This is a genomic window from Kitasatospora sp. NPDC033851 (genome assembly GCF_055576085.1).
In genome coordinates, this window is the sequence record NZ_JBVIRL010000001.1 from 1 (window position 1) to 112955 (window position 112955).

General features: G+C 73.7%; 99 protein-coding genes, 1 tRNA gene and 2 pseudogenes (1 of these 102 running past the window's edge). 42 read left to right on the forward strand and 60 right to left on the reverse strand.

Annotated elements, in window-relative coordinates:
• Window positions 1–153 precede the first annotated feature (153 nt).
• Window positions 154–708: a cupin domain-containing protein gene (locus ACZ51D_RS00005; protein ID WP_465660572.1), complete on the reverse strand. Its 555-nt coding sequence runs from the start codon at window positions 706–708 to the stop codon at window positions 154–156.
• A 142-nt stretch (window positions 709–850) separates the two neighbouring features.
• Between ACZ51D_RS00005 and ACZ51D_RS00010 the strand changes: the two genes are divergently transcribed.
• Both ACZ51D_RS00010 and ACZ51D_RS00015 read left to right on the forward strand, forming a co-directional pair.
• The gene (locus ACZ51D_RS00010; RefSeq protein ID WP_465614971.1) at window positions 851–1480 is read left to right on the forward strand and encodes a TetR/AcrR family transcriptional regulator; all 630 of its coding nucleotides are present in this window, start codon (window positions 851–853) and stop codon (window positions 1478–1480) included.
• A 147-nt stretch (window positions 1481–1627) separates the two neighbouring features.
• Window positions 1628–2461, forward strand: a complete 834-nt coding sequence (locus ACZ51D_RS00015; protein WP_465614970.1) for a ribosome-inactivating family protein — start codon at window positions 1628–1630, stop codon at window positions 2459–2461.
• 67 nt (window positions 2462–2528) lie between these two features.
• Here the strand turns inward: ACZ51D_RS00015 and ACZ51D_RS00020 are convergent, their stop codons facing one another.
• Genes ACZ51D_RS00020 through ACZ51D_RS00030 form a run of 3 tightly spaced genes read right to left on the reverse strand, consistent with a single transcriptional unit; the run spans window position 2529 to window position 4697 of the window.
• On the reverse strand, window positions 2529–3392 hold the full coding sequence (locus ACZ51D_RS00020; RefSeq protein WP_360509381.1) for an ABC transporter permease: 864 nt from the start codon (window positions 3390–3392) through the stop codon (window positions 2529–2531).
• Window positions 3352–4218 carry an ATP-binding cassette domain-containing protein gene (locus tag ACZ51D_RS00025; RefSeq protein ID WP_465614969.1) on the reverse strand — a complete coding sequence of 289 codons (867 nt, stop codon included), beginning with the start codon at window positions 4216–4218 and terminating at the stop codon, window positions 3352–3354. Before ACZ51D_RS00025 ends, ACZ51D_RS00020 begins: the two co-directional genes overlap by 41 nt.
• Window positions 4215–4697 carry a MarR family winged helix-turn-helix transcriptional regulator gene (locus tag ACZ51D_RS00030; RefSeq protein ID WP_465614968.1) on the reverse strand — a complete coding sequence of 161 codons (483 nt, stop codon included), beginning with the start codon at window positions 4695–4697 and terminating at the stop codon, window positions 4215–4217. Before ACZ51D_RS00030 ends, ACZ51D_RS00025 begins: the two co-directional genes overlap by 4 nt.
• Window positions 4698–5079: 382 nt before the next feature.
• Here ACZ51D_RS00030 and ACZ51D_RS00035 point away from each other — a divergent pair, with 382 nt between their 5' ends.
• Window positions 5080–5799, forward strand: a complete 720-nt coding sequence (locus tag ACZ51D_RS00035) for a hypothetical protein (RefSeq protein WP_465614967.1) — start codon at window positions 5080–5082, stop codon at window positions 5797–5799.
• Window positions 5800–6107: 308 nt separating this feature from the next.
• Here the strand turns inward: ACZ51D_RS00035 and ACZ51D_RS00040 are convergent, their stop codons facing one another.
• The 13 genes from ACZ51D_RS00040 to ACZ51D_RS00100 form a co-directional block, all read right to left on the reverse strand.
• The gene (locus ACZ51D_RS00040) at window positions 6108–6518 is read right to left on the reverse strand and encodes a hypothetical protein (protein WP_465614966.1); all 411 of its coding nucleotides are present in this window, start codon (window positions 6516–6518) and stop codon (window positions 6108–6110) included.
• 254 nt (window positions 6519–6772) lie between these two features.
• Window positions 6773–7672, reverse strand: a complete 900-nt coding sequence (locus tag ACZ51D_RS00045; protein WP_465660574.1) for an alpha/beta hydrolase — start codon at window positions 7670–7672, stop codon at window positions 6773–6775.
• Entirely contained in the window at window positions 7669–8376 is a 708-nt protein-coding gene (locus tag ACZ51D_RS00050) for a beta/alpha barrel domain-containing protein (RefSeq protein ID WP_465660576.1), read from the reverse strand. Before ACZ51D_RS00050 ends, ACZ51D_RS00045 begins: the two co-directional genes overlap by 4 nt.
• Window positions 8373–9161 carry a phosphoribosylanthranilate isomerase gene (locus ACZ51D_RS00055; RefSeq protein WP_465614963.1) on the reverse strand — a complete coding sequence of 263 codons (789 nt, stop codon included), beginning with the start codon at window positions 9159–9161 and terminating at the stop codon, window positions 8373–8375. Before ACZ51D_RS00055 ends, ACZ51D_RS00050 begins: the two co-directional genes overlap by 4 nt.
• Complete coding sequence (locus ACZ51D_RS00060; protein ID WP_360508458.1) at window positions 9158–10303, reverse strand: acyl-CoA dehydrogenase family protein; 1146 nt, start codon at window positions 10301–10303, stop codon at window positions 9158–9160. Before ACZ51D_RS00060 ends, ACZ51D_RS00055 begins: the two co-directional genes overlap by 4 nt.
• 127 nt (window positions 10304–10430) lie before the next feature.
• Window positions 10431–10805, reverse strand: a complete 375-nt coding sequence (locus ACZ51D_RS00065) for an ectoine synthase (protein WP_360508461.1) — start codon at window positions 10803–10805, stop codon at window positions 10431–10433.
• Window positions 10799–11716, reverse strand: coding sequence for a tryptophan synthase subunit alpha (gene trpA / locus ACZ51D_RS00070; protein WP_465660578.1), 918 nt, complete (start codon window positions 11714–11716; stop codon window positions 10799–10801). The genes ACZ51D_RS00065 and trpA overlap by 7 nt, the downstream gene beginning before the upstream one ends.
• Window positions 11717–11786: 70 nt before the next feature.
• A complete protein-coding gene (locus tag ACZ51D_RS00075) occupies window positions 11787–12866 on the reverse strand; it encodes a hypothetical protein (RefSeq protein WP_465614961.1) in 1080 nt (359 codons plus the stop codon).
• 3 nt (window positions 12867–12869) lie between these two features.
• Window positions 12870–13139: an acyl carrier protein gene (locus ACZ51D_RS00080; protein ID WP_360508470.1), complete on the reverse strand. Its 270-nt coding sequence runs from the start codon at window positions 13137–13139 to the stop codon at window positions 12870–12872.
• Between the two features lie 47 nt (window positions 13140–13186).
• A complete protein-coding gene (locus ACZ51D_RS00085; RefSeq protein ID WP_465660580.1) occupies window positions 13187–14908 on the reverse strand; it encodes an AMP-binding protein in 1722 nt (573 codons plus the stop codon).
• A gap of 5 nt (window positions 14909–14913) precedes the next feature.
• On the reverse strand, window positions 14914–15744 hold the full coding sequence (locus ACZ51D_RS00090; RefSeq protein ID WP_465614959.1) for a MaoC/PaaZ C-terminal domain-containing protein: 831 nt from the start codon (window positions 15742–15744) through the stop codon (window positions 14914–14916).
• The gene (locus tag ACZ51D_RS00095; protein ID WP_360508479.1) at window positions 15741–16976 is read right to left on the reverse strand and encodes a beta-ketoacyl-[acyl-carrier-protein] synthase family protein; all 1236 of its coding nucleotides are present in this window, start codon (window positions 16974–16976) and stop codon (window positions 15741–15743) included. The genes ACZ51D_RS00090 and ACZ51D_RS00095 overlap by 4 nt, the downstream gene beginning before the upstream one ends.
• 38 nt (window positions 16977–17014) lie before the next feature.
• Complete coding sequence (locus ACZ51D_RS00100; protein ID WP_465614958.1) at window positions 17015–18226, reverse strand: aminotransferase class I/II-fold pyridoxal phosphate-dependent enzyme; 1212 nt, start codon at window positions 18224–18226, stop codon at window positions 17015–17017.
• A gap of 639 nt (window positions 18227–18865) precedes the next feature.
• Here ACZ51D_RS00100 and ACZ51D_RS00105 point away from each other — a divergent pair.
• From ACZ51D_RS00105 to ACZ51D_RS00125, 5 genes and pseudogenes are all read left to right on the forward strand, one after another.
• Window positions 18866–19738 carry an AfsR/SARP family transcriptional regulator gene (locus ACZ51D_RS00105; protein ID WP_360508485.1) on the forward strand — a complete coding sequence of 291 codons (873 nt, stop codon included), beginning with the start codon at window positions 18866–18868 and terminating at the stop codon, window positions 19736–19738.
• Window positions 19739–20310: 572 nt separating this feature from the next.
• The gene (locus tag ACZ51D_RS00110) at window positions 20311–20664 is read left to right on the forward strand and encodes an ArsR/SmtB family transcription factor (RefSeq protein WP_360508488.1); all 354 of its coding nucleotides are present in this window, start codon (window positions 20311–20313) and stop codon (window positions 20662–20664) included.
• Between the two features lie 197 nt (window positions 20665–20861).
• Window positions 20862–21839, forward strand: coding sequence for a phosphotransferase family protein (locus tag ACZ51D_RS00115; protein ID WP_465660582.1), 978 nt, complete (start codon window positions 20862–20864; stop codon window positions 21837–21839).
• Between the two features lie 627 nt (window positions 21840–22466).
• Window positions 22467–22595 (forward strand): hypothetical protein, encoded by a 129-nt coding sequence (locus ACZ51D_RS00120; RefSeq protein ID WP_465661035.1) that lies wholly within the window; start codon window positions 22467–22469, stop codon window positions 22593–22595.
• Between the two features lie 23 nt (window positions 22596–22618).
• A pseudogene (locus ACZ51D_RS00125) lies at window positions 22619–22896 on the forward strand (transposase); the annotation flags it as partial.
• Between the two features lie 18 nt (window positions 22897–22914).
• Here ACZ51D_RS00125 and ACZ51D_RS00130 read toward each other — a convergent pair.
• Together ACZ51D_RS00130 and ACZ51D_RS00135 are read right to left on the reverse strand one after the other, a co-directional pair.
• On the reverse strand, window positions 22915–23148 hold the full coding sequence (locus ACZ51D_RS00130) for a hypothetical protein (protein ID WP_465614956.1): 234 nt from the start codon (window positions 23146–23148) through the stop codon (window positions 22915–22917).
• A 286-nt stretch (window positions 23149–23434) separates the two neighbouring features.
• Window positions 23435–24178 carry an MBL fold metallo-hydrolase gene (locus ACZ51D_RS00135; protein WP_465660584.1) on the reverse strand — a complete coding sequence of 248 codons (744 nt, stop codon included), beginning with the start codon at window positions 24176–24178 and terminating at the stop codon, window positions 23435–23437.
• Window positions 24179–25337: 1159 nt separating this feature from the next.
• On the opposite strand from ACZ51D_RS00135, the gene tpx reads away from it, so the two are divergent.
• Together tpx and ACZ51D_RS00145 are read left to right on the forward strand one after the other, a co-directional pair.
• Entirely contained in the window at window positions 25338–25838 is a 501-nt protein-coding gene (gene tpx, locus ACZ51D_RS00140) for a thiol peroxidase (protein WP_465660586.1), read from the forward strand.
• Window positions 25839–26775: 937 nt separating this feature from the next.
• Window positions 26776–27519: pseudogene (locus ACZ51D_RS00145) on the forward strand (IS5 family transposase); the annotation flags it as partial.
• 163 nt (window positions 27520–27682) lie between these two features.
• Here ACZ51D_RS00145 and ACZ51D_RS00150 read toward each other — a convergent pair.
• From ACZ51D_RS00150 to ACZ51D_RS00165, 4 genes are all read right to left on the reverse strand, one after another.
• Window positions 27683–27880, reverse strand: coding sequence for a hypothetical protein (locus tag ACZ51D_RS00150; protein WP_465614952.1), 198 nt, complete (start codon window positions 27878–27880; stop codon window positions 27683–27685).
• 770 nt (window positions 27881–28650) lie between these two features.
• A complete protein-coding gene (locus ACZ51D_RS00155) occupies window positions 28651–29406 on the reverse strand; it encodes an SDR family NAD(P)-dependent oxidoreductase (protein WP_360508502.1) in 756 nt (251 codons plus the stop codon).
• On the reverse strand, window positions 29403–30386 hold the full coding sequence (locus tag ACZ51D_RS00160) for a 3-oxoacyl-ACP synthase III family protein (protein WP_360508505.1): 984 nt from the start codon (window positions 30384–30386) through the stop codon (window positions 29403–29405). The genes ACZ51D_RS00155 and ACZ51D_RS00160 overlap by 4 nt, the downstream gene beginning before the upstream one ends.
• A gap of 34 nt (window positions 30387–30420) precedes the next feature.
• The gene (locus ACZ51D_RS00165) at window positions 30421–30681 is read right to left on the reverse strand and encodes a hypothetical protein (RefSeq protein WP_360508507.1); all 261 of its coding nucleotides are present in this window, start codon (window positions 30679–30681) and stop codon (window positions 30421–30423) included.
• Window positions 30682–31986: 1305 nt separating this feature from the next.
• Between ACZ51D_RS00165 and ACZ51D_RS00170 the strand changes: the two genes are divergently transcribed.
• The 3 genes from ACZ51D_RS00170 (at window position 31987) to ACZ51D_RS00180 (ending at window position 36228) form a co-directional block, all read left to right on the forward strand.
• Window positions 31987–32880 (forward strand): class I SAM-dependent methyltransferase, encoded by an 894-nt coding sequence (locus ACZ51D_RS00170; protein WP_465614951.1) that lies wholly within the window; start codon window positions 31987–31989, stop codon window positions 32878–32880.
• A gap of 57 nt (window positions 32881–32937) precedes the next feature.
• Window positions 32938–34719 carry a flavin-containing monooxygenase gene (locus ACZ51D_RS00175; protein ID WP_465660587.1) on the forward strand — a complete coding sequence of 594 codons (1782 nt, stop codon included), beginning with the start codon at window positions 32938–32940 and terminating at the stop codon, window positions 34717–34719.
• 174 nt (window positions 34720–34893) lie between these two features.
• The gene (locus ACZ51D_RS00180) at window positions 34894–36228 is read left to right on the forward strand and encodes a M64 family metallopeptidase (RefSeq protein WP_465660589.1); all 1335 of its coding nucleotides are present in this window, start codon (window positions 34894–34896) and stop codon (window positions 36226–36228) included.
• Between the two features lie 403 nt (window positions 36229–36631).
• Here ACZ51D_RS00180 and zapE read toward each other — a convergent pair whose 3' ends face one another.
• The gene (gene zapE, locus ACZ51D_RS00185; RefSeq protein WP_465660591.1) at window positions 36632–37780 is read right to left on the reverse strand and encodes a cell division protein ZapE; all 1149 of its coding nucleotides are present in this window, start codon (window positions 37778–37780) and stop codon (window positions 36632–36634) included.
• A 320-nt stretch (window positions 37781–38100) separates the two neighbouring features.
• On the opposite strand from zapE, the gene ACZ51D_RS00190 reads away from it, so the two are divergent.
• Window positions 38101–39279, forward strand: coding sequence for a chitinase (locus ACZ51D_RS00190; protein ID WP_465660593.1), 1179 nt, complete (start codon window positions 38101–38103; stop codon window positions 39277–39279).
• A 93-nt stretch (window positions 39280–39372) separates the two neighbouring features.
• Here the strand turns inward: ACZ51D_RS00190 and ACZ51D_RS00195 are convergent, their stop codons facing one another.
• The 5 genes from ACZ51D_RS00195 to ACZ51D_RS00215 form a co-directional block, all read right to left on the reverse strand.
• Complete coding sequence (locus ACZ51D_RS00195) at window positions 39373–39738, reverse strand: hypothetical protein (protein WP_465614946.1); 366 nt, start codon at window positions 39736–39738, stop codon at window positions 39373–39375.
• A 320-nt stretch (window positions 39739–40058) separates the two neighbouring features.
• Complete coding sequence (locus ACZ51D_RS00200; protein ID WP_465660595.1) at window positions 40059–40595, reverse strand: anthrone oxygenase family protein; 537 nt, start codon at window positions 40593–40595, stop codon at window positions 40059–40061.
• A 270-nt stretch (window positions 40596–40865) separates the two neighbouring features.
• A complete protein-coding gene (locus ACZ51D_RS00205) occupies window positions 40866–41513 on the reverse strand; it encodes a hemerythrin domain-containing protein (protein ID WP_465614944.1) in 648 nt (215 codons plus the stop codon).
• 83 nt (window positions 41514–41596) lie between these two features.
• Window positions 41597–42433 carry a Rossmann-fold NAD(P)-binding domain-containing protein gene (locus ACZ51D_RS00210; RefSeq protein WP_465660597.1) on the reverse strand — a complete coding sequence of 279 codons (837 nt, stop codon included), beginning with the start codon at window positions 42431–42433 and terminating at the stop codon, window positions 41597–41599.
• A 483-nt stretch (window positions 42434–42916) separates the two neighbouring features.
• Window positions 42917–42990: transfer RNA gene (locus ACZ51D_RS00215), tRNA-Met, on the reverse strand.
• Between the two features lie 231 nt (window positions 42991–43221).
• Between ACZ51D_RS00215 and ACZ51D_RS00220 the strand changes: the two genes are divergently transcribed.
• A complete protein-coding gene (locus ACZ51D_RS00220) occupies window positions 43222–44703 on the forward strand; it encodes an AAA family ATPase (RefSeq protein WP_465660598.1) in 1482 nt (493 codons plus the stop codon).
• Window positions 44704–44936: 233 nt separating this feature from the next.
• Complete coding sequence (locus tag ACZ51D_RS00225) at window positions 44937–45179, forward strand: hypothetical protein (protein ID WP_360509823.1); 243 nt, start codon at window positions 44937–44939, stop codon at window positions 45177–45179.
• Window positions 45180–45409: 230 nt separating this feature from the next.
• Here the strand turns inward: ACZ51D_RS00225 and ACZ51D_RS00230 are convergent, their stop codons facing one another.
• Together ACZ51D_RS00230 and ACZ51D_RS00235 are read right to left on the reverse strand one after the other, a co-directional pair.
• The gene (locus tag ACZ51D_RS00230; RefSeq protein ID WP_465660600.1) at window positions 45410–47326 is read right to left on the reverse strand and encodes a glycoside hydrolase family 5 protein; all 1917 of its coding nucleotides are present in this window, start codon (window positions 47324–47326) and stop codon (window positions 45410–45412) included.
• A gap of 151 nt (window positions 47327–47477) precedes the next feature.
• On the reverse strand, window positions 47478–49112 hold the full coding sequence (locus tag ACZ51D_RS00235; RefSeq protein ID WP_465614940.1) for an alpha/beta hydrolase: 1635 nt from the start codon (window positions 49110–49112) through the stop codon (window positions 47478–47480).
• Between the two features lie 219 nt (window positions 49113–49331).
• Between ACZ51D_RS00235 and ACZ51D_RS00240 the strand changes: the two genes are divergently transcribed.
• The 6 genes from ACZ51D_RS00240 (at window position 49332) to ACZ51D_RS00265 (ending at window position 57402) form a co-directional block, all read left to right on the forward strand.
• The gene (locus ACZ51D_RS00240; RefSeq protein WP_465614939.1) at window positions 49332–50462 is read left to right on the forward strand and encodes a Rieske 2Fe-2S domain-containing protein; all 1131 of its coding nucleotides are present in this window, start codon (window positions 49332–49334) and stop codon (window positions 50460–50462) included.
• 113 nt (window positions 50463–50575) lie between these two features.
• Entirely contained in the window at window positions 50576–51982 is a 1407-nt protein-coding gene (locus ACZ51D_RS00245) for a serine/threonine-protein kinase (RefSeq protein ID WP_465660602.1), read from the forward strand.
• 612 nt (window positions 51983–52594) lie between these two features.
• The gene (locus tag ACZ51D_RS00250) at window positions 52595–53413 is read left to right on the forward strand and encodes an AfsR/SARP family transcriptional regulator (RefSeq protein ID WP_465614937.1); all 819 of its coding nucleotides are present in this window, start codon (window positions 52595–52597) and stop codon (window positions 53411–53413) included.
• A 59-nt stretch (window positions 53414–53472) separates the two neighbouring features.
• Window positions 53473–54261, forward strand: coding sequence for an SDR family NAD(P)-dependent oxidoreductase (locus ACZ51D_RS00255; protein WP_465614936.1), 789 nt, complete (start codon window positions 53473–53475; stop codon window positions 54259–54261).
• Window positions 54262–54321: 60 nt separating this feature from the next.
• Complete coding sequence (locus ACZ51D_RS00260) at window positions 54322–56754, forward strand: condensation domain-containing protein (protein WP_465660604.1); 2433 nt, start codon at window positions 54322–54324, stop codon at window positions 56752–56754.
• A 213-nt stretch (window positions 56755–56967) separates the two neighbouring features.
• On the forward strand, window positions 56968–57402 hold the full coding sequence (locus tag ACZ51D_RS00265; protein ID WP_465660606.1) for an SRPBCC family protein: 435 nt from the start codon (window positions 56968–56970) through the stop codon (window positions 57400–57402).
• Window positions 57403–57498: 96 nt separating this feature from the next.
• On the opposite strand, the gene ACZ51D_RS00270 is transcribed toward ACZ51D_RS00265, so the two are convergent.
• Window positions 57499–58698 (reverse strand): PP2C family protein-serine/threonine phosphatase, encoded by a 1200-nt coding sequence (locus ACZ51D_RS00270; RefSeq protein WP_465614933.1) that lies wholly within the window; start codon window positions 58696–58698, stop codon window positions 57499–57501.
• Window positions 58699–58837: 139 nt separating this feature from the next.
• Between ACZ51D_RS00270 and ACZ51D_RS00275 the strand changes: the two genes are divergently transcribed.
• The gene (locus ACZ51D_RS00275; RefSeq protein ID WP_465614932.1) at window positions 58838–59005 is read left to right on the forward strand and encodes a hydrophobic protein; all 168 of its coding nucleotides are present in this window, start codon (window positions 58838–58840) and stop codon (window positions 59003–59005) included.
• A gap of 88 nt (window positions 59006–59093) precedes the next feature.
• Here the strand turns inward: ACZ51D_RS00275 and ACZ51D_RS00280 are convergent, their stop codons facing one another.
• Together ACZ51D_RS00280 and ACZ51D_RS00285 are read right to left on the reverse strand one after the other, a co-directional pair.
• Entirely contained in the window at window positions 59094–59258 is a 165-nt protein-coding gene (locus tag ACZ51D_RS00280) for a hypothetical protein (RefSeq protein WP_465614931.1), read from the reverse strand.
• 86 nt (window positions 59259–59344) lie between these two features.
• On the reverse strand, window positions 59345–59716 hold the full coding sequence (locus ACZ51D_RS00285) for a low affinity iron permease family protein (RefSeq protein ID WP_360510055.1): 372 nt from the start codon (window positions 59714–59716) through the stop codon (window positions 59345–59347).
• A 241-nt stretch (window positions 59717–59957) separates the two neighbouring features.
• Between ACZ51D_RS00285 and ACZ51D_RS00290 the strand changes: the two genes are divergently transcribed.
• Window positions 59958–61010, forward strand: a complete 1053-nt coding sequence (locus ACZ51D_RS00290; protein WP_465614929.1) for a YihY/virulence factor BrkB family protein — start codon at window positions 59958–59960, stop codon at window positions 61008–61010.
• Between the two features lie 90 nt (window positions 61011–61100).
• Here ACZ51D_RS00290 and ACZ51D_RS00295 read toward each other — a convergent pair whose 3' ends face one another.
• From ACZ51D_RS00295 to ACZ51D_RS00305, 3 genes are all read right to left on the reverse strand, one after another.
• On the reverse strand, window positions 61101–61613 hold the full coding sequence (locus ACZ51D_RS00295; RefSeq protein ID WP_465614928.1) for a hemerythrin domain-containing protein: 513 nt from the start codon (window positions 61611–61613) through the stop codon (window positions 61101–61103).
• A gap of 121 nt (window positions 61614–61734) precedes the next feature.
• Window positions 61735–62154 carry a hypothetical protein gene (locus ACZ51D_RS00300; RefSeq protein WP_465614927.1) on the reverse strand — a complete coding sequence of 140 codons (420 nt, stop codon included), beginning with the start codon at window positions 62152–62154 and terminating at the stop codon, window positions 61735–61737.
• Between the two features lie 158 nt (window positions 62155–62312).
• Entirely contained in the window at window positions 62313–62771 is a 459-nt protein-coding gene (locus tag ACZ51D_RS00305) for an SRPBCC family protein (protein WP_360510051.1), read from the reverse strand.
• A gap of 294 nt (window positions 62772–63065) precedes the next feature.
• On the opposite strand from ACZ51D_RS00305, the gene ACZ51D_RS00310 reads away from it, so the two are divergent.
• The 3 genes from ACZ51D_RS00310 (at window position 63066) to ACZ51D_RS00320 (ending at window position 65107) form a co-directional block, all read left to right on the forward strand.
• Window positions 63066–63953, forward strand: a complete 888-nt coding sequence (locus ACZ51D_RS00310; RefSeq protein ID WP_465614926.1) for a Rieske (2Fe-2S) protein — start codon at window positions 63066–63068, stop codon at window positions 63951–63953.
• Between the two features lie 241 nt (window positions 63954–64194).
• Window positions 64195–64851, forward strand: coding sequence for a HemK2/MTQ2 family protein methyltransferase (locus ACZ51D_RS00315; protein ID WP_465614925.1), 657 nt, complete (start codon window positions 64195–64197; stop codon window positions 64849–64851).
• Window positions 64835–65107, forward strand: coding sequence for a CDGSH iron-sulfur domain-containing protein (locus ACZ51D_RS00320; RefSeq protein WP_360510048.1), 273 nt, complete (start codon window positions 64835–64837; stop codon window positions 65105–65107). Before ACZ51D_RS00315 ends, ACZ51D_RS00320 begins: the two co-directional genes overlap by 17 nt.
• On the opposite strand, the gene ACZ51D_RS00325 is transcribed toward ACZ51D_RS00320, so the two are convergent.
• The 3 genes from ACZ51D_RS00325 to ACZ51D_RS00335 all read right to left on the reverse strand — a co-directional run bounded on the left by ACZ51D_RS00325 (window position 65045) and on the right by ACZ51D_RS00335 (window position 68214).
• The gene (locus tag ACZ51D_RS00325; protein ID WP_465615282.1) at window positions 65045–66124 is read right to left on the reverse strand and encodes an iron-containing redox enzyme family protein; all 1080 of its coding nucleotides are present in this window, start codon (window positions 66122–66124) and stop codon (window positions 65045–65047) included. The two genes, ACZ51D_RS00320 and ACZ51D_RS00325, sit on opposite strands and share 63 nt — an antisense overlap.
• Before the next feature lie 303 nt (window positions 66125–66427).
• Window positions 66428–67105, reverse strand: coding sequence for an HAD family hydrolase (locus ACZ51D_RS00330; protein ID WP_465614924.1), 678 nt, complete (start codon window positions 67103–67105; stop codon window positions 66428–66430).
• Window positions 67106–67185: 80 nt separating this feature from the next.
• Window positions 67186–68214 (reverse strand): SigB/SigF/SigG family RNA polymerase sigma factor, encoded by a 1029-nt coding sequence (locus ACZ51D_RS00335; RefSeq protein WP_465614923.1) that lies wholly within the window; start codon window positions 68212–68214, stop codon window positions 67186–67188.
• Window positions 68215–68480: 266 nt separating this feature from the next.
• Here ACZ51D_RS00335 and ACZ51D_RS00340 point away from each other — a divergent pair, with 266 nt between their 5' ends.
• Window positions 68481–68804, forward strand: a complete 324-nt coding sequence (locus tag ACZ51D_RS00340; RefSeq protein ID WP_360510044.1) for a plasmid stabilization protein — start codon at window positions 68481–68483, stop codon at window positions 68802–68804.
• A gap of 100 nt (window positions 68805–68904) precedes the next feature.
• Here the strand turns inward: ACZ51D_RS00340 and ACZ51D_RS00345 are convergent, their stop codons facing one another.
• A complete protein-coding gene (locus tag ACZ51D_RS00345) occupies window positions 68905–69393 on the reverse strand; it encodes an ATP-binding protein (RefSeq protein WP_465614922.1) in 489 nt (162 codons plus the stop codon).
• 301 nt (window positions 69394–69694) lie between these two features.
• On the opposite strand from ACZ51D_RS00345, the gene ACZ51D_RS00350 reads away from it, so the two are divergent.
• Window positions 69695–70930 carry a carboxylate-amine ligase gene (locus tag ACZ51D_RS00350; protein WP_465614921.1) on the forward strand — a complete coding sequence of 412 codons (1236 nt, stop codon included), beginning with the start codon at window positions 69695–69697 and terminating at the stop codon, window positions 70928–70930.
• A 13-nt stretch (window positions 70931–70943) separates the two neighbouring features.
• A complete protein-coding gene (locus tag ACZ51D_RS00355) occupies window positions 70944–71945 on the forward strand; it encodes a PHP domain-containing protein (protein WP_465614920.1) in 1002 nt (333 codons plus the stop codon).
• Between the two features lie 68 nt (window positions 71946–72013).
• Here the strand turns inward: ACZ51D_RS00355 and ACZ51D_RS00360 are convergent, their stop codons facing one another.
• Together ACZ51D_RS00360 and ACZ51D_RS00365 are read right to left on the reverse strand one after the other, a co-directional pair.
• Window positions 72014–72883 carry a hypothetical protein gene (locus ACZ51D_RS00360; protein ID WP_465614919.1) on the reverse strand — a complete coding sequence of 290 codons (870 nt, stop codon included), beginning with the start codon at window positions 72881–72883 and terminating at the stop codon, window positions 72014–72016.
• Window positions 72884–73016: 133 nt separating this feature from the next.
• A complete protein-coding gene (locus tag ACZ51D_RS00365; RefSeq protein ID WP_465614918.1) occupies window positions 73017–73958 on the reverse strand; it encodes a TIGR01777 family oxidoreductase in 942 nt (313 codons plus the stop codon).
• Window positions 73959–74139: 181 nt separating this feature from the next.
• Here ACZ51D_RS00365 and ACZ51D_RS00370 point away from each other — a divergent pair, with 181 nt between their 5' ends.
• Window positions 74140–75399, forward strand: a complete 1260-nt coding sequence (locus ACZ51D_RS00370; protein ID WP_465614917.1) for a cytochrome P450 — start codon at window positions 74140–74142, stop codon at window positions 75397–75399.
• Between the two features lie 110 nt (window positions 75400–75509).
• On the opposite strand, the gene ACZ51D_RS00375 is transcribed toward ACZ51D_RS00370, so the two are convergent.
• A complete protein-coding gene (locus ACZ51D_RS00375) occupies window positions 75510–78734 on the reverse strand; it encodes an ATP-binding protein (RefSeq protein WP_465614916.1) in 3225 nt (1074 codons plus the stop codon).
• A gap of 352 nt (window positions 78735–79086) precedes the next feature.
• Between ACZ51D_RS00375 and ACZ51D_RS00380 the strand changes: the two genes are divergently transcribed.
• Window positions 79087–81513, forward strand: a complete 2427-nt coding sequence (locus tag ACZ51D_RS00380; protein WP_465660607.1) for an RICIN domain-containing protein — start codon at window positions 79087–79089, stop codon at window positions 81511–81513.
• Window positions 81514–81703: 190 nt separating this feature from the next.
• Here ACZ51D_RS00380 and ACZ51D_RS00385 read toward each other — a convergent pair whose 3' ends face one another.
• Window positions 81704–82126, reverse strand: a complete 423-nt coding sequence (locus tag ACZ51D_RS00385) for a hypothetical protein (RefSeq protein WP_465614914.1) — start codon at window positions 82124–82126, stop codon at window positions 81704–81706.
• Between the two features lie 177 nt (window positions 82127–82303).
• Between ACZ51D_RS00385 and sigJ the strand changes: the two genes are divergently transcribed.
• A complete protein-coding gene (gene sigJ, locus ACZ51D_RS00390) occupies window positions 82304–83299 on the forward strand; it encodes an RNA polymerase sigma factor SigJ (RefSeq protein ID WP_465614913.1) in 996 nt (331 codons plus the stop codon).
• 219 nt (window positions 83300–83518) lie between these two features.
• On the forward strand, window positions 83519–84262 hold the full coding sequence (locus ACZ51D_RS00395) for an SOS response-associated peptidase (protein WP_465614912.1): 744 nt from the start codon (window positions 83519–83521) through the stop codon (window positions 84260–84262).
• A 131-nt stretch (window positions 84263–84393) separates the two neighbouring features.
• Here the strand turns inward: ACZ51D_RS00395 and ACZ51D_RS00400 are convergent, their stop codons facing one another.
• The 10 genes from ACZ51D_RS00400 to ACZ51D_RS00445 form a co-directional block, all read right to left on the reverse strand.
• Window positions 84394–85167, reverse strand: a complete 774-nt coding sequence (locus ACZ51D_RS00400) for a GNAT family N-acetyltransferase (protein ID WP_465614911.1) — start codon at window positions 85165–85167, stop codon at window positions 84394–84396.
• A 133-nt stretch (window positions 85168–85300) separates the two neighbouring features.
• Entirely contained in the window at window positions 85301–86017 is a 717-nt protein-coding gene (locus ACZ51D_RS00405; protein WP_465660609.1) for a nitroreductase family protein, read from the reverse strand.
• 51 nt (window positions 86018–86068) lie between these two features.
• Window positions 86069–88717: a class IV lanthionine synthetase LanL gene (gene lanL / locus ACZ51D_RS00410; RefSeq protein WP_465660611.1), complete on the reverse strand. Its 2649-nt coding sequence runs from the start codon at window positions 88715–88717 to the stop codon at window positions 86069–86071.
• A 78-nt stretch (window positions 88718–88795) separates the two neighbouring features.
• Window positions 88796–88963 carry an SflA family class IV lanthipeptide gene (locus ACZ51D_RS00415; protein ID WP_465614908.1) on the reverse strand — a complete coding sequence of 56 codons (168 nt, stop codon included), beginning with the start codon at window positions 88961–88963 and terminating at the stop codon, window positions 88796–88798.
• 325 nt (window positions 88964–89288) lie between these two features.
• Complete coding sequence (locus tag ACZ51D_RS00420; RefSeq protein WP_465614907.1) at window positions 89289–90545, reverse strand: sugar ABC transporter permease; 1257 nt, start codon at window positions 90543–90545, stop codon at window positions 89289–89291.
• Entirely contained in the window at window positions 90542–91330 is a 789-nt protein-coding gene (locus ACZ51D_RS00425) for an ATP-binding cassette domain-containing protein (protein ID WP_360501970.1), read from the reverse strand. The genes ACZ51D_RS00420 and ACZ51D_RS00425 overlap by 4 nt, the downstream gene beginning before the upstream one ends.
• Before the next feature lie 163 nt (window positions 91331–91493).
• Entirely contained in the window at window positions 91494–92588 is a 1095-nt protein-coding gene (locus ACZ51D_RS00430; protein WP_360501968.1) for a sugar ABC transporter substrate-binding protein, read from the reverse strand.
• A gap of 451 nt (window positions 92589–93039) precedes the next feature.
• Window positions 93040–93951, reverse strand: a complete 912-nt coding sequence (locus ACZ51D_RS00435; protein WP_465614906.1) for a phytoene/squalene synthase family protein — start codon at window positions 93949–93951, stop codon at window positions 93040–93042.
• 138 nt (window positions 93952–94089) lie between these two features.
• The gene (locus tag ACZ51D_RS00440; RefSeq protein WP_360501963.1) at window positions 94090–94635 is read right to left on the reverse strand and encodes a hypothetical protein; all 546 of its coding nucleotides are present in this window, start codon (window positions 94633–94635) and stop codon (window positions 94090–94092) included.
• A 130-nt stretch (window positions 94636–94765) separates the two neighbouring features.
• A complete protein-coding gene (locus ACZ51D_RS00445) occupies window positions 94766–96004 on the reverse strand; it encodes a styrene monooxygenase/indole monooxygenase family protein (protein ID WP_465614905.1) in 1239 nt (412 codons plus the stop codon).
• A gap of 213 nt (window positions 96005–96217) precedes the next feature.
• On the opposite strand from ACZ51D_RS00445, the gene ACZ51D_RS00450 reads away from it, so the two are divergent.
• The gene (locus ACZ51D_RS00450; protein WP_465614904.1) at window positions 96218–96931 is read left to right on the forward strand and encodes an SMI1/KNR4 family protein; all 714 of its coding nucleotides are present in this window, start codon (window positions 96218–96220) and stop codon (window positions 96929–96931) included.
• A gap of 118 nt (window positions 96932–97049) precedes the next feature.
• On the opposite strand, the gene ACZ51D_RS00455 is transcribed toward ACZ51D_RS00450, so the two are convergent.
• Entirely contained in the window at window positions 97050–98087 is a 1038-nt protein-coding gene (locus ACZ51D_RS00455) for an ArsR/SmtB family transcription factor (protein ID WP_465614903.1), read from the reverse strand.
• Between the two features lie 126 nt (window positions 98088–98213).
• Here ACZ51D_RS00455 and ACZ51D_RS00460 point away from each other — a divergent pair, with 126 nt between their 5' ends.
• Window positions 98214–99425 carry an MFS transporter gene (locus ACZ51D_RS00460; RefSeq protein WP_465614902.1) on the forward strand — a complete coding sequence of 404 codons (1212 nt, stop codon included), beginning with the start codon at window positions 98214–98216 and terminating at the stop codon, window positions 99423–99425.
• Window positions 99426–99506: 81 nt separating this feature from the next.
• On the opposite strand, the gene ACZ51D_RS00465 is transcribed toward ACZ51D_RS00460, so the two are convergent.
• Window positions 99507–100157 (reverse strand): helix-turn-helix domain-containing protein, encoded by a 651-nt coding sequence (locus tag ACZ51D_RS00465; RefSeq protein ID WP_465614901.1) that lies wholly within the window; start codon window positions 100155–100157, stop codon window positions 99507–99509.
• Between the two features lie 383 nt (window positions 100158–100540).
• Here ACZ51D_RS00465 and ACZ51D_RS00470 point away from each other — a divergent pair, with 383 nt between their 5' ends.
• A complete protein-coding gene (locus tag ACZ51D_RS00470; protein WP_360502020.1) occupies window positions 100541–101356 on the forward strand; it encodes a slipin family protein in 816 nt (271 codons plus the stop codon).
• A gap of 187 nt (window positions 101357–101543) precedes the next feature.
• Entirely contained in the window at window positions 101544–102908 is a 1365-nt protein-coding gene (locus ACZ51D_RS00475; protein ID WP_360501950.1) for an FAD-dependent oxidoreductase, read from the forward strand.
• Window positions 102909–103052: 144 nt separating this feature from the next.
• Here ACZ51D_RS00475 and ACZ51D_RS00480 read toward each other — a convergent pair whose 3' ends face one another.
• The 3 genes from ACZ51D_RS00480 to ACZ51D_RS00490 all read right to left on the reverse strand — a co-directional run bounded on the left by ACZ51D_RS00480 (window position 103053) and on the right by ACZ51D_RS00490 (window position 107023).
• Complete coding sequence (locus tag ACZ51D_RS00480) at window positions 103053–103670, reverse strand: TetR-like C-terminal domain-containing protein (protein WP_465614900.1); 618 nt, start codon at window positions 103668–103670, stop codon at window positions 103053–103055.
• A 960-nt stretch (window positions 103671–104630) separates the two neighbouring features.
• Window positions 104631–106694: a sensor histidine kinase gene (locus tag ACZ51D_RS00485; RefSeq protein ID WP_465660613.1), complete on the reverse strand. Its 2064-nt coding sequence runs from the start codon at window positions 106692–106694 to the stop codon at window positions 104631–104633.
• Between the two features lie 134 nt (window positions 106695–106828).
• The gene (locus tag ACZ51D_RS00490) at window positions 106829–107023 is read right to left on the reverse strand and encodes a hypothetical protein (RefSeq protein ID WP_465614898.1); all 195 of its coding nucleotides are present in this window, start codon (window positions 107021–107023) and stop codon (window positions 106829–106831) included.
• 225 nt (window positions 107024–107248) lie between these two features.
• Here ACZ51D_RS00490 and ACZ51D_RS00495 point away from each other — a divergent pair, with 225 nt between their 5' ends.
• From ACZ51D_RS00495 to ACZ51D_RS00510, 4 genes are all read left to right on the forward strand, one after another.
• Entirely contained in the window at window positions 107249–108616 is a 1368-nt protein-coding gene (locus ACZ51D_RS00495) for an amidase family protein (protein ID WP_465660614.1), read from the forward strand.
• A gap of 125 nt (window positions 108617–108741) precedes the next feature.
• On the forward strand, window positions 108742–109602 hold the full coding sequence (locus tag ACZ51D_RS00500; RefSeq protein WP_465660616.1) for an alpha/beta fold hydrolase: 861 nt from the start codon (window positions 108742–108744) through the stop codon (window positions 109600–109602).
• Between the two features lie 356 nt (window positions 109603–109958).
• Window positions 109959–112760 carry a helix-turn-helix transcriptional regulator gene (locus ACZ51D_RS00505; RefSeq protein ID WP_465661037.1) on the forward strand — a complete coding sequence of 934 codons (2802 nt, stop codon included), beginning with the start codon at window positions 109959–109961 and terminating at the stop codon, window positions 112758–112760.
• 144 nt (window positions 112761–112904) lie between these two features.
• A protein-coding gene (locus tag ACZ51D_RS00510; protein WP_465614895.1) for an SsgA family sporulation/cell division regulator crosses the window boundary here: on the forward strand, window positions 112905–112955 show its beginning. The gene runs 447 nt beyond the window's last position; the window shows 51 of its 498 coding nt (coding positions 1–51); the start codon lies at window positions 112905–112907; its stop codon lies off the right edge, out of view.

The following is a 112955-nucleotide window of genomic DNA, read 5'->3' on the forward strand; positions in this document are numbered from 1 at the left end:
GCCCCCCCCCCCCCCCGGGGCCGCCCCCCCCCCCCCCCCCCCCCCCCCCCCCCCCCCCCCCCCCCGCGCCCCCCCCCCGCGCCCCCCCCGCCCCCCCCCGCGCCCCTGTTTCGGCCTTTCGCCGGGGGTGCCGGGCCCGTTCGAGACGGGCTCCTAGTCTTCCCGGCCTTCCCGGCCCTCCCGGCCTTCCTGGCCTTCGTGGTCTTCCCGGCCTTCCCGGCCTTCCCGGTCGGGCATCGCCATGGTCGCGGGGACGTAGCGCATGCCGTACTGCGCGCCGATCCCCTTGACCTTGGCCAGGTCCATGCGGCCGTCGGGGGTGCGCAGGGCGGGGCCGGCGGCGAAGACGTCGGCGAGGTACTGGTCCCAGCCGCCGGGGGTGGAGACCTGCAGGCAGCGGGCGGGGGGCTGGGAGGCGTTGCGCATGGCGTGCGGGACGCCGTGCGGCAGCAGGGCGCACATGCCGGTCTCCAGGCGGTGGGTGCGGCCGTCGTAGTCGATCTCCATGGCGCCCTCGAGCACGTAGACGAACTCGTCCATCCGCTCGTGCACGTGGAGCGGGACGTCGATGTCCAGCTGGTTGACCAGGACGGCGGCCCGGCCCTCGGTGTCGGCGGTGGTGGCCTTGATGCCGAAGCCGGGCGGCAGCGGGACGCCGACCTGCCGGTTCTCGGTGGGCTGGAGGACGAAGAATCGTTCGCTGTTCATGGAGTTGACTCCCCCTCGGGTGTGGGCCGCGTGTGTGGCCGGGCGCGGCGCATCGCGGGCTGGGCGCATGGCGCACCCACCCCCTATACTGATCCGGAAGCGGATTCCGGTTCCGTTTCGATGCTAGGAAGGAGCGCGTACGGTGTCAACGCGATCGGCCGACGGGAGCGAAGCCGGCGGCGAAGGCGGGACCAACGGCGACGGCGGGACCAGCGGCGGCGGTGAGCGGCGCCCGCGCGCCGATGTGGCCCGCAACCGGGCCCGGCTGCTCGCCGCGGCACGCGCGCTGTTCACCGAACGCGGCGACCAGGTGCAACTACCGGACGTGGCACGGGCGGCCGGGGTCGGCATGGGGACCGTCTACCGCCACTTCCCCACCCGGGAGGCCCTCGTCGAGGCCGCGGCCGAGGACCGCTTCGCGGGGATCCTCGCCTTCGCCCGCGCCCTGGCCGACGACGGCGGCCACGACCCCGTCCTTGGCTACCTGCACCACGTCGGCGAGGTCCTGGAGAGCGACCGCGGCCTGTCCGCCGCCGTCGAGGCGCTGCGCGGCACCCCCGGCTCCGCGCCGCTGGGCCGTACCCGCGCCGAACTCGAGGAAGCCGTCGCGGTGTTGATCGATCGCGCCCGCCGCGGAGGCACGATCCGCGCCGACGCCACCGTCGCCGACGTCCACCTCCTGGTCGGCGCGATCTCGGCCACCGTGCGCACCGGCAGCGGCCCGTGGCGCCGCCTGCTCGACCTCACCGTGCAGGGCCTGCGCCCCCGGTAGGCGCCCGGCCTGCCGGGGCGGCCGCCCGGTACGCGCAGCGGCCACGGCCGGTGCGCGGAACGGAAAACCGGGCGCAGGCGTTCGCCGTAGCGTCCTGAACACCACCGCCGGAGGAGAACTGGCGGCCGTTCAGGAACTGGAAAGCAATTGCTGAAGAAAATCTGGTCCGCGCTGCTGTCGACGGCCATGGCCGCGGGCCTGGTCGCCGCGCTGGGCTCCCCGGCGCACGCCACCGACTACAAGGTGACCGACTGGAACGTCTCGAACATCACCAGCCGGGGTGCGCAGCACGCCCAGAACTACTGGAACGTCATCGACTTCATCCACCGCAACAGCTACGGGAATGACACCAGCGTCCCGCGGCTGCGGCAGACCACCACCGAGCGGCACCTGATCCAGGTCCGGGTGATGGACGGCAACGACCAGCTCGCCTCCGTCTACCTGTGGTCGGACAACCTGTACGTGGCCGGCTTCTACTCCCCGGTCGCCAACCAGCACTTCGTGTTCGCCGACGGCCGTACGCAGCAGTTCCAGGACGCGCTCGAAATCCGCAACGCGCGCATCATGCCGAACACCGGGAACTACACCGCGCTGCCCGGCGGCAACAACCGGGAGAACCTGGTCCTCGAACCCGAGACGATCTACAACGCCATGCAGACGCTCCACCGGGCGACGGAGTACAACGACAACGTCGGGCGGGCCCTGCTGATCGCGATCCAGCTCTTCTCCGAGGCCTCGCGGTTCGCCCCGATCTTCGACAACATCCGCACCAACATCCGGGACTGGACCCACCACCCGCTGGGCGGCGCCAACGCCGACCTGGAGAACCAGTGGGGCCGGATCTCGGACTTCGCGAACGCGGTGGGGGTGCGGGGCGAGAGTCGGCAGATCACGGTCCTGGGCCACATCGTGTGGACGCTGACCGAGCTGGTGGCCGCCCTCGGCTTCGTCGAACTCAACGGCGGCCAGTCCAGGCTCTGACGGGCCGCGGGGGGCCGGGTGCGGGGAGTCGGGTGGTCCGGCTTCCCGCGCCCGGCACCCTCCGTACCTAGCGGGCCAGGCGGCCCAGCAGCGCGGAGGCGGCGGCGATGCCCGCCAGGGTGGCGGCGGTGAGGACGGCGAAGTCCAGCGGCAGGTGGGAGGGGGTGCCGATGAGCAGGCCGCGCAGGGCGTCGACCTGGTAGCTGAGCGGGTTGGCCTTGCTGACGGCCTGCAGCCAGCCCGGCATCAGGGCCACCGGGTAGAGGGCGTTGGAAGCGAAGAACAGCGGCATGGTGATGGCCTGGCCGATGCCCATCAGCCGGTCGCGGGTGAGCACGATCCCGGCGATCGCCATCGACAGGCAGGAGAAGAACGCAGAGCCGAGCAGCACCGCCGCCACCACCCCCAGCAGGCGCAGCGGGTTCCAGGTCATGGCGACGCCGAGGGCGGCGGCGATCAGCACGACGACGACGGCCTGCAGGACGGCCTTGACGCCGGCGGCGAAGGCCTTGCCGGTCACCAGGGCGGCGCGCGGGGTGGGGGTGACCAGCAGTTTGGTGAGGACGCCGGAGTCCCGCTCCCAGATGATCATGATGCCGTAGAAGATCGCGATGAACATCGCGGACTGGGCGATGATGCCGGGGGCGAGGTAGTCCAGGTAGGGGATGCCGCCGGTGGGGATGGCCTTGAGGCGGGTGAAGGTCTGGCCGAAGACCAGCAGCCACAGGGCGGGTTGGATCGCCCGGGTGTACAGCTCGGTGCGGTCGTGGCGCAGTTTCTGCAGTTCGACCGCGCACATCGCGGTGATGCGGGCGGGTACCAGGCGCCAGCCGGTGCGGGCGCGCGGGGGTACCAGCAGCAGGGAGAGGTCGGGGCCGGCGGCGGGGGGTTCAGCCGACGCGGCCTGCGGTGCGGCGGGTACGGCGGACATCGCCGAAGTCTCCTTCCGTGGCGTCGGCCAGGTCGCGGCCGGCGAAGTGGCGGAACACGTCGTCGAGGGTGGGGGCGTCGTGGCCCGGCGTGTGCGGGCCGGGGTCCTCGCGGCGGACCCGGTCCTTGAGTTCGGCGGGGGTGCCCAGTGCCCGGATGCGGCCGCGGTCCATGAGGGCGATGCGGTCGCAATGGCGGTCGGCCTCGTCCATGTAGTGGGTGGTGACCAGGACGGTCATGCCGGTGGCCTTGCGGACGGCGTCCACGCGTTCCCACACGCCGGTGCGGGCGATCGGGTCCAGGCCGATGGTGGGTTCGTCCATCACCAGCAGGCGCGGGGCGCTGACCAGGGCCTGGGCGAGTTCGAGGCGGCGCACCATGCCGCCGGAGTAGGTGGCGGCCATCCGGTCGGCGGCCTCGGTGAGGTCGACGGCCGCCAGTGCCTGGGCGACGCGTTCGGCGCGTTCGGCGCGCGGGACGTCGAAGACGCGGGCGAACAGGGCGACGTTCTCCCGCCCGGTCAGCCCGGACTCGGCGGACAGCTGCTGGGGAACGTAGCCGAGCAGGCGCCGTACCTCCATGGGGCGGCGGGTGGCGTCGTGGCCGAAGACGCGCACCATGCCGGCGCCGACGGGCAGCAGGGTGGTGATCGCGCGGATGGTGGTGGTCTTGCCCGCGCCGTTGGGTCCGAGCAGGCCGAACACTTCGCCGGTGCGGACGGTGAGGTCGATGCCGTCCACGGCCCGGGTCTCGTGGCCCTTGCCGTGCCCGTGCCGGAAGACGTACTCCAGTCCCCGGCACACCACCGCCTGCGCCTGCTCGCTCATCGCCCCTGCTCCCCCGGCAGGTCGCGCAGGGCCTGCGCGACCTGCCGCAGCGCGGGCAGCGCCTCGGCCAGGGCCTGCTGCCGGTCGGCGGGCAGGCCGGCCACGGCCTCCTCCATCAGCGCGCGCCGGCGCCGGCGCCAGGCCTCGATCCGCTCCACGGCCGCGTCCGTGACGTACAGCAGCGCGGCCCGGCGGTCGGCGGGGTCCACCTCCCGGCGCAGCAGGCCCTGCGCGGCGAGCTGGTTGACCAGGGTGGACACGGAGTTCCCGGCCAGGCACAGCTCCTCGGCGGCGTCCGAGACCCGCAGTCCGGGGCTGTCCGTCACCAGGTGCAGCAGTTCCACCTGCGCCCCGCGCAGCCGCGGCTGTTCCATCGTGGCGCGCAGGCGCCGGCGGACCATGCGCTGGATCCCGACGAGGAGGGCGGACAGCTCGTCGGCCGGCGCGACATCGAGCGGTGCGAGCTGCGTCGCGGTCATACCCTCATTTTAGCTCTCAGTGAGAGCTATCCGTCGAGGGCGCACGGGGGGACCCGGGCGCGCGCGGCCCGCGAGCGCTTCGAGGACGCGGGCGGCCTGCGGGTGCCATGACGTCGGGGATGCCGCGGACGGGGACGAAGCGGGCGCCGAGCGGGCTGCTCGTCTTCTGCGGGGGGACGGTCCGGCGGGTTTCGCGCCGCCCCCGCCGCCCGGGGCGGCGGGGCCTTCGGCGGCCGGGGCGGAAGTGCCGCCCGCCGCACTCTGGCGCCGCCGGAGGATCTCTGACAACATCTCAGCCGACGTGAACGAAACGTGTGCCAATCGTTCACGTTGCCCGCACAAAACCGGTCGTAGAGCGTTGTCGAGAGATACGAGGCCTGCCATGAAGACCTTACGGACCCACACCTCGCACCTGGTGACGGTCGTGCTGCTGCTCCTGGGCATGATGACCGCCGCGAGCGCGCAGGCGCAGGCAGCCCCGCAGCGGCTCGCCGGCAGCACGACCATCTGCTCCTTCTCCCCCGTCCCGGCCGGGTGGGTCGTCACCAGTTCGTACAGCAGCTGGGGCTGTCCCGGCTCCGGCGTCTCGTACACGATCACCGACACGGCCGGGCAGACCAACCTCGCCATCTGCTCCTTCTCCCCCAAGCCGGCCGGGTGGGTGGTGACCAGCTCGTACAGCACCGGCAACTGCGCGGGCAGCGGCATCGCCTACGGCTTCCACAACGTGGCCAACGACACCAACGTCGGCGTGTGCTCCATGTCGCCGATCCCGACCGGGTGGGTGATCAGCAGCTCGTACAGCAGCGGCAACTGCGCCGGCACCGGCGTCGCCTACACCCTCCACAACACGGCCAACGACACCAGCGCCGGCGCGTGCTCCATGACCCCGGTCCCGGCCGGGTGGGTCGTCACCAGCTCGTACAGCAGCGGCAACTGCGCCGGCACCGGCGTCGCCTACACCCTCTTCAAGATCACCACACAGACCTCCGCCGTCGTGTGCTCCTTCTCCCCGCTCCCCGCCGGGTGGGTCGTCAGCAGCTACTACCCCAGCAGCAACTGCTACGGCAGCGGCGTCGCCTACTCCATCCGGAAGGCCTGACCGCCGGCCGCACGGACGGACGGACGGACGGCACTGTCACCGCGGAGCGCCGGCCGGACCCCCACGAAGCCCCGCCGCCCCGCCACCCGGGGCGTCGGGGCCCTCGGCGCCCTGGGCGTCCTGGGCGGACGCTGCCCGCGCGCGCCGCGCAGCCGCGGCTCGTCCATGGTCTGGCGCAGAGCGATCGGTCCACGGATCGGAGGTGACGGCTCCTTCTGACGGTGCGGGTGGGCGGGGGTGCCCGCTGCCCCGCCGGGGCGGGGCCGGGCGGGCGGGCGCCGGTCGGGGGCCTCCCGGCCGAAGGGGCCTCAGTTCTTGACGTACCAGGGGGTGATGAAGCCCTTCTTGGTGCGGTCGCGGGACCACGTCGTCACGCCGTCGGAACCCAGGGCGTTGATGGTGAAGTCGAGGTCGTCGAGCTTCTTGCTGAACGTCACCTTGCCGGTGAAGTAGCCGCCCAGCGAGTTCCAGTCGCTGTGGGTGGTGCGGAACCAGACGGCGTGGTCGAGGCCGATCACGAAGTCCACCCACTCGCCGGTGCGCAGCAGCCAGGGGCTCTCGCCGTCGCCGTAGGCGCCGCCGCAGTAGAAGCTGCCGTTGTCGAAGCCGAGTTTGCTGGTGCAGACCTGGGGGAGGTCGCCGGCCTGCGCGGGGGTGGCGGCCAGTGCGGTGGTGGCGAGCAGGGCGAGGGTGGCGAGCGCGGTTGCGGTCTTGTTCACGGAGGCCTCCGGCGGGGTGGGACGGGCAGGGCAGGGCCAGGGCAGGGGACGGCCGTGGCGTAAGGCCGGCGGTCGTCCGCACGGGCCTTGGGTGCCCATCCTTGCGCAGGGCTGATGCTTGATCAACTTCTGGTGCCGCAGGCGGTCCGTGTGCGGACCGGCCGTGTCCGGGAAGGCGTTTTTCTTGTCCTGTGCGGGAGTTGGCGGGCGTTGGGGTGAACCTTGTGGCCGCGCCGGCCGTTCCCGGCGGCCGGTCAGACGGCGGCGAGGGCGGGGGCCGGGGCGGGGCGGGTGCGGCAGTCGTCGGTGAAGGCGAGGGCGCGCAGGTGGTAGGGGCGGGCGGCGTGGCCGAGGGAGAGGTTGTGGCCGGCGCCGTGGGCGGTGACCAGGCGGGCCAGGCCGTGGGGGAAGGCGGCGGTCAGTGCGGTGCGGGCGGCCGGATCCAGGCGCCACCAGTGCTCGTGTTCGGCCAGGGTCAGGCGCACCGGGACCCGGACGCGGGCGGCGAGGGCGCTGTAGCGGGCGGGCCAGTCGGCGAGTTCGTGGGATTCGAGGGCGGGGACGGGGGTGAGCAGGGTGCGGGCGGCGTGGAAGGTGCCGGGCGGGTAGAGGCCCAGGGGGCCCCAGTTGAGGCGGCCGCCGCCGGCGAGGTCGTCGGGGCGCTCCCACGCGCCGGGGGTGTAGTGCTGGGCGAGGCCGTTGAGGTCGGCGCCGAGCAGGGGCAGGCGGGGGTGGTGGGGCCAGTGGGCGGCGAGGGTCAGGGCGATCTTGCCGCCGAAGGAGTGGGCGAGGAGTTGGACGCCGGCGCCGGTGGGGTGGGCGCGGGCGTAGTCGGTGAGGGCGGCGTGGAGGGTGGCGGCCTGGTCGGCGATGAGCTGGCCGTGCGGGAGGCGGTGGGCGGAGGCGCCGTGGCCGGGGCGGTCGAGGGCCAGGACGGTGTAGCCGAGGTCGGCGGCGAGGGTGAGCAGGCTGGTGTCGGGGTGGGCGGGGCCGGCGAAGTAAGCGGCGCGCATGCCGCGGCCGTGGATGGCGAGGATGACGGCTTTGGGTTCGCCGTGTTCGGGTTCGGCGACCAGGGCGGACAGGGGGATGCCGTCGGCGTCCAGGACGAGGGAGCGGGTGCGGGTGCGGGTGCGCGGCGGGTGGGTGCTCATGCGGCGGCCCCGGCGCGGGCGGCGTCGAGGGTGGTGAGCCAGGTGTCGATGTCGTCGGTGCGCAGCAGGGCGGTGCCGACCAGGAGTGCGGCGTAGCCGGCGTCGAGGAGGCGGGCGGCGGTGTCGGGGTCGGTGATGGCGGAGGCGGAGACGGGGGCGCGGCAGCCGGCGGCGCGGACGGCGGGTAGCAGGCGCAGGCTGCGCTCGAGGTCGCCGGGGTCGCGTTCGCGGGTGCGGATGTCCTTGTTGTTGACGGCGATGACGCACTGGTCGGTGTGGGGCAGGTGGTCGAGTTCGTGGTCGTGGGTGATCTCGACGAAGGGGGTCAGGCCCAGGCCGAGGGCGCAGGTGACGAGGCGGCGTAGGGAGGTGGCGGGCAGCAGGGCTGCGGTGAGCAGGACGGCGGAGGCGCCCATGGCGTGGGCGGCTTCGAGTTGGGCGGGGCGGGTGAGGAAGTCTTTTTGCAGGACGGGCAGGGTGGTGGCGGCGGTGACCTCGCGCAGCAGGCGGGTGGTGCCGCCGAACCAGCGGCCGGTGACGACGGACAGGCAGGGGGCGCCGGCCTGTTCGTAGCGGGTGACGAGGTCGGTGACGGTGCGTGGGCCGAGGAGGTCGGTGCCGTGGGGGTCGCGGAGTTTGACTTCCATGATGAGGGGGCGCTCGGCGGTGAGGAGGGCGTCGAGGAAGCCGGTGGGGTGGCTCATGCGGTGGCCTCCTGGAGGCGGGGGTGCCAGGCGCGGGTGAGGGCGGTGACGGCGTCGCGGGTGAGGCGGCCGGTGCGGTCGCGGGCGGCGGTGTCGATGTCGGCGCCGGCGTAGAGGGGGTGGTCGGTGACGGTGCGGTAGGTGTCGCGGTTGGTGGTGTCGAGGCCGCCGGCGAGGAGGAAGGGGGTGTTCAGGCGGGGTAGCAGGGCGTGGATGTGGTGGGGGTCCAGGCTCTGGCCGGTGGAGCCGATGCGGCCGTCGTCGGTGACGGTGTCGAGCAGGAACAGGTCGCATCCGGCGCGTTCGAAGGCGGGGGTGAAGGCCCGTTCGAGGCAGCGTCCTCTGGCGAGGTGGAGGACTTTGACGAGGACGGCGTAGGGCAGTCGTTCGCGCAGGTCGGCGACGAGGGCGGGGCTCTGGTAGGCGTGGAGCTGGATCCAGCGGATGCCGGTGGCGCGGGCGAGGCGGGCGAGGTGGTCGGCGTCGTCGAGGAAGGTGACGAGGACGGGTTCCAGGCCCAGGCGGATGGCGGTGGCGGCGAGGTCGGCGAGGTCGTCGGTGGTGAGGTCGGCGGGGCCGCCGGGGATGCCGTGCCACAGGCCGACCAGGGTGGGGCCGGTGTCGGCGAGCAGGGCGAGGTCGGCGCGGGTGCGGGCGCCGCACACCTTGAGGTGGCCGGGGCGCAGCGTGAGCCCGGGCGCCGGCGCGGCGGCGGCGGGCGGCACGGCCGGTGCGGCGGGGGCTGCGGGGGCTGCGGGGGCGGGTGGTGCGGCGGGGGCGGTCATTTGCCGAGTCCGAGCATGGCGGCGATGCGGTTGTACTGGATCTCGTTGCTGCCGGAGTAGATGGTGCCGGCGACGGCGTTGCGGACGTCCTTCTCCAGTCCGTACTCGGACATGTAGCCGTTGCCGCCGAAGACCTGGACGGCGGCGAGCGAGGTGGCGAGGTTGGATTCGCTGGTGAGGAGTTTGGCGATGGCCATGTCGACGGTGACGTTGTCGCCGGCTTCGAGGCGCTGGGCGGTGTCGTAGAGCCATTTGCGGGCGGTCTCGAGGCGGATCTTGGTGTCGACGATCTTGTTGGCGACGGACTGGTAGGAGCCGATGGGCTTGCCGAAGGACATGCGGGTCTTGGCGTAGTCGAGGCAGCGGGCGAGGCGGTGCTGCATCTCGCCGGTGTTGACGATGAAGGAGTAGAGGATCTCGCGTTTCATGACGTGGTCCAGGACCATGAAGCCGCCGCCGACCCGGCCCAGGACGCGGTCCTTGGGCACGCGTACGTCGTCGAGGAAGAGTTCGGACAGCGGGGAGGTACGCAGGCCCATCTTCTTGATGGGGTTGCCGCAGGTCAGGCCGGGGGTGTCGGCGTCGAGGAGGAAGGCGGTGACGCCGAGCGCCCCGCCCTGGGGGTGGGTGCGGGCGTAGACGACGATGACGTCGGCGACGGGGCCGTTGGAGACGAAGGTCTTGGCGCCGGTGAGGACGAAGTGGTCGCCGTCGCGCACGGCGCGGGTGCGCATCTGCATGGCGTCGGAGCCGCTGTCGGATTCGGTGATGGCGTGGGCGCCGATGGCTTCGCCGGAGGCGATGCGCGGCAGGTAGGCCTCTTTGAGGGCGGGTGAGCCGAAGGCCTGCAGGGGGACGCCGGTGGAGGCGAGGGAGGTGGTGACGGAGAAGTTGAGGCCGCCGTCGCGGCAGGCGTGGCCGAGGCCTTCGAGGACGTACATGGTGGTGAGCAGGGATTGGCCCAGGCCGCCGTAGCGTTCGTCGAAGGGCAGGGCGAGGATGCCGGTCTTCTGGATCAGGCGCCACTTGTCGTGGGAGAAGGCGGCCTGTTCGTCGCCTTCGATGTGGCCGGCGCTCAGGTCGTCGCCGAAGCGGGCCAGGCCCTCGCGCAGGGCCTTCTGGTCGGCGTTCCAGCGGATCACGGTGTTGCCGCCTTCCTCCCGGGCCCGTGACCGGGCCCGGGGTGGCAGGCCGGCGTCGGGCGCCGGCGCTCGTCTGAACAGAGGTCCTCGCGGACGGAAGGTCTCGCCTGGGGCCTGTGGGCGGGCCCTAGTAGGCGGAGGAGGAGTGGGCGTCGAGCTGGTGGACCTCGTCGCCGCGCAGGGCCGGGGAGAAGACGCAGACCAGGCGCAGGTCCTCGTGGGGGCTGGCGATCAGGTAGTGGGCGTCGTGCTCGTCGAGGGCGTAGAGGCGGCCGGGGGTGATGGGGTGGGTGTTGCCGTCCATGTCGACGACCTCGCCGGAGCCGGCGATGCAGTAGCAGGCCTCGAGGTGGTTGCGGTATTCGAGGCGGGACTTGGTGCCGGCGTTGACGATGGTGTCGGTGAGGCTGTAGCCGAGGCCGTCGCCGGCCACCAGGAAGCGGCGGGACAGGCCGTTGCCCCATTCGACGGTCTTCACGTCGGCGATGTCGCGGATCAGCATGCGGGGTGTTCCTCTCGGGTGGTGGTGCCGGCGGGTGTGAGGGCGGTACCGGTGGTGGTGCCAGTGGTGGCGCTAGTGGTGGTGCCGGTGGTGGTGCCGGTGGTGGTGCCGGTGCTGGTGGTGCGTCCGCCGGGTGCGTCCGGGTGTGGGGGACGGGTGGGGCGGAGGTCGGTGAGGAAGGCGCCCAACTCCCTCACGGCGTCGAGGCCGTGGGTGTGGGCGTGCTCCAGGCGGGCGACGGCGGCGGAGCCGACGATCGCCGCATCCGCGCCGCTGTCGGCGACGGCGGCCAGGTCGGCGGCGGTCTTGACGCCGAAGCCGACGGCGACGGCGGTGTCGGGGGCGGCGCGGCGCAGCGCGGTGACGGTGTCGGCGAGCGTGTGGTGGCCGGTGGCGGGGGTGGTGCCGGAGCGGCCGTAGTGGGCGACGAGGTAGACGTAGGCGCCGGTGGCGCCGTGGGCGGCGTCGGCGAGGACCTGGGGGGTGGAGGCGGGGTAGCAGGTGGTGACCTGGGGCAGGCCGGTTGCGCGCATCGCGTGCTGCCAGGCGGGGCGCACGCGTGGGGGCAGGGCGTGGACGAGCAGGGCGCGGGCTCCGGCCTGGGCGATGGCCGAGGTGGTGGTGGCGGGGTCGCGGTGGCGCAGGCTGTGGCTCCAGTCGGCGAGCAGGGCGACCTTGAGGCGGGTCAACCGCGGGGTGAGGTCGGCGAGTTCGGCCAGGACGGTGTCCAGGGTGGTGCCGGCCTGGAGGGCGCGGGCGGCGGAGCGGCGGATGACGGGGCCGTCGGTGGGCGAGTTGGGGAAGGGGACGGCGAGTTCGAGGACGTCCACGCCGTGGGTGTCGAGCATGAGGGCGAGGTCGGCCAGGGGGGCGGCGGGGTCGCCGGCGTTGAGGAAGACGGCCAGGCCCAACTCGCCCGGGGGGAAGAGGGGTTCTGGGGGGACGGGTCCTGGGGGGAGGGGTCCTGGGGGGAAGGGGGGTTCAGACACCGGCTGCCTCCTGGCGGCGGGCGCCGGAGGCGGCGCCGGGTGGGGTTCCGGGGCGGGTTCCGGGGCGGGCGCGCAGGCGTTCGGCCAGGGCGCGGGGGGCGCCGTCGGCGAGGGCGTCCAGGGCGGCGGTGTACGCGGTGGCCCAGTGGGTGTGGCGGCCGGAGGCGAGGGCGAGGGCGGCGGCGTTGAGGGCGATCGTGTGGGTCGCGGTGGGGCCGGCCTGGGCGGCGAGGGCGCGCAGGAAGTGGCCGGTGAGGTCGTCGGGGTGGGGTGCGAGGTCGGCGAGGGTGCCGGTGGCGGGGGCGACGGAGCCGGCGGGCAGGTGGATGGCGCCGTCGGGGGTGTGGAGGGTGTTGTCGGCGAAGGGCAGGAGTTCGTCGGCGCCGGCGTTGTTGTGGGCCAGCCACAGGGTGCGGCCGGTGACGTGGCCGGCGAGGTGGCGCAGCGTGTCGAGGGGGGCGGTGACGCCGGCACCGGTGAGCTGGGCGGTGACGGGGACGGTGGCGATGAGGGGGCCGAGGGTGTTGAGGGCGTGGCCGAAGGGTTTGAGGGTGAGGGGGTAGAGGGTGCGGGCGAGGCGGGTGAGGGCGGGCGGGTAGACGTGGGGGCCGGCGAAGGCGATGCCGTGGTGGGCGAGGTGGTCGGCGGTGGCGGTGTGGCTGGAGGTGAGGGTGATGCCGAGGCGTTCGAGGAGGTCGACGGAGCCGGTGGCGCTGGTGTAAGCGCGGGAGCCGGTTTTGACGACGGGGATGCCCATGGCGGCGGCGGTGAGGGCGGCGGCGGTGGAGAGGTTGAAGGTGGCGGGGCCGCCGCCGGTGCCGACGATGTTGACGCTGGCGGGGTGGGTGGGGCCGGGGTGGGGGGCGCGTTCGGTGAGGGAGGTGGTGAGGGCGGTGAGGGTGGCCGGGTCGGGCAGGCGGGTGGTGAGGCTGGCCAGCAGGGCCGCCGCCTGGGCCCGGTCGCTGTCGCGGGCCGGGCCCAGGGTGCGGTGTTCCAGCTGGTCCCACCACGAGCGCCAGGCGTCCAGGGGGACGGGGCGGCCGGCGAGGAGTGCGGTGAGGGCCGGGTGCATGGGTCAGCGGCCGGCCGTGGCGGTGGCCGCGGTGCGGCGCTGGGTGATGAAGGCGTCGATGGCGGTGACGGAGCGGAAGTTGTTGGGGTCCAGGTCGGTGTCGTCGACGGGCAGGGCGAAGTGGTCTTCGACCCAGGCGATGAGTTTGAGGACGCCGAGGCTGTCGATGACGCCGTCGGAGAGCAGGTCGTGGTCGTCGGCGAGCTGGTCGGGGGTGACGTCGGGCAGGAATTCCTCGATCAGGAACCGCTTGATCCGGTCGATGTTGCTCATGGTGGCAACTCCCTTGCGTGGTAACGGAAATGGGACAGGGGTGGTGGTCAGGTGGTGGGCAGGACGGCTTTGCGGTCGACCTTGCCGGTGGAGGTCTTGGCGAGGGGCTCGTCGTGGATGGCGAGTTTCTCGGGGACGGCGGCGCGTGGCAGGTTGCGGGCCAGGTGTTCGCGCAGGGTGAGGGTGTTGAGGGCGGAGCCGGGGGTGCGCTGGACGGCGGCGTGCAGGCGTTTGCCGGTCAGCGGGTCGGGGGCGGCGGCGACGGCGGCTTCCAGGACCTCGGGGTGGGTGAGCAGGACGCGTTCGACCTCGGCGGTGTTGACGGCGACGCCGCGGACCTTGACCTGGAAGTCGGCGCGGCCGGTGAGGTGGACGCGGCCCTGGTCGTCGCGGGTGACGAGGTCCCCGGTGCGGAACCACCGCCGTCCGGGGCCGGCGCCTTCGGGCTGGGTGGTGAAGCGGCCCGTGTCGCGGGAGCGGTCCAGGTAGCCGGCCGCCTGGAAGGGGGTGGAGACGTACAGTTCGCCGCTGCCCGCGCCGTTGACGGGGGTGCCGTCGGGGGCGGCGATGAGGGTGCGGACCCCGGGCAGCGGGGATCCGATGGGCACGGGCAGGGCGGCGGCGGCGTCCAGGCGGTCCAGGCGGTGCCAGAAGCTGTCGTTGGTCTCGGTGCAGCCGTAGATGTTGTAGAGGCCGGCGCCCGGGAGCAGGGCGGGCAGGACGGCGAGGGTGCGGGCGTCGATGGCGTCGCCGGTGAACACGGCGTGCTCGACGCTGTCCAGCACCGTGGCGCCCGCGCCCTGCCCGGCGCCCTGCCCGGCGCCCTGCCCGGGGGCGTGGCCGGCGGCCTGGCCGGCGGCCTGGACGAGCAGGGCGTAGGCCAGGGGGACGGCCTGCAGGACGTGCGGGCGGTGGCGGGTCAGCTGGGTGAGCAGGTGGCGGCCGCTGAGGGCGTGGGCGGGGTCGATGAGCAGGCAGGTGCCGCCGGCGGCGAGGGTGGCCCACACGTCGAGCAGGGCGAGGTCGAAGTTCAGCGGCGCGTAGTTGGCGACGGTACGGCCGGGGCCGAGGTCGAAGGTGTCGTGGGCCCAGGCGGTGAAGCGGTCGACGGCGCTCTGCGCGAGGGGGACGATCTTGGGCAGGTCGGTGGAGCCGGAGGTGGTGAGCATGAAGGAGGTGCCGGCCGCGAGGGTGGGCACGGGTGCGACCTGGGCCAGGACGGGCAGGGCGGGGGTGTCCTGGCCGAGGGGGGCGAGCAGGCGGCGGGCGCCGGCCTGGGCGAAGAGGGCGGCCAGCAGCGCGGGGGCGAGCTGCGGGGAGGGCAGCAGGAAGGGGCGGCGTTCCATCAGACAGGCCAGGACCAGGGCGATCGCCGCGGGCGACTTGACGGCGAGCAGGCCCACCGGCTCCCCCGGCGCCAGCCGCAGGGCGCTCAGGCGCCGGCGCTCGGCCTCGGCGAGGGCGGCGAGTTCGCCGTAGCTGGTGGCCTGGTCGTGCCAGAGCAGGGCGGGCGCGTGGGGGCGGGCCCGGGCGTGGGCGGTGAACGCGTCGGGCAGCGGCAGCGGCGCCGGGGCAGCCTGGGGGGTCCCGGCGGTGTGGGCGGTCCCGGCAGTGTGGGCGGTCCCGGCGGCGTGGGCGGTCCCAGGGTTGTGGGCGGTCCCGGCAGTGTGGGCGGTCCCGGCAGTGTGGGCGGTCCCGGCAGTGTGGGCGGTCCCGGCGGTGTGGGCGGTCCCGGCGGTGTGGGTGGTGCCGGGGTTGTGGGTGGTCATCGGGTTCACTCCCCCGCCGGGGCGATCCGCGCCCAGCCGGCCTTGACGGCGGTCCCCGCGTCGGTGGCGATCGTGAACCGCACCACCGTGGCGCCGTCGTAGGGCTGCAGGGTCAGGCGCAGTGCGGTACCGGGGCGGGTGGGGGCGGCGAAGCGGGCGCCGAGGGCGGTGACGCGGGCGGGGTCGGCGCCGGCGTGGCGATCGGTGATCTCCTCGGCGGCGAGTGCGACCAGGTGCATGCCGTGGGTGATGATTCCGGGGAAGCCGGCCGTGCGGGCGGCGGTGTCGTCGAGGTGGATCGGGTTGAAGTCGCCGGAGGCGGCCGCGTAGGCGGCGGTGTCGGCGGCCGTCAGGGTGCGGGTGAGGGTGAGCGGTGCGCCGTCGGGGGTGGTGCCGGGGTGGGCGGCGGGGGCGAGGGTGCCGTACGGCTCGGTGCGGGTGGCGCCGAGCAGGAGGGCGGAGGTGGCGAGGTCGGCGACCGGGGTGCCGGTGTCCGCCCGGGTGAGGCGGGTGGTCAGGGCCAGGCGGGTACCGCGGGCCTCGCGGCGCACCGCGCTCACCTCGACGGCGATGTCGAGGCCGCCGGGGGTGAGGGGGGTGTGGGTGTGGATGTCCTGGGCGAGGTGGACCACGCCGGTGAAGCCGGGGTCGCCGGCGGTCAGGGCGGTGACGGTGTGCTGGGCCAGGGCATGGGCGGCGACGAAGGGGTGCGCGGGGCACGCCCCGGCACGGTCCGCGGCGGTGAGGCCGGTGCGGGCCGCGGCGCGGTAGGCGTCCAGGTCCCGTGCGGTGACGGTCAGCCGGGTGCGCCGCAGGGGCGGGGAGGTCGTGGTCATAGCGGGGTCACCACCAGGGTCGCGTTGTGGCCGCCGAAGCCGAACGAGTTGGACAGCACCGGGCCCAGTCGGATGGGGCGCGCGGCGGTGTGGACGACGTCGAGGTCCAGGCCCTCTTCGGTCTTCTCGTGGTTGGCGGTGGGAGGAACGGTGCGGGTGTTCATGGCCTCGATGGCGGCGATCAACTCGACGGCGCCGGCGGCGCCGATCAGGTGGCCGATGGCGCCCTTGGTGGAGGTGACCGGCACGCCGTGGGGGCCGAACACGGTGCGCAGGGCGGCGGCTTCGGCGCGGTCGTTGTGCACGGTGGAGGTGCCGTGGGCGTTCACGTGGGCGATGTCGGCGGGGGTGAGGCCGGCGTCGGCCAGGGCGGCGCGCATCGCCGCCACGGCGCCGGCGCCGTCGGGGCGCGGGTTGGACAGGTGGTAGGCGTCCGAGGTGGAGCCGTAGCCGGCGAGCAGCGCGTGGGGGCGGGCGCCGCGGGCGTTCGCGTCGGCGAGGCGTTCCAGGACGAGGAAGCCGGCGCCTTCGCCCATCACGAAGCCGTCGCGTTCGGTGTCGAAGGGGCGGGAGGCGCGGGCGGGGTCGTCGTTGCGCAGGGAGTGCGCGCCGAGGTTGCCGAACGCGGCGAGGGTGACCGGGGTGAGGGTGGCCTCGCAGCCGCCGGCGAGGACGACGTCGGCGCGTCCGCTCTCCAGCAGCAGCGCGGCGTGGCCGATCGCGTCCGCGCTGGAGGCGCAGGTCGTGGCGATCGTCAGCGCCGGTCCGCTCCAGGAAAGGCGCATCGCGATCTGCGCGGCGGCCGCGTTGGGCATGGTGACCAGCGGCATCAGCGGGGAGACCCGCAGCGGCCCGTGCCCGGTGTACAGGGCGGATTCGCGGTCGCTGGTGGTGCGTCCGCCCACCGCGTTGCCGACCACGATCGCGCTGCGTCCCGGTTGCGGTTCGGGGCTTCCGGCGTCGCGGTGGGCGGCCAGCGCGGCCAGGGTGCCGTAGTGGGCGAACGGGTCGAGGCGGCGGGCGTCCTTGGCCGGCACCGGGCCGGCGGCGGGCAGGCCGGTGACGCGGCAGCCCAGGCGCACCTTGTGGCGGGCCAGGGCCGGGTCGTCCAGGGCGGTGGCGGTGGAGCGCCCGGAGGCGACGGTTCGCCAGAACTCCCGGACGGTGTGGCCGGCGGGGCTGACCACGCCGAGGCCGGTGACGGCGATCGGCGGGCGGGCGGGCGGGGCCATGGCTTCCTCTCCTGTCCAGGCCGGGTGGTGGCGGGTGGTCAGATCAGGCCGGTCTGGGCGGCGGCGCTCAGGAACGCGTCGGCGGCGAAGTCGATGTCGGCCGCGGTGTGGCGGGCGGTGACCGCGATGCGCAGCCGGGCCAGGTCGTTGGGCACGGCGGGGGTGACCACGGGCAGGCCGATGACGCCGGCCTTGCGGCAGGCGGTGGCGTAGTCGTAGGCGGCGTCGTCGGTGCCGGCGATGACGGGCAGCACGGCGGTGGTGGAGTCCATGGTGGAGATGCCGGCCGCGTTCAGGCGCTCGCGCAGGCGCTGGGCCTGGACCTGGGTGTGGGTGACGCGTTCGGGTTCGCGGCGCAGGATCCGCAGGGACTCCAGGGCCGCGCCGGTCTGGGCGGGGCCCAGGGCGGCGGAGAACAGGAACGGGCGGGCGGCGTAGCGCAGGTGGCCGATGAGGTCGTGGCTGCCGGCGACCCAGCCGCCCATGGAGGGGATGGCCTTGGAGAGGGTGCCGAGTTTGACGTCGACGCGCACCTGGTGGCCGAAGTGTTCCTCGATGCCGCCGCCGGTGGCGCCGATGACGCCGAGGGCGTGGGCCTCGTCGACCATGAGCAGGGCGTCATAGCGGTCGCAGACCTCGCGCAGTTCGGGCAGCGGGGCGATGTCGCCGTCCATGGAGTAGACGCTGTCGACGATGACCAGGCGCACCCCGGTGGGGGCGGCGGCCTTGAGGCGGCGCTCGAGGTGGTCGACGTCGTTGTGGCGGAAACGGGTCACGGTGGCCCCGGACAGGCGGCAGCCGTCGACGATGGAGGCGTGGTCGTACTTGTCGATCAGGACGGTGTCGCCCTGGCCGACCAGGGCGCCCACGGTGCCGACGTTGGCGGCGTAGCCGGAGCCGAAGACCAGGGCGCGCTCGCGGTGGGCGTAGCTGGCGACCTCGGCTTCCAGTTCCTCGTGCAGCGGGATGGTGCCGGCCAGGGCGCGCACGCCGTGGTTGCCGGTGCCGTAGACGTCGACGGCGGCCTTGGCGGCGGCGACCACGCGCTCGTCGCCGGCCAGGCCGAGGTAGCTGTAGCCGGACATCATGAGCAGGCGCTCGCCGTCGAGGTCGCAGTAGGCGCTGTCGCGTTCCATGGTGTAGGCGACGAAGCTGTTGCGCCGGGAGGGGTCGGACTCCAGTGCGGCCACCCGGGCATTCGTTGCGGCGAGCTTCGGCTCCAGGCGGTCCCATGCTCCGGTGGCGTTCACGGGCGTTTCTCCTTCACGGCGTCACGGCTTCGGGGGCTTTCACAGGTCTCACGGCTACACGGGTCTCACAGGTCTCGCGGCTTCGCGGGTCTCACGGGTCTCACGGCTTCGCGGGTATCGCGGGTATCGCGGGTTTTCGCGGGTTTTCGCGGGCGGTTCTTCGGCGGCGTTCCGGGTGGCGTTCCGGTTTGTTTCCGGTTTCCGTCCGGTTCGTTTCCGGAGGTTTCCCGGCGGGGCGTTTCACGGTGGCTGCGGGCGGGATTTCTCGAAGCCTTCACGCGGGCTGCTCAAGGATGGCTACATTTCTACGGCAGGATGCGCAAGGCGTCCGCAATAGCCGCTTCTTTGGCCTGCGGAAACCATCTGACGTGCGGAAACATTGCGTCCACGACGCATCGACCGGCCGGCGGGTATGTTTTCGCGGCCGGTGTTGACACCGCGCCTCGCGCCGAATGTATGGTCAAAATCCGCCGAAACCGAACGGCTGGTCGGCGGCGCATCCGTCCCGTTCCGGGTTTCCCGCTTTCCCATGCCGACAGCCCGGCACGGGCCGTCACTTCCGCTTTGCCTCAAGGGGGTTGGAGCTACGTTGAACGGCTTCAGGGAAGACAGTCCGTCCGGCAGATCGGGGGCGCGGCGATGCTGATCCGCCTCACCGGCCTGGTCGCGATCGAGCACGAGAACGGTGCCCCGCAGCACCTGTCCAGCGCCCAGGCCCAGGTGGCGTTCGCCCGCCTGGTCCTGGAGCGCTCCGGCGGCACCAGCCGCGACCAGCTGGCCGACACCATCTGGCCCGACGGCCTGCCCGACACCTGGGCCTCGGCCCTGCGCAGCGTGGTCAGCCGGGTACGGGCCTTCGTCACCGACCCCGGCCAGGGGCCCGGCGCCACCCCGCTGATCGCCCAGGGCGGGCGCTACGTGCTGCGCCTGCCGGCCGACGCGGCGGTGGACCTGGAAGCCGCCGCCTGCGCCGTCGGCGAAGCCGGCGAGGCCCTGGCGGCGCGCAGCCACGCGGTGGCCCAGCAGCTGGCCGCCGGCGCGCTGGCCAACCTGCGCGGCTCGTTCCTGCCCGACCACGAGGGCGACTGGGCGCAAGGGGTACGCGAACACGTCGAGGAACTGCGCATCAGCGCGCTGGAGACCGCGAGCCTGGCCGCCTCCGCCCTCGGTGAGGAACACCACGCGCTGCGCTGGGCCGACGAGGCGGTGCGCCGCGCCCCGTTCCGCGAAAGCGCCTACCGCTGCCGCATGGAAGCCCTCGCCGCCTCCGGCAACCGCGCCGAGGCCCTGCGCTGCTACCAGCAGCTGCGCCAGGTCCTGGCCGAGGAACTGGGCATCGACCCGGCCGCCGAGACCCAGGAGCTCTACCTCGCCCTGCTGCGCACCCCCACCCCCGCGCCCCCCGCCCCGTCGGCGGTACGGCCGGTGGACCCGGTCCTGATGGGCATCTTCGAACCCCTCGCCCTCACCCGCCTGCCCCGCCCCGCCCCCACCCCGGCCCGCGCCGCCTGACCCCGGGGCCACCCCCCTCTCCCTCTCCTCTCCCCGCGCCTGTCCCCTTCCCCGCGCCCCCGACAAGGGGCGCGGGGAGAGGGGCACGCACCGCCGGCCCCTCCCGCACCCACCCGCCCGGCACCCACCGCCCGGCGCACCCCGGGCGCACGCCGCTCCCCCTACGGCGCCCCGCCCCCACCACACACCCACCCGCCCGGCACCCACCGCCCGGCACCCACCACCGGGCACGCACCGCCGGCCCGGCTCCCGGCGCGACCGTCCTCCCGTCCGGCCCGGCCCGGTGGGCCCCTCCCGTCCCCACCACGCACCCACCCGCCCCTTCCCCGTCCCGCTTCTCCCCGCGCCCCCGCCCCGCTTCCCCGTGCGACCGCCCGCCCGTCCGGCCCGGCCCGCTGGGCACGCTCCGTCCCGGCGGGTCCCCTTGCGCCCCTCGGGTGTGTTGCGGAGGTGTTGCGGTGGGCGTGGCAGATGGGTCGGGCGTAGTAGCGTCGGGGCGTGAAGTCGCGCGCACGGCGCGGTTTTTGACCATGGGACGGACGGGGGTCGAGTGTTGGGAAGGGGTGGTGGGTGTGGGACGGGCACGCGTGGCGGCGCGGATGATCGAGCACCCTGGTGTGGAGGACGTGAGCGTCCAGCGGGTGCTGGAGGCGCTCGCTGATCCGGCCCGCAGGTCGGTGGTGCGCACGCTCGCGCACTCGGGAGCCGATCTGAGTTGCGGTTCCTTCGACTTGCCGGTCGGGCGTTCGACCTCCAGTCACCACTTCAGCGTGCTGCGCGAGGCGGGACTGCTGCGCCAGTACTACGTGGGGACCACCAAGATGAACGCGTTGCGCAGCGAGGAGCTGGAGGACCGTTTCCCGGGCCTGCTGTCGGCGGTGGTGGCCGCCGCCGACGCGGAGGCCCTGGACACCGCACCCTCCTGACAGGTTCCGATGGTCCGTCAACTCCCGCCAGTGATAACACTCTTGCCGATCGCGGGCGCCGGTTCCGGGTGCCAGTTCCCGGCGCCGGTCCGCGGGCGGCGGTTCCGGGTGGCGGTGGGCGGGTGGCGGTGGGCCTCGGCCGTGGCGTCGGGGCCCTCGGGGAGGCGGGCGGAGCGGGGCGCGTAGGCTGTCCGTCCATGATCGGGAACGCCGGGACCGGGGACGACGGGCAGGGCTGGGCCGCGACCCTGCGGTGGGTCCAGGGCGCACTGGCGCCCGGTGAGCGGATCGCGCAGGTGACAGCGCTCAAGGGCGGGTGGACCTCGCGGATGCGCCGCCTGGACATCGAACGCCCGGGCGGCGACGGGCCGTACGCGCTGGTGCTGCGCTCCTTCGTCACGCCGTTCTACCGCCGCCACGCCCCGGCCCTGCTGGCCCGCGAGGCCGGCGTGCTGGGCCTGCTGGAGAACGGCGGCGTCCCGGCCGCGCGCCTGTTCTCCCTCGACGAGCACGGCGCGGCCTGCGACCACCCGTCGCTGGTGATGACGCACCTTCCCGGCGGTGTGCGCCTGGCCCAGGACGCGGACACCGGCCGGCGCGCGGACCTGCTGGCCGCCCAGCTCGCCGCCGTCCACGCCGTCGAGGTCGGTGAGCAGCGGCGCCCGCGCGTCTGGCAGGCGTGGACGGCCCCCGACCTCGTCCGCGTCCCCGGGCACACGCGGCGCCCCGCGCTGTGGGCGCGGGCGGTGGAGGCGATCCGCCGCGAGGCGCCCGCGCACCGCCCGTGCTTCCTGCACCGCGACTTCCACCCCGGCAACGTGCTGTTCACCGGCGCCGGGGAGCAGCTGGCGGTCAGCGGGGTGGTCGACTGGGTGGAGACGTCCTGGGGCCCGGCCGACCTGGACGTCGCCCACTGCTCCACCGCGCTGGCCCTGCTCCACGGCCCCGCGGCCGGCCTGGCCTTCGCCGAGCGCTACCGCGACGCCGGCGGCCGCCCCCTCGCCGAGGGCGGCGACCACCTGTACTGGCGGCTGCTGGACGCCCTCGCCTTCGCCCCGGACGCGGAGAAAGTCGCCGTCCCCTGGCGCGAACTGGGCCGCACCGACCTGACCCCGGACGTCCTGATTGCCCGTCTGGAGGACTACCTGCAAGCCCTGTTCGACCGCTACGCCTGACCGCCCCCGCCTACCGGCCCCGGCCCTCCCGCGACCGGAACAGGCACCCGCGCGCCGGCGTTCGACGTGGTGCCCGACGGCCGGGCCTGCCCGCCGGTGAGGTCCGCGCGGCGGCGCCCCTTGACGGTCGAGGGCGTCCCGGTAGCGTCCCGGTCGTACGGCATCCTTGATCGCCACGGCTTCCGGGACCGCGCCGTCGGCGGCGTCGCTCACAGTCCGGCTTTCGGCCACCGGGCCGCCCCGCCCCCGTTCCCGCCGCCTTCGTTCACGCCGCCGTCGTTCCCGCCGGTGTGCTCTGCCGCGTCGCCATGCCCCACCCCCTCTCCTACCGCCCGCCCCCCGTTACCTATTTCGTGCATCGACGGACCGCTGATGAGGGGCTTGAGCACCGGCTTCACCCGAGCCGGAAGAGCTCTCCGTACCGTGGATGTGGCAGCTCGGTGCCAAGAAGGCAAGGCCGGACGAAAGCGGGATGGAGGAGCCTGCACGTGATCGACACCAGCAACATCGACGTCTTGCTCGGCCTGGACGTCGGCGAGGGCGAACATCACGCCACCGCCGTCACACCGGGCGGGAAGAAGGTGTTTCGACAAGCGCCTGCCCAACACCGAACCCAAACTCCGAGAGCTGTTCGCGAAACTCCAGGCCAAGCACGGAACGGTGCTGGTCGTGGTCGACCAGCCGTCCTCCATCGGCGCCTTGCCTCTGGCGGTCGCCCGGGACACGGGCTGCCCGCTCGCCCGTCTGCCGGGCTGACGATGCGGCGGATCGCCGACCTCTACGCCGGCCTCGCCCCGGCCACCCGGAGCTCGGACTCCTCGATCCGCGGCGAACAGCCCTCCAGGCGGGGAAACAAGCAGCTCAAACGGGCCTTCTCCCTCTCCGCGTTCGCCGCACTCGGCGACCCGGCATCGCGGGCCCACTACGACAAGAAGATCGGCCAAGGGAGCACCACACCCAGGCCCTGCTCTGCCTCGCCAGACGCCGGGCCGACGTCCTGTTCGCGATGCTCCGCGACGGAACCTTCTACGAGCCCCAACCCGCTGCGGCTGGGTGAAAAGCCCGGACCGCTCGATCAGTCCTCCGGCCGAAGCCGCTGACGAGCCGCCTCAAGCCGCTGGCCATAGTCAGGCGCAAACAGCTCAGGAGGCACCTTGTCGAGCGTTCCGGCGATCCGATGGATCGGCGCCCAGAGCGCCGGATCGTCGACAACGCGGCTGAGGTCCGTCATCTGGAGCTTCTCCAGCCAGTGCGACAGCACCAGTGCCTCGTCACTCGTGAGCTTGATCGTCACCTGGCCATCACTCATGCACACCCCTACGGCTCGGCCCGCCTGACCGCACGAACCTACTGGCCTTGGACCTTGACCGAACACACAGGAGCACCCCCCGGGCGGGTCGTGCACAATCCGGTTTCCGGCGTGGACGGCGTACGGATCCGGCCGCATGCCCGCACCGGGCGTCACGCGGGCGGGCCACCGCCCGGCGGCCCGCCCCGCCACCGGCCGGGCCGGGCCGGGCCGGGGGCCGGAACCCGCCCCGGCCGTCCCCGCACGCTGCGAAACCGCCGCCGGTCCCGCGGACGGCCGGGGCCGCTCACAGGGGCAGCTGCAGGTCCTCCTCGGCGGCGGTGACGTCGCCTCCGAAGGCGCGGCGGGCCTCGGCGAGCGCGACGGTGCGGTCGGTGCCGGGCCAAAAGTGGGTGAGCAGGAGCCGGGCCGCGCCGGCCCGTTTCGCCCACTGCCCGGCCTGGGCGGCGCTCAGCAGGTACGGGTCGCCGGGGCCGTCACCGCACACGGTGGCACCGGCGACGAACAGGTCGGCGCCGGCGGCCAGGCCGGCCAGGCCCGGGCCGGGACCCGCGTCGCCGCTGTAGGCGAGGGTGAGACCCGGGGCACTCAGGCGCACGCCCGCGTGCGGGACATGGTGAGGCAGCGGCACGGTGTCCAGACGCAGCGGGCCCAGGCGGTGGGAGGCGGTGGCGGTGGCGGGCAGGGGGCGGATGTCGAAGACGTCGTGGAGGTCTTCGGTGGGTTCCATCGCCTGGACGCGGGTGACGACGCCGGGGGGGCAGTACAGGGGCAGGCGGGGCGGGCGGGCAGCGGCGAAGTAGCGGGCCCGGCACAGGGCGCTGAGGTCGGCGCAGTGGTCGGGGTGTTCGTGGGTGATGACGACGGCGTCGAGGCCGGTGACGCCGGTGTGCTCGAGCAGGCGGGGGAAAGTGGCGTAGCCGAGGTCGAGAACGAGGCGGTAGCCGTCGTACTCGAGGAGGAACCCGCTGGCGGCCCGGCCCGCTTCGGGATAGGCGGCACTGGTCCCCAGGACGGTGAGTCGACGCACCCGGCGATGCTCTCACAGACGGGATGACGCCCCGTCACAGCCCGAACTGCGGGCCCGGACTGCGGGCCCGGACTGCGGGCCCGGACTGCGGGCCCGGACTGCGGGCGTGGACTGCGGGCGTGGACAGCGGGCGTGGACAGCGGGCCCTGGCTGCGGGCGTGGGGCCCGGCTGCGGAACCGGGACGGGGAATCTTCTCGGGGGCCGCCGTGGTCCTCGGCGGCGGCAACCGCCGCCGGGCAGAGTACGACCACGCCACCCGCCAGAGCCCCCGATGACCACCCCGGCCCGCGACGCGGCCACGGACACGGACACGGACACGGGCGGAGCCGTACCGGGCCCGCGCCCCTCCTCCCCGGACAACCACGCACCACCGCCCGCCACCGCACCGTCCCCGCAGCCCGAAGCCCCCGCACGCCCCCAGACGCCCCCCGCCAGGCCGTCCAGGCCCTCGACACCCTCCTCGACAAGGCCGTCTCCGCCGTCCCCTCCCCCGCCGCGCCACCGCGACGCCCGGCCCGCTCCACCGGACACACCACCGGAACCGGAACCGGCGGACACTGCCCCGGCCGCGCCACCGCTACCGGCATCGGCACCGCCGCCGGCACCCGCGCGCGCCACACCACCGCCAGGGTCGGCGAAGCCGAGTATGGCGCCCTACCCGGCACCACCGAACGCGGCCGACGCTCCCACGGCCAACACCGTCACCTCCGTCCGCCCCACCCGGCCCGCCGTGGTCGCCCGCACCCGGGCCGGCCACCGCCCCGCCCTGCCCTGCCGTTCGGCGCCGCCGGCAACACCGCCCTTCCAGGCCACCGTCCGCCCCGTCCCCGTCATCCGCGGCCACGACCCCTTCGCCACCCCCGCCCCCCGAACCCGCCCTCCCCGACGGCAGCCCCGGCATCCTCCCCCGGTACGGCGGCCCCTTCCGGTCCGCCTGCCCCCTTCCGGTCCGCCTGACCCCCAGCCCCGGCGCGCCACCGCCACCACACGGACCCCCGCCCCTGCCCTCGCTTGCGCCCGCTCCTCCTCCCGCCCCTCCTCGGGGCAGGCACGTGGGGGCGGGGGTGTCCAGCCGGTGGTCGCCCGGCGGACGGAACACGGGCGGGCAGTAGGATCGGCGGCGTTGCACACCCGTACACCGCTGGTAGGAGGCTTTTCATGGCTCAGGTCACGCTGAAGGGGAACCTGGTCGAGGTCGGCGGCGCGCTGCCCGCCTCGGGCAGCCAGGCCCCGGCGTTCACGCTGGTCGGCACCGGACTGGCGGACACCTCGCTGAACGACTTCGCGGGCGCCCGCAAGGTCCTCAACATCTTCCCCAGCATCGACACCCCCACCTGCGCGACGTCGGTGCGCACCTTCAACGCCCAGGCCGGCGCGCTGGACAACACCGTCGTCCTCTGCATCTCCGCCGACCTGCCCTTCGCGCAGGCCCGGTTCTGCGGCGCCGAGGGCCTGGACAACGTCAAGACCCTCTCCACCCTGCGCGGACGCGACTTCCACGACGCCTACGGCGTGGCCATCAACTCCGGCCCGCTGGCCGGCCTGACCGCCCGCGCCGTGGTCGTCCTGGACGAGAACGACACCGTCCTGCACACCGAACTCGTCGCCGAGATCGCCGACGAGCCGAACTACGAGGCCGCCCTCGCCGCCCTCAACTGACCCACCCCACGCGCCCCGGCGCGCGTGCACGCGGCGGCCCGCGTCCCCACCCCACCCGCTACAGCGGGCAGGAACAAAGGGGGGATACGGGCCGCCGCCCCCGTTCCCCCACTTCCCCCCTCCGCCCCTCCGCCCCTCCGCCTCTCCCCTCTCCGCCTCTCCCCTCTCAGCCCCTCCCCTCTCAGCCCCTCCGTCCCCTCCTCCTCGCCCCCGCATCCGCCCGCCCCTTTCTCGCGCGGGCAGCCGGCCCGGCCAAGAACCCGCCCGGGCCAAAACCCCGCCCACCCCGCGCCCCCGCCACCATGCCCACCGCCACCGCGCCCGCGCACATACCCCCGCACCAGGTCCGCGACGAGGAACCCGCCACGGTCCCCGGAACAGCCGAACGGCCCCGAGACGCAGAAGAAGACCACCGCGCCCCGGGACCACCACGACCAGCCCCCCGCATCCGGCCGGCACCGGGCCGGCGTCCGCGGACACGGACCTGACGGATACACACCCCTTCGGCCGACAGCGACGACCACCGCCCGCACCGCCGCCCACGGCCCAGCCCCCGGACACGAAGCCACCCACACCCCCACCCGCCCCTGCCGGAGCCGAGACGCGGCCACCACCACCCCGGCCCCGCTCCCGGAGAACACCCCGGCCCCGCACACCCGCACCACCGCCGACAACACCGCCCCCCGGGTCCCGCCCGGAGGGCGCGTACGCCCCGCCCCAAGCCCGGGCACCGCCCCCGCCCGAACCCCGGCACCCGCACCGCCCGCAGGGCAGGCACGCCCCCGGCCCCGGCCGGTCCGGGCCCGGCCGGTACAGGCCCGGCCGGTCCGGGCCCGCAGGACCGGGAGACGGATGCCCCACCCGGCGGGCACGCCGCCCCCGCCCCGGCCTCGCCTGTCGGAAAGTGTCTCGTTCGGGACCAGTCGTTCCGTAGCGCGTGGACACAGGTGAACGGTTGGTCCCGGACGAGCTGTCGGACCTCTTCCAGCGCGTCGTGCCCGAGCCTCCGGTACGGCCACAGGGCGGGCGCCGACGGCGGGCCGGCAACCGCCAGGTGCCGGCCGCAATCGTGTTCGTGACCAGCACCGGGAGCAGCCGGCGCCGGCTCCCGCCCGTGTCCGGAGCGCCCTGACAGAGCACCCACCGGCGCTTCACCGCATGGACCGCCGCACGCGTGTGGGCCAAGCTCTACCACGTCGTCCTGGACGAACTCGGGGCCGGCGGAGAACTCGACCGGTCGCGGGCGGCGATCGATCCAGCGAACATCCACGCTCTCACCAGGGGCCACCGACCGGACCGAATCCGACCGACCACGGCGAGAAGGAATCAAGATCCACCTGATCTGCGACCGCAACGCCACCCCGCTCGCGGTCGGCACCTGCAGAGCGAACCTCCACGACGGCCAGGCCCTCGAACCGCTCCTGGCCCCGATCCCGCCCACCCGCTCCCGACACGGGCCACGTCGCCGACAGCCCGCCAAACCGCACGCGGACACAGCCCACGACCGCCCCTTCATCCCGGCGTCTCCTGCACGAGCACGGCATCACCGCCCGCATCGCCCCGCCGGGGCGTGGACTCAAGCCAGCACCCGGGACACCACCGCCGGGTCGCCGAACGCACAATCACGTGGCCGGGCGCCTCCCGCCGGCTCAACCGGCGCCACGAGCACCACGAGCACCACGAGCACCACGAGCACCACGAGCACCACGAGCACCACGAGCACCACGAGCACCACGAGCACCACGAGCACCACGAGCGCCACGAGCACCACGAGCGCCACGAGCGCCACGAGCGCCACGAGCGCCACGAGCGCTACGAGCGCTACGAGCGCAGAGCCTGACGGCTCAGGTGCCGGGCACCCGGGCGGCCAGGAGCGCGAGGAACCCCTCCAGCAGCGACCGGTCGGCGCCCGGCACCACGTAATGGCGGAAGACACCGCCCTCGGCAACCACCGTCGAGCACGCCCAGTCGAGCAACTCGAACCTGGCACGCAGGTAACCGCCTCCTGAAGCGACAACCTCGACGCCCTCGGGTGACACCACGACACGGTGGGTGGCGCCACATCCGCACTCGTCGCACACCAGCGGGACCCCGCCCATTCCCGCGAGGCGTCACAGGCGCCGGGTAGGCGAGTTCACGACCGGGACACACCGCCACGCTCAGACGACCCGACACCCGCACAACCTATGGTCTCAACCTCCAGACGGGACACTCCTCCAGAGCCGGGGCGTGGCCACCACCACCCCGGCCCTGGCCCCCGCTCGCGCCCGCCTACCGCCTACCGCCTACCGCCTACCGCCTCGGGCTCGTCTCCGACCCCCGGCCCGAACCCGCCCGAACCCGCCCGAACCCCCGGAGCCCGTACCACCGCAGGCCCCGGCCGGTACAAGCCAGGGGCACGGACGGGCATACGGCTCGGCCCGGCCCCCTCCTGTCCCGCGCCCGTCCTGTCCCGCGCCCGGACACCGGCCCCCGGTACCCCTACCGGCGGGCAACGAGTGCGCCCCCGCCCCCGGACGGCAGGAACCGGGGACGGGGACGGGGACAGGGGCGGAGCGGGACCCGGGGACCGGTACGGCGGGCCCCGGACACCGGCCCCCCGGAGCCCGAACCGCCCGACGACGGGTACGCCCCCGCCCCCGGACGGTAAGAGCCGGGGACGGGGACGGGGCGGGACCCGGGGACCGGTACGGCAGGCCCCGGACACCGGCCCCCGGAGCCCGAACCGCCCGACGACGGGTACGCCCCCGCCCCCGGACGGCAGGAACCGGGGACGGGGGGCGGGTCGGGCCGGGGTCGGGCCGGGGGCGGGTCAGGTGATGGAGGCGCCGGAGTCGATGCTGATGACCTGGCCGGTCATGCAGTCCTGGTCGAGGAACAGGGTGATCGATCGGGCGACCTCACCCGGGGTGACGAAACGCGGCACGGGGACCTTGTCACGCATGCCGGCGACGACGTGCTCGGGCAGCGTGTCCGTCATACCGGTGATCATGAAGCCGGGTGACAGGGCATTGACGGTCACCCCCCGACGCCCGCACTCCGCCGCCAGAGTACGGGTCAGACCGATCAGCCCCGCCTTGGACGCCGAGTAGGCGGTCTGCCCGGCCGTCGCGATCAGCGCGGACGGAGACACGATGTTGACGATGCGTCCCCAACGCGCGCGCAGCATCGCCGGCACACACACCCGCGCCGTGTGGAAGGAACCGACGAGATTGGTGTCGATCACCTGCCGCCACTGCGCCGGGTCCTGCATGGCCATCAGCGCGTCCTTGCGGACCGCGCCGTTGTTGACGAGCACCTCCACCGGCCCCAGCGCCTCCCGGACCCGCTCGTACATGGCACCGACCTGCTCGAAGTCCGCGACGTCACCGGTGACCATGACATGGTCGTTGGACAACCGCGCGCAGGTCTTCTCCGCCCCCGCACGGGAACTGTTGTAGTGGACCGCGACACGGCACCCGGCCGCGTCCAGCGCCACCGCCAGCTCACTGCCCAGCCCGCCGGACGCACCGGTGACCAACGCCACCGGCGCCACCGGACGCACCCCGAAAGCCTCCCTGCCGCTCACCGGACGCCTCCCCAGGTCATCAGGACCGAGCCCCACGTCATACCCGCGCCGAAACCGGCCAGCAACACCGTGTCACCGTCCTTGATCCGCCCCGCGTCCAGCGCCTCCGCCAACGCGATCGGGATCGACCCCGAAGCCGTGTTGCCGTACCGCTCGAGATTGGTGACCAGACGATCGGCGGGAATCCCGGTATGGGCGAGCACCGAGTTGATGATGCGAATGTTCGCCTGATGCGGAACCACATGGTCCACATCCCCCGCGCCGGCCTTCGCCTGCTCCAGGGTCTCGCGGATCGTACGGACCGTGTAGCGCACGGCATTGAGATAGATCTCGTTGCCGTTGATCTGCGCGTAGTGCAGACCCTGCGCCACGGTGTCCGCGGTGGTGGGCATCCGCGAACCACCCGCCAGGACCTTCAGACTGTCCTTGCACGAGCCGTCCGCACCCAGGTTCCACGCCCGGATCCGCTCCACCGGACCCGGAACCAGGACCACCGCGCCCGCACCGTCACCCACCAGGATCGACAGATCCCGATCCGCGGGATTCGCCGTCAACGTGTGCGTGTCCGAACCGATCACCAGGACCGGCCGCGGATCCATACGCATCAGACCCACCGCCGTGACCAGCGCATACACGAAACCCGCACACTCCGAGTTCACATCATGCGCACTGCCCGCGATCCCCAACTCGTCATGCACGAACGCCGACGTCGCCGGCGAAGGCTGTTCCGGAGTAGCCGTCGCCACGATCAGATGCGCGATATCCGCACCCGTCAGACCCGCCCGCTCCAACGCCCGGCGCCCCGCCTCCACCGCCATCGACGCCGTGCTCTGCCCCGGCCCCACCGCCCGCCGCTCCCGGATCCCGCACCGCGACACGATCCAGTGCTCGTCCACACCGAAACGCTCCGCGAGCTCCGCACTGGTCACCACCCGCTCGGGCACCGACATCCCCCAGCCGGTGACGTCGAAACCACTCATCACCCCGCCCCTCTCCTCCCCACCCCCCGCGGCCTCAACGACCCTCACCCGGCACAAGCGCCAGGATCCGCTCGTGAACCACCCGCAACGTCGTCGAGTCGTCGATGTCCGCGAACAACGACTCATCCGCCGGAATGTGCGGGTACTGGTTCTGGAACCCGTACAGCCACTCCATCAAATCCAGCGAGTCCACGTCCGCGATGTGCTGCAACGCCGCGTCCGCGTCGATCTCCTGCGCACCGGACACCGCCTGCAACTGCTGGGCCAGGTCCTCGATGGTCGGGATCTGCGACATGAGTGATCGTTTCCTCTCCTCGCCCGCCCCCACACAACAGGGAAACGGACAGCTGTCAACGCGTCGAATAGGGAACAAACAAGGAAGCCGACCCACCAGGCCCGCCACCCGAACAAGACACGAAAGGGACCAACACACCCCCCAGACCACCCACCGGACCACCCACCGGTCCACCCGCCCGTCCACCCGCCACGTCCCGCCCTCACACACCACGCGCCCGACACAGGCACCACAAGGACCAGACACAAACAGAACAAACAGACCGGATAGACCGGATAGACCGGACCGGAAGGCCGGAAGGACCGGATAGACCGGATAGACCGGACCGGACGGACCGGAAGGCCGGAAGGGCCGGCAGGACCAGCGGACCGCCCCCACAACAGAAGGAACGGCACAGGCCCGAGCACGCACCACCCCGCCCGCCGAAACGAGACGAGACGAAAGGGAAGCAACCCGGCCACGAAGACCGCGTGCCTTGTCGAAACCGCATGAAACCCCCACCCACGCAAACGCCCCGCAACCCCCCACCCCCACCCCCCTTGCGCACCACTTGCGAGACACACGCTTACCTGACCCCACAACACACCGCACCCGCACGCCCACCGGCACACCACCAACCAGCACCAACCCGACCACCACGAACAACCAGCCCGGCCACCAGCACCACCAGCCGGCCGGAACGACCAGCACAACCCTCAGCCCCACAACCAGCCCGACCCGCCACCAGCACCAACCGCCCGGGCCGACAGGCCCGCCGGCAGGCAGGCAGGCAGGCACACCGCACGGACCGCACCCAACGGCCCGCCACCAACCCACCAGCCCACCGGCACCACCCGGTACGCGCGCCGAACCGGCAGGCCACACGTGAAGCACCGACGACCCACACAGGCAAGCCGGTTCAGCAGGACACGGCCACGCACACCCCGCCCGGCACACAAGCCGGACCGGCAGGCCACACGTGAAGCACCGACGACCCACACAGGCAAGCCGGTTCAGCAGGACACGGCCACGCACACCCCGCCCGGCACACAAGCCGGACCGGCAGGCCACACGTGAAGCACCAACAACCCGCACAAGCAAGCCGGTTCAACGCGGCACGACCGCAACCACGCGCCACCCGGCACACAAGCCGGACCGGCAGGCCACGCGGGAAGCACCAACAACCCGCGCTAGCAGACCGGTTCAGCACACACGGCCACGCGCACGCCGCCTTGTGCGGGCAGCGCCTACGGCCCGCACGGCGCCGCCGGCGCCCGGACCCGAATTCCCCTGTATCCGCCACCACCACTCGAGGGGCCCCATCCCATGACCACCGTCGAAGCCCGCTCCATCAACCCCGACGTCGAGGCCATCCGCCACCACTACGAAGTCCCCAACGAGCTGTACCGGCTCATCCTGGGCCCGACCATGATGTACTCCGGCGGCTACTGGGAAGACGGCGAAGACCTCGTCGCCGTCCTGGACGAAGCCCAGGAACGCAAGCTCGACGCCTTCACCGACCTCGCCCGCGCCGCCCACAGCACCAAGGTCCTCGACATCGGCTGCGGCTGGGGCACCATGCTCAACCGCCTCACCACCGTCCACGGCGTCCACCGCGCCGTAGGCGTCACCCTCTCCCGCACCCAGGCCGACTTCGTCCACGCCCTCGGCAACCCCGCCATCGAAGCCCGCGTGGAAAGCTGGGAAGACCACCGCCTCACCCCAGGCGAGGAAGCCTACGACGCCGCGTTCTGCATCAACGCCCTCGAACACTTCGTGCTCTCCTCCCTCACCCCCAAGGAACGCACCCAGCGCTACCGCGTCTTCTTCAAGCAGATCCACTCCCTCCTCAAGCCCGGCGCCCGCTTCGTCCTGCACACCATGACCGTCGAGAACCCGCCCCTGCGCCGCCAGCTCCTCGACGACCTCAAATTCCTCCAGCGCGAAGAATTCGAAGGCTGCCACATCCCCCGCCTGCCCGAACTCGCCTCCGGCCTCGACGGCCTCTTCGAAGTCACCGAGATCCGCAACGAACCCGAATCCTTCGCCCGCGCCTGCCGCGCCTGGCTCCAACTCCTCGCCGCCCGCCGCGACGAAGCCGTCACCATGACCGACGAAACCACCGTCGCCCGCTTCGAACGCTACCTCGACATCTTCGCCTACACCCTCGAAGACCACATCTTCAACAACTTCCGCGTCACCCTCACCCGCCGCCCCTGACCCACCCAGGCCACCCAGAACCAACCACCGGCCACCCCAGAACAGGACACCCACACCATGACCACCACCCCCGACCGCACCACCCCCACCACACCCCACACCCACACCACGGCCCCCACCGCCCCCGCGGCGGGGGCCACCCCCCACCCCCACACCACCACCACCGCCACCGCAGCCGCCGGCACGGCCACGGCCCCGGCCACCAGCGCCACCACCGCCACCGCCACCGCCACCGCCACCGCCGGCGCGGCCACCACCACCCCGGCCGCCACCCCCGCCGGCGCCCCCACGCCCGCCACCACCACCCACACCACCGACGGCCCCGCCGTACGCCACCTCAAAGTCGCCGTCATCGGCGCCGGCATCTCCGGCCTCGGCACCGCCATCGGCCTCCTACGCGCCGGCGAAAACGACTTCCTCGTCTTCGAACGCGCCGACGACCTCGGCGGCACCTGGCGCGACAACACCTACCCCGGCTGCGCCTGCGACGTCCAAGCCCACCTCTACTCCTACTCCTTCGCCCGCAACCCCGAATGGAAATCCACCTTCGCCACCCAAGCCGAAGTCCACGCCTACCTCAAAGACTGCGCCCACCGCTACGGCGTCCAACCCCACCTACGCTACGGCCACGAACTCCTCGAAGCCCGCTGGAACGACACCCACCACCACTGGAACCTCCACACCACCCACGGCCACTACACCGCCCAAATCCTCGTCACCGGCACCGGCTACCTCTCCGACCCCGCCCTACCCGACATCCCCGGCCTCGACACCTTCACCGGCACCGTCTTCCACTCCTCCCAATGGCGCCACGACCACGACCTCACCGGCCGCAACATCGCCGTCATCGGCACCGGCGCCTCCGCCATCCAATTCGTCCCCGAAATCCAACCCCACGTCGCCCGCCTCGACCTCTACCAACGCACACCCCCCTGGATCGCCGCCAAACCCGACAAACCCAACACCCCCCGCCACACCTGGATGCTCCGCCACCTCCCCGGCTACCAACACTTCCGCCGCACCTTCAACAAAAACGGCCGCGAAATCATCGCCTTCTTCATGTCCCGCCCCTCCCGCACCACCGGCATGAAAAACATGGCCGCCGGCCACCTCAAAAAATCCGTCCCCGACCCCACCCTCCGCAAACGCCTCACCCCCGACTACACCGTCGGCTGCAAACGCCTCCTCTTCTCCAACACCTGGTACCCCGCCATCCAACAACCCAACGTCAACATCATCTCCGACACCATCACCCACATCGGCCCCACCCACATCACCACCACCAACGGAACCCAACACCACATCGACACCATCATCCTCGCCACCGGCTTCACCGCCACCAACCGCCCCATCGCCCACCGCATCCACGGCCGCAACGGCACCACCCTCGCCCACACCTGGAACACCCACGGCATGACCGCCCACCGCGGCACCACCATCCACGGCTACCCCAACCTCTTCATGATCCTCGGCCCCAACACCACCCTCGGCCACTCCTCCCAAACCGTCATCATCGAAGCCCAAATCACCTACATCCTCAACGCCCTCAAAACCCTCAACACCCACCACCTCACCACCCTCGAACCCCACCAACAAGCCCAAACCACCTACAACCACACCCTCCAAACCCGCCTCAAAAACACCGTCTGGAACACCGGCGGCTGCCACAGCTGGTACACCGACACCCACCACAACAACCCCTCCATCTGGCCCACCTACACCTGGCGCTTCACCCACCAAACCCGCCACCTCGACCTCACCAACTACCAAACCACCACCCACACCAACCACACCACCACACCCAAACCCACCAAACCCCACACCCCCAACAACACCTAACACCCCCTAACACCCAGCCACAGCGCGGTGCTCCCGGCTCATCGCGTGGCGCGTCTCGGCCGTCGCCCGGTTCCAGTGAATCGAGTAAAGCCCGGCGGGGCACCGCATGATTGTCAGGTCCCCGACATGGGAAGGAGGCAGGCCACAGACCGCTCACCGGGGAGGACAACACCCGTGCACCGCATCGCCGCCAGAACCACCACCGCCCTGCTCGCCGCCGCCCTCGCATCAGCACTCCTCGGCTCCGCTCCCGCCTGGAGCGCGCCCGCCGACAACGCGCCGACCAGCGGCGGGCCGGCCTCCGCAGCACCCACCCGTCAGGTGGAGGCCTTCGCCGAGGACGGCAGCATCGCCCGTGTCCAGGCCCCGGCCGCGTCTCCCTTCGTCGCCGCTCCGGCCCAGGGCGCGGCTGCGGTGCGGGGCGACGGCGATGTGACGCCGCTGGTCAGCAGTGGCGACCCGGCGACCAAGCTGGACGTGGTGGTGATCGGCGACGGCTACGCCGCGCAGGAGCAGCAGAAGTTCCTCACGGACGCGGCCGAGAAGTGGCGCGAGGTGACCGCCGTCGAGCCGTACGCCACCTATCGCGGGCTGTTCAACGTCTGGGCGGTGTCGGCGGTTTCGCCGGAGTCGGGGGTGACCGGGGATCCGGACCAGGCGACGGTGCGGCACACCGCGCTGGGCTCGTACTTCTGGTGCGACGGCGTGGAGCGGCTGCTCTGCGTCGATGAGAAGGCGGTCGAGCGGTACGCGGCGAAGGCCCCGCAGGCGGACCTGGTGCTGGTGGTGGCCAACAGCGCCAAGTACGGCGGCGCCGGCTACAACGACGTCAAGTCGTCGCTCGGCTACGAGGGCATCGCCACGGTGGCGGGCGGGAACGCCAAGTCCGGGCAGATCGCGGTGCACGAGACCGGGCACTCGCTGGGCAAGCTCGCCGACGAGTACGCGTACGACGGCCAGGGCACGTACCAGGGCGACGAGCCGGCCCAGGCCAACATCAGCACGCTGACGGCCGATCGGATGCAGCAGCAGGGCACCAAGTGGTCCCGCTGGCTCGGGCAGGCCTCCCCGGACGGCGGGACGGTCGGCGCGTACGAGGGCGGCGGCTACTACCCGGCCGGGCTGTACCGGCCGACCGAGAACTCGATCATGCGCTCCCTCGGGCGGGAGTTCAACCTGCCCGGGCGCGAGGCGATGATCGCCGGCTTCTACCGGCACGCCACCCCGCTCACCAGCCCCACTGCCACCGGCAGTTGGCTCACGGCGGCCGACCGCCTGAGCGTCGGCCTGCCGGTGCCCGGCACCCGGCTGCGCTGGTTCCTGGACGGGCGCGAGCTGCCCCGGCTCACCGGCCGCACCGCGCTGGACCTCGCCGAGCTCAAGCTGACCGGGCCCCGCACCCGGCCGCACCTCCTCACCGCCGTCGCCACCGACCCCACCCCGGCCGTGGTGAACCCGGCGCTGCGCGCGAACCTGACCGCGAGCCTGTCCTGGCTGGTGACACGCTAGGCCGCTTCTTGCTGATCATCTGATCGCTGGTCTGGTGTGCCGTGTGACTGACGCATCGTGGGCGCGGCCAGAGCCGTTGGTGCACATCGCAGGCATCTACCTCTGGGCCGCCCCCCGATCCAAAGGAGGACCCTGACGCAGTGGGACGGCGTAGACGGGCTCCTGGCCGAAGGCCGTGAAGCCCGTCTTCCACAGGATCGGGCCGGACGTGGCCACGTTGGCCTTGACCAGGGCCATCGTCGCCCCGTCGCCCCGTGCGTCACCCCGTAGTGCAGCCGGGCGTCGAGCACCGCCCGGTACACTGCCCGGCCCTGCCAAGGTAGGGGGGACGGCCGCTGCACTGTGTTGGTGACCGTGTTGGGAACGGAGCCGGTGTCTGCGGCCCCGGAGCCCGGCCCCGTCGTCAGGCAGACCTGAGCAGGGCGAGGCGGCTCGCGGTCCGGTCCAGGTCGCGGAACAGGTTCTCGTCGGGGGTCGGGCCGCCGATCGGGTCGGCACCGATCAGCACCAGCCGGACGTCCCGGTCGCAGCAGATGTCGACCAGGTCGGCGAAGCGCCGTCGCCCGTCCGGGGTCGCGTCGGCCAGCGGCGGTACGCCGGTGAGCACCAGGGTGGCGAAGCGTTCGGTGAGCGCCAGCTGGTCCGCGGCCGAGGTCAGCCCCTCGCACAGCTCGGTGAAGCCGAACCACGCCTCGCCGTCGCGGACCGCCGACGCCGGCAGCGGGCGGCCGTGCACGACTATCTCGGCCGCCTCGCCCGCGGTCGGCGGGGTGAGGCCGAGTGCGTGCAGGCCGCTCGTGTCCCCGGTCCGCAGCCGCGCGCCCTGCGTGAAGCGTTGCGGTCCGTCGTCCACCGGCTGCCGCTCCGACTCCGGATCCCGCTCCCGCTCCCGCTCCCGCTCCCGCTCCCGCTCCCGCTCCCGCTCCCGACGGAAGTCCACCGGGCCCGCGATCTCCACCACGTCCATCCGCTCCTCGATCAGCCGGATCGTCGGCTCGAACAGGTGGTGGTAGAGCGGGTTCGGCATCAGCCCGGCGGGCGGGTAGTTGGAGGTGGTGACCAGGGTGATCCGCCGGTCCAGCAGGTTCCGGAAGAGTCGGGCGACCAGCATCGCGTCCCCGGCGTCGTGGGCGTGGAACTCGTCGAAGACCAGTACCCGGCAGTCGCCGAGCAGTTCGTCCACGGCCCGGTCGACCGCTGCCACCCGCTCGCCGGCGGAGTCCCGGTGCGGGTCGGCGGTGTGCAGGGCGACGCCCTCGTGGAGGCGGCGGAAGAAGTCGTGGAAGTGCAGCCGCCGCTTGTGCGAGGTGGCCAGCCCGTCCAGGAAGGTGTCCACCAGCCAGCTCTTGCCCCGGCCCACCGGGCCCCACAGGTAGACGTGGCGCGGAGGGCGGCGGTGGAGCAGCCCGGTGCGGGCGAGTTCCCCGGCGAGCCGCGACAACCGCTCGACGGCCGGCCGCTGTGCCGGGTCCACGGCGAAACCGCGCTGCTCGGCGGCTCGCGGGAAGTGTGCCAGCATCGCCTCGTACTGCTTCGTCGCCCTGTCCGTCACGTCCGCCGACCCTAACAGGGGGTAAGGATCCGGTGGTCCCCGGGCCTGCCGACGGAGGCCGGGCCGGCCATCAGGAGGGCCAAGTGGTCCAGACCTATTGACGGTCCATCGGCACGCTCCTACGATTCCCAGCGGCTGCACCACACCCCCTGCCGGGTGACGACGTGTGTGTCAGGGCCGCGCCACCCGGGCCGTCGACACGCGCCGCGGCCGGGCTTCCCGCCGACCGACCACCCCCACGTCACCTCGCCATGGCCACCCCCACGCCGCCCCACCTCCACGGGGCGTGTCGGCCATGGCCGGAAGGGAGCTAGACCGTCATGGCCCACCGTACGTTCCGCCCTGCCCTGCGCCGGGCAGGCCACCGCACCCACCACACCCGCCGTAGCGCGCGCCTGCTCGGCGCCCTGGCGCTCGCTGTCGCCGCGATCGCCCCCACCACCGCCACGGCCTCCGCCGCCACCACCGCGCCCGCCACGGCCATCGCCCGCCCCACATCCACCACGCCCACCACACCCACCGCCGCCGCCACCGGCTGCGGACAGCAGCAGCGCCCGGCCGGCAAGGTGCTGCAGGGCTACTGGGAGAACTGGGACGGCGCCGCCAACGGCGTGCACCCGCCGCTGGGTTGGATCCCGTTGACCGACCAGCGGATCACCGGCCACGGCTACAACGTGGTCACCACCGCCTTCCCCGTCATCCTTTCCGACGGCACCGCGCTCTGGCAGAACGGCATGGACAGCGGCGTCAAGGTCCCCACCCCGGACGAGGTCTGTGCCGCCAAGGCGAGCGGCCTGACCGTCCTGATGTCCATCGGCGGCGCGGCGGCCGGCATCGACCTGTCCGACAGCGCCGTCGCCGACCGCTTCGTCTCCACCATCGTGCCGATCCTGCAGGCCAACCACTTCGACGGCATCGACATCGACATCGAGACCGGCCTGGTCGGCAGCGGCAGCATCACCTCACTGTCGCCCTCCCAGGCCAACCTGATCCGCATCATCGACGGCGTCCTCGCCGCCATGCCGCCCGGCTTCGGCCTCACCATGGCTCCAGAAACCGCCTACGTCACCGGCGCGAGCATCGTCTACGGCTCGATCTGGGGCGCCTACCTGCCGGTCATCAAGAAGTACCTGGACAACGGGCGGCTCTGGTGGCTGAACATGCAGTACTACAACGGCAGCATGTACGGCTGCTCCGGTGACTCCTACTCGGCCGGCACCGTCCAGGGCTTCACCGCCCAGACCACCTGCCTGAACAACGGCCTGACCGTCCAGGGCACCACGATCCGCGTCCCGTACGACAAGCAGGTCCCCGGTCTGCCCGCGCAGCCGGGCGCGGGCGGCGGCTACCTGAGCACCGGGCAGGTCGCCCAGGCCTGGAACTCCTACGGCAGCGGGGCGTCCAGCAGCCTCAAGGGGCTGATGACCTGGTCCATCAACTGGGACGGTTCGAAGAACTGGACCTTCGGCAACAATGTCCGTTCCCTTCAGGGGCGCTGACACACCGACAGGAAGGGTAACGGCGCCGACACGGCCGGGCCCGGCAGCGCACCGCTGCCGGGCCCGGCCGTTCCCGCGGGCGCCTCTCCCCCGTCAGCCCGGGCGGCGCCGCCGTGGCACCTCCGGCGGGCGGCGCCGCAGCGGCGCCAACTCGCGTTCCAGAGTGCGGACGTCCAGCGCGATCCGGGCCGCGATCTCGCGCGGGCCGGTGCCGGCGGGCAGTCGGCGCGACCAGGAGCGGGGCTTGGCCGGGCCGTCCTGGACCATGTGGAAGTTGAGCCTGACCACGTCGGCGATGTCGACCAGGCTCACGAGGATCCGGGTGTCGGCGAGGTCGATGCTCACCTCGTTGCCGATGCACGAGCACGCCACCAGGCCCTCGATGTCCTCTTCGGCCAGGTACCTGGCCAGGGGTACCGCCCTCCCCCGGACCAGAAACGGACGATCTGCCGGACTCACCGGCCCCGCCTCCTCCCCAGCACGCGTACGGTGCCGCGGCCGCGGCGCAAGCGCGCCGCAACAGACCGGGCCCGCCCATGCTCCACCACATCCGGGTCCTGCGCCAACTCGATGTCTCTCCAAGTGATTTGGGCTAAGTCACCGATCCGGCGCACCGGCGCACGCTCCGGCGCACCCGGCCACGTGGCGCAGTTCGACCCGGCCTCGTCCGGTCCGGTTCAGTCCGCACCGGACCGGGCAGGTCCGGTCCGGACCGGGGAGAACGCGCAGGCGCCCGTCCGCAGGTGGCGGACGGGCACCCGAGGCGGTGCGGCCGGGCCTCAGCGGCCGGTGCGGCCGAACCGGCCGTGCAGCACCAGGGAGCGGGTCAGCGCGAGCACGCCGCCCGCGCACAGCGCCGTGCGAAGCATGTTGACCGGCACCCAGGTGTCGGCGAACTTGGCCCGCACGGCCGCGAGGTCCTGGATCTGGGACGGGTCACCGGCCGCCGCCAGCTGGTTGTTGAGCGGGATGTTGACGCCCATCGTCACCAGCAGCGCCACCACGTACAGCACCGTCGCCGCCGCCGCCCACAGCGCCGCCTGCCGACGACCCGCCTTGTGCTGCAGCCACGCGGCCAGACCCGTCGCCGCGAACGCCCCGACGAACACCAGGCCGAACATGCCGTTCTCGATGGACTTGTTGATGTGCTGCATCGCCGTCACATACGTCCGGTCATCACCCGCCGCCAAACCGGGCATCACCGACACGTCGAAGGCGAAGAACAGCCCCGCCATCAACCCCATCGCGACGGTGGCACCCACCAACAGCGGCCCGGTCGCCTTGCTCTGCCCGACGGCGTGCGCCGAACTTCCCATCCCCACACCTCCGATGGCCGACGGCGCGGAGTACGACAGCGGAACCGCGGTCTGATCCGAACGCATCTCAGGACCCCTTCACTCTCCCGGCCCGCGGGCTGCGGTGCCGACGAACGTGGTACACACGACACCGCCCACGGTGCGGTGCGCCGCGCAACGGAAGCGCGACTACCGGAACCACGGCCCGCCGGAGGGCACTTGTGGCCTCTTGCGGTGCCTTGCGGCGCCTGGCACCGCCGGGTACTGCCTGGCAGTACCCGGCACCGCCACTCAGAGCACCGGTGCCAGGCTGCGCCGGTACCGCCGTTCCAGCACCGTCCGCCCGATCAGCCGCACCGGGGCCGGGATGGTGGCCGACACCGCCCGGACGGCGGCCGCGTCCGCGCCGTCGAACATCCAGGGCTGCAGGTAGGTCATCACCCGGGTCGGCGCGCTCTGGATGATCAGGCGCTCGACCCGCAGGTACTCGTCGACCGGCAGGCCGGCCAGCGCCGGGAACACCACCGGTTCCTCATGTCCGAGGTGATCGCGCACCAGGGCCTCGAACGCCTGTGCAGCCTCCGGCAGTTCAGCGCGCAGGCCGGAGCCGAGCACCCCTGCCACCCGTCGCATCGACCGGTCCAGCGCCTCGTGGTCCTCCTCCAGGACCCCACCGCCGTCGAAGCCGGCCATCCGGCCACGCAGGTACGGCCAGAGGATCTCGTCCTCGCTGTGGTGGTGCCAGTCGATCACCGCGCGCAGCCGCCCGAACCACTCCGCCAGCTCCGCCGTGGATCCCGACGAGCCGCGTGCGGCGGCGGCGCTCAGCCGTGCCGCGTCGCGGCGCATCGCCACGTGCATCAGGCCGAAGCCCTTGATGTGGCCGGGCAGTGTGCCGATGCCCTGCTCGCTCGACCAGACCGTTGTGCCGTCCGACATGACCAGACCTCCAGAGTCCGTTCAGCTTCCCTTCCAACACCCGTCCGAGGGAGGCCGGTTGGGGCCACCAGGGACGAGCCGGCTCATACGTTCCACACGCCCGAGGCGGCAGCCTCACGGGCGTAGTCCGCGAAGTCCCGCGGCTCACGACCCAACGCCCGCCGCACCCCGTCACCCAACGACGCGTTGCGACCGTCCAGGATCACCGCGAACAACTCCGCGAAGTCCGCCGGCAACCCCGCCTCCGCCAACACCCCCCGGTACGCCTCCTCCGACACCGCCGCGAACCGCACCTCACGACCCACCACCCGCGACAACTCCACCGCCACATCCCCGAACGACAGCAACCGCGGCCCCGTCACCTCGTACACCTCACCCCCGTGACCCGCCTCCGTCAGCGCCGCCACCGCCACCTCCGCGATGTCCTCCACATCCACGAACGGCTCCACCGCACCACCCACCGGCAACGCCAACTCCCCCGCCAGCACCGGCTCCAGGAAGAACGACTCACTGAAGTTCTGGTCGAACCACGCGCACCGCACCACCGTCCACGCCGCCCCCGACTCCATCACCGCCTTCTCCCCCGCCTCCGCCGCCTCCTCACCACGCCCCGACAACAACACCAACCGACCCACACCCCGCGCCGCCGCCAACCGCGAGAACGCCCCCACCGCCTCCACCGCACCCGGAAACGCCAGATCCGGGTAATACGTCAGATACGCCGCACTCACACCCGCCAACGACGCCTCCCACGTACCCCGGTCGTTCCAGTCGAACGGCACCGCACCCGACCGCGAACCCACCCGCACCTCATAACCCCGCGCCGTCAACCGATCCGCCACCCGCCGACCCGTCTTCCCGGTACCACCCACGACAAGCACCACACCGGCATCCACCGCAAGATCCACCACACCAGCCATCACGATCACCCTCGATTCGAAGACACGGAGGAATCACAGACGACCGACGCCCCCAGGGCGCCTGTTCCGCCGATCGGATCGTCGTCGTGGCACCATTCAATTCCCCCCGGGTCGGGCGAACCATAGCCACCGCACTCAGCTCCATGCGCGAGCGTCTACACCGCTCACCAGCGGCGCTCCGCCCGCCCACGGCCGCCCTCGCACCTGCGGCCCGGGCCTCGGCACCCACCACAACACACCCCACCGCCGCCCGAAAGTTCTTTCCAGCGCCTCTCGACCCCTCCTCGACCGCCGTCGGAAATGTCCTCGAAATCCGAACGGGAGAGCGCGACTGGGGGAATCCGCGAAAGCGGTCGCGCATGCGGAAAGCCAGCGCGGGGAGCCGGAGGGAGCCGCAGGAAAAAGGGAGCCCCAGGAAAAGGGGGGCCGCATGAAAAGAGGCCGGGGTCGACGCACTGATGCGTCGACCCCGGCCTCCGGTAGTAGCGGGGACAGGATTTGAACCTGCGACCTCTGGGTTATGAGCCCAGCGAGCTACCGAGCTGCTCCACCCCGCGTCGGTAAGACCAGCTTATGCGACAAGCCGCTAAACGCGAAATCCGTTTCCTACCCACATCACCGCCCACCACCGTCCACCGCACCGCCCACCGCGCCCTCCACCGCCCTGACCTGCGAGTGTCCGGCATACTGGGCCCGGCCAGGGGGCGTTCACGGCCGGGCGGAGGAACTCTCCTCGACGGGGCGCGGCTCCCCGTACGGCGGGGGCGGGCCTCGGGGAGGGGACAGCGGTGGAGGACAGGGGTGGCGCGGGCGGCGCACGCGGCGCTGCGGGGCTTGGGCCGCTGATCGGCCGGGAGAGCGACCTGCGGGTGCTCCGTGAACGGCTGCGCATCGGGGCGGGCGGCGGTGCGCTGCTGCTGGCCGGGGAGGCGGGCGTCGGGAAGAGCGCCGTGCTGGACGCGCTCGCCGGGTCCGCACTCGCGGACGGCGTCCGGGTGCTCCGGGCCGCCGGCGTGGAGTTCGAGGCCCACTGCGGCTACTCGGGCCTCAATCAGATCCTCTTCCCGTTCCTGGACGCCCTGGAGCATCTCGACACCGCCCTGCGCGCCGCCCTCCGGGTGGCGCTCGGTTTCGACACCGGCCGGCCGCCGGAACAACTCCTGGTCTCCAACGCCGTGTTGCGGCTCCTCCAGACGGTCTCCGACGGTGATCCGTTGCTCGTCGTCATCGACGACCTGCACTGGGTCGACCGCGCCAGCAGCACGGTGCTCGGGTTCGTCGCCCGGCGGGTGACCGGCCTGGGCATCAGTTTCGTGGCGGCGGCGCGCTCCGGCGAACTGAGCCCGCACGAGGCGGGCGCCCTGCCCACCTACGACCTTCCGCCCCTGGACGACGAGGCGGCGGCCACGCTGCTCGGCACCAGGTTCCCCGGGCTCACGCGCGGTGTGCGGCGGCGGCTGCTGGCCGAGGCGGGCGGCAATCCGCTGGCGCTGCTGGAACTTCCGACCGCCCTGCGGCCCGCCGCCGAGAACTCCCCCGCCGTCCTGCCCCTGAGCAGCCGACTGGAGACACTGTTCGGTTCGCGGGTCACCGGCCTGCCCGCGTCCGCCCGGAAACTGCTCCTGCTCGCGGCCCTGGAGGGGACCGGCGACCTGGGCGTGCTGCAGGCGGCCGCACGGCGGGTCGCGGGCGGGTACGACCTGGACGACCTGGCGCCGATCGACCGCGACCGACTGGTGCACATCGAGGAGGGCGGGCAGCGGCTGAGGTTCCGTCATCCGCTGATCCGTTCCGCCGTCGTGGGGCACGCCCCGAGCGGCGAACGGCGTGCCGCGCACGCGGCCCTGGCCCACGTGCTCGTCGACCAGCCCGGGCTCCGCGCCTGGCACCTGGGCGAGGCCACGCTGGAACCCGACGAGGAGGTCGCCGCGCTGCTGGAGCACGCCGCGGGCCTCACCCTGCGCCGCGGGGACGCCGCCGGGGCCATGCGGACGCTGATCCGGTCGGCCTCCCTCACCCCCGAAGGGCCGAACCGCAGCCGTCGCCTCGCGGAGGCGGCCTACCTGGGCGCCGAGTCCACCGGAGCCCTGGCCAGTGCCCGCCGGCTGCTCGACGACGCGCGCCAGGCCGCCCCGGAGGGGACGGACTCGCTCCACTCGGCCACGGCGTCGGCGCTGCTCCTCCTCAACGGGGACGGCGACGTCGACACCGCCCACCGCCTGCTGAGCGGCGCGATCGAGTCCGCGGCCGGCGGCCCCGGCCGGTCGTAGCGGCGGTCGCGGCGGTCGTAGCGGCAGCCGTAGCGGCAGCCGTAGCGACGGACGCCCGGCTTCGGGGGTGCTCCTCACCCGTGTCGACGAGCTGACGATCCGACGGACGGCACCGCGAGGGGGACGGTCCGGGGCGCTCCGAGTCCACCCGTTCAGCGCCTATGGCGCCGCAGACGGTTCGGGTAGACATGGCCTGCTCGCATCCCCCGACGATCACAGGAGCTGAACCCGCCATGGACAAGGACCAGCTGGCCCACCTGGAGCAGCGGATCAACCACCTCGCCACCGTGACGAAGTCGGTCACCACCGATGGCTTCGACGAACTGCTCACGATCATCCACCGGCCGGGGTGGACCACGCCGGCCGAGATCGCTCTCGTCACCGGCGCCGTCGACGTGCTGATCCGGCAGACCGAGATCGTCGCCGAGGCGCGCAAGGGCCTCATGGACGGCGCCAGGTCGGTCGCGGCCGGCTGACCCGACCCGGCTGAACCAAAACCCGGCCGGGCCACCAGGGCGTACGGAGGTACGCCGCCGGTGGCCCGGCCGCTCGCCGTGGCCCTGGTGGTGCCGCAGGTCTGACGCCCGCGTGGGCAACCGGCCGGCGGGCCGGTTGCCCACGCCAGGGCCCGGGCCGGTTGCCCACGCCCGGCCCCGTGGTGGCGAGGCCGCTCAGCCGGTCGCGCCGGCGAGGCCGGTCGGCCGGGTCAGCCGAGGGGGCGGCAGAGCAGGGCGTCCGGGGCGCCGTAGTGGAGCCAGCGCCAGGTGTAGGCGACGCCCGCGAGGTATTCGTCGTCGGCGCACTGGCCCTTGTAGTGGCCCGGCGCCCAGTCGCTCGCGACCGAGCCGCCGCTGGTGGGCCGGTTGTCGCCGTGGTCGAACCAGACGTTGCGGCCGGTGGCGGGCAGCGGTCCGGCCGCGGGTGCGCAGAGCAGGGCGGACATGGCGTCGCTGTGCACGCTGTAGCCGACGGCGACGGTGTGGTCGGGGCACTGGAGCTTGTTGTAGCCGGACGCCCAGTCGCCCTCGGTGACGTACCGTTCGTCGGTGACGGTGACCCAGTCGCCGCTGCCCGTGGCCGGTTCGCCGGCGTCGGTGCACAGGCCCCGGCTGTCGCCGCGGCCGAGGGCGACCAGGCGTTGGCCGTCCGGGCAGGTGCCCTTGCGGTTGCCGCTGTTCCAGTCCGGGCGGGCGAGCATCCGGCGGGAGGCGTTCTGGTCGCCGTGGTCGAGGTCGAGCATGTTCCAGTGGTTCGGCTGCGCGACCGGGCCGGTCAGCGCGGGGGCGTCGACGAGTTTGTTCCAGTCGGTGGCCCGCCAGTCGCCGGGGTCGCTCAGGCCGAGCCGTTTGCCGGCCGGATCGTAGGAGAGCAGGGCCCAGGTGTCCAGCGGCCGGCCGGTGGTGTCGGCCCAGCCGACGAGTGGCCAGATGGCGAAGTCGGTGTCGCGGGCGGCGAGGAGGTCGGTGAAGGTGTGCAGCCAGGCCTGTTCCTTGGCGTCGGTGGAGCCGCGTCCGCCCGCGCCGAACTCGCTGATCCACACCGGGGCGGTGAAGTGCTGCCCGGCCTGGGTGACGAACAGCGCCTGGTCGTCCACCACTTGGGCGAGCTGTTCGGGGGTGAAGTCCTCGTAGCGGGGGTCGTTCGTCGCTCCCGGGCCGCTGCCCGCACCGGTGTTGGCCGGTCCGGTGTAGGCGTAGAAGTGCGCGGAGTACACCAGCTTGCCGGAGTCGATCAGGGTGTTGGAGAGGTTGCGGACCGGGGTGAGCGTCGGGCGGCCGTGGCTGAACGGCGCGGCGGGGATGCCGTACCAGTTGATGCCCTCCATGATGACGAGCATGTCGGGGTCGGCCTGGAGGATGCGGTTTCCGGCCTCCTCGAAGGCGGCGTACTCGTCGTGGGCGTCGCCCAGGCCCCAGTTGGGGTCGTCCCAGGTGTCGCGGCGGACCTCGTTGCGCAGGTCGGCGCCCACTACCCGCTTGTTCGCCTGGTAGCGGTTCACCATGAACAGCCAGTCGTCCTCCCACGCCTGCGTGGACTGGCCGCTGTTCCAGCGCTCGTTGCCGTCGAGGCCGCAGCAGAAGCGGTAGCTCGTGGTGTGGTTGTTGAGGATGACCGCGAAGCCGTCGGCGGTGAGCGCCGCGACCACGGCGTCGTACACCTGAAGCGGGGTCCTGCCCTTCAGCTGCGGGTTGGCGGCGACGGCGGAGTCCGGCACCGGGGCGGTGTCGTGGATCATCGCGTTGGCGAAGGGCAGCCGGATGCTGTTGAGGCCGAGCCCGTGGTAGTCGGCCAGGAGGCGCGCCATCGGCACCCGGTCGAGGCCCAGCGGGATGTTGTGCGACACCTGTCCGGCCTGGTTGTTCGCGGGGTCGTCGACGTTCCCGCTGCCCTCCCAGGTGCCTTGTGCCCCGGCCCAGTTGGCGGCCTTCAGCTTGAAGCGGTCGCCGTTCGCGTCGACGATGTAGCGCCCGCGGGTGCTGAGCGGGCCGGTCCAGGACACCGCCGACTGCCCGACGGTGGTGCCTGTCGGGGCCGCACTCGCGGTGCCCGTCGCCATCCCGGCGAGTACGGGCAGGCAGGCGGCCAGGGCGAGCAGGCGCCTTCCGAATCTCTTCATGGTCATCCCGGTTGAGGTGAGGGTGGCTCGGATTTGACGGGGACCGACCATACGTCGGACAGGTGACCGCCGGGTAGCCCGCAACCCGACGGACTGCGGGCTACGGGCTGTGCGGGCTACGGGCTTTGCGGGCTGCGGGCCGCCCGGGGTCGGGCCGTTACCGCAGGACGCCGCGCACGGCCTCCGGGTCGGTGGGCGACAGGCCGGCCGCGGGGGCGGTCGCGGGCGCGGCCTTGGCGGCGGCCGGCGGCGGCGTCACGTACACCGGGGCCGGGTCGGCTTCGGGCGCGCAGGTCTTGGCGATCCGTCCCTTGCCCTGGGGCAGGCTTCCGTCGCGCAGGTAGGCGGTGAAGGTGTCGTCCAGGCAGGCGTTGTCGTGGAAGAGGATCTCGTGGAAGCTGCCGCCGTTCTGGACGACCAGCTTGGAGCCGGGCAGCGCGTCGTGCATGGCGAGCCCGCCCTCGTACGGGGTGGCGGCGTCCTCGGTGGCCTGGAAGAGCAGGACCGGGGGCAGGCCCTTGCCGGTGATCTTCAGCCGGCCCGCCGGGTTGCCCTGGTAGGGCCAGAACATGCAGGCGGCGTTGTACCACATGTTGTTATAGGTGTAGAAGGGCGCGGTCGCGTTCACCTTGGCCTGGTCCTTCTTCCAGACCTCCCAGTCGCGCGGCCAGGCGTTCTCGGTGCACTGGGCGGCGTTGTAGGCCGGGAAGGCGCCGTCGTCGGCGCCCGGGGCGGCGTACCGGTTGTACGCGATGTTCAGCGGACGGCTGTCGTGCTGGGTGAGGTAGGCGGAGAGCACGGTGGCCATCCGGGGCCAGCGCAGGAAGTTGTAGCCGCCGCCGTAGAAGGTGTCCTCGAACTCGGCCGGGCCGATCTTGCCGGGGGCCGGGGCGGCGTCCACCGGCTCCTTGCGCAGCGCGTCCTCGACCTGGTGGTAGGCCTGCTCGACGGCGGCGGCGTCGGTGCCCAGGTGGTAGACGGAGTCGGCCTTGGCGGTCCAGGCCGCGAAGGCGTCGAAGCGGCGCTGGTGCTCCTTGTCCTGCAGGATGTTGTGGTCGTACCAGCTGATGGTCGGTCCGACGATGCTGTCCAGCACCATCCGGCGCACGTGCGAGGGGAACAGCTGGCCGTAGGTGGAGCCCAGCGAGGTGCCCCAGGAGCCACCGTAGAAGTTGATCTTCGGAACGCCGAGCGCCCGGCGGATGCTGTCCATGTCGCGGGCGTTGTCGACGGTGGCCATGTGCGGCAGCAGCCAGGACCAGTCGGCCGCGCAGTCCGCGGCGTAGCCGGCCGCCTTCTTCAGCCAGGCCTTCGACGTGCCCTGGCTCACCTGGTAGTCGGGGCGCTCGGCGTCGAAGTAGTGGGCGTCGCAGACCACATGCGGGTCGCTGCCGTTGGTGCCGCGCGGGTCGAAGCCGATCCAGTCGTAGGTCGAGGCGACGTCCGCCGGGAGCTTGCCGGAGATGTAGCCGGGCATCCAGAGCCCGGAGTCGCCGGGGCCGCCGGGGTTGAGCAGGATCGGGCCCTGCTGCTTGTCCTTGGGCGCGGTGGCGGGGAGCCGGTTCAGCTTGATGGCGATCTTCCGCCCGTGCGGGTCGGCGTAGTCCACCGGCACGTCGAGCATCGCGCACTGCAGCGCGGGGGTGGTGGCATCGTTGCAGGAGCTCCAGACGAGCTTGCCCTGACCGCTGTCGACCAGGTCCGTGGCGTCGGGTCCGGCGGCAGAGGCAGAGGTTCCGCCGAGGGCGGCGACGGCCGTGACGGCCGCGAACAGGGCGATGGCTTTTCTCATGGGGAGCATGATGTGACATGTGCAATGGCACATCCAGAGGGGCGGCCGGAATTTGCCAAGCTTTGACCATTTCCGGCTGACCGATCATCAGACTTCTCCTCCCTTGGGGAGGTTGTCCGTGCGGGCACTCACGATCCGTGGCTAGCATCTGAAATGCCTTCCGTTCGAGCGCTCATCGCCTGGGAGGGGCGGCGCCGGACAGCCCCCGACAGGAGAGTCATGCGCGTGTCCCACCAGCACGTCCACCCCGTCAGCGACCGCCCCACGACGGCCGACGTCGCCCTGCCACCGGCCCTGCCCTACCCCGACGGCTGGTCCGCACTCGCCTTCTCCGCCGAACTCGAGCCCGGCACCGTCCTCACCCGCCAACTCGCCGGCGAGGACGTCGTGCTGTACCGGCTGCGCAACGGCCGTCTGCGCGCGATCCGTCCGTACTGCCCGCACCTGGGCGCCCACCTCGGCCTCGCCGAGGTCGAGGGCGACGACCTGGTCTGCCCCTTCCACCGGTTCGCCTTCGACGCCGACGGCCGCTGCGTACGGACCGGCTACGGCACCCCGCCGCCGAAGGCCGCCCTGGCGCAACTGCCGGTGCGGGAGGTCAACGAGGCCGTCTTCGTCTGGCGCCACCACGACGGCCGGGAGCCCGACTGGGAGATCCCGTCCTGGCACCTGCTCGGCGACGGACGGCAGCCGCTGCGCTACGCCTCCTTCGAGATGCCCGGCTACGCCCAGGACGTCATAGAGAACTCCTTCGACCTGGGCCACTTCGTCACCCTGCACGGCTGGCCGCAGGGCGAGCTGGCGGCCCCCGTGACCTTCGACGGCACCCGCTTCCACATCTCGATGCGGGTGCGGGAGACCTTCCCGCTACTCGGCCTGCGGCAGGTCGACGTGGAGGTGGACGGGTACGGCCTCGCCGCCCTGCACACCGATGTGCGCACGCCCTCGCTCGGCCTGGAGATCTGCTCGCTGGTGATGGCCACCCAGGTCGCCCCCGGCCGGATGCAGTTGCGGCAGGCGAGCCGCTTCGTCATGCGGGAGCCGGCCGGCCTGCCGCCGGCCGTCGCCCGGACGGTCAGCCGCGCGGTGACCGCGATGCTGGCGGGGCCCATGTTCAAGCGCAACCTCGAGTTCACCGCGGCCGACTTCCCGATCTGGTCCACCAAGAAGTACCTGTCGCCGCCCCGGCTCGCCGCCGGTGACGGGCCGATCGGCACGATGCGGCACTGGGCTCGGCAGTTCTACCCGGCGGACCACCAGGCGCACCTCCCGGCGCCGGCCGCGACCCCCGCGAGCGGCACCCCGGGCGGCGCCCCCGCGGGCACCCCCAGCGGCGTCGCCCGCGGCTGAACGGCGCCCGCCCGTACGGGATCCCGTCCCCCGCATCCGGAACCGGAACCGCGCCTCCGGGCAGTACCGTCTGGCGTGGAGTACGGGGCGGGCGCAGCGAGGGGAGAATCGGCGTGGAGGCGCTGGGGGACGGGGATCCGCGGCAGTTCGGCGAGTACCGCCTGCTGCGGAGACTCGGTGCGGGCGGAATGGGCCGGGTGTACCTGGGCCGTACGGCGGGCGGGCGCACGGTGGCCGTCAAGCTGGTGCACGACCAGTACGCGGCAGACCCGGAGTTCCGGGTCCGGTTCCGCAACGAGGTGGCCGCCGCGCGGCGGGTCGGCGGGCGGTGGACGGCCCCCGTACTGGACGCGGACACCGAGGGCGCCCAGCCGTGGGTGGCCACCGGATACGTCGCCGGCCCCTCCCTGGGCACCGCCGTACGGGACTTCGGCCCGCTGCCCGAACCGGCCGTCCGCTCGCTCGGCGTGGGGCTCGCCGAGGCCCTGCAGGCCGTGCACGCACAGGGATTGGTGCACCGGGACGTCAAGCCGTCGAACGTGCTGCTGGCGCTGGACGGCCCGCGGCTGATCGACTTCGGGATCACCCGGGCCCTGGACGCGGCGACCGCGCTCACCCGCTCCGGCTTCGTGGTCGGCTCCCCCGGCTACCTCTCCCCCGAGCAGGCCGAAGGCCGGGGCGCCGGGCCCGCCTCGGACGTCTTCTCACTGGGCGCCGTGCTCGCCCACGCCGCCACCGGCACCGCACCGTTCGGCTCCGGGGTGAGCGCGGCCGTGATGCTCTACCGGGTGCTCCACGAGGAGCCCGAACTCGACATCGCGGACCAGGAGTTGCATGCCATCGTGGCGGACTGCCTGGCCAAGGACCCGGACCGGCGGCCCACCCCGGAGCAGTTGCGCGAGCGGCTGACGGCGCACGACCGGACGGCGGGCAAGCGGCTGGAGGGGCGGACCTGGCTGCCGTCTGCGATCGCCGCCGCGCTGGCCACCCTGGCCGTCGAGCTGCTGGACCTGGACGGCGAGTCACCCGCCCAACCCAGCCCCCGACCGGGCCGCCGACCGGCCGCGCAATCGCCCGCCCAACAGGCCGCTCAACAGGCCGCTCAACCGGCCTCGCCTCCGGGGCGGTTCGGGCCGGCGCCGGCCTGGGCCACTCTGCCGCCCCCGCCGTCCGCGGCCACCACCGTCCCCGCGCCGCCCCCGCGCGCCTACCCGCCGTACCCGCACCCGTACCCGCACCCGCACCCGCACCCGCACCCGCACCCGGCCGTCGCCGCACGGGTCGCGCCACCCTGGTCCTCGTCGCCGTGCTGGCCGTCGCACTGGCGGGTACGGCGGTGTTCCTGGCCACCCGCGACGAAGACACCGGCACCGCGAAGCCGCCGCCGTCGACCTCGGCGGCCCCCGCCACCCCCACCGCGACGTCCGACGGCGCGATCCCGGCCGCCTTCCTCGGCACCTGGCAGGGCACCCTGGGCAGCGAGCAGACCTTCCTCAAGCCCGACTTCACGATCGTCCTGAGCCAGGGCCGCCCCAACGACCCGGTCGCCCAGATCCACAACAACGGCGGCGTCGGCACCCGTTACTGCGACGCCGTCGCCAACCTCGTCCAGGCCACCGCCGACCGGGTGGTCCTGCGCACCGCCCCGATGAACTCGCTGAGCGGCTGCGCCGCCGACCCGCACGACCAGGTGTACACCCGCAACCCGGACGGCAGCCTGCACCTGCTGGTCGGCGGATTCTCGGGCGACCTGCGGAAGAAGTAGCCCCCACGGCCCCGATGGCCCCTGCGGGCCCCATGTCCCCCCGCGGCCCCCGTGTCCCCGATGGCGGCCCCGTGCGGCGGGGCGGCCCCACCCCGGGTGCCGCTCCGCCGCGTCGGGCTGCCCGGAAGCCCCCACCAGAGCGCCCGGAACCGCGCTCGACGGGCACTCGAGGAATCCGGCCCCCGCCGCTTGGCAGAACTAGGGTGCGACGCGTCCACCCCACCATCCCCCGGTTTCGAACACCTGTCCGCCCCAGGGGCCCGAGCACGAGCACGAGTACGAGTACGAGTACGAGTACGAGCAGCACCTGACACGACCACGTGACCCGCGCACCGACAACCGTCCCGCGCACGAAGGGAGAACCGCCATGCAGCTCAGAGTCCTCGGCCCCCTCACCGCCGACCTCAACGGCATCTCCGTCGTCCCCTCCGCAGGCAAGCAGCGCCAGATCCTCGCCCTCCTGGCGCTCTACCCGAACCGGGTCCTGCCCACGGCCACCCTGATCGAGGAGATCTGGGGCGACGACCCGCCCAGACAGGCGCTCACCACGATGCAGACGTACATCCTGCAGCTGCGCCGCCGCATCACCCAGGCCCTCGGGCCGACCCCGCACACCACCGCCAAGGACATCCTCACCACCCGGCACGGCGGCTACCAGCTCACCGCGCACGCGGACGACCTGGACGTCCACACCTACAACCTGCTGCTCACCCAGGGCCAGCACGCCTTCAACCACGGCCACGACCACCAGGCCGCCGCCCGCTTCCGCCAGGCCCTCGCGCTCTGGCACGGCCCCGCCCTCGTCGACGTGCGGCCCGGGCCGATCCTCACCATCGAGATCATGCGCCTGGAGGAGAGCCGGCTGATCACCCTGGAGCGGCGCATCGACACCGATCTGCGGCTCGGCCGGCACAACGAGCTGATCCCCGAACTCACCCACCTGACCCACCAGCACCCGCACCACGAGGGCCTGCACGCCCAGGCCATGGTCGCGCTCTACCGGGCCGGCCGGCAGACCAGCGCCCTCACCGCCTACCACCACCTGCGGCGCCGGCTGACCACCGAACTCGGCATCCAGCCCTCCCCGCACCTGCAGCACCTGCAGCACGCCATCCTCACCCTGGACCCGACCCTCAACACGCCCACCACCGCCCACCCGACCACCTACAACCTGTACTCGGCCTGAGCCCCGCCCGGATGGCCGCGCCCGCCGACCTCTCCCAGCCCTCACCCACAGGACGCGTCATGACCACCGCACCCGAGCAACCCCTCGCCCTGATCACCGGCGGTACCCGCGGCATCGGCCTGGCCATCGCCCGCGAACTCGGCAGCCGCGGCCACCGTGTCTTCATCTGCGCCCGCACCGCCCAGCACATCGACCAGGCGCTGGCCACCCTGCGCGGCGAGGGCCACCAGGCCGACGGCCTGCCGTGCGACGTCCGCGACCCCGCCCAGGTCGCCGAGCTGATCCGGCACGCGGTCGCCGAACACGGCCCGATCACCGTGCTGGTCAACAACGCCGGACGCACCGGCGGCGGGCCCACCGCGACCACCACCGACGACCTGTGGTACGACGTCATCGACACCAATCTGAACGCCGTCTTCCTGGTCACCCGGGAAACCCTCCGGCACGGCCACATCACCAGCACCACGCACCCCCGCATCATCAACATCGCGTCCACGGCCGGGAAACAGGCCGTCACCCTGGGCGCGCCGTACACCGCGAGCAAGCACGCCGTGATCGGCTTCACCCGGGCGCTGGCCAAGGAGCTGGCTCCCACCGGCACCACCGTCAACGCCATCTGCCCCGGCTACGTCCAGACCCCGCACACCACCCGGATCCACCACGAGTACGCGACCGCCTACAACACCACCCCCGAGACCATCCACCAACACTTCCGGACGCACATCCCGCTCGGCCGCTACACCACCCCCGAGGAGGTCGCCTCGCTGGCCGGCTACCTCACCACCCCGACCGCCGCCAGCATCACCGCCCAGGCACTCAACGTCTGCGGCGGCCTCGCCACCCAGTAACCCCGGCGCGATCCTGGCCGGCCCACGGGAAGGACTCGGGCTCCGGTGCCCTGATCAGTGATGACGAACCGTCAGTTCTCCAGCGCACCCGTCACCTTGCTGGTGTCCGGCGCACCCGCGCCCGAGCCCTGCCTGCCCGCCGCCCGCCCGCCGAGACGGCTCGACGCCGGGGCGGTGAGCGCCGCACTGGCCCGCACGGCGGCCGGGCCCCGGCCGGCCGCCGTCCGGCCCGCCCGGGCGAAGGAGTTCCTGCTGGTCGAGCTGCACCGGACGTACCGGCCGGACGTGCTGCGCGCCGCGCTGGAGGCCGCTCTGCAGGCCGTCCTGCCGGAGCCGGGCGGCACCGGGGCGGACCTGCTGTGGCAGCGAACGGCGGACGGCCCGGAGGACCTCGACCGGCTGCTCACCGAGCTGGGGCGCAGCCTCGCCACCGGGCCCCGACTGCGGGCGGTCCTGGTCGAGGACCCACGGGACGGCAGGTCCGGCCCGGACAGCCCGCACGACTCGGACGGCACGCACGGCACGCACGGCGCGCACGGCCCGGTGCGGCTCTTCGTCGGCCTCGCGCCCGGCCCGCCCGGGCCCGCCCTCGCGCTGCTGGAGGAGCTGCGCCAAGCGCTGGCGCACCCGCCGGAGCCCGTCACCGTGCCGACCAGCGCGCTGCAGCGGGAGATGTTGCGCCAGGTCCTCGGGCAGCCGGACCACGGCGGTCGGCACGTCGAACAGCTGTCCTGGCACTGGCACGGGCCGCTGGACACCGAGCGCTTCACGGCGGCCTGGCAGTCCGTCATCGACCACGAGACGGTGCTGCGCGCGGCCTTCGACTGGGACGAGGACGGCGACGGGAACGGCAACGAGGACCGCCACGGCGGCCGCGACCGCGAGCCGTGGATGGTGCTCCACGAACACGCCGCCCCCGAGGTCACCCGGCACCCGCACGACGCCGCCGACTGGGACGAACTGCTCGCCGCCGACCGCCGACGCGGCTTCGACCTGCGCCGCCCCGCCCTGCTGCGCGCCACCCTGCTCGACACCCCGCCGGACGCCGACGAGGGACCCGCCACCCGGGTGCTGCTCAGCTACCACCACGCGATGCTGGACGGCTGGAGCGTGCGCCTGCTGCTGCAGTCCTTCTACCGCGCCTACCTCACCGGCGGCGTCCTGCCCGGCGGCGAGCGCCGCCCCGACATACGCGACCACGCCCGCTGGCTGCAGGCCGAAAACACCGACGCCGCACGGCAGTTCTGGTCCACCCGGCCCGGCGCCACCGCCGTCCTGCCGCTCGCCCCCGACCCGCGCCGACGCGGCAGCGGCCGAGCCCGGCGCCGGCTCACCCCGTACGAGGCGGTACGGCTGCGCGGCTGGGCGGCCGCCTCGGGCGCGGGCGAGAGCAGCGCGCTGCAGGCCGCCTGGGCGCTGCTGCTGTACCGCGCCGCGCAGGCCGGCCGGCCCCGCCGCCCGGCCCAGGCCGTGCGGGTCGGCTTCGCGGTGACCGTCTCCGGCCGGGGCATCCCGCTGGACGGCATCGACCGGCTGCCCGGCGCGCTGCGCAACCCGCTGCCGATCACCGTCCGGGTCCACCCGGGCACCACCGTGCCGCAACTGCTCGCGGCACTGCGCGACGGGGTCCTCGACCTCGCCGCGTACGAGTGGGTCTCCCCCGGGCAGGCACACCACTGGACCGCCGGCTCACGCGGACCACGGCCCAATAGCCTCGTCGTGCTGGAACACCAGCCGACCGCGACGCACCACCTGCGGCTGGAGAACGACCTGGCCGCACACGGCATCCACGTGGAGAGCCCGGCACCGGCCGGCACCTTCACCTCGTACCCGATCACCCTCGCCGCCCACTACGACACCACCGGCGGCCTGGTCCTCACCACCACCCACGACCGCGCCCTGCTCGCCGACCAGGACGCCGTCGAACTCCTCAGCCAGAGCGCCCACTTGCTGCGCAGCTTCCCGGACCTGCCGAGCGCGCTGAGCACCACCGAGGTGCTGCGCACCACGCTCGCCGGACAGCCGGCGCCACGGCTGGGCGAGCCCGGGGGCGGCGCCGCGGAGTCCGCGGGCCGCCCGGACGGCCCGGGCGGCCCAGCAGGCTCCGGGGTCCCGGGCGCGGACAGCCCGGCGGTGCGGCTGGACGTGCTGCGCCAGGCCACCCGCCCGGGCGCGGGCTGGGTGCTGCTGCTGTCCCCGCCCGGCGTCCCGCGCACCCGCTACCCCGGCGCCGCCCGCGGCTGGCCCGGCCCGCAGGCCCTCGGTGTGCTGCGCCCGGTCGAGACCGACCCACCGGCCGCCGCCTACCGGCCGGTACTCGGCCCGCTGCTGGAGTCCCGCGCGCCGGTCGCACTCGTCGCCCCGCCGGGGCTCGGCGTGACCGCGTACGAGATCGCCCGGCTGGGCCCCCCGGCCCACCCGCCACTGGTGGTGCTGCTCGGCGAGGACAGCGACCTGGCGGCAGTGGCGGCGCTACTGGGCGGGCGGACGTGACCCGCCCGGCAGGCCGTGCCCGCACCCGCGCGAGGACCGACTCCCCTGCGTGCCGGAGGAGTCGCGGCCGGCGTGCGCAGCCCTCGGTGGACCGCGACGCCGTCGGGCACCTCGCCGGAGCGGACGGGCACCCTGCGGACGGGCACCTCTCCGGGGCGGGCGCGCACCCTGCGGACGGGCACCCGGCGCCCGGGCGGCACTACGGTGGGCCTCATGGCCCGTTTCGTCCTGACCCGCCGTTCGCCGCTGCCGCCGGCCGTCTGCTGGGAGCGGCTGACGGCCTGGCCCCGGCACGGGGAGCGGGTGCCGTTCACCCGGGTCGGCGTCGCGCGGGGCACCGGCCGGGAGGCGGGCGACGTCGTCCTGGCCCGGACGTCCGTCGGGCCGCTGCGACTCGACGACCCGATGGAGATCGTCGAGCTGGCCGCTCCCGCACCCGGGCGCGACGGGCTCTGCCGGTTGGTCAAGCGCGGCCGCCCGGTGCGTGGCGGGGCCGTGCTGCGAGTCCGGGCCGTGGACGGCGGCAGTGAGGCGGTCTGGGCGGAGGAGCTGCGGATCGCCGGTCTGCCCCGGTTCGCCGATCCGGTCATCGCTGCCCTGGGGGGCGTCGTGTTCGGCCGGGTGCTGGACCGGCTGCTGGAGCCGTAGTCCGCGAACACCCTCCGGCCGACCTCAGGGCGCCGGCCTGCCGCAGGGCCCTGGCCTGCCTCGGGGCCGGACCAGAGCTCAGGGCCCGACCAGAGCTCAGGGCCCGGGCCGGTGCGGGTGCCACTCCGCCAGCAGGATGGTGGCGTCGTCGCGCAGTTGGTGGTCCTGGTGCGTGACCAGGGCGTGGATCAGGTGGCGCAGGGCCTCGGGGGCGGGGTCTCCGCCGGCCATGTGCTGGACGAGGGTGTCGGTCAGGCGGTGTTCCCCGAATAGTTCGCCGGAGGTCGAGCGGGCCTCGGTGACCCCGTCGGTGTAGACCAGCAGCCGGTCGCCGGGCTGCAGTCTGGCGTGGTGGACGGGCTGCGGACCGTCCTCGTGGAAGCCGAGCCCGAGCGGCAGTTCGGCGGGCCGGCGCAGGGCGTCCGGGACGACACGGCCGTCCCGGATGAGCAGCGGCGGCGGGTGGCCGCAGTTGACCCAGGCCAGTTCGCCGGTGGCCGTGTCGAGGTCGGCGATCACCGCAGTCAGCAGCCGGTCGGGGATCCACTGGGCCAGCGTGCGGTCGATGGCCCGGACGATGTCGGCCAGGCCGCCGCCGGCCCGTCGGGTGCAGCGGCAGGCGGCCAGCGCGACCGAGCTGGCGCCACCGGAGGCCAGGTCGTGGCCCATCGCGTCGAACAGGGACACGTGCAGGCGGCTGCCCGCCATCGAGTGGTCGAAGGCGTCCCCGCCCACGTCGTAGGCCGGTTCCAGGACGGCGCTGGAGGTGACGTGGCGAGTGCCGATGGTGCGTGGTGGCAGGAAGGCCCACAGCAGTTCGGCCTGGAGGCTCATCCGCTCCCTGCGGCCGACCTCCACGATGACGTCGCTGTACGCGCTCTTCGACACCACCAGCAGCGCGACCAGGGCCGCCAGCGCCTCGCAGCCGTCGATCGTGCCCCGGTCCCGCGCCCCGCCTTCGATCCGCAGGACGCCGATCCGCTCGACTCCGTCGACCAGCGGGAACCAGCCGACCGTGGACGGTCCCGAGGAGAGCTGGGTCTGCTGCAGCCGGTAGGCGCGGCCGCCGAGCGTCCCCTCGATGTCGATCTGGTGGCCGTCAGCCCCGTCCTCGGAACCGGGCAGCGGGACGAGGTGCCGCTGCTGGACGTCGGCCAGGAAGACCCACGCCCCGTCCGCGCCCAGCGCGCGGGCCGCCTCCCGGACCAGCCCGGGCAGCTCCGCCGCCCCGCCCTCCCGGGAACGGGCCAGCAGCCGGGCCAGCACGCCGCCCAGCACGGCATCGTCGCAGCTCACCGCTCGCACCTCCTGTCGGCTCCGCGCCTTCCCAGTGACGGCCCGATGCCGCACGTACGGACGGGGCCACGCATGGACGCGGCCGAAGCGGGCACACGCTGTTGCCGAACGGCTCGCTCCCCGTGGAAGGACGATCCCCATGCTCATTCTCGTTCTCGTCCTGTTGCTCGCGCTCATCCTGGGCGGCGCGGGCTTCGCCATACACATCCTGTGGTGGATCGCGCTCGCCGTCCTGGTGCTGTGGGTCCTGGGCTTCGTGTTCACCTCGGGTGACCGCGGCGGCGGCCGACGGTGGTACCGGTGGTAGCCATACCCCTCGCAGGACCGTCGCCCCGGCCATGGCCGGGGCGACGGTCCTGGCCGGGGCGGCCCCGGCCGGCGCGGGCGCGGGTCTGTCACGGCGCCCGGGTGTCGGCTGCGGGCGGCTCGGGCTCGTCGTCGTCCTCCCCCTTGGCCCGGACGTCCGGCGGTGTGGGGGCGGTGATGTTCCGCTGCTCCGAGGACCGCTCGCGCGTCTCGTCGTCGACCTGCGGGGTTTCGTTCGCCTCGGGAACGCTCATGGCAATCGTCCTTCCGTCAACGTGTCGGCCAGGGTGGCCTCCACCAGGGTGGCCTTCAGTGGTGCGGTGACCGCCGGGCTCAGGGCTCAGACCTCCTCCTCCATGCCGATGGCCTTTTCGAGTGCGCTGCGGGCATCGCCCGGGTCCTTCCCGTCGGCCTGCCGCAGCAGGGCGGTGGCAATGGCGTCGAGTTTGCGCTGAACGGCGTGCTCCGCTCGGCGTTCGGCGTTCTTGAGCAGGGTCAGGAGCAGGAGGTTCAGCGCGGTCATGGTGTCCCCGACCAGGATCTGCCACTCCAGGGCCAGGCCGGCGGCGTGCACCGCCACGAAGGCCAGCACCAGGAGCACGCAGGCCGCGTAGAAGGCCGGGGAGCTGGTGAGGTTGGAGGCCGCCTCCGCCAACCGTTCGAACCGGCCCCGGCCCGTACGGCTGCGCTCGGATGGATGCTGGAAGGCCATGACGCCGTTCCCGTCGCCGGACCGGTCAGGACGCCGGGCGCGGCCGGCGACGCGGCGGCACCCTTCGCGCACCGCCCTGGGGGATCCCGTTCACAGCTGCCTCCTCGTCCCGTGCTGTGTTCTGCTGTCCCGTGCTGCGTCCGCTGTCGCTTCGCGCGTGCCCGGCCCACGGCGGAGCAATCCGTGCCGACGACCGGAGATCCGCGGGTGTCGGCCCGCGCGGCGGGGGCAGACGCCGGATGTGAACCCGATCGAACGAGCCCTGCGGGGCGTGGACGGTTTCCAGCAACGCCACCGGGCTTCCGGCGTGGTGGTAGGCGTCGTACGCAAGTACGGGGACGACCGCGGCGGGCTGCTGTCCGCCCTGATCACGTACTACGGCTTCGTCGCCCTGATCCCCCTGCTGCTCCTGCTCAGCACCGTGCTCGGATTCGTCCTGCACGGCCATCCCGGCGCCCAGCGCTCGGTCGTGGACTCCGCGCTCGCCGACTTCCCGATCATCGGCGACCAACTGCGCCAGAACGTCCACTCCCTCCAGGGCAGTGGCCTGGCCCTGCTCATCGGCGCGCTCGGAATGCTGTACGGGGCGCTCGGCATCGCGCAGGTCCTCCAGCACGCCATGGCCGAGGTCTGGAACATCCCCGGGGTGCAGCGGCCCGGCTACTTGCCCCGGCTGGCGCGCAGCCTGCTGCTGTTCGCCGTGCTGGGCACCGGGCTGGTACTGGGCACGGCGGCCGCCTCGCTGCTCGGCACCGCCCTGGGCGGGGTGCCCGCCCGGATCGGGGGCCTGATCGTCTCGGCGCTGCTGAACACCGCCCTGTGCCTGGCCTGCTTCCGGGTGCTCACCCCACGCGAGGTCCCCACCCGGGCACTGTGGCCCGGCTGCGCGCTCGCCGGGCCGCTGTTCACCGCCCTCCAGGCCAGCGGCTCACTCCTGGTCACCCACGAGCTGCGCCACGCGAGCCAGATCTACGGCTTCTTCGCGACCGTGATCGGTCTGCTCTTCTGGCTCTACCTGGCCGCCCAGGTCACCGTGTACGCGGCCGAGACCAACGTCGTGCTCGCCCGCCGGCTCTGGCCGCGCAGCCTGCTGCAGCCGCCGCTCACGGACGCCGACGAGGCGGTCCTGTCCTCCGTCGCCCGGCAGGAGGAACGCCGCCCCGAACAGCACGTCGACGTGTCCTTCCAGGAGGAGGAAGGGCCCGAGGGCGACGGGAAAGAGCCCGGAGACGGGAAGAAGTCGGGGGGCGGGAAGAAGTCGGGCGGCGGCGGCCGGGGCCGGGGGGACGGATGACCGGCCTCCCGGCCCTCAGACCTCGAGAACGGACCCCTCACCGGTGAGGCTCACTGGTGAGGGGTCGATTCCTTCCGCGTTCCCGGGCGGTCAGCCCTCCAGCGCGTCGGCGATGCGGCGCAGCACACCACCGGAGGTCGGTCGGCGCGGTGCGGTCTCGCGCACGGCCTGCATCCGCTCGCCGATCTCCCGCAGCTCATTGCGGCCGAGGGCGGCCCGGACCTTCGGGAACCAGTCGTCCTCTTCCTCTTCGATGTGCCGCTCGACGGCGTCGATCAGGACGGCGGTCTTGGCGTCGTAGCCGTCGTCGTCGGGGGCCATCCGGCTCAGCTCCTCGCAGAGCAGGTCGGCGACGTGGTGTTCCTCCTTGGCACGGTCCATGGTCTCGGCGAGCCCGGGCACCTCCTTGCGGATCCTGGGGTAGACCAGCTCGTCCTCCAGGTAGGTGTGGACGGTCAGCGCCTCGACGATCTGCTCGACCTTCTCGTGCCGCGCCTGCGCGCCGCCGTCGCCGTCGCCCTGGACGAGTCCCCGGTACTCGCGGAACAGGCGGCGGACTTCCTTGTGGTCCTCCCGCAGCAGGACGATGGCATCGTTCGACATCGTGTGTCTCCTTGTCGATGGTCTTCCCCCATCGCCCGGGCGTGTCCCCGGACGGCTCCCGGCCAAACGCGGCCCGGCGACGGGGGCAGCGCCCGCCCCGGACCGTTCCTCCGCGTTGCGGTCAGTGCTCGCCGTGGCCGCCGTAGCGCTTCTGCCACTCCCGGGCGCGGGCGTTGTGCCATTCCACGCCCTGCACCGCCTGGTGTTCGGACAGGCCGCTCAGTCGGGCGACCACGCTGATCGGGACGGGCTCGTCGCTGTCCGCGATGGCTCGGCAGACCTTGCCGGCCCACTGCTCCTCCTGGACGAAGGGGCGGTGGCGGTAGTCCTCGATCAGGGCGGCCAGGTGGTCGACCGAGCAGGCCATGAGGATGCGTTTGCCGTCCAGGTCCGGGTCGGTGGGGTGCAGCGCGGAGGAATCCGGCACCAGGGCGCCGAGCAGGTCGGCGTTGGCGACGGCCAGTCCGCAGTGGTCGCACAGGTCCAACTGGTCCGCGTCGTCGCCGGCGGGATCGCCGGTCGGTGGTCCGATGTCCTCCATGCCGCCGCGCCTACCCCGCGTGGCCGAGGCCAACCGGGCCGGTGTGGGCGGCGGCCCGGGAAGCGGCTCGTCGGTCCCCGGGTGTCGCGCACACCCGTGCGGCTCCGCCCCTGGGGACGGAGCCGCACGGGATGCTGCCGCACGGGACGGAGCCGGGATCAGCCGGGGCTGATCCGCCCCCGCCAGCCGCCTTCCTCCTGGCCGCGGTGCTCGATGAACTCCTTGAACCGCTTCAGGTCCCCCTTGACCCGCCGGTCGACCGCACCCATCGCGGAGCCGGCCTTCTCGACCATGCCCTCGGGCCGGAAGTCGATGGCCATGTTGATCCGGGTGCGCCCCTCGTCGAGCCGCTGGAACGTCACCACGCCCTTCTGCTCGACCTCGCCGTCCGTGGTGCGCCAGGCGATCCGCTCGTCGGGCAGCTGGTCGACGATCTCGGTGTCGAACTCGCGGCTGACGCCGCCGATGCTGGTGCGCCAGTGGTTGTGCCGGTCGTCCAGCTGGGTCACCGCTTGGACGCCCTCCATGAAGCGCGGGAACTCCTCGAACTGGGTCCACTGGTTGTAGGCGGTGTGCAGCGGGACGTCGACGTCGACCGATTCCTTCACGATGCTCATCCGTGGCCTCCTCGCTGGTACGGGCCGGGTCATTTCCCGGCCGACCGCGCGTCTGCCCGGAGGGCCCCGGTGTAACCGTCCCGGCCCCGGTCGGGTCCGGGAGGGCCGAGAGGGCCGAGAGGGCCGAGAGGGCCGGGACGGTGGTCAGCCCGCCAGGATCGCGACCGGGTCCCCCAGGCCGCCGACCCGGCCCGGCCTGCCCCGCGCGGCTACCCTGATCGGCTCATGACACCACCCGGCTGACACCACCCGGCTCCGGGGTTTGGCCGGCCCGTGCCCGGCTAGCCGCTCGGTATGGACACCTCACCCCTGCACACCCACCGCTGGTCCCGTCGGCTGCGCCGCGCCCTGGAGGCGCCGGAGCACTGGGACTTCCTCGACGCCCCGGCCCAGCCGCTCGCCGACGCGGCCGAGGCACTCCCGCTCGGGCCGTACCGCGACGCCCTGCACGGTGTGTGGCTCGGCCATCCGCTCCACCCGGCGCTGGTCCAGCTCCCCCTGGGCTGCTGGACGTCCGCCGCCCTGCTGGACTTCACCCCGGGCGGGCGCCGGTCGGCGGGCACCCTGGTGGCGGCCGGGCTGCTGGCCGCCGGACCCGCCGCGCTCGCCGGCTGGGTGGACTGGGCGCGGCTCGATCCGCCGCGCCGCCGCACCGGCCTGGTGCACGCGCTCTCCAACACCACCGGGGTACTGCTCTACGCCGGGTCGCTGCTGGCACGCTGCCGGGGGCACCGCGTCCGCGGCCGGGCGCTCGGCCTGGCCGGGCTGAGCGCCGTCTCGGCCGGGGCCGCGCTCGGCGCGCACCTGTCCTACCGGCAGGCCGCCGGACCGGACCGGGCCGCCGCCGTCCCCCGGTTGGCGCCGGCCGACTGGGTCGGCCTCGGCCCGCTGGAGGACTTCCCGGCCGACCGGGCCGTCCGCCGGACCGCCGGTGAGCTGGCCGTGGTCGTGGTCCGGGACGGCGAGAGCTGCCACGTGCTGGCCGAGCGCTGCGCCCACCTGTCCGGGCCGCTGTCCGAGGGCACCGTCGCCGACGGCTGCCTGCGCTGCCCGTGGCACGGCAGCGAGTTCCGGCTGCGGGACGGCCAGGTGGTGCACGGTCCGGCCACCGCGCCGCAGCCGGTGCTGGAGACCCGGGTGCTCTCGGGGCACCTGGAGGTGCGGCTGCCGGGGGCAGGGTGACCGGCGCCGGTTGGCTGGGGCAGGTGACTGGCGCCGGTTGGTTGGGGCCGGTTGACCAGGGCTGATTGGCTGGAGCCGGTTGACCGCGTCACCGGGCGGCGTTTCGCGCCCACGACCGGGGGGCAGCCGCCCGGGGAGCACGCCTGGAGGAAACGACCGCCGTCGTCCGATGGCCCGACCCGCGCCGCCGCGCCTGCCCGGGCCTGACGGTGCGGACGAAACGACCGGAAAGACACTCGTCATGCTGGTGCTTCGACCACCCGGGGTCTATCCCCCGCAGGGGGACACCCGGCTGCTGGCCCGGTGCGTGCGCCGGGAGCATCTGGACGCCTCCGGGCGGGTGCTCGACCTCTGCACCGGAACGGGGGCGGTCGCGCTGGTGGCCGCGCGGACGGGGGCGCAGGTCACCGCGGTGGACCTGTCCGCCCGCTCCGTCGCGACCGCCTGGCTGAACAGCCGCCTGCACCACCTCCGTATCCGGCTGCGCCGGGGCGATCTGCTGGCCCCGGTGGCCGGTGGGCGGTTCGACCTGATCACCGCCAATCCCCCGTACGTCCCCGTCGATCCCGCCGCGGGCGCGGCCGGCCGGGGCGCCGCGCTGGCCTGGGACGCCGGGCCGGACGGGCGGCTCGTCCTGGACCGGATCTGCCGGACGGCCCCCGGCCTGCTCGCCACCGGCGGTGTGCTGCTGCTCGTGCAGTCCTCGCTCGCGGACGTCCCCGCCACCCTCGCGCTGCTGCGCGCGGCGGGGCTGCGCGTGCACGTGGCGGCCCGGCGGCGGCAGCGGTTCGGGCCGGTGATGACCGCACGGGCCGCGCTGTTCGAGCGGCGCGGGCTGATCCGGCCGGGTGAGCGCGAGGAGGAGCTGGTGGTGGTGCGCGGTGTCCGCGAACGCTGACCGGGACGCGACCAGGGTGGTCGTCGTGCCGGGCGGTCCCCTGCTGGTCGAGGGCCCGGTGGAGGTGGTCCTGCCGGACGGCACGGTCCGGGTCTCCGAGCGCCCCGTGGTGGCGCTGTGCGCCTGCCGCCGGAGCCGGATCTACCCGTTCTGCGACACCAGCCACCGCAGGCGCGGCCGGCCGGGGCGGGGCTCAGGACGGACCGGCGGCCAGGGCGGGGCCGTCGGGCAGGGCGGGGCCGTCGGGCAGGGGTGAGCGGAGGGAGGTCCGCCCGGCCCGCCAGCAGTCGAGCAGGTGGTCCGCGAAGCGGCCGTCCACGACCGCGGCGGCGGCGATGCCGAACGCCACGTCCTTCGCCGACTCCGGCTCCGCGGCGACCAGTTCCTCGATGACCCCGCGCCGCACCAACTGCTCGTGGACGGCGTCCGCCTCGACGTGCTCGCGGTAGAAGAGGGTGCCGTCCGGGCCGCCGCCGAGCCGTTCGAGCGCCGCGGCCAGCCGGGCCGATCCGGGCGAGGAGGTGATCTCGATGGTGGCGAACTGCCCGACCGCCGCGAAGCGCAGGGCCCGGTGCAGGCCGAGGAGCGTCATCAGGTTGACCACCGCCAGGGTCGGCGCGGGAACCAGGTCCAGGTAGTGCCGGTAGCCGGGGTCCAGGCCGAAGGCCGTCATCATCCGGGCGAACAGCAGGGCGTGCGCCCGTTCGGGCCGTCCGGCGCCGTACTCGTCGTACAGGATCGCCATCAGCGCCGCCTGCGCGGGGCCGTGGATCCTCGGCAGCATCCACAGCTGCGGGTCCGCCTCCTTGAGGTGGTACAGCGAGCGGTGCACCAGGTACTCGCGGGCGTGCCGGAGTTCGCCCTCGGCCAGCAGGAAGTGCGAGGGACCGGTGCCGTCTGGGGGATCCGTCAGCGCCCGCTCCAGCGCCTCCCCCAGCGGCGGGACGGGGTCCGCCTCCGCGCGCACCTCGGCGAGGAACGGCCGTTCCAACGAGCGTCGCAGCGAGAGGAGTTCGGGGTCCCACTCCCAGCCGGGGTCGACGCCCGGCAGGCCCCGGTCGTGGAGTTCGTAGCAGAGGTGGAGAGCGAGCTGGTGGTCCTCGCCCCAGGGGTGGGTGAAGGGCCCGGGCGGCGCGAGCAGGCGTCCGGCACCGGGCGCTCCCGCGCCCGCCAGCGCGAGCACCGCCGCCGACAGGGGCCCGCGCGGGGCGGGCGGGCCGCCCGTCGCCGCCGGGTGGTCGCCGAACCGTACGTCCCGCTGCCGCCCGTCCATGCCCTTCGCCTCCATACGCTTCGCCTCCATACGCTCCGCCTCCATACCCTCCGCCTCGTCGCCGCGCAGTACTCCGGGTCTGCGCAGTGCTCCGGGTCTACGCAGTACTCCCGGTCCGCAGGGTGCTTTCGGTCCGCCGTAGCGGGTGCCCGGGGTGCGCGGCCGCTAACGCGACGGGCGGGCCCCAACCGGACGGCGAGCGACCCGGATGCCCCGGCGAGCACGCACCTGCCCGCGAGCAGGGAGCCCCTGGGCGGCTCCCCCGCCGTACCGAGGGCCGGCGACAGGGCGGCCGTGGCGCCGTCAGCCCACGGGCCGTTGCACGAGCAGGCTGCTGTCGAGGTCGGCAAGCAGCTCGGCGGTGTCGCGGTGGACCTCGGCGGCGCCCGCGCCGAGGAGTTCCTGCGCGGAGAAGCCGCCGCTCTCGACAGCGACGCAGGGCACCCCGGCACGGTCGGCGGCGGCGATGTCCCAGACCGTGTCGCCGACGAACACCGTGTCCCGGGGGGCCGCGCCCGCACGGTCCAGGGCGGCTCGGACGAGGTCGGGCGCGGGTTTGGTGGCGGCCACGTCGTCCGCGGTGGTGGCGGCCGCGATCACGTCGTCGGCGTCCAGTGCGCGGCGCAGCACGGTCAGTTCCCGCTCGGAGGCGGAGCTGGCCAGGACGACCCGCAGGCCCCGGGCGGCGCAGGCGTGGAGGAGGTCGGCAGCGCCGGGCAGTGGCGTGATCGCGGGCCAGTGGGCGGCGTAGAGGGCGTCGTGGGCGGCGGTGATCGCGTCGTCGTCGCCGTGGTCGCGGTCCTCGCCGAGCAGGTGGTCGAGCAGTTGGTCGGCGCCCATGCCGATCGCCCGGTGGACCCGGGCGGTCGGGACCGTCCGGTCGTGCTGTCGCAGGGCTTGCCACCAGGCGAGCGCGTGGAAGTAGGCCGTGTCGAGCAGGGTCCCGTCGACGTCGAAGAGCGCCGCCGCGGTCGTGGTCACCTGGTCCTCCTTCGGTCCGCCGGACGTGGCCGTACGCTCGGGACGCTCTCGCTTAGCGCCCTCGGCGCCGGCCGACGGTCTCAGGCCGGGTCGTGCGGTCCGTCCGGGTCGTGCGGTCCGTCCGGGTCGCGAGGCGAATCGGCTTCCTCGGCCTCGTCGGCTTCCTCGGATTCCTCGACTTCGTCGGTCCAGCCGGGGGCCTCGCGGTCCTCCAGCTGTTCGCGCAGCCGCGTGAGGGTGGCGCTGAGCAGTCGGGAGACGTGCATCTGCGAGACGCCTATGCGTTCGGCGATCTGGGACTGGGTGCAGCCGTCCCAGAAGCGGAGCTTGAGGACGATCTGCTCGCGTCGCGGCAGGTCGGCGAGCAGCGGGCGCACGGCGGTGCGGAAGTCGACGAGTTCGATGCCCGGGTCGTAGCTGCCGAGCCGGTCGAGCAGGGCGCTGCCGCTCTCGTCGGCGTCCTGGTCGCGCAGCGCGTCCAGGGAGTTGGGGCGGTAGACCCGGCCCGCGAGCAGCCCCTCGGTGGCCTGTTCGACGGTGAGGTGCAGGCCCTCGGCGAGCTCCTCGGGCTGCGGCAGCCGGCCGAGTTCCTGTTCGAGGCGGTCCGAGCCGCGGGCGACGGTCAGGTACAGCTCCTGCATGCTGCGCGGCACCCGCACCGGCCAGGAGGTGTCGCGGAAGAACCGCTTGATCTCGCCGGTGATGGTCGGGATGGCGTAGGTGACGAACTCGACGCCGCGCTGTGGGTCGTAGCCGTCGACGGCCTTGATCAGGCCGATCGTGCCGACCTGGAGGATGTCCTCCATGTCCTCGGCGCGGTGCCGGAAGCGGGCGGCGATGAAGCGCACCAGCGGCATGTTGAGTTCGATGATCGTGCCGCGGACGTAGCTGTAGGCGTGGGATTCCCGGGCGAGGCCGGCCAGACGTTCGAACAGGGCGTCGCTGATTTCGCGGGCCTCCGTCTTCCCCATCGACCTCAGTTCGGCCTCGGAGGGTCTCGGCGGGAGGTCGGCAGGCAGATCCGGCAGGTCGGCGGGCAGAACGGGAGGCGTGACGGCATCCTGGCGGGCTGTTTCCAGTGAGGTGGACACTTGACTTCTCCTGGGCATCGGGGTGAACGCCCGGCGACGGGGCGCGAGCTTTCGTTCGCGCGTCGGGGGCTTCTTCCCCCAGGACCTGTGCCCGGCTTCTTCAAGCGCGGTCCCGGTGGCACCCGGCGGGTGCTGGAGCGGCCGGATCCGGTCGTGGCCGCTGCATGAGGTTCTACCCGACATACGACATTGAATTCATGTTTCGATCGTTTTTTTCTGATTTGTACGGGTAGTCGCGATCCCGTCACACCTCGAACCACCTCGGCCACGAAAGGAGGGGCATCATGCCCCGAGGATCCAGCCCCAAGCGGGAGCGCCAGTACGAGCACATCAAGGAGAGCGCGCTCGACCGGGGCGAGAGCGAGAAGCGGGCCAAGGAGATCGCCGCCCGGACGGTCAACAAGGAGCGCGCCCGGCACGGCGAGTCGGAGACCGCGAGCCGCAGCTCGATCAATGACGTGTCCTCCGGCCACCGCGGCGGGAAGCGCTCACACAGCGGTTCCCAGGGTCCGACCTACGACCAGCTGTACAACGAGGCCAAGCACCGCAACATCAAGGGCCGTTCGAAGATGAACAAACGCGAGCTGGCGAACGCGCTCGGCCACTGAGCCGAGCCGACCGACACCCGGCCGGCACCGGCGCCAAACCGGTGCCGGTGCCTAACCGGTGCCGGTGCCGGTGCCGCCTCCGGGGTCACGTCCTCCGGGGTCACGCCCCCCGGGGTCCCGTACGGCCCTCATGACCCGTCAGCTCGTGTTCTCCGCCATGGTCGACAAGAGGGACCGGGGCCGCCACCTCCAGCCAGACCCGCTTCCCGCCGCCCTCCGGCTCCGAGCCCCAGGACCGGGAGAGCCGCTCCACCACCCGCAGCCCGTGCCCGCCCGGCCGACCCGGGTCGGCGTACGGGCGCAGCCTCGGCGGCACCGGGCTCGCGTCCGCGACCTCGACCCGCAGCCGCTCGCCGTCCCAGCGCAACCGCAGCTCACGCGGGCCGCCGGGGGCGTGCATGCAAGCGTTGGTGACCAGCTCGGAGACCATCAGCAGGACATCTTCGACCACCAACTGCCGCTCCTCGTCGGCGGTCGGCAGCCAGTGCCAGGACCGCAGCACCTGCCGGCTGAACACACGGCTGCGCTGCACCGCACCGGCGCCGACCCAACTGCCGCCGCGGCCGGGGAAGACGAGCCTCCTGCTCACCTCCGCGCTCGGTGCCCCGACGGGGCGTGGGAGCGACACATGTCCGAAGAGGTCCATACCGTCCCCCTCACGCCGATCCGGGGTCGCCGGACCCACCCGGATCCCGCGGTGCCGGACCCGGCGGGTCCGTCCCGGAGGTGGCCCGGCAGGCCGCCTGGTCCTCGTCCATGACCAGCGTCTGCCCGGCGCTCCTGCGCCTACACGCGCGCCTGCACGCGCCCGGGCGCGGGGCCGGCAGCAGCCTCGGGCGCAGGCCCGTCGGACGACGTTTCGGCGCCGGCCGCCCGGCAAGACGCCCGCCATGCGGATCCACATCCCTCCGAGCCCCGGCCTCGCGACCGACGCCGGGCCCGGGCCGATCGACGTCAAGGGCGCCGCGTGCGGCGCACCCGCCCCGGGGCGGCGAGCCGCGGTCACCGGGGGAGCAGCCAGGCCGGTTCTGCCCACCTTCGGGGTGGAGGAGGAGTTCCTGCTGGTCGACCGGCACACCCGGCTGCCCGCCGAGCGTGCGCCCCAGGTCATCGCGGACGCCGCGACCGTGCTGGGCGAGCAGGTCCAGGCCGAGTTCTTCGCCGTTCAGGTGGAGGTGTGCACGCAGCCTGCCACCCGGCTCGACGAGTTGCGGGCCGACCTCGTCCGCCTGCGCTCGGTCGTCGCGGCCGCGGCGGCCGACGCCGACTGCCTGCTGGTGGCCTCGGGCACGCCGGTGCTCGGCGACCCGCGGCCGGGCCGGGTCACCGACGACCCGCGCTACCGGGCGATGGCGGCCCGCTACGAGGGGGTGGTCGACGGCTACGCCGGCGCGCTCTGCGGCTGCCACGTCCACCTGGGGACGGTGAGCCGCGGACAGGCGCTGGCACTGGGCAACCACCTGCGTCCCTGGCTTCCGGTCGTCCAGGCCATCGCGGTCAACTCCCCGTTCACGGACGGCCGGGACAGCGGGTACGCGAGCTGGCGCACCGTCCGGTGGGCGCGCTGGCCCACCGTCGGCCCGGCCCCGGTGCTGGACGAGGAGCAGTACGAGGCCCTGGTGGCCGCCCTGGTGAGGTCCGGCGTCCTGCTCGACCGCCGGATGGTCTACTGGTACGCCCGGCCGTCGGAGCACGTCCCGACGCTGGAGGTCCGGGTCGCCGACGTCAACGCAGACCTGCGGACCGTCCTGCTGCTCGCCGCGCTGCTGCGGGGGCTCGCCGTCGTCCTGCTCGACGAGATCGGCGAGGGACGGCCGGCCCCCGTGTGTCCGGCCGCGGTGGTCCGCGCCTCCCACTGGCAGGCCGCCCGCAGCGGTCTGTCCGGGAACGGCGTCGACCCGCTCACCGGACGGCACGTCCCGATGGCCGCGCTCGCCGACCGCCTCCTCGAACGGGCCGCCCCCGGCCTGGCCGCCGCCGGTGACCTGGCCACGGTGGAAGCCGCCCTCACCCGGATCCACCGGCACGGCACCGGCGCCGACCGCCAGCGGCGCGCGCTGCGCCGCCGGGGCCGGCTGACCGCCGTGGTCGACGAGCTGGCGGCGCTCACCCTCGCGGCGCCCTGAGGCGGTCACGGCCGTGGACCCGACCGAAGCGCTGCGGCGGATCGCCTTCCTGCTGGAGTGGAACGGAGCCTCGCCCTACCGGGTCCGGGCGTTCCACACGGCCGCCGACGCGGTCCACGGCCTGGCGCCCGGGCCGGTGGACGCCGCCCGGGTCCGTCGGCTGCGGGGCGTCGGACCGGTCACCTCCGAGGTCATCGCGCAGGCCTCCACGGGCGTGACACCGCCGTACCTGGCCCGGCTGGAGGCCGAGGCGGGGCCCGCCGCGGCCGCCGGGTGGCAGCTGCTCGGCGCCGCGCGGGGCGACTGCCACCTGCACTCCGACTGGTCCGACGGCGGCCGCCCGATCGGGGAGATGGCCGAGGCCGCCCGCACTCTCGGGCACCGCTGGGCCGCGCTCACCGACCACTCGCCCCGGCTGACGATCGCCCACGGCCTCGAACCCGAACGGCTGCGGCGCCAACTCGACGCGGTCGCGGCCTGGAACGAGCAGGACGGCCCGTTCCGGCTGCTGACCGGGATCGAGTGCGACATCCTCGAGGACGGCTCCCTCGACCAGGAGCCGGACCTGCTCGGACGGCTCGACCTCGTGGTGGCCTCCGTGCACTCGAAGCTGCGCGCCGACCCGGAGCCGATGACCGCCCGGATGCTGGCGGCGGTCCGCGACCCGCGCACCGACGTCCTCGGGCACTGCACCGGGCGGATCGTCACCGGGCGGGGCCGGCCACCGTCCCGCTTCGACGCCGAGGCCGTCTTCACGGCCTGCGCCGAGGCCGGCACGGCGGTGGAGATCAACTGCCGCCCCGAGCGCCGCGATCCGCCCGACGAGCTGCTGCGCCTGGCGGCCGAGACGGGCTGCCTGTTCGCCGTCGACACCGACGCCCACGCGCCCGAGCAGCTCCACTGGTTCACCTCCGGGTACGCCCGCGCCGCCCGCCTCGGCCTCGGCCCCGAACGGCTGGTCACCACCTGGCCACGCGAACGCCTGCTGGCGTGGGCGGGACCGACCCGGGGCTGATCACGCCTCCGTGCCCGGGCAGCTCTGGCAGCTCTGGCGGGTCCGGGCCCAGCCGGGTCAGCAGGGGGTCAGCGGCCCGATCGTCGGCTCCAGTCCAGGTACTGCCGGCGGACGTACCCGCGCGGGTCGCCGTCGGCGGTGACGCCGTCGTGGTCGGCCAGTTGCTCGGCCGCGAACCGCGCGCCCGCCACCTCCTCCAGGTCCGCGTCGCCGGTGCCCACCGCCAGCCGGTCGCACAGCGCGGCGCGGCGCAGCAGGTACTCGCGCCGCCGCCGGGGCGGCTCGTTGCCGCTGCGCCGGTACGCGTCGAGGTGCCGGTTCTCCTCCGCGACGGCGGGCGCGTCCGCGTACGCCTCCCCGGGCGTGGGCACCGTCCCGACCGGCACGGTCCGTGCGGGTGGGGGCGGGAGCGGCGGCAGGCCGTGGGCGGAGAGCACGGCGTCCGCGAACTCCGGGCGGTCGACGGGCAGGCCGTGCCGGCCGAAGAGGGCGAACAGCTCGGCGAGGGCGCGCGGTTCGACTCCACGCGGCCGGTCGTCGTCGTCGATCGTGAGTTCGCCGAGGAGCGGACCCCAGAACCGGCCGGGTGGGTCGACGAGCCGCAGCCGCAGACGGACCCGATGGGCGCTGTTCTCCTGCTCCTCGTCGAAGTCCATGGCCATCCCCCGGATCTCCGACCAGGTGTAGTGCTTCGCGACGAGCAGGCGCACCACGGTGAGGCCCGACTCCGTCTCCCGCAGCCAGAACGTGCGCGGCGCGCCGACCGTCACGGCGGCGACGATTGCGGCGCCGATCAGCAGGGTCGTCCCGACGCTCGTGGCGCCGGTCGAGCTCAGCACGATCGCCGCGATCAGGGCCGGCAGGCAGCCGACCCCGATGACGTCCGCCCGTCGCCGCATGAACGCCAGCCGTATCAAGGCCAGTTGTCCCGTCGCCATCCCGCCCCTCCCCGGTCGTGCTCCCACCCTCGCGGTCGGCGCGCGGCCCGGACAAGCGCGGGCCGGCAGCTGTGACGGCTCCGTGACGAACCCGCCCGCCACACCGGCCCGCTGCCCGCTGCCCGCTGCCTCCCTACCTCCCGCGCAGGCGCCGGACGAGGTCGCGGGCAGCGGCCGGCCAGCGCGGGTACTCGAAGGTGAAACCGGCCTCGAGCAGCCGGGTCGGGACGACGCGGCGGCTCTTCAGCAGCAGTTCGGACTCGGAGCGCAGGGTGAAGGCGCCGATTTCGGCCATCCAGCGCGCGGCGGGCAGGGCCAGCGGCATGCCCCAGGCCGTGCGCAGGTCGCGCATGAACTCGCGTTGGGGCAGCGGGTGCGGGGCGGCGAGGTTGACCGGACCGGTCAGCTCCTCGTGGGCGATCAGGAAGTCGACGGCGCGGGCGAAGTCGTGTTCGTGGATCCAGGAGACGTACTGCGCGCCGCCCGCGATCGGGCCGCCGGCACCGAGGCGGGCCAGCCAGGAGAGCGAGTCGAAGGCGCCGCCGCGTTCGGCGCCGAGGACGACGGCGGTGCGCAGCGCGACCTTGCGGGTGGCCGGGGTGTCGGCTTCCGCCTGGGCCGCTTCCCAGGCCCGGGCGATGTCGATGCTGTACCGCCAGGAGGCCGGGGCGTCGGGTTCGGCGCCGCCGATCAGGCCGTCGTGCTCGCCGTTCGGGGCGTCGTGGCGGTGGGCGTAGACGGTGGCGGTGCTCATCTGCAGCCAGACGGCGGGCGGGCGGCGCGCGGCCGCGACGGCCAGGCCGACGGCGCGGGTGGAGAGGACCCGGGAGTCCATCATCTCGCGCCGGTTCTCCTCCGTGTAGCGGCAGTTGACGCTGCGCCCGGCGAGGTTGACCACGACGTCGCTGCCGTCGATCTGCTCCGCCCAGGCTCCGAGCGTGCGCCCGTCCCAGCCGACCTGCCGGGGTCGGTCGGGTCTGCGGCTCAGGGTGACCACCTGGTGTCCGGCGGCGGTCAGGCTGCGGTCGAGCAGCATGCCGAGGGCGCCGGCTCCTCCGGGAATGACGACCTTCATGCGTTCCCCCTCTTCTTCTCGGGCCAGCCTAGCCCAGAGTTCTGAACGCGTTCAATTGCTCGGGTTCCCTGATTCCTGACACCACGCTCGCATCCTGAAACCGCGCTGAAACCGCGCTGAAGGCGGCTCCCGGCAGGCTCTGGGACGTCGGAAGCCCCACCTCACGAAACGAGAAACCCACGTGACCAGCACGCCCGCCACCCCCGTCCGGCTGACCCCCGAGGACATCGAGAACCCCGTCGGCGCCTACGCCGCCTTTCGCGAGCAGGCCGAGCTGCCCCACGTCGTCCTGCCCGGCCTGGAGAGCCCGGTGCGGCTGGTCACCCGCTACGCCGACGTCAAGGCCGCGCTCACCGAGCCGCGCCTGGTCCGGGACCGCAGCGGCATCGCCGCCCCGGCCGGCGCCGAGTCCGACCCGCAGGACGAACTGCTGGCCGCCGCCTTCGAGGGCTTCCCCGCTGACTACGCCAAGTACCTCTCCGGCCACCTCGCACTCTTCGACGGCGAGGACCACGCCCGCCGCCGCGCCCCGCTCACCCGCGCCTTCACCGCCCGCCGGATCGCCGCCCTGCGCGGCTTCGTCGAGCGCACCGCCGCCGAGCTGATCGCCGGCCTCGCCGCCCAGGACGAACCCTCCGACCTGCTGGGCGAGTTCGCCTACCCGCTCACCACGTACGTGGTCTGCGAGCTGGTCGGCGTCGAGGCGGCCGACCGGGCCAGGGTCTGCGAATGGATCCGCGACTTCGCGTACGGCGACGGCAGCCGGATGGTCGAGGGCCTGGTCGGCATCGTCGACTACGTCAAGGAGCTGATCGCCCGCCGCCGCGCCGAGCCCACCGAGGACCTCATCTCCGCGCTGGTGCACGACACCCGCGACGGCGAGGAGCCGCTGGCCGAGGACGACCTGGTGACCGTCGTGTTCCTCCTGATCAACACCGGCATCACCCCGCCCGCCCTCTTCCTCGCCCACGGCTTGCTCGCCCTGTTCGACCACCCCGACCAGCTCGCCCGGCTGCGCTCCGAGCCGCAGCTGCTGGAGCGCGCCGTCCCCGAACTGCTGCGGTACATCAGCCTGGTGCGGATCGGCGCCACCCTCTACGCCACCGAGGACTTCGAGTTCGCCGGGACGGCGCTGAAGGCCGGCGACCCGGTGACCGTCGCCCTGCTGGCCGCCGACCACGACCCGCAGGAGTACGGCGAGACGCCCGAACGGCTGGACATCGCCCGGGAGTTCGGGCGCGGCGACGGCCACCTGGCGTTCGGCCACGGCGCGCACTACTGCCTCGGCGCGGCCCTCGGCCGACTGGTCACCTCGGTGGTCCTCGACCAGGTGCTCATCCGGCGGCCGGACGCGGCGCTCGGCGTCGGACGGGACGAGCTGCAGTTCGGCCACTGGCCGGCCGACGGCTTCCACCTGCTGCGGCTGCCGGTGCGGCTCTGAGCAGGGGCGCCCCGCCAGGGCCCCGGGACCGCACCAGCGCCGACGCCTCCGCCGCCAGGGCGTCAGGGCATCAGGGAGTCAGCGAGTCAGGGAGTCAGGGAGTCAGGGAGTCAGGGTCGCACCAGCGCCAGCGCCTCCGCTGCCAGGGTGGCCCGGTCCAGCGCCGCGTACCCGGTGACCGCCCGGTGGTACTCCCCCGCGTCGGCCCGCTCGGCGTCGCGCCGGGCCGGGGCCGATCCCATGGTCGGCTGGAAGCTGCGCAGGCAGCGGAAGCGCTCGGCCAGCGCGACCATCCGCACCCCGGCCCCGGTCCGATCGGCGTCGGACTCGCGGGCACCCCGGTCCAGCGCGGCCAGGCCGAGCGCGAGCAGCTGTGCCCCGGCGAGCGGGCCCGCCACCAACACCGCCTGGCCGTCCTCGCCGTCGCCGGCCAGCAGTGCGGCCAGCCGCTCCGGGAGGGCGGCGGCCAGCGGCGCGACCCGCTCCAGCTCGCCGTGCCGGGCGTGCGCGGCCACGCAGACCGCCGCCAGTTCCAGCGCCCAGGACGGGTCCGTAAGGGGGCCCGCGGGCGGCTCCGCCCCACGGGCCGACAGCCCGGCGGCCCGCCGCCACAGCGCCAGTCCTGCCGCCGACTCGCCCCGGGCGAGCGCCAGTTCCGCCCGGACCCCAAGCTCGGGAGCCACCAGGTCGACCGCCTCCTCCGGCCGGTGCCGTACCGCCAGCTCCAGCCAGTGCTCGGCGCCGTCCGAGTCCCCGGCCTGCAGGCTACCGATCACCATGCCCCAGCGCAGGCCCAACATGTCCTTCCAGTCGCCGAGTTCGTCCAACGCCGCGATCGCCGCGCGCAGCAGCGGCAGCGCCTCCGAACCCCGCTCATCCTGCAGGTACAGCTCGCCCAGGCGGGCCGGCGCCAGCACCCGCAGCCAGGGCACCCGCAGCGACTCGAAGGCCGCCAGCGTCCGCCGCGCCGAGGCGATCGCCCGCTCCACCTGCCGTGCGCCCTCCCACCGGTAGCCGGCCACCGCCTCGGCCACGCCCGCGAGCAGTGGCTCGGACGCGGCGCACAGCTCCGCCAGCCGGGTGCCGTCCGGGCCCAGCACCTCGGGCACGGCCGCCATCACGGCGGCGATCGCCCGCACGGGGGTGTCGGGCACGGCTGAGGGCAGCCGCCGCAGGGTGGCCAGCAGGCGCAGCGCGCCGGTGCCGGCGCCGAGGCCGCCGCCTGCGGTGAGCAGGGTGTTGACGGTGCTCAGGGCAGTGAGGGTGCGCACTGCATCCGCCAATTCCTGGGCGGTGTCGGCCCGTTCGAGCTCGGTCCAGTGCCGGGAGACCGGGCCGCCGGTGTCCTCGGCCAAGGCCAGCAGTCGGACGTAGTTGCCCTCGGTGGTCCACAGCGCGGCGAGGACGGCGGCGATCGCGGCGATCGCCGGACCAACCCCGGTATCCCCGACATCCCCGGTGCCCCCGGCGTCTCCCGCGCCCCCGCCGTTCTCGGCGTTCTCGGCGGCGAGGGCCAGTCGCAGCGCGCGGACCAGATTGTCCTGCTCCGCCCGGATCAGCCGCCACTGCGCCACTGCCGCAGGACCGAACGGTCCGTCGTGGTGAGCGAGGCCGAACTCCCGTGCCCAGTCGAGGAATCGGCTGGTGACGGACTCCTCCTCCCCCTCGTCCGCGCGCTGGGCGGCGCCGAACTCCCGTACCGTCTCCAGCATCCGGAAGCGCCCGCCGGTCGGAGTGTCGACCAGTCGCAGCCACGACTGGTCGACCAGGTCCTCCAGCACGGTCAGCGCGTCGGGGTCGTCCAGCAGGTGCTCGGCGGTCCGGGCGGTGAAGCCGCCGGGGAAGACGGAGAGCGCGCGCAGCGCCGCCCGGCCCGGCGCCTCCAGCAGGTTCCAGCTCCAGTCGACCACCGCCTGCAGGGTACGGTGGCGCTGCGGCGCGTCCCGGGGACCGCCGCGCAGCAGGGCGAAGCGGTCCGCCAGCCGTCCGGCGATCTCGGCCACCGACAACACCCGCACCCGGGCCGCCGCCAGCTCCACCGCCAGCGGCAGCCCGTCCAACCGGGCGCACAGTTCGGCGACCGGCCCGGCGGGCAGTTCCACGTCGGGGCGCGCGGCGCGGGCCCGCTGGGTGAACAGTTCGACGGCGGCGTCCCGGCCCAACTCCGGGAGCAGGTAAACCGATTCGGCGGAGATACCGAGTGGCGCACGGCTGGTGGTCAGCACCCGGACGTCCCGGCGGGCGGCCACCAGGGCGTGCGCCAACTCGGCGGCACCGCGCACCACCTGCTCACAGTTGTCCAGCACCAGCAGCGCCGGCCCGGGGCCCAGCGCGCCGGAGATCCCGGCCGGATCGCCCACGCCGAGCGCCGCCGCCACCTCCCCGGCCACGTCCTCGTCCGCCACCACCCCTGCCAGCGGCACCAGGTGCACCACCCGCTGCGCCGCCTCCCGCGCCATGGCCGCCGCCAGCCGGGTCTTCCCCAGCCCGCCGGGGCCCACCACCGACACCACCCGGGCGGTCCGCAGCAGCTCGGCCACGGCGGCGAGGTCGGCCTCCCGGCCCACCAGCGCGTTCGGCTCGTGCGGCACCCCGCGCCGCACCGGGGCCGCCTCACCGCGCAGCAACTCCTGGTGCAGCGCCCGAAGTTCGGGCCCCGGGTCGGTGCCGAGCGTGTCCCGCAGCCCACGGCGGTAGCGGTCGTACCGGCCGAGCGCGGACGCCGCCCCGGCGGTCCGGGCCTCGCAGCGCAGCAGCTCCAGCAGCACCTCCTCGTCCCGAGCCCGGCCGGTCGCCTCCACGGCGAGGGCCTCCACCGCCTCCGCGTGCCGTCCGGTCCGCGCCAGTGCGAGCGCCCGCGCCCGCCGCAACGCCCGGTAGGTGCGCGCCCGTTCGGCACGCAGCACGGCGACCGGGTCCGCCCCTGCGGGTTCGTCCGCGATGTCCCCCGGGCCCCAGAGCTCCAGCCCGGCCTCGGCCTCGGCGAGTGCCCCGGCATGGTCCCCGGCCCGCGCCTTCTCCGCGCAGGCGGCGGCGTGCAACAGCACCGCCGAGGCGTCCACCCGCTCCTCCCCGAGCCCCAGCCGGTACCCGGTCGGGGTGCTGACGATCAGCTCCGCCCCGAACCTCGCCCGCGCCCGCGACACCAGCACCTGCAGCGCCTTCCCCGGCCGCTCGGGCCCCTCCTGCGGCCACAGCCCGTCCACCAGCCGCCCGCTGCCGCACCCACCACGCACCTCCCCCGCCAACAGCGCCAACAGCCCCCGCAGCCCGGGCGCGGTGACCTCCTCTCCCCGGCAGGAGACCGTCGACAGAATGCGCAGCTCGATCGTCACCGCGCCAGATTAGCGATCAGGAACGATCATGGCTTTCCCAGTACTTGACCCGACCGAACAACCGCGGTCTCTGCACGGAGCATTGTCCGTGCCTCTCGCCGGAGGACACGCTCGCCGCGCTCGGGCGCAGAGCCCGGACCGCGCGGCCTCGCGGGGGCCCCTGCCCACCCCCGTCGGGCAGGGGCCCTCGCCGCTTCTTTTCGGACAGCCGGTGCCGCACGGCCCGTTGACGCGGCTTGTCTGAACATGTGAAATGTCACCCATCACACGCGATGCACCATCCAGCGATTTGAACGTTCAAACAGTTTCCCGACCACCCAGCACCCCGCCCCCGACCGGAAGAGGATCCGCCATGCCGCCCCGCACCCGCGCCTTACCGTCCGGTCTCCTGCTCCTGGCCGTCCTCGCCGCCCAGGCCCTCGGCAGCGTCCCGGCGTTCGCCGACGACCCGGCGTTCGCCAACAACCGGGCACCGCTCGTGGACGGCGGCAGCTACGTCCTCGGCTCCGCCCTGGACGGCAGCTGCCTCGGCCCGCAGTACGCGCAATCGGCCCCCGGCACCCCCGTCGTCGGCGCGGACTGCCAACGACTGCTCAGCCAGCGCTGGCAGCTGCGCCGCACCGGCGACGACTACCTGCTCGTCAACGCCGCGAGCGGCCGCTGCCTCACCCTCGACGGCCCGGGTCGCCCGCCCGCCACCGCCGACTGCGGCACCGCCCCCGACGCCGAGCGCTTCACCGTCTCCCGTGGCCCCCGGGGCACGTACACCCTCGCCGTACGCGGCACCGGCGCCTGCCTGAGCACCGAGCCCACGCCGACGCCGACTTCGACCGCTACTCCCACGGTCGCTCCCACCCCGGCGCACGGCGGCTGCGACGCCCGTCCGGCCCACCGCTGGACGCTCACCCGCACCGAACCCCTCGTCCTCGCCAACCCCGGCTTCGAGCAGGGCGCCGACGGCTGGACCCTCACCGGGCACACCGGCATCGCCACCAACAACCCGCACGGCGGCGCCCGCCTCGCCTACCTCGACGCCGGGCCCGGCTACGCGATCACCCACCAGGCGACCGCCGCCGGCGCGGGCAGCTACGACCTCTCCGCCTGGATCGCGACCGGCGGCCCCGGGGGCACCCTCTCGGTCAGCGTCAACGGCGCCGTCGTGCGCTCGCTCACCCTCCCCGAGCAGTCCACCTACGCGAAGTACACCCTCCCCCGGATCCGGGTCGCCGCCGGCGACCGGCTCGTCCTCACCGTCGGCTCCTCGCCCACCGGCTGGGTCAACGTGGACGACGCGGCCGTGGCCCCGTCCGCCCCCAACGACCCGGTCGCCACCTCTTCCGACCCCGAGGTCGCCGCCCTGTTCGACTGGGCCAAGACCAAGGCCAACAGCTGGGTGCAGCAGGCCGGCACCACCGGCGTCCTCGACATGGACGAGAACCACCCCGGCGGCACCGGCAGCACCGCCTACGACACCACGTACTGGGCCGGCTACCCGTTCCGATCCGCCTTCTACAGCCGGGACTTCGCCCACCAGCTGGTCGGCGCGCACCTGCTGGGCCTGGACGCCGAGAACAAGACCATGCTGCGCGGCTTCGCCGCCTCCGCCACCGAGGTCAACGGGCTCTACCCGGTCTGGGCGCTCAACTTCGACGCCCGGACGTACGGCGCCATCGACTACCGCGGCCCGAACCGCTTCGTCCGCGAGCTGCCCGCGCCCTTCGAGCTCGTCCAGAAGGCCGGTGAGGCCTACCGCTGGACCGGCGACCGCGACTACGCCGACGACCCGGCCCTCGGCACCTACGTCCGCAACACCCTCGGCCCGTTCATCGCCGGCCACCCCGGCCCGGTCGACAACGGCGGCCTGCCGATCCCACAGGCCACCAGCCGCAGCATCTTCGCCGGCACCGCCAGCTACGCCGAGAACGCCGCCGGGACCTACGCCGAGGCCGGTGACGCGCTGGGCGCCCAGTACCAGGCCTACCTCGCCGCCGCCACGCTGGCCGACGCCCGGGGCGACGCCACCTCCGCCGCCGGCTACCGGCAGGCCGCCGAGGCGCTCCGCTCGTACGTCAACTCCACCTGGAGCGTGGACAGTCAGCACCCCGGCGAGGTCGTGCACGGCTACGACACCGCCGGTCGGCCGGTCACCGGCTGGGGTTACGAGGCGAGTGTGCTGATGCCGGTCAAGCGGCTCATCGACCCCGGGCCCCGCCGGGACGCCCTCCTCGCCGCCGTCGACGCCGCCGACTCCGGCCCGGAACGCTCGGTCAACCTGGAGGCCTACACCTACCTGCCGGACGCCTTCTTCGCCAACCAGGACGGCACCACCGCCTGGAAGTGGATGCGGTACGTCTACGAGAGCGTCGGCGCCCAGCACGCCAGCGGGCAGATGCTCAACGGCGACTACCCCGAGGTTCCGTTCACCCTGCTCGCCCAGACCGTCCAGGGCCTGCTCGGCGTCGAGCCGGACGCGGCCACCGGCACGCTCGCCACCGCCTCCCGGCTACCCGCCTCGATGGGCTGGCTGCAGGTCGCGTCCATTCCGGTCGGCGACGGCACGGTGACCGTCCGCCACGACGGCGAACGGGCCAGCACCGTCACCAACACCGGTACGAAGCCGCTCACTTGGGAGGCCCGCTTCCGAGGGCCGCACGCGCGCGTCACCGTCGACGGCCAGGCGCGGGAGGCGCACACCAGGGTCGTCGACGGCGTCACGTACACCTACGCCACCGTCACCCTCGCCCCCGGCCGCTCCGCGACCGCGGCGGTCACCGACTGACCCCCGCCACACCGCTGACCCCCACACCGCACCACCCGCGGCCGGCCGGCCCCCCCCGGCCGGCCGCGGCTCCCCCAAGCTTCCTGACGGGCTGTCGCATCCCCCACACCCGCAGGAGTGCGCGCATGCACCCCCCCGCCGACCCGCTCGGCAACGGCAACGCCCTGACCCCGCCGATGGGATGGCACCCTCAGCTCCTGAGCCACCCCGACCGGGTGCCGGCCGCCTGCGCGACGCGGGCGGCCGGCACCCGCACCAGCACCGCCACGCTCAGGCCGAAGATCAGCACCCCCAGCGGGACGTGGACCGACGGAACGTGCGCGATGCCCAGGACCACCTGCGCCGAGGCCAGCACCAGGAAACCGGACGCGTACAGGATCGGCCGGGGCGATCCGCCACCCGGCCGCCACGCCAGGATCGCGGCCAGCACGTACAGCATCGACGCCCCGTACATCACCCGCGCCCCGACGCCGTGCAGCACCTCACCGTAGGAGGTGGACAGCAGCAGGCCGGCCGTGACCGCCTGGAAGAGGACGGCCGCGGTCTGCAGGGCGATCGCGGCCCGCAGGAACGTGACGCTGCGCGGTTCTGCTGCCGTCGTCGGTGTGACCATGACGCGGTCCCCTCTTCTGCCTCGCGGCGGTGATCGATAGTGTCTCGGTCAACCGACGACGCAGGGCCGCCGAGTGTGAGGTCCGGTCCGGCCTCACAGCCCGGTGCGCTTCCTCGTCGACACGGCGAGCGCCGCGACGGGCTGAAACGACGAGCGGACCAGGGAGCGGCCCCGACCATGAGCACCCCCTCCGAGCCCGGACCCGACCGGTCGCACGACGGACCGCAAGACCGACCGCACGACAGTCCCTTCGAACCGGACCTGAGCGTGATCGTCGGCGAGCGGCGGCAGCTGATCAACCTCGCCTACCGGCTGCTCGGTTCACTGGCCGAGGCCGAGGACGCCGTCCAGGAGACGTACGCCCGCTGGTACGCGATGCCGCGGGAGCGGCAGGAGGCCGTCGCCGCGCCCGGCGCCTGGCTGACGACGGTGGCCACCCGCGTCTGCCTGGACCTGCTCGGATCGGCGCGGGTCCGGCGCGAGCGCTACGTCGGCGAGTGGATACCCGAGCCGCTGCCCGACCGTACCGAGTGGATCGGCGGGCCGGGCGGCGGCCGGGAGAGGGCGGCCGACCCGGCCGACTGGGTCACCCTGGACGAGTCGGTGAACATGGCCTTCCTCGTCGTCCTGGAGGCGATGACCCCGGCCGAACGCGTGGCGTTCATCCTGCACGACGTCTTCCGGTACCCCTTCCCCGAGGTCGCCGAGATCGTCGGCCGCACCCCCGCGGCCTGTCGGCAGCTGGCCTCCTCGGCCCGCCGCAGGGTGCGCGGCGCGCAGCCGCCGACCGTCCCCAGGGCCGGGCAGGCCGGTCTGGTGCGGCACTTCAAGGAGGCCTGGGAGGCCGGGGACATCGAGGCCCTGGTCGGCCTGCTCGCCCCCGACGCCACGATGGCCGCCGACGGCGGCGGCCTGGTCGGCGCCGTCCTGCGCCCCGTCCTGGGCGCCGAGCGGATCGCCCAGTACCTGATCCACATCGCCGACAAGGCCCCCGGGCTCACCCTCCTGGAGCGGACGGTCAACGGCCGACCCGGCCTGGTCGCCCAGCACGCCGGTGTCACCGCGACCGTGGCGGCCTTCGGAGTGGACGTCGGCCGCATCACCCGCATCTGGGCGGTCCGCAACCCGGAGAAACTGCGCCCGTGGACGGAGCACGGGCAGCTCCCCCGCTGAGGCCCCCGCCACGGCTCGTCCACCACCGGCTGCGCGCCTCGCCCCAGCTGCGGCTGCCACCACGCCCACACGGCGGCCACGAGCCGCGCCGACCCCTGCCCCTTCGGCCCGGTCATGGCCCGGATGTGATCCGGATGTGATCCGGATGTGGCCCGGATGCGGTCCGGTGATGGCCCCGTCGCGGCCCGGTTGTCCGTCGGGGGTGGCAGGCTGGGGGGCATGTGCGGCCGCTTCGTCTCCACCACCACGCCCCAGGACCTCGTCTCGCTCCTCGGAGAACTCCGCTGGGACCCGGCCGAGAGCTTCGCGCCGAGCTGGAACGTCGCCCCCACCGACCCGGTCCCCGCCGTCCTGGAGCGCGTCGACCGGGACACCGGCGAGCTGCTGCGCCAACTGCGCCCGCTGCGCTGGGGACTGGTCCCGTCCTGGTCCAAGGACCCGTCCGGCGCCGCCCGCATGATCAACGCCCGTTCGGAGACGGTCGACACCAAGCCCGCCTTCCGCAAGGCCTTCACCGCCCGGCGCTGCGTCATCCCCGCCGACGGCTACTTCGAGTGGCGCGAGATCCCCGCCACCGCCGACCGCAAGAAGTACAAGCAGCCGTACTTCCTGAGCACCGGCGGCCTGATGCTGATGGCCGGCCTCTACGAGTTCTGGCGCGACCGCACCCGCCCCGACGACGACCCGCTCGCCTGGCTCGCCACCGCCACCGTCATCACCACCGACGCCACCGACAGCGCCGGCCGCATCCACGACCGGATGCCCCTCACCATCACCCCCGACGACCTCCCCGGCTGGCTCTCCCCCGCCCACACCGACCCCGCCGAACTCCACCACCTCCTGCGCCGCCCCGCCGACGGCGACCTGCGCGTCCGCGCCGTCTCCCCCACCGTCAACAGCGTCCGCAACAACGGCCCCGAGTTGCTGGAGAGCGCCCCCGACCCCCTGGGCCTCGCGGACTGACCCGTCCTGACCACGCCGCCCGGCTCTTCGCGCCTTCGCCAACGGTGGTGCGGCTCGACGCCGGACGTTCCTCAGCGGTCCGCAGAGCCGCCGAAGGCGCGTAGTGAGGGAATCGCGCCGGTTCGTCCGGGTCAGGTGCGCTCGAAGCCGTGGGTGTGCCCGATGACCTCGAAGCCACGGCGCGCGTACCAGTTTCGCGGCCAGTCGTCGGACTCCGCGATCAGGAAGCGCGTGCCGCAGCCGGCGTCCGTCGCACGGCGCAGGGCGGCGGCCAGGACGGCATCGGCGTGGCCGCGCCGGCGGTGTGCCTCGGCGGTGAGCAGGTCCTCGACCTGGGCGATCCCGAGGACGGGTTCGAGGTAGAGGTCGGTCCAGGCGGCCACCTCGCCGTTGTCCGCCCGTGCGCCGAGGAGCTGGACGCGTTCGGCCCCGCGCCGGGACGTCACCCGCCGGTCGACCAGCGACCGGACCACCTCCTCGCCCGCCGCCGGGAGCGCCGTCCGCCAACTCGCCGAGAGCGGCTCCCGGATCGCCTCCAGGTCGACCTCCTCGACGCGGCGCCCTTCGCCGACGGCGGGGGTCGGGCCGGTGTGCAGCATCACCAGGTAGGTGCTATGCCGGTACCCGGCCCGCCGGAACGGCTCGACGCACGCCTCCCCGAACTCCCCGTCCAGTACGGACACCAGACGGAACGGCCGCTCGCCCATCACCTCGTCGACGAGGCCGGGCAGGGCGGCCGGCTCCGTGTCGGTGCGGTCGACGAAGACCTGGTTGTTCGACCACGAGCCCGCGAAGCGGTCGTCGAACACCGCGAACCCGCCCGGGAGTTCGACCGTACGCTCGGCCCGCCGACGCGCGAACCCGGCCAGGAAGGCGTTGATCCGCCGCACTTCGTCATCCGACATGCCAGGCACTCTACGGCGTCCCGCCGACCGGGCCGCAGCGGGCGCGGGCCCGCCCATCTCCACCTCCCGATCGTGGTCCTGCCTCCAGGACGTGGGCGGCCGGACGCGAGCACCACCGGTTGGTGCCACGGCTTCACGCCACCGCCGGCCGACCCAGCGGGAGGAGGTACTGGATGGGCTCCTCCCGGTCGTCGAGGCCGAGGAGTTCGTGGGCGAGGTCGTCCTGGAAGCCGCCGAGGGGGGTGGTGCCGAGGCCGTGGGCGGCGGCGGTGAGGAGGAGGTTCTGGGTGAGGTGGCCGGCTTCGAGGAGGCCGAGGCGCAGGGCGCGCAGGCCGTAGCGGCGGCCCAGGAGGGCGAGGTCGAGGTAGACGGCGAGGGCGATCAGGCGGAGGCGGACGGTGTGCAGGGCGCCCGCGCTGGGGTACGGGCGGTGGCCGGTGTCGGGACCCGGGGCGTGGGCGGACCACAGGAGGCTGCCGAGGGTGGTGGCGGCGAGCGGGCCGGTCAGGGGGCCGCGGGTGGAGCGGCGGGTGTGCAGCGCGTCGGCGAGGGACGCCGGCGGCGGGCCCGGGGTGCGGAGGCGGATCCGCAGGTGGGGGCCGCCCTCGCCGTAGCGGATGAAGAACCAGTCGGTGTCCGCGAGGCCGTCCATCAGCGGGGCGAGGTCGGCGGTGAGGAAGGCGTCCGCCTCGCGGGCGGGCAGCGGCAGCGCGAGTGCAGGCTGTGCCAGAGCATCGTGGGCAGGCGGTGGGTGGTCATCGCGTCCTTCCCGGACGGCTGGGCGAACAGGGACGGCTGGCGGGACGGGTTCGGGCCAGAGGGACGGGTGCGGCCAGGGTTGGGAGCACACCGAAGCGCGGGTGCGGCCGGTCCGCACCCGCGAAGACCCTCCAAAGCCTTCTCAGCGCAGCGGCAGCAGCCCCGGCACCGGGCCGCCGCGCCGGGACAGGCGGCGCAGGAACGTGGCGACGCCGGGGGTGCCGACCGCCCAGGCGCGCGCCTCCGCGTCCGGTTGCCGGCCCGGGAAGACCGGCCGGTTCGGCGGGCCGCCGGCACGGGTGAGGAGGAGACCCGCCAGGTCCTCGGCCGCCGCCCAGTGGCGGGCGTCTGCGGTGGCGTCCGCCAGGTCGATCAGGAGGTCCCCGACACCGGCCAGGCCGCAGCAGCGGAACACCTGGGCGGTCCTCGGAGCGACGGTTCGGCAGGTGGCGGCGGCGTCGGCGGCCAGGGCGAGCAGGTCCTCGTCGCCGTACCGGAGGCCGGCCTGGACCAGCAGCGTGCCGAGTCCGGCCAGTCCCCGGCACCAGGAGAGGTAGCGGCGGGTCGCGCCGGGCCGGCGGGCGGCGTCCGCGATCCGGGGGAGGTCGGCGGCGAGGCCGTCGACGATCCGGCGGGCGGTGTGCTGCGACGCCTCGTCGGGCATCGCGAGCAGGAAGTGGGCGACGCCGGCCCGGCCGTGCGCGAAGCCCTCCGCGAGGGCGGCGGTGCCGGGGTTGGGCGGGTCCTCGGGTTCGTCGAGCGGTCCGGTCGTCAGCCGTGCGGCGCAGCGGGCGGCAGCCGCGCGGTGCCGGTCGGCGCGCTGCTGGTCTCCCGCCGAGCCGACGGCCGCCGATCCGCCGACGGCCGAGCCGACGGCCGCGAGCAGCAGGTGCCCGGTGCCGATCCCGGCCGCACCGGCGATCTGGTCCGTCCCCACGCCCAGGCCGGGCGCGGCGCGCAGACCGGAGGGGAGCGGTTCCGTCCCGAGTGCGGCCGCCGCTTCGGCGAGGAACAGCTCGACGCCCGTACGGCCTTGGTACAGGGAGTCGTCGAGGCGGTCGAGGGCCGGGTGGGCGGCGGTCCAGCGGGCGAGGTCGGCGGCGGCGGAGCGGGCGTCCGGGCGGTCCGCGTGCTGCAGCAGTTCGAGGCCGAGCCCGACCGCGCCGTCGTAGAGGGAGAGCAGGGTGCGGGGCCGCTCCGCGCCGGGGCCGGCGGCGACCAGCTCGCGGGCCATCCGTACGCACGTGGTGACGGTGTGGTCGAGGGCCTCGTCCGGCAGCGCGCGCCCGGGCCGCGTCGGCCGCCGCCGTACGGGAGCGGCGTCCGCACGCGCGCGGCGCAGTCGCGAGGCCGCTGCGGCGCGCTGCGCCGGGTCGAAACTCAGCAGCCCCGCGACCAGGTCCACCACCGGGTCGGCCTCGGGGAGGGCGGCGCGCAGGCAGGCGAGGGTGCGGTCGCGGTTGGTCGCCGGGTCGGGGTCGATGACGACCGGGTCGAGTCCGGTGAGGGCGTAGTGCAGGGTGGTGCCCAGCGCGTAGTGGTCTTCGGTGGGGTCGTCGCCGGTGCCGCCCGGCAGGCCGTAGCCGGCGGTGGCGCCCGGCGGGCGGTCGCCGGCCAGGGCGCTCACGCCGAAGTCGACCAGTGCGGCACGGCCGTCGGGGTCGAGCACCACGTTGGCGGGTTTGAGGTCGCACACCACCACGCCGCGCGCGTGCACCGCGTCGAGGATCCGCAGCAGCCCGCGCGCCAGTGTCCACCCGTCGCGCCCACCGTCCCCGGGGCCTGCGACCGCAAGGGCGCTGTACGGGCCGGAGGTGAGGACGTCACGGCGCAGGTCCCGTCTCCCGCACGCGCCGCTGACCAGGTATTCGTCGGTGCCGTGCCGGAAGTAGTCGACCAGCGGCGGCACTCCGGGCACCCCGGCCAGTGCGGCGAGCACTCGGCGTTCGTGCCGCAGCCGGCCGCGTGCGTCGGTGCCGGCGCCGTCCTCGGCGACGAAGGCCCTGGCCTGTTTGACCACCACCTCGCGCCCGGTGGCGAGTTCGACCGCGCGGTAGACGTGGCCGCTCGGCGCGCGGGTGATGCCCGCCGTGATGCGGTAGCGCCCGTCGCCGACCCGGGTGGTCGCCGGACGGGCGGGGGCGTCCGGCGGGGTGAACGGGTCGCTCGCCCAGGGTGGTTGGCGGTAACGGGCTTCGGCCAGGCCCGGGAACGGCGAGCCGTCGGGGCCGGTCATGCCGCGTTCCGCTTCGTCGTCCGTGACGCGGAACGGTCCGTAGCGGTAGTACAGCGGGGCGTCCGGCCGGATCCGGCGGTCGCTCACCACCGCGGGGCCGGCCCATCCGGTCAGGGCCCGCGCCAACTCCGTTGCCAGGGCGTGGACTTCGTCCGGCCGGGGGTAGAGCGTCACGGCTTTGCCGACGGCGGCGGCGCCGTGGCGGCCGCTGTTGAGTTCCTGCAGCACCGCGGCGCTCCGGGCGAACTTCGCGTCGCAGGTGTGGCGCAGCAGGATCGGGACCACCACGTCCAGCAGGTCCGCCAGTTCGCCCGGGCGGGTGGACACGTGCAGCTTCCATCCGTGGGCCAGCTCCGGCATCCGCGGGTCCTGGAGGTACCACCACGGCCCGTCCTCGCGCAGTGGCCCGCGCGGGACGGGAGTGGCGGCGGCGAGCGCCTCGCCCCTTCTCGGCGGCGCCTCACCCCTCCGCTGCGACGCCTCGCCGCTTCGCAACAGCTCTTCGACTCTGCGTCGCAGCGACTCGGCGGAGCCGGGGTCGGGTGGTGCGTCCATGGTTCCGTCCCTTCCCCGGTTCCGCTTCGTGCCCGGCTGATCGCTCGGGTCAGGCGTTCATCTCGCAGGGGAAGCGGGTCAGAAGTCGACCTCGCACGGGAAGCGGGTCGGAACGTACGTGACCCACGGGTCGGCGAGACACGCGACCGGCGTGAGGTCCGCGTCGAGCTCGTCCTCGAAGGTGAGGGTGTCCTCGTCGATGTCCAGCAGGCCTGCGTCGCGGATGTCGGTCATCACTGCGCTCATGTGGATCCTCCCGGTGATTCTGGTCATTGGGATCTCTGACTGGGCTGCCTCATGCTAGCCACGCCCACCGGGCCGTCACAGGGGTCGGACAGACCTGGCAACTCGCCTACGACAAAGGACGGTTCCGTTTGTGGACGCCGTCTGCGTCCACCCTCACACCTCGCCGCCTCCGCCCGGGTCCGCCCTCGACGAGGCGGTGAGCCGTCAAGCCCGGACCGGAGCAGTCAGCGCGGGCAGGGTTGCTCCCGGCCGGTACGACACGGCGGGCCGGCCCGGTACCCGAGGGGTGGGTACCGGGCCGGCCCGTGCCGCGTGTCACGCCGGGTCAGCGCGCGGCGGTCTTGCGGGTGCGGCGGGAGACGGAGTCCAGGACGACGGCGGCGAGCAGGACGGCACCGGTGATCATGTACTGAATGGCCTGGTTGACGTGGACCAGGTCGAGTCCGGTGATGATCGACTGGATGACCAGGATGCCGAGGAGCGCGGACCAGGTCTTGCCGCGCCCGCCGAACAGGCTCGTGCCGCCGATGACGGCCGCGGCGATGGAGTTCATCAGGACGTTGCCGCCGCCGAGGATCTTGTCCGCGGAACCCTGCTGGGAGGCGATGAACAGGCCACCGAGGGCCGCCATGCCGGCGGAGATCATGAAGACGGAAATCCGGATCCAGGCGACGTTGATGCCCGCACGGCGGGCGGCCTCCACGCCACCGCCCACGGCGAAGACCTGCCGGCCGTAGCTCGTGCGGCGCAGGACGAAGTCGGTGATGACGACGACGGACAGGAAGACGAGCAGGGGCAGCGGCAGGCCGCGGTCCTGGTTCAGCATGTAGGCGGCGGTCAGCGCGATGACGGCGAGGACTCCGGTGCGCAGCGCGATCTCGCTCATCGGGCGCGCGGCGAGGCCGGCGGTGGCGCGGCGGCGGGCGTCGAGGATCTGCCCGGCGGCGAAGAGCGCGACGCCGAGGACGGCGAGGCCCCAGGTGTAGGCGATGTCGCCGTCGCCGAGGAAGTACGTGTCCAGGTTGGCCACCACGCCGTCGTTGACGACGTTGACGGTGCCCTTGTCGCCCAGCACGTACTGCTGCAGGCCGCTCCAGGCGAGCAGGCCGGCGAGCGTGACGACGAAGGCCGGGACGCCGATCTTGGCGAAGAAGAAGCCGTGCAGGGCGCCGATGGCGACGGCGGCACCGATGGCGATGAGGCAGGCGACCCATTCGTTGTAGCCGGAGCGCACGGACAGGACGGCGGCGATCGAGGCGGAGACGCCGGCGACGGACCCCAGCGAGAGGTCGATCTCGCCGAGGAGGAGCACGAAGACGATGCCGACGGCGATCAGGCCGGGGCCGACGATCCACTTGGTGATGTTGGTGAGGTTGTCGGCGTTGAGGAAGTCGCCGGTGATGCCCTGGAAGATGGCGCCGATGAGGATCAGGCCGAGGACGACGGGCACGGAGCCGAGATCGCCGTTCCTCATCTTCCGCTTGAACTCGGCGAGGTAGCCGGCGAGGCCGGCCTCGCGGACGAGCAGGCGGGGGTCGACCGCGGGGGCGGCCGGGGCGGGGGTGGTCTGTTCGGTGGTCACTTCGCTTCTTCCGCGATTCGGGCCTGACGACGGGTGACGGCGTTCTCGGTGGCGCCGGTGATGGCGGAGATGATCACCTCGTGCGAGGTGGTCGCCACCTCGAAGACGCCGTTGTTCCGGCCCAGGCGCAGGACGGCGACGGTGTCGGCGACGGCCTTGACGTCGGCCATGTTGTGGCTGATCAGGATGACGCCGAGGCCGCGGTCGCGCAGGCGCTCGACGAGGTCGAGGACCTGGGCGGTCTGCTCGACGCCGAGGGCGGCGGTGGGTTCGTCCAGGATGACGATCTTGGGGTCGCCGACGAGTGCACGGGCAATGGCGACCACCTGGCGCTGGCCGCCGGAGAGGGCGGCGATGGGGATGCGCACGCTCGGGATGCGGATGGAGAGGGTGTCGAGGAGTTCACGGGCGCGCTTCTCCATCGCGACCTCGTCGAGCGTGCCGAAGCGCTTCAGCTCACGGCCGAGGAAGAGGTTTCCGACCACGTCGAGGTTGTCGCACAGCGCGAGGTCCTGGTAGACGGTGGCGACGCCGAGGGCCTGGGCGTCGTGCGGGCGGCCGATGGAGACCGCCTGGCCCTCCCACTCGATCGCTCCCTCGTCGATCGGGTGGACGCCGGCGATGGTCTTCACCAGCGTGGACTTTCCGGCGCCGTTGTCGCCGACCAGGGCCACCACCTCGCCTGCGTGCACCTCCAGGTGCACGTCGGTGAGTGCCTGGACAGCGCCGAAGCGCTTGGAGACCCCGCGCAACGCCAGTACGGGTGCGCCTGTCACGTGAACCATCTCCTTCTTCCCGCGCGCCGTGATGGTGGGTCGGCGGCCGGGGTGGCCCGCGCGCCGTGCGGGCGGGCGGGTGAGCGTCAAAAGGGGTTGTCGGGGCGGGCCGAGGTCCGCCGCGGCTGCGGGCGGGCTCCCCGGGGATGCGGGGAGCCCGGCCCGGGCGGTGCTACTTCAGGCCGGCGGTGGCGCAGGCGGCGGCGTAGTCCGCGGTGCAGATGTCGGCGGCCTTGTAGAGGCCGTCGGCGATGACGGTGTCGTTGATGTTGGCCTTGGTGACGACCTTGGGGTCGAGCAGCTTGGCCGGGATGCCCTTGTCGGTGGCGCTGTCGACGCTGGCGGTCGCGACGGTCTTGACGTCCTTGCCCTGCAGGAGGTCGACGGCCAGTTCGGCAGCGCTGTCGGCGAGCGGCTTGTAGGCCTTGTAGATCGTGTAGGCCTGGTCGCCGTTGACGATGCGCTGGATGGCGTCGAGGCCGGCATCCTGACCGCCGACCGGGACCTTGATGCCCGCACCCTGGAGCTGGGTGATGATGGCGCCCGCCATGCCGTCGTTGGCGGAGTAGACGGCCTGGAAGCCGTCCTTGCCGAACTGGGTGATCGCGGCACCGATCTTCTGACCGGCGACGGTGGGCTTCCACTCGCCCGACTGCTCGTAGACGACCTTCTTCACCTTGCCGTCGAGCACCTTGTGCGCGCCGGACTTGAACTGGCCGGCGTTCGGGTCTGCGTCGTCGCCGTTGATCATGACGATGTTGGCGTCGGCGGCCTGCGCGCCGAGCGCGTCGACCAGGGCCTGGCCCTGGAGTTCGCCGACCTTCTCGTTGTCGAAGGAGGCGTAGGCGGCGACCGGGCCGGTGGCCAGGCGGTCGTAGGCGACGACCTTGACGCCCTTGGCGGCGGCCTCCTTGACCCAGGACTGGGTGGAGGTGGCGTCGAACGCGTCGAGGACGATCACCTTCACGCCCTGGGCTATCAGGGTGTCGAACTGCTGCTTCTGCTTGGCGGCGCTGCCCTCGGCGTTGTTGTAGAGCACCTTGCAGTCCGCGCACAGGGCCTTGACCTTGGCCTCGATGAACGGCTTGTCGAAGGACTCGTAGCGGGTCGAGGACGCGTTCTCGGGCAGCAGCAGACCGATCGACTTGGTGTCACCACCCGCGGCGGAGTCCTTCTTGTCGCCGCCGGCCTTGCCGCAGGCGGCCATGGACAGGGCCATCGAGACGGCTGCGGTGGCGATAACGGCGCGACGCATCGTTGCGTTCATGTGGGGGTGCCTCCCTGACGTCGCCGCGACGGTGCGGCGGAGTGGGAGGGAGTCAACCCGCAGATGTCAGATGGAGTCAAGAAGTAAATCCAAGACGAGATCATGTTGGCTTTTTTGTTATCTTCCTGAACGCATGAAGCGCCGGGTTCTGCACCCGTGAACACGCAGAGAAGCATGAACGGGACTATCGGTGACGAAATCGACTGCAGGCCGGGCGGACTGCCGGAGGCGCTCCGCGGGCTGGGTGCCCTGGGTGCGGAGCGGCTTCCTACGGGGCTGGTGCGTTCAAGATGTGTCGACCGGGGTATAGTCCGCGGGTCGGCTACGGACTCAGCCGAGGAAGCCCCGTCGGGCAGGCATCTGCCCTGACCCGCGCTGCCGGCCCGACTCGCCTGCCCGGAAGGCTTTCTGGCGGAACGTCAGCGGCGGCTCGCGTGAATGGCTCGGCCCGTCAGTCGCGGAGCCGCCGGGCCCGGAGGTACTCGCGGCCGAGCAGGCGCAGCGCGGCGGCCTTGGCGGGGCTCGCGGAGCGGCGGAGCAGCGCGCCCAGGTCGGCGCGGGCGGCGGCGCTGATGAGCTCGTCCACCCCGAGGAGGCAGCGAACCATCGGCCGGTGGGCGGGCGGCACCAGCTCGATGACGGCCCTGCCCTCGGCGAGTGTGCGGTCGGCCCGGTCGAGCAGGTCGCCGAGCAGCGTCCGGACGGCCGGCAGGTCGCGGGCCTGTTCCAGGTCGGCCCGGGTGACGCCGTGCTCGCGCAGGGTCTGCTCGGGGACCGTCAGCCGGCCCTCGGCCAGGTCCTCCGCGAGGTCGTTGACGAAGTCGAGCCGCTGGGCGCCGTCGATGTAGGTGCGGCAGGCGGCGCGGAAGACCGCCTGGTCGCCGGCCGGGCCGAGCAGGCCGGCGACGACCATGAAGCCGGGCAGCGAGTACCCGTCCACGTACGCCTGGTACTCCGCCTCGGTGGCGAACCCGGTGAAGTCGAGGTCCGCGTCCGCCGCGGCGAGGAAGTCCAGGACGCGCTCGCGCAGGGCGGGGTGCGCGCCGACGCTGTTCAGCAGGGGGCGCAGCTCGGGGTCGTCGGTGCGGCCGGCGGCAAGGCTCTCGGTGACCTCCCGCTGCCAGCGGGCGGACGCCGCCCGGCGCTGCGCGAGGGGGCCGCTGTCGAGCAGGGTGTCGGTGCGGTGCATGAAGGCGGCCGCCGCGATCACGTGCGGGACCGTGCGGTCCGGCAGCAGCAGGCCGGCCGCCAGGGTGACCTCCCGCTTGTACCGGGTGACCTGTTCCCGCTGCCGGCCGTAGTCGGCCCGCAGTCCGGGGTCCTGCACGCCGGCGGCGTCCAGCGCCCGCTCCCACCTGCCCACTCGGTCCACCCAATCACTTGTTCGATCGGGGCCGAGCGTAGTCGGTGGGAGCCGGGCGTCCTATTCGAGACGCCACCCGAGACGGTCGCCACCCGAGGCGCCGAACGCCCAGGGGCCGAACGCCCGGGGAACGGACGGTCAGCGCTGGCGGATCGTGGAGAAGCCGCAGGCGGGGGTGCAGAGGGTGACGATGCCGCTGTAGCGGTAGGTGGTGCGGCCCTTGGTGACGCTGTGGACGGTGACCTTCTCCCGCAGGTTCAGTTCCCGGCAGCGCGGGCAGGCCGCGCTGACCGGCTTGCCCCAGGGGCGGTTCGGGTCCAGCTTGCTGTAGGAGACCACCATCAGGACGACGGCGAGGCCGGCGCCGCCGAAGCCGATGTACCGCCACACGCTGCTCGAGGACTCCCGGCGGTCGATCATCTCGTCGTAGGAGTAGGTGCCCCCGCCGCCGTGGTTGGACCAGATCCGGCACTCGCTGTCCCGGGTCATGGTCTTGCCGTCGCAGGTCGGTGCGGAGTTCGGGTCCGACTTCCCGACCACCAGCGCCAGGAAGAGGCCGACTGCGGCCAGCAGGCCCAGCACGACCACGGCGGTGGTCCGGCTACGGCCGGTGTGCAGCCGTTTGCGCTCGTTGTACGCCGTATCGATCACTGCCTGGGCCATGTTGCCCCCGTCGACCGCCACCACGTGTCTCCTGTTGTCCGGATGTCCGTACGGCTCGCGTCCCGAGCCGCATACCCGCTCGGCGAGGGGGCGACACGAACCCACCATGATCAACGCGTGTTCGCACCCGATTCGGAAAGGTTGTGACCTTTCAGTTATCGGCCGTGACCGAGGCCAGGTAGGCGGCGGCCTTCGCCGGGTCGAGGAACCACCGCTCCACGTCCGCCGGATCGTTGAAGTTGTTGGCGAACCGGTCGGCCACGGCCGGGTGTTCGCCCGCCGCGACGAGCAGGTCGAGGACGTGCGGGGGCGGCGGGGCGAGCATCGCGTTGGTCCAGGTGGTGACCGGGCCCGCGGTCTCCCAGAAGCCGTCGAAGGCGGCCTGCTGGAAGTCGCGGTCGAAGGGCTTGTCGCCGTGGGCGAGGATCGCCGCCAGGTAGCCCGTCGCGCACTTGGCGGCGTTGTTGGCGCCCTGCCCGGTGATCGGGTCGTTGGTGACGACCACGTCCGCCACGCCCAGTACCGTGCTGCCGCCGGGCAGTTCGCCGACGGGGTGGCGGACCACCGGGGTGAAGCGCCCGGCCAGGGTGGCGCCGGCGTCGGTGAGTTCGACGCCGGACCGCGCCCGGTCGTACTCCCAAGGGGTGAAGGTCTTCATCAACTCCAGGGTCACCCGCAGGTGTTCCGCCGGGTCGCGGATCCCGTCGAAGGCGTCCGCCGGTCCGCCCGGCACGGCCTCCCAGAGCAGGATGTCGCAGGGCCCCGACACGGTCAGGGCCGGCATCACGAACAACTCGGCGATACCGGGCACCACGTTGCAGCGCACCGCCGGGAAGTCGTGCTCGGGGCGCGGCGCGAGCCCGTGCACGTAGGCGGCGGCCAGCGCGCGCTGCGGCCGCTCGTGCGGCGAGCGCGCGTGGTCGCGCTCGAACAGCGAGCCCAGCGGGCCCTTGCCGGAGGCGATCAGCACCAGGTCGTACGAGCCGGCCAGGTGCTGCAGGTCGGCGGCGGTCACCTTGCGCAGCTCCACCCGGCCGCCGCGTTCGGCGAAGGTCTCCAGCCAGGCGGACATCTTCAGCCGCTGGTCGACGGAGTACGCGGAGGCCTCCAGCCGTCCGACCCAGTCGATCACCCGTGCCGACTCCGGCCCGGTCACCGACACCCCGACGCCCTCGATCCGGGGCGCCTCGTCGGCCCACAGGTCCAGGCCGAGGGCGCGTTCGGTGCGCAGCGCGGAGTCGAACATGCACTGGGAGGAGAGCACCCGCCCGGCCCGCACCTCCTCCGCGCTGCGGTCCGTCAGCACCGTCACGTCGTAGCCGTGGGACTGCAGCCCCAGGGCCAGTTGGAGTCCGGCCTGCCCGGCGCCGACGATCAGAACTCTGCGCATCGCCCCTGCTCTCCTGCTGGCACGTCCCGGTGGTGGTACGTCCCGGCATCGCGTACGTCCCGGCTCGGCGGCCGGCTCCGCCCGGTTACCCAGTGGCCTGGATACCAGTCATCGGCGCGCGCGTCCACGGGCCGAGCAGGGACCGTACGCAACGCCGGGGGCCGCCGGGGGTCCGCCGGGATCCGGCTCCAAGCCGCCTGACACAATCCGATCATGCGAACAGCGGAGGTGGACTGGGGCGACGTCCGGCGGCGGGCGCTCGCCCTGCGGGCGATGCGGGAAGCCGAACAGGGCGGTCCGCGTCCTCCCCTTCCGCCGCCGCTGACCGAGGCCCACATCCGGGAGGCCGAGGAACAGTTCGGCCTCGCCTTCCCCGCCGACTACCGCCGGTACCTGCTGCACGTCAGCGCGGGCAGCGAGCACAACCGCATCCGCGAGCTGCACCGCTCCGACCACGGCTGGCGCTGGCGGGGTGACCACGACACCCTCCTCGCCCGGCTCGGCACCCCGTTCCCCGACCACGACACCGCCCTCGCCGCCGAGGAGGAGGTCTGGGACCGCGCTCCGAAGGAGGGGGACCACGCCGACCCCGCCGCCTTCGCCGCCGCGCACGCCGCCTGGAGCGAGGAGGCGGAGGCCGCCGCCGAGGCCCGCGTCAGCGGGGCGGTCTTCCTGGTCGCGGGCGGCTGCAGCTTCTCCACCCTGCTCGTGGTCAGCGGCCCGCAGCGCGGCACGATGTGGTTCGACGGCCGGGGCACCTGCGACCGCCTCAACCCGCTGCTCACCGACGACGACCGCCCGGCGACCTTCACCGAGTGGTACCTCGACGACCTCGCGCACGCGGAGCGCCCCGACTCGCCGGAGAAGCGGGCCCACACCCCGATCTCCGGCCGCTGGTTCGACGACTGGCGGCAGTACCGCTCGTAGACGCCCCTCCTGAAACGCCGCCACGAACCCGCCGCTACGAACCCGCTGCTACGAACCCGCCGTTACGAACCCGTCGCCACGAACCCGCCGCTACGAACCCGCCGCTACGAACCCGCCTTTACGAAACCGCCGCGCGCCCGGCCACCAACTGGTCGCCCAACGCGCTGCGCCGGTACAGGACGTGCCGCCCGTCGCGGGCCCGGGCGACCAGGCCCGCCGCGTACAGGACCCGCAGGTGCTGGGAGACGGCGCTCGGCGTGACCCGCAGCCGGCGGGCGACCTCCACGGTGGCCGACGGCTCCGCCAGCAGAACCAGCAGCCGGGCGCGCGGCGCGCCGAGCAGCGCGGCCAGGGCTGACGGGCCGGTCGGGGAGGCCAGGCCGGTCAGGCCGCGCAGCCCGATCAGGCCCTCGGCCGGCGGGGAGTCCCACAGGGTGGCCACGCCCCGGCTCGGGTAGACCAGGCTCGGCGGCTCCTCCGGGCTGAGCGGCGGCGCGGGCTTGTGCGCGAACACGGACGGTATGAGCAGCAGCCCCCGGCCCGCCGCCGCGACACGGTGCCGGCTGATCATCCGGTCGATGTGCAGCACGCCGCCTCGCCAGCGCAGGTCCGGGTGCATGTCGGCGAACAGCAGGCGGGCGCCGCCGAGGGCGAGCCGCCGAGCCCGGTACGTCATGTCCGCCTCCAGCACCAGGCGCATCGTCGGCCACTCCGGCGCGATCGCCGACTCCCAGTACCGGCGCAGGAGTTCGCACAGGGCGTCGCGCAGCCCGGCGACCGCGTCGTCATCGCCCTCCGCCGCGACCCGCAGGGCCTCCGGCACCGGGTCCGGTGCGTGCGTCAGCAGCAGGTCGCGGCGGACCAGGGCCGGGGAGGTCCGGCGCACGACCGACAGCTCCTCCTCGAAGCCCGGCGCGAAACTCCCGGGAATCGGCGTCAGGAAGTCGGGGACGGTGCGCCGGCGGGCGACCAGGGACATCAGCAGCCCGGCGTCGAGCGCCCCCAGCCGGCCGAGGACCGACCTGCGCCACGGCAGGTGCAGCGCCGACAACCCGGGGTCCTGCAGCACCCGCAGGCTCAGCACGGCCTCGTGCAGCGGCGACAGCGCGAACCGGGTGTCCGCGAGGTCCTCGACGTCGAGTACGAAGCTGATCATCAAGCACCACGCTACATCGATTGGCGGCGCCACGACGATGCCGTGCACTGGCGCCATGACACCGACGACTCCGCTCACAACTCCCGTACGGCGCACCGCCGCCGGAGCCCCCGCGCGGGGTGACGGATGACCCGCCGACTGGTCCTGCTGCTGTCCGTCACCTGCGCCGTCGCGGTCGGCAACCTCTACTTCCCGCAGGCCGTCGGCCCGCTGATCGCCGCCGGACTGCACGTCCCCCCGGACGCGGCGGCCCTCGTCGTCACCGCCACCCAGCTCGGCTACACCGCCGGAATCGTCCTGCTCGTCCCGCTCGGTGACCGGCTCCCCCACCGCCCGCTCCTCGTCACCCTGCTCACCCTCACCGGCCTGGCCCTGCTCGCCGCGGGCTGCGCGCCGACCCTGCCCGTCCTGGTCGCGGCGAGTGCCGCCGTCGGCCTCACCACGGTCGCCGCCCAGATCGTCGGGACGCTCGCGGCCGGCCTGGCGGGCCCCGACCGCCAGGGAAGGGTGACCGGCGCCCTGCTCAGCGGGTCCACCGGCGGCATGCTGCTGGCCCGCACGTTCAGCGGCACCCTCGGCGAGTGGCTGGGCTGGCGGGCCCCCTACCTGGCCGCCGCCGCCCTCACCCTGCTCCTCGCCGCCGTCCTGGCCCGCACCGTCCCGGCCACCGCCCCCACCTCCCACGCGCCGTACCCGGCCCTGCTCGCCGCACCGCTGCGCCTGCTGCGCGACGAGTCCGAGCTGCGCCGCTCCTGCGTCTACCAGGCGAGCGTCTTCGCCGGGTTCTCCGCCGTCTGGACCTGCCTGTCCCTCCTGCTCACCGGCCCCACGTACGGGCTGGACGCCCGGGCGGTCGGCGGGCTCGCCCTGGTCGGCGCGGCCACCGTGCTCTGCACCCCGTACGCCGGCCGGCTGGTGGACCGCCACGGCCCCGACCCCGTGAACCTGGTCTGCCTGCTCGGTGTCCTCGTCTCCGCCGCCGTCCTCACCGCGGGCGGCCGGGGCGGCCCGCTCGGCCTGGCCGCCCTGACCGTCGGCACCCTGCTGCTCGACGTGGCGATGCAGTGCGGCATGGTCGCCGGCCAGACCCGGGTCAACGCCCTGCGGCCGAAGGCCCGAGGCCGCCTCAGAACCGCCTACATGACCTGCGCCTACCTGGGCGGCAGCGCAGGCTCCTGGCTCGGCGTCCGGGTGTGGAACCGGACCGGCTGGTGGGGCGTGTGCACACTCCTCGCCGAACTCGCCACCCTCGCCCTGGCCCGCCACCTCGCGGCGGTACGCGGCGCGGGCCGCACCCGGTCACCTGCCGACGGTGAGCAGCGGTGCCTGACCCGATGACGGACGGACGCGCCCCGACCCCGCGGCAGCGCCGACACCCCGTCCCACCCCGGCCACCCCTTCGCCCGGCGACCCGCCGCCTCAGCCCGAGACCAGCCGGCGCCCGGTGATCTCCTGCGGGCGGATCCGGACCCAGCACGGCCGGTCGCCGCCCGCCCACGGTGCCGCGCCGGGCAGGCCGGCCAGGCGTTCCAACTCGTCCGGGTCGTCCACGTAGTGCGCCGGGCCGAGGGCGAGCACGCTCCAGCCGCGGCCGAGGTACTCGTCGATGTGGTCGACCTCGAAGGAGACCACGGCGCCCTCGTCCGGGGCGGTGCCCGCGTGCGCGCCGGTGCGGTAGGCGAAGGAGGCCCGGTCGACGACGTAGTTGACGGGCAGGACCTGCGGTCCCGGCTCGACCGGCAGGCCGATCCGGCCGATACCGTGGGTGCCGACGAGCTCCCAGCATTCGGCTTCGGTGAGGTTCTGCAGCCGGGGGCGCGGGCCGGGGCCGCCCTGTCCGGGCGGAGAGTCGGTGCGGCCCTCCAGGATTTCGGCCCGGCTGCTGCCGAGGGCGGCAGCGATCCGCAGGAACCCTCCGGGGTCGAACACGGGCCCGGCTTCGAGCAGGTGCCGCAGGTAGCGGGGGGCCATCGCGGCCCGGCGCGCCAGGTCCTCCTCGCTCAGGCCGAGTTGCTCGCGCCGTTCGGTGATCCGGCGGGCCACGGCGGCGGCATCGGGGGTGTCGTTCACGGTGGTGACTCCTCGGCTGGCCGGGGCCGTCGGGTTGGCCAGGGCGCACCCATCCAAGCGTCCGGCCTGCGGCAAGTCGAGCAACAGCGCGGCCCCGTGCGTGTCGGTGAGCACCGTCGACGGCCCGGGTTCCGACCTCGATCCCGCAGGCCAGCACCGGGCCGGCAGCAGACCGCCACCCCGACCGGCCACCGTCCGCTAAAGATCTGTCAAAACCGCTGTGCACACGCCTGTCACCCCTCCCTCCCCCGGCGCATACTGTCCTGCGCGGCTCGCAGCGCGCGACAGGGCCCATCCGGTCCCGGCCCGGCTGCGCCGCGACGGGGGAGGTCGAAATCGTGGCAGTGGTCGTGATCGTGGTCGTGGTGCTCCTGCTCTGGCTGATGACCGGCGTGCGGGTGGTGCAGCAGTACGAGCGCGGTGTGGTCTTCCGGCTCGGGCGGGTGCGCGAGCAGGTCCGCGAGCCGGGCGTCACCCTGCTGATGCCGGTGCTGGAGCGGATGCGCAAGGTCAACGTGCAGGTCATCACCATGCCGGTGCCCGCGCAGGAGGGCATCACCAAGGACAACGTCTCGGTCAGCGTCGACGCGGTGCTGTACTTCCGCGTGATCGACCCGATCAGGGCCACCGTGGACGTGCAGAACTACGCCTTCGCCATGCTGCAGGTCGCCCAGACCTCGCTGCGCTCCATCATCGGCAAGAGCGAGCTGGACGACCTGCTCTCCGGCCGGGAGAACCTGCACCAGGGGCTGGAGGTCATGCTGGAGAGCCCGGCCACCGGCTGGGGCGTGCACATCGACCGGGTGGAGATCAAGGACGTCAGCCTGCCCGACTCGATGAAGCGCTCGATGGCCCGCCAGGCGGAGGCAGACCGCGAGCGCCGGGCCCGGATCATCACCGCCGACGGCGAGTTCCAGGCCGCGGCCAAGCTCTCCGAAGCGGCCGCCAAGATGGCCGAGACCCCGGCGGCGATGCAGCTGCGGCTGCTGCAGACGGTGGTCGAGGTGGCGGCGGAGAAGAACTCGACGCTGGTGCTGCCGTTCCCGGTGGAGCTGCTGCGCTTCTTCGAGGCCTCCGCCGCCCGGATCGCCGACGGCTCGGCCGGCACGGACGGCACAGGCGGCTCGGACGCCTCGGCCGTCAGGGCCCCGGCCCAGCCGCCCGCCGTTCCGGCGCAGCCCTCGGCCGACGGGAGCTGACCGCGCGCTGCCCGACCGGTGACCGGGCGGGCGGCCCGCGCCGCCAGCCCGGTCACCGGTCGTCGCCGTCATAGCTTGTCTCTATGACCTCATAGACCGGAACCGACTACACCCCCGTCCCACCACCGGGTTGGCTGCAAGGGTCCAGACCACCTCCCGCTGCGCCCGACCGGAGGGACCGCCCGTCATGCCCCGCCCGATCAGAGTCGCGATCGTCGGTGCCGGCCCCGCCGGCATCTACGCCGCCGACGCCCTGCTGAAGTCCGACGCCGCCCAGACGCCCGGCGTCTCGATCGACCTGTTCGAGCGGATGCCCGCCCCGTTCGGCCTGATCCGCTACGGCGTCGCGCCCGACCACCCGCGCATCAAGGGCATCGTGTCGGCCCTGCACCAGGTGCTCGACAAGCCGCAGGTCCGCCTGTTCGGCAACGTCGACTACCCGTCCGACCTCGCCCTGGACGACCTGCACCGGTTCTACGACGCCGTCGTCTTCGCCACCGGCGCGACGGCCGACCGCCCGCTGGACCTGCCCGGCATCGAGCTGGACGGCTCCTACGGCGCGGCCGACTTCGTCTCCTGGTACGACGGCCACCCGGACGTGCCGCGCAACTGGCCGCTGGAGGCCGAGAAGGTCGCGGTGCTCGGCGTCGGCAACGTCGCACTGGACGTCGCCCGGATCCTCGCCAAGACCGCCGACGAGCTGCTGCCCACCGAGATCCCCGGGAACGTCCACGAGGGCCTGCGGCACAACCGCGCCCGCGAGGTGCACGTCTTCGGCCGCCGCGGCCCGGCCCAGGCCAAGTTCAGCCCGATGGAGCTGCGCGAGCTGGACCACTCCCCGACCATCGAGGTGATCGTCAACCCCGAGGACATCGAGTACGACGCCGGCTCGATCGCCGAGCGCCGCGCGGTCAAGCACGTCGACCTGGTCGCGGCGACGCTGGAGAACTGGGCGATCCGCGACGTCGGGGACCGCCCGCACCGGATCTTCCTGCACTTCTTCGAGTCCCCCGTGGAGGTCGTCGGCGAGGACGGCCGGGTGGTCGGGCTGCGCACCGAGCGCACCGAGCTGGACGGCACCGGCAACGTGCGCGGCACCGGCCGCTTCACCGACTGGGACGTGCAGGCGGTCTACCGGGCCGTCGGCTACTACTCCGACGAGCTGCCCAAGCTGCCCTTCGACCCGGTCTCGGGCACCGTCCCGCACACGGCCGGCCGGGTCGAGGACGGCGACGGCTCGCACCGCTCCGCCACGTACGTCACCGGCTGGATCAAGCGCGGCCCGGTCGGCCTGATCGGCCACACCAAGGGCGACGCCAACGAGACGGTCGCCTGCCTGCTGGACGACCACGCGGCCGGCCGTCTGCCCGGCGCCGTCGAGCCGGACCCGGCGGCGGTCGAGGAGCACCTGCGCGGCCAGGGCGTCCGGTACACCACCTGGGCGGGCTGGCAGCTGCTCGACGCCCACGAGCGCGCGCTCGGCGAGGCCGAGGGCCGCGAGCGGGTGAAGGTCGTCGAGCGCGAGGAGATGCTCCGCCACAGCGGGGCGTGAACGCGGCCCGCGCCTTCACCGAAAATCCCGGGAATTACCCCGGAATGAGCACCAGGCCGATAACCGGATGGGCACCGGCCCGATTCCGGCCGATTCCGGGGCCGGAATTCCGAGGGCTGCTGCCGATCGTCCTACCCGCGCCCGTCACGGACGGACGATCGGCAACAGCACCTCGTCGACGATCTCCTCCGGATCGAGCTGCACCGCGTCCCCGCCGCACATCTTGATCCGGTACAGCATCAGTGCCGGCACCAGGTCGGTGACCAGCGGGGTGACCGCCCCGGGGCGGACCTCGCCGCGTGCGGCACCGTGGTCCAGCACCTCGGCCATCAGCGCGGTCGTCGGCTCGACCACCCGCTCGAACACGATCTCCACGAAGGCGTGCGCCCGCTGGTGGTCGAGCTCGCTCATGATCGCCCGGACGGCGGCGCCCAGCTCGCTGAACATCGCGGCGCGCAGCCTGGCCACCACCTCCAGCAGGTCCCCGCGCAGGCTGCCGGTGTCGGGGGCCGACGCGCCGGGCGGCAGGCTGTTCCGCAGCGCGTCCATGACCAGTTCCTCCTTGGAGGACCAGCGGCGGTAGAGCGCGGCCTTCCCGGTCTGCGCAGCGGCGGCCACCCCCTCCATGGTCAGCCGGGCGTAGCCGTCGGTGGTGAGCTGCTGGAGGACCGCCTCGTAGATGGCGCTCTCCAACGCCTCGCCGCGTCGCCGCAGCGGGGCGCCCGTCACCGGTCCTCGCACGGCATCCGTATCAGCGGTCATGGCTGCGCACCTTCTTCAGTCGCCCTTCCTCGATCCCACCGGTACACACATTCTCCCGCGCCGTCGTTCTCCGATCCGCCAGTATCCGCGAATGGTGAAAGGCGCTCGGCCGCCCAAGCAATGGCGAATGCGTTTTCTCCCTCACGGGCCCACTGTCACGGGCCTACTGTCACGGGCCTACTGTCGATGTTAGTGAACGAACCCGTTCCCTCCCACCCCCTCCGCCTTTGCACCCTTGCACCGAGTTCCCAAGTAGCCGAGTTGCAAAGGATGTTCGCCCCGCTACGCTTCCAGAAGAGGCTCCCGCGGTTGCCCGGGCCCGGCCGTCCGCCGAGTCGCCCCCAGCGCACCGCACCCGCGCCGCCTCCGCACCGCACCCGCACCGCACCCGCGCCGCACCCACCCCCCGACCGGAACGCGGGGGTGTCCCGTGCAACGCAGCGGCACCCGGCCGCGGAGGTGCCGGACACCAGACCAGCCACCGCCCGCACCGGCATCACGCACGGTGACCGTCCTCGCGCTCAGCGGGACCGGGACAGGACCCTCGCCCCATGCGGATGGGGCAGGACCGGCGGTGGCATGGAGGAGCAGGTCGGAGCGGCCGGCCTGCGGAACCCACCGTGGAGGTCACCATGACCGACAGAACGGTCGGCACGGCGCTGATGGCGGCCGGTGCGGCCGCGCTCTTCGCCGCCGTGAGCCTCGCCGCAGCCGCCCGGGCGTGCAGGTGCCCGGTCAGGAGCGTCGAGAGCGTCAAGGGTAGCCGCAGGCCGAAGCCGCGGCCCCACCTCGGGCACGGTCACGGCGGCGGCCCGGCCAAGCCCCATTGCCCCAATCCGCCGAACTGCAATTGATTCCGTTGTCAACCCTTGTGCTCCTTAGATCCCCCGCAGGTCCCGCCCCCGGCCGACCGCCCGTCGCGCCGGGGGCGGTGGCGTGCCACCGAAGGGGCGTCCGCGCTCAGCCGCCCGCGGGCCGGCGCGGGAGGACCGCGTGCACCCGGGTGCCGCGGCCCAGGGCGTCGACGGTGCAGCTGCCGCCGATCTCCGCGGCCCGCTCGGACATCGACCGCAGTCCCACCCCCGGGTGCGCCGGGCCACTGCGGCCCGGGCCCTGCCCGTCGTCCTCGACGACGAGTTCCAGCGCCCCGGCGTCCACCCGGACGGACACCGTGGCGCTGCTCGCCCGGGCGTGCCGCAGCACGTTGTTGAGCGCCTCCGCGGTGATCCGGTAGACGGCGACCTCCACGGCGGCGGGCAGCTCCGGCAGCGGATCCGGCTCCAGCCGGGCGGTGACGGCGAGGTCGGCGCCGCTGAAGGTCTCCGCGAGCCGGTCCAGCGCCCGGGACAGTCCGTAGTCGCCCAGCGCGGTGGGCCCGAGCCGGTCGGTGACCCGCCGGACCTCCCGGACCGCCGAGGCGAGGTCGTCCGCGACCCGCTCCAGCGCGCCGGAGAACAGCGCCGGGTCGTCCACCGCGGCCGCCCCCTGCAGCCGCAGCCGCAGGCCGGCCAGCAGCGGGCCGAGTCCGTCGTGGATGTCGCGGCGCAGCTGGCGGCGCTCCTCCTCGCGGGCCGCGACGATCTGCTCGCGGCTCGCCCGGAGGTCCTCCATCAGCTGGAGGGAGGCGACGGCGGGCGCGGCCTGGTCGGCGAGCGAGCGCAGGATGTCGCGGTCGCTGTCGTCGAGGGTCTGCTGGCCGGGGCGCGGGGCGACGGTGAGCCGTCCGATCTCGGCGCCCCGGTGGACCAGGGCGAAGCCCTCGCCGCGGCCGGAGCGGTCCCCGACAGCGGCCAGCGGGCGTTCGCCGCCACGGGTGGAGACGGTCAACGCCACACCGGACAGCCGGAGTTCGTCACTGACCGTGGCGCACAGCACGGCCGGCACGTCCTGCGGGTCGACGGTCTGGCTGACCCGTCCGGCGAGGCTGCGCAGCACCTGGTACGGCTGGGCGCGCGCGCCGTAGTACCAGCGGTCGACGACGCCGGAGGCCCAGCCCACGCCCCGCGGCAGGCCGGCCGCGAGCAGGAAGACGAGGGCGACCAGCAGCAGCGCCCCGGCACCGCGCCGCCCGGGCATCAGCATGGTGGAGAGCACACAGGCCACCAGCACGAACACCACGACCAGTCCGGCGGCGATCAGCAGGCCGACCAGGACCCGCCGGGCCGCCCGGTCGAGCCGCCAGGAGCCGTCCCGGACGACGACGGCGGCCAGGGTGAGCGTCCACAGCGCGGAGGCCACCGCGAAGGCGACGTACGAGGGCGTGCTCTGGTCGTCGAAGTAGTAGCCGAGTTCGGCGCCGCCCCACAGCAGGTAGACGCCGAGGGCGAGCAGGACGTTCTGCCGGCGCCGCTTGGGCACCCCCCGGGTGCGGGCGAGCGGGACCAGGATCACCAGGACGGTCAGCACCACGAACACGACGAGCTGGGTGAGGTGCATCCGGTCGTTGAACGTCCGCAGCCACTCGGCGACGGTGCTGCCGGCGAGCGGGTTGGGCCGGCCGAACACCGTGGGCTGGTAGACGTAGTAGCCGGCCTGGGGCAGCATCCACAGGGCCAGGGCGCCGATCGCGTACCACCACCGGCGGCTCGGCAGGGTCCCGTACGGCAGCCACAGTGGCAGCGCGTGCCAGATGGTGCCGCTGACGGTGTATCCGGCCGACACCAGGACCACCACGGCTCCGACGACCCGCGAGTCGCCCACCTCGCCCCAGACCGGGGCCTGGGCGGCGAGCGGCACGATCAGCGCCGTCCCGTACGCGAGCAGCACCCAGCCGAGCTGGTTGCCCGGGCGGTGCGCGTGCAGCAGCACCCCGCCCGCGACGGCGGCGAGGCCGTAGCCCAGGACCGCCAGGTGGTGGGCGGGTTGGGAGATCCCGGGGACGCCCTGGTGGCTCAGGACGTAGCCGATCCACAGACCCCCGGCCACCAGGCAGACGACGGCGCACAGACCCGCCATGGCCAGTTGCCGCTCCGCCGGGCCGGACCGGGGCCGCCCCCAGGCTCTCCGCGCACTCTCCGCAGCCATGAGCACCCTTTCCTCTCCGCGACCCACCGGATGCCAGCAGTCTCCTGCACCCGGTGTCCCGGGCACATGAGGCAGTGGCCCCGGCGGGGCGCGGCACCCCGGACGGGGGCCGAGGGGGTGGTCTCCGCCGGCGCCTACAGGCTCAGGTCGACGGCGAGACAGTTGTAGAACGTCCAGGAGCCTTCGGGGTTGTACGGGTCGCCTGCCTGGCCGCCCGGCCCGGTGTCCACCCCTTCGGTCATGTCCTCGAAGCGGATGCGCTCGGGCAGGCTGCCGTAGCGCGCGTGCCGCGCTTCGGCGGCGGGGTCGCGGGCGAGGTCATCGTTCATCCGCTCAGCGTGCGCCTTGATACATCACCTGTCAAGGTGGTGACGCTTCCGGGGTGCCCGCTCGCCGAGCCGGCCGGACACACGTGTTTGACCGATTCCCCACTCTCCGAGGCCCTGCCTGAGGCATCGTTACCCGGGGCGGGCCACGGCGGACTCGTTCACGACACACTCGTCCACGAACACACTCGTCCACCCACACGAAGAGCAGTGCGAAGGAGAACGTTCATGGTCAACCCGGACACGGCCGGCCAGGGCCTCGCGCAGGAGACGGTGTCGGCGGCGCTCGACCGCGCCGCCGCGACCGCCCACCTCAACGCGTTCATCACACTCGACGCCGAGGGGGCACTCGCCGAGGCGGCCCGTCACGACACCCGGCGCGATGCTCGGGGTGACCAGGAGGGGCAGGCCCACTGGTGCCTCGTCGTCAAGGACAACATCCATGTCGCGGGGCTGCCCAACACCGCGGGCACCCCCGCGCTCAAGGGCTTCGTCCCCGACGCCGACGCGCCGGTGGTCCGATCCCTGCGCGCGGCGGGGGCGATCGTCCTCGGCAAGACGAACATGCACGAGCTGGCCCTGGGTGCCACCTCCTGCAACCACACCTTCGGCGCCGTCGGCAACGCCACCGACCCGGCCCTGTTCGCGGGCGGCAGCAGCGGCGGTACGGCCGCGGCGGTGGCGGCGGGCGTCGCGGAGGCCGGGCTCGGCACCGACACCGGCGGTTCCATGACCATCCCGGCCGCCCTCAACGGGATCTACGGCCTGCGCCCCAGCGCCGGGCGCTACCCCTCGGCGGGTCTCACGCCACTGTGCCCCACGCGCGACACGCCCGGTCCGATGGCGAACACCCTCGACCGCCTCCTGACGCTGGACACCCTCCTCACCGGGGAGACCGGGAGTCCGCAGGACCCGGAACGCCCGCTCCGGCTGGGCCTGCCGAGGCACGTGTTCACCGAGGACCTGGAGGGCCCCGTCCGGGACGCCTGGGAGGCGGCCGTCGACCGTCTCGCCGCGGCGGGGCACACCTGGGTCCCCGTGGACACGGCACACCTGGTCGCGTACGACTCCCGGATCGGATTCCCGCTCGTCTTCGGCGAGTTCGCCGCCGCTCTCGGCCGCTACCTCGAGGAACACCGCGCCGGGCTCACGCCGGCCGACGTCCTCGACACGGCGGGCGACCCGGTCATGGCGGAGACGCTCCGGGCGACCGCCCTGCCCAGCGGCCCGGGGTACCCGGGGCCCGCCGCGCTGCAGGGGGCGCTCGCGCAGCGGCAAGCGATGCAGGCGGCCTACGCGGGCCTGTTCGCGGCCGACGGCCTGGACGCGATCCTCAGCCCCACCGTCCCGGTATGCGCCCGGCCGCTGCGCCGCTTCGAGGACTCCCTCCCCCTCAACGGGCAGGACGCGCCCACGTTCTTCACCCTGATCCGCAACACCTCCCCCGCGGCCACGGCCGGTCTGCCCTCGGTGACGGTGCCGCTTCCCGTCACCGGGTCCCCGCCGGTCGGACTGCAGCTGATCGGGCGTCGGATGGCCGACCGGGACCTGCTGTCGGTGGCCGTGCGGGTCGACGCCCGCCTGCGGCACGGGTAGCCGGCCCGACCCGTCACCACCTTGACAGGTGACTCGACGCCACGACAAACTCATCACCAGTCAGAGCGGTGACGGGTCGGCGCGTCCGGCCCGTCCACTGCCGAAATGTCCGAAAGGGGTTTGTCGTGGTGAGCATCAAGGGTGGACGCAAGCGAGTAGTGACGGGTGCGGTCTCGGCGCTCACGGCGGGTCTCGCGCTCTGCGCGCTCACCCTCCCGAGCTCCGCCAGCGGCGCGACCGGCGCCGCCGAGGCCGACGGCTTCGGCGGCCGCGCCAAGCCGACCATCGTCCTGGAGCACGGCGCCTTCGCCGACGGCTCCAGCTGGAACGCCGTCGTCGCCGAACTGCGCGCCGACGGCTACCCCGTGGTCGCCGCCGCCAACCCGCTGCGCGGTCCGGCCTCCGACGCCGCCGCCCTGCGCACCGTCCTCGACCACATCAAGGGCCCGAAGATCCTCGCCGGACACTCCTACGGCGGCAACGTCATCAGCGAGGCCGCCACCGACGACCCCGACGTCAGGGCCCTCGTCTACGTGGCCGCCTTCCTGCCCGCCCCCGGCGAGACCGCCCTGGAGCTCACCGGCAAGTACCCGGGCTCCACCCTCCCCGACGCCCTCGACCCCGTCACCTACCGGCAGGGTGACGGCAGCACCGGCACCGACCTGTACATCCGGCAGGACAAGTTCCGCCACCAGTTCGCCGCCGACGTCCCCGCCGGCCAGGCCGCGCTGATGGCCGCCGAACAGCGCCCGATCGCCCAGGCCGCGCTGGAGGAGAAGGCCACCAGCGCCGCCTGGCAGACCAAGCCCAGCTGGTCCATCGTCACCACGCGCGACCTCAACATCCCCGCCGCGGTGCAGCGTTACATGGCCGAGCGGGCCCACGCCCACACCACCGAGGTGGCCGCCTCGCACTCCGTCGCCGTCTCCCACCCCCGCCTCGTCGCGGACGTCATCGAGCAGGCCGCCCGCGCGACCGCCCGCTGACCGCCCCACGCCCGGTCCCGCCGCCCAGTACCGCCGGAAACGGCCGTACTGGGCGCAGCCGTGCGGCGGGCCGCAGCGGGTCGCGACGGGTCGCACCGGGCCGCGGCGACTTCGGACAGCACACATGTGTCTCGCCCCGGGCGCGGCCGGAGGCTGCGCCGCCCGAATATGTTGGCCTGTACCAGGTGACGGAACACCTGCGGGACATCTAGTCTCTTGCGTCAGGGTGGCGGACATGTGTCGGACGGCCACCGGTTCGGAAGACCGCACGCAGCGTGTGGACGAAGACGCGTCGGCGGGTGTCAGTCGCCGCGGCGCGAAGGATGTGGGGAACGTTGGAATCGATCGACCGGACCATGGTCGGCCGCGCACACGAGCAGGAGGTGCTGTCCGACTTCGTGACGGCCTCCGGGGGCCGGGCCCTCGTCCTGCGGGGTGACACGGGAGTGGGAAAGAGCACCCTGCTGGACCACGTCGCCGACCTCGCGTCGGGCCGACGGCTCAGCGAAGAGCACGCCAAGGAGCACGGCGAGGATCCCGGCGAGCCGCACCGGGTGATCAGGGCGGTCGGGGTCGAGGCCGAGTGGGAGCTGCCGTTCGCCGGCCTGCACCAGTTCCTCTACCCGCTGCTCCCCGACATGGACCGGCTGGACGACGGCCACCGGGCGGTCCTGGACGTCGTGTTCGGCCGGAGCGAGGGGCCGCCGCCCTCGGTCATGACCCTCGGCATCGCCGTCCTCGACCTGCTCTCCCTCGCGGCCTCGCGGCGGCCCCTCCTGCTGGTGCTCGACGACGGCCAGTGGCTGGACACCCCGAGCACCGAGGTGTGCGGGTTCGTGGGGCGACGGCTCACCGGCAGTTCGGTGAAGCTCGTCGTCGGCCTGCGTTCCGACGTGCCCTCCGGCTTCGACACGGCCGCGCTGCCCCGACTGCCGGTGACCACGCTGTCGGAGCGCGCCTCGGAGGAGCTCCTGGACCTGCACCACCCCGGCCTGGACCCCCTGGTCCGCCGCCTGGTCCTGGACGAGGCCCAGGGGAACCCGCTGGCGCTGCTGGAACTGCCGCCCCACGTGCTGCGCAGCGGCCGACCGGCCGGCGACCGCGCAGAGCCGTTCGGGTACGCCGGCATCCCTTTGCCCCGGCGCCTGCAGCAGGTGTACGGCGCCCGCATCGAGGCGCTGGGTGGGGCCGTGCGCGCGGAGCTGCTGCGCGGTGCCCTGGACGGCGCCGGTGCGGGCACGGCGGGTGCGGCCGGCAACTCCCGCCGTACCCGCTATCGGATGACGGACGCCGCCGAGGCCGCGGACGGCGGGCTGCTGGACGTCGACCCGTTCAGCGGCGACCTGGTCTTCCGGCACCCGCTGGTGCGGTCGACGGTCGTCCAGCTGGCAACCCCCAACGAGCGGCGCGCGGCGCACGCGGTCCTCGCGCGGGTGCACCGCGAGGACGTGGAACGGCACGCCCTGCACCTGGCGGCCTCGATGGTCGACCCGGACGAGCGGGTCGCGGCCGCGCTGGAGGCCGCCGCCGACTCCGCGACCCGGCGCGGCAGCGCGGTGGCCGCCGTGGCCTGGCTGACCCGGGCGGCGGAGCTGAGCGAGGGTCACCGGGAGCGATCCCGGCGGCTGGGCGACGCGTCGTTCATCGCCGGTCACGCCGGTCTGCTGGACCGGGCCCAGCAGCTCGTCCGCTCGGACGGCGCGGCCGGGACGGGCGAGTCGCCGGCATCGGTGGTCGCGTCGGCCTACGTCGCGCTGTACGAGGACGGGGACGTGCGCTCCTCGCGGCGCCAGGTCCTGGCGGCGATCGAGGGCGTCCGCGACGGCGGGGTGCGGGAGCCGAGCGAGGCGCTCGCCCGGCTGGTCAACCTGCTCCTGGCCATCAACCAGTACGCGGGCGACGAGACGGCGTGGGAGCGGACCCACGAACTCCTCGGCTCGCTGGGCGACCTGGTGTCCGCCAACTCCCGGATCTACCAGGACGCGTGGGGCGACGTGGTCCGGCGCGGGGCCGGGGTGCGGGCGCGGGTGGAGCGGGAGTTCGCCGACCTCGGCAGGCTCGAGCCGTGGGACATCAGCCGGCTGTCCGTCGCCGCGTACCACGTGGACACCCTCAGCCAGTACCGGCCGCACCTGCAGCGCACCGTCGACCGCGAGGTGGAGACCGGCGCCATGGTGTCCGGCATGACCATGCTGCACCTGATCATGCTCGACCAGATCGCCGTCGGTGAGTGGGACGAGGCCGAGCGGACCGGAGAGCGCGGACTGCGGCTGACGACGGCGCACGGGCACGCCCTCTTCGCTCATCACACCCGCGCGTACCTCGGCCTGCTGGCCGCGCTGCAGGGCCGGGCGGAGCGCGCGCGGGAGCTCCAGGCCGCCGTCGACGCCTGGGCCCGCCCGCGCGGCGTCGGCTTCCTCACCCAGATAGCCGACGCGATCGGCACCACCGCCGCCCTCGGCGAGGGCGACTACGAGGCCGCCTACCTCCACGCCATCGGCATCACGCCCCCCGGCTCCTTCGCGCCCTACGCCCACCAGGCCTCCCGCACGCTCCTCGACCTCGTCGAGGCGGCGCTGCACACCGGCCGCTCCAAGCAGGCCCGTCGGCACGCGCTCGCCGCCCGCGAGGCCGACCTGCCCGACATCTCGCCCCGCCTCGCCGTCATCACCCACGGCGCGCTCGCCATGACCGCCACCGACCCGGCCGAGGCCGCCGAGATGTACCGTCGCGCCGAAAGCCACCCGGCCGCACCCGGCTTCCCGTTCGAACTCGCCCGCATCCGCCTCGCCCACGGCGTCCGCCTGCGCCACTCCCAGGGGCGGAAGGCGGCCCGACCGGCACTGACCCTCGCCGCCGAGGCGTTCGAACGGCTCGGTGCGGCCGCCTGGGCCGAGCGCGCCCGGGTCGAACTGCGCGCCGCCGGCGCCTCCCCGCTCGCCTCCTCGACCCATCTCGCGGCCCTGACCTGGCAGGAACGCCGGATCGCGGACCTCGCCGCCGGCGGTCTCACCAACAAGGAGATCGGCGCCCGGATGCACCTGTCGCCGCGCACGGTCAGCTCCCACCTCTACCGCGTGTTCCCCAAACTGGGCATCACCTCCCGGGCCGCCCTGCGCGACGCCCTGGGCACGCTGCCCGACGAGCGGAACGCGTGAACTCCAGCATCGCCCGGACGGGGGCCGCGGACGACAGTCGAATGACTGAAGATCGACGGTCGACTTACCTATGTACGGCGACGCCGGGACGGCGAGAGTGGGGCGGACCGACGTCCGTCACACACAGGGAAGGACCCACCCGTCATGAGCGGCCACCGGCCAGGTGCCCGGGCGAACCGAACGACACCCGGCGTA

Coding starts and splice junctions, on each gene's coding strand:
- ACZ51D_RS00240 (WP_465614939.1), top strand. CDS start 49,332: ATGCGCGTGTCCCACCAGCACGTCCACCCCGTCAGCGACCGCCCCACG.
- ACZ51D_RS00130 (WP_465614956.1), bottom strand. CDS start 23,148: ATGAGTGATGGCCAGGTGACGATCAAGCTCACGAGTGACGAGGCACTG.
- ACZ51D_RS00350 (WP_465614921.1), top strand. CDS start 69,695: ATGCGGATCCACATCCCTCCGAGCCCCGGCCTCGCGACCGACGCCGGG.
- ACZ51D_RS00095 (WP_360508479.1), bottom strand. CDS start 16,976: ATGGCCCCGCCCGCCCGCCCGCCGATCGCCGTCACCGGCCTCGGCGTG.
- ACZ51D_RS00295 (WP_465614928.1), bottom strand. CDS start 61,613: ATGTCGAACGATGCCATCGTCCTGCTGCGGGAGGACCACAAGGAAGTC.
- ACZ51D_RS00260 (WP_465660604.1), top strand. CDS start 54,322: ATGACGAACCGTCAGTTCTCCAGCGCACCCGTCACCTTGCTGGTGTCC.
- ACZ51D_RS00365 (WP_465614918.1), bottom strand. CDS start 73,958: ATGAAGGTCGTCATTCCCGGAGGAGCCGGCGCCCTCGGCATGCTGCTC.
- ACZ51D_RS00415 (WP_465614908.1), bottom strand. CDS start 88,963: ATGAGCGCAGTGATGACCGACATCCGCGACGCAGGCCTGCTGGACATC.
- ACZ51D_RS00305 (WP_360510051.1), bottom strand. CDS start 62,771: ATGAGCATCGTGAAGGAATCGGTCGACGTCGACGTCCCGCTGCACACC.
- ACZ51D_RS00385 (WP_465614914.1), bottom strand. CDS start 82,126: ATGGTCACACCGACGACGGCAGCAGAACCGCGCAGCGTCACGTTCCTG.
- ACZ51D_RS00255 (WP_465614936.1), top strand. CDS start 53,473: ATGACCACCGCACCCGAGCAACCCCTCGCCCTGATCACCGGCGGTACC.
- ACZ51D_RS00250 (WP_465614937.1), top strand. CDS start 52,595: ATGCAGCTCAGAGTCCTCGGCCCCCTCACCGCCGACCTCAACGGCATC.
- ACZ51D_RS00055 (WP_465614963.1), bottom strand. CDS start 9,161: ATGACCGCCCCCGCCGCACCACCCGCCCCCGCAGCCCCCGCAGCCCCC.
- ACZ51D_RS00475 (WP_360501950.1), top strand. CDS start 101,544: ATGCCCCGCCCGATCAGAGTCGCGATCGTCGGTGCCGGCCCCGCCGGC.
- ACZ51D_RS00285 (WP_360510055.1), bottom strand. CDS start 59,716: ATGGCCTTCCAGCATCCATCCGAGCGCAGCCGTACGGGCCGGGGCCGG.
- ACZ51D_RS00105 (WP_360508485.1), top strand. CDS start 18,866: ATGCTGATCCGCCTCACCGGCCTGGTCGCGATCGAGCACGAGAACGGT.
- ACZ51D_RS00335 (WP_465614923.1), bottom strand. CDS start 68,214: ATGCCCAGGAGAAGTCAAGTGTCCACCTCACTGGAAACAGCCCGCCAG.
- ACZ51D_RS00280 (WP_465614931.1), bottom strand. CDS start 59,258: ATGAGCGTTCCCGAGGCGAACGAAACCCCGCAGGTCGACGACGAGACG.
- ACZ51D_RS00090 (WP_465614959.1), bottom strand. CDS start 15,744: ATGACCACGACCTCCCCGCCCCTGCGGCGCACCCGGCTGACCGTCACC.
- ACZ51D_RS00080 (WP_360508470.1), bottom strand. CDS start 13,139: ATGAGCAACATCGACCGGATCAAGCGGTTCCTGATCGAGGAATTCCTG.
- ACZ51D_RS00455 (WP_465614903.1), bottom strand. CDS start 98,087: ATGATCAGCTTCGTACTCGACGTCGAGGACCTCGCGGACACCCGGTTC.
- ACZ51D_RS00225 (WP_360509823.1), top strand. CDS start 44,937: ATGGACAAGGACCAGCTGGCCCACCTGGAGCAGCGGATCAACCACCTC.
- ACZ51D_RS00030 (WP_465614968.1), bottom strand. CDS start 4,697: ATGACCGCGACGCAGCTCGCACCGCTCGATGTCGCGCCGGCCGACGAG.
- ACZ51D_RS00190 (WP_465660593.1), top strand. CDS start 38,101: ATGGCCCACCGTACGTTCCGCCCTGCCCTGCGCCGGGCAGGCCACCGC.
- ACZ51D_RS00480 (WP_465614900.1), bottom strand. CDS start 103,670: ATGACCGCTGATACGGATGCCGTGCGAGGACCGGTGACGGGCGCCCCG.
- ACZ51D_RS00045 (WP_465660574.1), bottom strand. CDS start 7,672: ATGAGCACCCACCCGCCGCGCACCCGCACCCGCACCCGCTCCCTCGTC.
- ACZ51D_RS00325 (WP_465615282.1), bottom strand. CDS start 66,124: ATGGACGGGCGGCAGCGGGACGTACGGTTCGGCGACCACCCGGCGGCG.
- ACZ51D_RS00445 (WP_465614905.1), bottom strand. CDS start 96,004: ATGCGCAGAGTTCTGATCGTCGGCGCCGGGCAGGCCGGACTCCAACTG.
- ACZ51D_RS00395 (WP_465614912.1), top strand. CDS start 83,519: ATGTGCGGCCGCTTCGTCTCCACCACCACGCCCCAGGACCTCGTCTCG.
- ACZ51D_RS00115 (WP_465660582.1), top strand. CDS start 20,862: ATGATCGGGAACGCCGGGACCGGGGACGACGGGCAGGGCTGGGCCGCG.
- ACZ51D_RS00025 (WP_465614969.1), bottom strand. CDS start 4,218: ATGAGCGAGCAGGCGCAGGCGGTGGTGTGCCGGGGACTGGAGTACGTC.
- ACZ51D_RS00460 (WP_465614902.1), top strand. CDS start 98,214: ATGACCCGCCGACTGGTCCTGCTGCTGTCCGTCACCTGCGCCGTCGCG.
- ACZ51D_RS00340 (WP_360510044.1), top strand. CDS start 68,481: ATGCCCCGAGGATCCAGCCCCAAGCGGGAGCGCCAGTACGAGCACATC.
- lanL (WP_465660611.1), bottom strand. CDS start 88,717: ATGGACGCACCACCCGACCCCGGCTCCGCCGAGTCGCTGCGACGCAGA.
- ACZ51D_RS00065 (WP_360508461.1), bottom strand. CDS start 10,805: ATGCTGATCCGCGACATCGCCGACGTGAAGACCGTCGAATGGGGCAAC.
- ACZ51D_RS00495 (WP_465660614.1), top strand. CDS start 107,249: ATGGTCAACCCGGACACGGCCGGCCAGGGCCTCGCGCAGGAGACGGTG.
- ACZ51D_RS00035 (WP_465614967.1), top strand. CDS start 5,080: ATGAAGACCTTACGGACCCACACCTCGCACCTGGTGACGGTCGTGCTG.
- ACZ51D_RS00505 (WP_465661037.1), top strand. CDS start 109,959: ATGGTCGGCCGCGCACACGAGCAGGAGGTGCTGTCCGACTTCGTGACG.
- sigJ (WP_465614913.1), top strand. CDS start 82,304: ATGAGCACCCCCTCCGAGCCCGGACCCGACCGGTCGCACGACGGACCG.
- ACZ51D_RS00205 (WP_465614944.1), bottom strand. CDS start 41,513: ATGTCGGACGGCACAACGGTCTGGTCGAGCGAGCAGGGCATCGGCACA.
- ACZ51D_RS00230 (WP_465660600.1), bottom strand. CDS start 47,326: ATGACCATGAAGAGATTCGGAAGGCGCCTGCTCGCCCTGGCCGCCTGC.
- ACZ51D_RS00050 (WP_465660576.1), bottom strand. CDS start 8,376: ATGAGCCACCCCACCGGCTTCCTCGACGCCCTCCTCACCGCCGAGCGC.
- ACZ51D_RS00170 (WP_465614951.1), top strand. CDS start 31,987: ATGACCACCGTCGAAGCCCGCTCCATCAACCCCGACGTCGAGGCCATC.
- ACZ51D_RS00275 (WP_465614932.1), top strand. CDS start 58,838: ATGCTCATTCTCGTTCTCGTCCTGTTGCTCGCGCTCATCCTGGGCGGC.
- ACZ51D_RS00160 (WP_360508505.1), bottom strand. CDS start 30,386: ATGAGTGGTTTCGACGTCACCGGCTGGGGGATGTCGGTGCCCGAGCGG.
- tpx (WP_465660586.1), top strand. CDS start 25,338: ATGGCTCAGGTCACGCTGAAGGGGAACCTGGTCGAGGTCGGCGGCGCG.
- ACZ51D_RS00380 (WP_465660607.1), top strand. CDS start 79,087: ATGCCGCCCCGCACCCGCGCCTTACCGTCCGGTCTCCTGCTCCTGGCC.
- ACZ51D_RS00425 (WP_360501970.1), bottom strand. CDS start 91,330: ATGGTTCACGTGACAGGCGCACCCGTACTGGCGTTGCGCGGGGTCTCC.
- ACZ51D_RS00470 (WP_360502020.1), top strand. CDS start 100,541: ATGACCGGCGTGCGGGTGGTGCAGCAGTACGAGCGCGGTGTGGTCTTC.
- ACZ51D_RS00085 (WP_465660580.1), bottom strand. CDS start 14,908: ATGACCACCCACAACCCCGGCACCACCCACACCGCCGGGACCGCCCAC.
- ACZ51D_RS00165 (WP_360508507.1), bottom strand. CDS start 30,681: ATGTCGCAGATCCCGACCATCGAGGACCTGGCCCAGCAGTTGCAGGCG.
- ACZ51D_RS00005 (WP_465660572.1), bottom strand. CDS start 708: ATGAACAGCGAACGATTCTTCGTCCTCCAGCCCACCGAGAACCGGCAG.
- ACZ51D_RS00020 (WP_360509381.1), bottom strand. CDS start 3,392: ATGTCCGCCGTACCCGCCGCACCGCAGGCCGCGTCGGCTGAACCCCCC.
- ACZ51D_RS00485 (WP_465660613.1), bottom strand. CDS start 106,694: ATGGCTGCGGAGAGTGCGCGGAGAGCCTGGGGGCGGCCCCGGTCCGGC.
- ACZ51D_RS00360 (WP_465614919.1), bottom strand. CDS start 72,883: ATGGCGACGGGACAACTGGCCTTGATACGGCTGGCGTTCATGCGGCGA.
- ACZ51D_RS00300 (WP_465614927.1), bottom strand. CDS start 62,154: ATGGAGGACATCGGACCACCGACCGGCGATCCCGCCGGCGACGACGCG.
- ACZ51D_RS00265 (WP_465660606.1), top strand. CDS start 56,968: ATGGCCCGTTTCGTCCTGACCCGCCGTTCGCCGCTGCCGCCGGCCGTC.
- ACZ51D_RS00315 (WP_465614925.1), top strand. CDS start 64,195: ATGCTGGTGCTTCGACCACCCGGGGTCTATCCCCCGCAGGGGGACACC.
- ACZ51D_RS00430 (WP_360501968.1), bottom strand. CDS start 92,588: ATGAACGCAACGATGCGTCGCGCCGTTATCGCCACCGCAGCCGTCTCG.
- ACZ51D_RS00210 (WP_465660597.1), bottom strand. CDS start 42,433: ATGGCTGGTGTGGTGGATCTTGCGGTGGATGCCGGTGTGGTGCTTGTC.
- ACZ51D_RS00075 (WP_465614961.1), bottom strand. CDS start 12,866: ATGCACCCGGCCCTCACCGCACTCCTCGCCGGCCGCCCCGTCCCCCTG.
- ACZ51D_RS00200 (WP_465660595.1), bottom strand. CDS start 40,595: ATGGGAAGTTCGGCGCACGCCGTCGGGCAGAGCAAGGCGACCGGGCCG.
- ACZ51D_RS00490 (WP_465614898.1), bottom strand. CDS start 107,023: ATGAACGATGACCTCGCCCGCGACCCCGCCGCCGAAGCGCGGCACGCG.
- ACZ51D_RS00235 (WP_465614940.1), bottom strand. CDS start 49,112: ATGAGAAAAGCCATCGCCCTGTTCGCGGCCGTCACGGCCGTCGCCGCC.
- ACZ51D_RS00450 (WP_465614904.1), top strand. CDS start 96,218: ATGCGAACAGCGGAGGTGGACTGGGGCGACGTCCGGCGGCGGGCGCTC.
- ACZ51D_RS00310 (WP_465614926.1), top strand. CDS start 63,066: ATGGACACCTCACCCCTGCACACCCACCGCTGGTCCCGTCGGCTGCGC.
- ACZ51D_RS00400 (WP_465614911.1), bottom strand. CDS start 85,167: ATGTCGGATGACGAAGTGCGGCGGATCAACGCCTTCCTGGCCGGGTTC.
- ACZ51D_RS00175 (WP_465660587.1), top strand. CDS start 32,938: ATGACCACCACCCCCGACCGCACCACCCCCACCACACCCCACACCCAC.